The organism is Pantoea stewartii subsp. stewartii (assembly GCF_008801695.1).
In the GTDB taxonomy this organism is placed as follows: domain Bacteria; phylum Pseudomonadota; class Gammaproteobacteria; order Enterobacterales; family Enterobacteriaceae; genus Pantoea; species Pantoea stewartii.
In genome coordinates, this window is the sequence record NZ_VZPF01000005.1 from 1 (window position 1) to 89865 (window position 89865).

Genomic DNA, 89865 nt, shown 5'->3' on the forward strand with positions numbered 1-89865 from the left:
ACCAATCGATGAGCGGGCACAGCAGAGTGTTCTGGCAACATGACTGACGGTGTCACCACGATGCAGCATCAGCATGGCGGTGAGCCGCCGGGCGTGGTTTTTGTCCTTTGTTTTATGGATAGTTTTCTGCATCAGGCGTCGTTCGGTTCTGGGTATTGGTGCTATGATCGACATTGCTCAGTCCGGCTGGTGATTTGGGATATTCAGCGATTGATCAGATCGCATAAACCGGACTGAGTTCCCTCTAAGTGATCTACTATTCCGAGCAGTTATTTAGCGCTGACACGAGAGATTAAGCTAGCTAAAATGGTTTTGGGTGGCGTGGGCTGTGCTCCCGCCTCGGTCATGATTATGGGTAGATCGGACATATTCTCCCCTAAGGATAATTTATGAGAAATATTTTGATAGTTTTTCTACTCGCGCTCTCAGTAGCAGGATGCGCAAAAAAAGAAAATGTTCTATTACCCACTGGGTTTTATAGCGGAGGGCAAAAATTTGCATACTGCAAAAACCCTCAATTGTTTGATGCAACATTCATCAAATTCGTCAATGAAAACTACACCTCATCACTGAATACAACAGTTGAATCCATAGCTGAAATAAATGCAGAAAACAGCAATGGATACTCCGTACAAACACCATTGAAGTGCAATGGCGTTTTCAGCATGAAAGATGGTAGTTATTATAAGTTCAATGTTAAAGTTTCAATCCCAAAGCAAAACTCACCTCGCATTGATAGTTTGACGATGAATGAAGATAAAGAAAGAGAAATTACTGAGCATGAGAGCTTTGCCAATTCTTTTAATTCACCATCAATTCAATACTGCGAAGATTTGATGAGAAAAGTTAGGGAGTCCTACGGAAAAGCCCCACGTTGTATTCCGGTAATACAAAAAGGGATGAATGTAACTGAAAGTTCTGGCGTCGTTGGCCTCAGTGACGAATTAACAGGTAAAAACATATATTACTATATGAACATATTGCCGGGTCAACTCAATGGTGATTATTCATATAGCGAAAGAGAATTAAGCACCCTCATTACCATGATAAAATTCCAAGGGAAAGGGGTTTAAGGATTCAAACCGCTATTTCCTTTTGATAACTAACGCCGTTACGGAAAACCACGTCAATGTTGTACGTCGGGTTTTCCGCTCCATCGACTTTCGTAATCGCCAGCGAGGAAAAATACCCCGCGAATTGCTGTTGCGTCATGTTAACGTAGTAATCAGGGTAAATCTGCTGAACGATGGACTGCTGTGCCGGTATGCCATACTGCGCATAAAAAGGCGACTCACCAAGCCCGAGTTTTAACGTCTGGATTAGCGTCGTCAGCCATACGTACGACGAATCACCATTTTCGTCCGTCTCAACAACAACCCACATTTTGTTGCCGCTTGCATCAGTGACGCGCCCCCAGGTTCTCATGGTTACCCCTCTTTTGGTTTTTCAGACTGAACTGTACTGCCACCGCTCTGAACATTTTTAACATCATGAGGATGGTTCATCAGACTGATACCGCCTGCCACCACATCATTCGTGACGTCCATCGGGCCGATAAATTTGGCGGAAGTATCAGACATTTCGCCAGCATCCTGGACAATAGTGCCATTAAGATGAATGACTCCCCCGCCCAGATAAATATTTTTCGCGTTCAGATAAATGGCATCAGCTTTTTCTGTGATTTTCCCGGGTTCAATTGTGATGCTGCTTGCGCCATCCTCAGTTTTCAATATGGCGCCATCGGGCCCATAGAGTACAATTTTATTCGCATCCTCTTCCGACCATCCGGCGTTCGAGAGTGGAACGAAGAACAGTGGTACCAGCGACATCGAAAACGCCCTGCTCGCAATCCCGGTACCGAGTCCCGACACCCCGCGTAGAGACACATCGGCAGCGACCGTTACGCCCCTGTCACCAACCTGAATGGGATAGCGGATATAAGGAAAAGTAGCGATTGGGATCGTCACCTGCGGGTACTGTGTGCCGTCAGGGAACATATCGAACTGGACCGTGACAATCTGCCCTTTCACACCAACTACATGGCAAGGCAGCGACCGCCCTTTGACCTCTTCTCGGTCTTCGTTTTGTGCCTGAATCGTTGAGGACAATGCTTTTACGAAGGGATATTTTTGTGAGTCACTCATGTTGAATTTTTCGCCAGCGCGACGGCCTCATAGATGGTGTTCCATGCGTTATTGCTGTCAGGGTTTAAAAAATCTCCGACATGTCGCACGGAAGTGATCATGAATTTCCCGGTGAAATTCACCTGATTTCTGAGCATGGAAAAGGAACGTTCGGTGTTCACCGAAAGCAATGCGCTCGGCCCGGAAATAATGTCCTGTGGTAGGTTGACGACATCACCGCAGCGCAGATCGCCCCGAATTGGGCACTTGAAAGATACGCTGACCAGACCAATCCAGGTCGGCTGACCCACCAGTTCCTGCGGCAGTATCGCGATCCCATCTCCCGCCGCCGTCGTATTATCGAAAATGCGGATGACCTTGTTCTGCATCAGCATTTGCACTCCTGTGTAATCGTCGGTGTTGATGATGGAGAAAGACTGGCTACGGATGGCTGTTGCCAGTTGCCCGAGGCGGCTGTATACCCCAACCCCATCCTCTGCCAAGGTCAATTTGTCGCTGATAGCGATCTCGATGGCGAACTCAGGATATGCCGTCGTCAGCGCTCGCTGGAGTACAGCAGAAAGTGTTTCTCCTTTTTTACCATCGAGCGTAATGCTTCTTTCCTGCCCCGCGTCGTTCAGTAAAGGGCTTGGGTTGACGATCATGTTCAACGTCTGGTGTGTACCGACCCAGTTGGCATATTTATTGTAGATCTGCCCACTGATAATCATCCCCTGCTGATCTGGATTTGCCAGTGGCAGACCTTTAGAGAAGCCGGCAAAGACATTAACCTGGCAGCCACTGAGCTGCACGCTCTGACTGAGCATCGTGATTGGCAAACCAGAAATTACAATCAGCGTGCCGCTGTTCACAACGTCATAGCCGGTGATGAGTGCGTCGAATTCGATTTGTAACCCTCGCCCCGGCGTATCGGAGGTATCAAACGGACCAATTGGATTGCCGGCGCTATCCAGCGGTGTATTTCCGTCTTTATCCGTGATTTCTACTCGGTAGTAACGCATCAGGTAGCCTCGAACTGTTGGCTGCTGGCCCGAAAGACCAGCGCACCGGGTGAGCAAGGCAACGCCAGATTGATGTCAAAATCATCGGGCGATGCAACCATTGGCACATAACAGATCCCCCGGCCCTGACCGTCTGTCAGATTTACGTAGTAGCGGTTGGCATAGAGGTTATAAGGCACCTTTCCAAATACCTTTATGCCGCCGACCGTTGCCTGAAAGGTGAACGGTGACTGACCGTTTGGCTTGAAAGGAATTGTCATCATAAGCCGAACTCCTGTACCAACGTTTGTTTGACTCCTGACCATGACAGACCGCCCGGAGAAGGCATACCCGACTCAAATTTATCCATCAGGTTGCCCAGAGCAGCGTCCAACTGTGAGATAGTCAGTAGCGGTTGTTCAAACTCAAACTGCCAAGTGTGCTGAACCTGCTTATTTTGTTCAGAGAATCCCGATGTATCGATCAGTGCACGTAGCAGACAGCCAGTATAAATGAATGCTGGAGTAAGAACGGTATAGCTACCTCCGCTCTGGTTATGCATATCAAGAGCCAGCTTTAGCGCGGTGAAAGTCATGCTTTTCGTTGCATACCCCCCACCAGTAGTGAAAGCTGGGCGAATCATTTGCATAATCACCCGGTTAGGTTTGTTAACTACTGCGTTCGCGGCAGTCACTAGATTATAGAAATTGAGGTTTCCAATATCTTGCTGTACCAGCGTCGTACCGGCCATAGGAGTAAAAGCCCCTGTTTGGGTTTTACCAATATCACCATGCAACAACCCATCAGCTACACTTAATCCCTCAGTCAGTACAGCTATCGGTATAACGCCACCGGGAATATCAGCAGCGATGCCATCCACAAGTAGAATCGGAGAAATTTCAAAGGCCAGTTTGAACGCCTGACCAAAATAGTTCAGAGACATTTAGATCCTCGGAGCCAAAGTTATCCCTTTCACCTGAGCTGAAATATCGGAGCCAGGCTTCTGGTCAACCTGAAGAGTGATGGTGGCACGGTCATTTTTCCCGCCGCTGGATAGAACAGTATTTGCTGCTTCCAGTTGACGCATAATGCCCGGGTGTTGATCCGTAGCACCCTGTACTTGAGGTAGGATTTTTAACAGGTAATCGACGGTTTCTTTTTTTAGGCTAAGGTTACCGTCCTTATCGATACGCCCACCGTTATAGCTGGTGAGCATCTTCGCAACATCACCTTTGTACCGCTTATTCAGATCATTCAGATAACGGCCAGCAGCTACCGTTGACTTGTTCGGGTCATAGACATCATCCCCTTCTAGGCCATAGGCTTTTGCGGTACCAGGCATGAACTGGAATAGACCTGCGGCACCACTGGATTTGTTAAGTGCTAACGGATTCCATGAAGATTCTTTCTGAGCGATGGCAGACATCAAGCCATTTGGAAGATTCGCAGTTTTATTTGCTGCCTCCACGAATGTCTGTACGTTTGCCTTCATCGCATCAGGCATCTGGTATTTCGTATAAACATCGTCCTGCTTGAAATATTCACCGGTATATTGGTTTGTAAGCGGGTTAGCACCCGGAAGATTTCCACCGAGATATTTATTACCAAACGCCACAAAAGCAGGATTAGCTCCGTCAGCCCCAACACCAGCCCCATTAAGATTCACATCAGGAACGTTACCCGCGATCCACTTAATGGCTTGTCCAAGTGCCGAAATTATGGTTTTCACACAATCAGCAAACGTCTCAAGGTCAGTCTGAAAATCATCACTACCGAGCCAATTTCCAAGCTTTTGCAAACCACTAGCCAGTGTATCGAACAGCGCTTTGCCGTTTTTCCCATTAAGAAACTTATCAATGCTGCTGGTAAGGTTGTCGGAAATAAGTCCAATCGGGCCGCTGAGTTTTGCCAGTGCCTTAAGAAATGAATTCCCTATCCGGTCAGCGTTGTAGGCAAATTTTGCTGATAGATCCTGATAACTCTGCTGGGTGCCTCCCCCCATATTCTGATCAAGCTGATTCGCCTGGGCCTGATACTGTTTACTCAGTTCAGGTAGCCGGTCACTGTTCGCCAGTAACTGGTTGGCGGTCGCAACATCAACGATGCCACCAAGGCTGCGGCTATTGAGCACGGTCTGAGATACACCAGTCCCCTTGTACTGCTTAAGTAAACCAGCTACGCGCTCCATCAATACCGGCAAGTTCGCAGCAGCGCCATTCTGAGGATTTATCCCCAGGCTCATCAATCCTGCATATTGCGGGTTGGTCGGATCATTTTGCGCCGCTGCCAATGCCTGCATAATTGTGCTGGTGCCGGAAAATCGCGAACCATAGACGTTTTGCGCGGCCTGCATCTGACCGGTACTGACACCAAGCCCCTGAGACGATTTGTACTGCTCAGTAGCTCTATGAGCCATATAGCCGTATCCAAACGGCCCGGCCACACTGATAGCGGCAAGTTTCGCGCCCCAGGAGATTGTGGTGGTAAAGAGTCCTTTCAGCGTATTGGTGGTAGCACCGAGGGTTTTATTTATGAGGGTGAACGTTTTGAGCGTGCCCTGAGCCTCTTTGTTGAGGTTCTTTAAAAACTTGTCAAAGCTGGTATCACCGGTTGGTTTCTTACCAGCTTCCGGCACGTTATCAGGTGGCCGTTTTGCTGGTGGTGGTGCCGATGGGACTGGCAATCCGCCAGGACCGATACCCAACGCATTCTTAAATTTATCGGCGATCTCGTTTAGCTGCTGGATTTTTTCATCACTGAAATCCAGCGTGAGAACCGGTAGCTGGTTTCCCGCCATCAGAAAAGCCCTCTCGGCTGCTTGAATTTCAGCAGCTCACGCAACTGAGCCGCTGTTTTCAGTTCTATTCCGGTATTTGTCCAGATTTCAGGGAATCCTGTTCCTGCGCAGTGGTCGAGGATGTCGCTGATAACGTGCTCCCCGTCACGCCAGAACTGGCGACAGGCGTCGATGTCTGCAACGAAGCAATCCAGTCCGTAAGACTCAATGACGTAATTGCACTGCCCCACACACCAGCGACCTGCTCCATCACCGCTTTCGCCTGTGGAGGCTTGTTTATCGACGAGACGCATGTAAAAAAAACTAACTCACCGATCGCTTCATCAAGATCGATAACATCCCGCTCGATAGCAACATCAAGAGGCACGGTATCCCATCCTTTCCCCTCTACGGGATAGACCAGATTAGAAAGACGAATAATCTCTGTGACCAGCGTATTTTTAACTCCCTCGGCGTTATCCCATACGCCCAGGTCCTTACAGATTTTCTCCAGCATAAGATACGCAACACGAGGACCAGCCACCACGCCAAGCCCTTCAGAAAAAATAGCTGCGAAGGTTTTGCTAAGAATGTAAAAATGCTGGCGATAGACCTCTTTGGAGATCGGTACAGAATGAACGTAACCCGCCCCCATTTCTGTCTCAACAGGCAATACAAAATTCATATTTCGCGCAATTTTCATCAGATATCCCACATTTCTGAGTTGATGTAATAAGTGCCAGTGATGGTGATGGCCACACCCGGCTCGCCACCGGCGAAAGACATATCCTGGACGTTTGTGATCGCTGTATTCATCACCTCAAAATCACCGAATGTGCTGCTGTCTGAGTAGACTTTCGCATCACCGATCGCTGTATTGGCCTCCCATTGGGTTTTGTACTGCGCCCCCAGTGCCTGGCTACGCAGCAGGTGAACCTTTGCCTGCATAATCATGTAAGGTTGCGGCGACTGTACTGCCCCGGTCATTGCCGGCAGGAAATCAGTCATATTCCCCTGAAATACAAGTTCAACGCCTTCTTTCGCCAGATAAGACGCTGAAACGTTCAGTTCCGAGTGGTCAGTAAATTTAATGCTGGCGCGGACACGGTTAAGTACGCCAACGGGGATCATTGGATTTGGCACGGTTCAACTCCTTTTAAGAAAGCTGCATGGTCACGTTAATGTTGAAAATAATTGCGGTAAAACCACGCATTGGCGTATAGGTTGCAGAAAGTCCTGCATAACGACCGATACCGTAATCGTTCGGGTTATTTTTGACGTAGGTTTTAAATGGAACCGCATTAACCGGTGTTTGCCCGTTCACCAAACCGTATGCGACGCCGGTATTGAAAACACCCTGAGCACGCTGCTGAAGTCGGTCAATGCCGTCCTGGTTGTAATAAAGCGGGTTTATCGGGTTGTTGCTGCCGTTGATCACTTCATTAGCCAGCGCCATATCGACGTTGATCTGCACCCAGTCCACGCTATACCAGTACGTCATATCGTTACCGTCGCTGGTAACCCCTTTAACCAGAATGGTGTTGGAGATCCCTCCTTCCGCGCCGGTATCGACGTAGTTGATATTTTGCTCAACCATCGTAGTGAGAATGCTGTTTTTGGCCTGATTCGCGTTGACCGCCTGCAAATAGCGGAAGGCCATCGGAGGAACTTTATTTATTTCAGAAGGCGAGGCAGAAACAAAATTCCACATTGCGGCCGCTGCTGCGTTCGTAGTTGGATAAGTGTCGTCTGCCATTGCGACAATCGACTTAATGCTGCTGTACGGCGTGACGTAATTTGTATCGTCTGGGGTGTCTTCCAGAACGAAGAAATACTGCTTTGCGTCATTCGCGGTATACAGTTTCGCCAGCGTGATAAAGTCAGCATCACCTTTCCACGTCTCCGGCACCAGATACGCATAGAAACGCTTCAGAGGTTCCTGCATATATGCCTTCAGCGCATCGACCTCATCCCCCGTAACATCGTTTTGATAACCGAGTTCCAGCAAATAAGTACCAACAGAACTACCCTGAGCGAAGAAAGCTTCGACCGCGGTAACCAGCAGCTCACTACTGGCCAACGAAAACTGCCCAACCGTGGTGGGTGAACCATCAAGTGTTGAACCGCTATCTGTCCAGGTCAGCATCCCTGTCAGGGTAAGCGTTGCTGTATAGGTTCCATTCCACACTGATGGAGAGCAGCCAGAAATAGTAATTTCAATTTCGCTGCCCGGCACACGGTCGATAGTTACTCCCTGCGGAAGCGTCAATGTGAAATCAGAGCCATATGAAGAATTTTCTGCCGATAAAGTACCGATTGGGGTTTTAACAAGATCAGTAATATCTGAATCCTGAGTGAGCAGCACCGGTTTTCCTGGCTCCTGCAATGTGGCGCCAAAGGATAAAATGGCCGACATCTGCTGAAGATTTGACGGCGTAGCGCCAATCGTCTGCGAGACGTTAACGGTGACGATGTTGTATCCCATTATTTAACCTCGTAATTAAAAATGACTTCTTTGATAAGTTGCTGCGAAATGTCCCGCGTAGTGCCCTGGTAATAGTTCACTTCGAAGTCGATGGTTTTTTTCTTCGCCAGCGCGTTAATTTCGACCTGATTAGCCTTTGCATCCTGAACAATTGGCATATTCGTGATCCCGAATTGCTCATCCCAGAGCGCCTTTTCCACGACATAATCCAGAAAATTAAGCGCCTGTTCGTTGTTGAATCCGTAGAGCGTTACCCGCACCTGGTCCTGCGAAAACTGATAGCGTTGGCCGTCTAAAGTTTTCTGCGCAACCTGAAGCGCTACGGTTCGCGATACATCGACAGCGATGTATGGAGGTCGTAGATTTGATGGCACGAGAAATGAGGGGTATACCGTTGCAAACTGCTTGAACGACAACCAGACAGGAATGCTGTTAGAAAGCACCAGGTCAGTACTTATATCATCAGGGTCATCTATTATCTGCGACCGCATCGTTGGCAGGATCGCCGTTCCCCGGTAATGAAAAATGCCAGCCTGGGTATAACGACTCTCCATCCGTGAAAATGCGAACTGCGTACCATCGTATTCACCGAGATATACAGAGTTCGGATCCTGGATATTGAAATCGTCTATTTTCTCAATTGGCGTGAAAATAATACTGTTTACGTCGCGGGACGTTGTATCGTTCTGCTCAGTAACAACCTGCCTGTGCAGGCTCCCTTTTATCGTGCAGGTTAATGGGCTATCAGTAAGCCCTAACCGGGCCAATTCATCCGGGTTTACGATTGCAGCGTTGACCCAGTAAACAAAACCATCAAGCGGTAAAACCTGTTTCACATAAAGAGTGAAATTAATTTCCTGACCTGACGATATTGTTTCGACTGCTGACTGCAATACACCTGATAACTGGCTCCCGGTCTGCTCGGCTAATTCGTCAAGACTCGGCATCGTCACCTATCCATGCAACAAAAGATGATTTGAATAGACCGCCATCAATGAAGGACGGGCGACGCGGCCCCTTCTCCTGCTTCAGGCGCGAGTTTTTACCTTCCAGCGCGGCCTGTGTCGGCACACCATCTACAGCTAACCCTGCCATTTCCTCGCGTTCGAGAAAAATGTTGAACTGCTGCATAGTTTCCCCGAGCAATTCTCCCTGAGTTAACGGCGCACCATGCTGGATGTGATTGATAAGCGAATAAGCAACAGCTTCGCCCACCTCGGCGCAAATCTCGTCAGAGTGCGTTTCAAAAAAATGGGTGAAGAGTTGGTACCTGTCCTGAAGTTCTTCAGCGACTTCAAACGTGGTAGCCGACGTGTCGCCGTAGTCATACGGCATATCAATGACACCCAGACAGACTTTCACGGCGTGTACCCCCAAAGCGGACCCATTTCCATCAGTACCGCAATAACCTGACGACCATACGGATCCTGCATCATCATCAGGTCGGCCAGTGTCAGATTATTGAGCGCATCGCTGATAGCCATTGAACCCGATGTTCCCTGATCGGCAGCGGAATTAACCAGCCCGTACACTGGCGTATTCAGACCCAGCTTTTTTCGCTGTTCAATGAAGAAATCACCGGGGCCATAACGCAGCAAAAGCGAGCCACCAGCGTTATAAACGGTGTTCGTGTAGATAATGGGCAGGCACTCCAGCCCCAGATTTTTCGGGATAAGCTCAAGTGCCGAGCAGTAACAGCATTTCAGCGTGGGATCATCATCGGAAATAGCTGTTTCAGGTACGCCCATCACGCCACGAACGAATGCGAGGTATCCCTCAAACGTCGGGCGAATGGTCATTATTTTTGTACCTTTACCGTTTTATTCAGTTTCGGTGGGTTATCCTGTTCAACGTTGACGGCCTCACCGGTTATTTCAACGACAACTTCACCCGGTTTAGGCGTTTCGCCACTCTGCATGACAGCTTTATCAACAGCATTACTCATCGACACGGCGTTAGCCTCAAGAATAGCCTGAGACATATCGTCGAGATTTTCGGTTTTTTGCTCCGCATTCTCTTCGATACGCCCAACGGTCAGCGGCTTATCAATGGAATAGCAGATGCCAGAAAATGTTTTGTCCACTTTGTCGCAGCGCTGGAAACCATACGGCTCATGCTGTTTGATGATGTGGTGAATAACGTCAGACTGGTTATCGATCATGTGCTGGCCGCCAGCGGGGATCGTCACACCAAAGGACTGTGATTTTTCCGGCAGTTTGTAGTTGAACGTATGAGCCTGACGGGAGCAGTTAGCGATAAAAAGTTTCATGAATTTTCCTCAAAAAAATGGGGAGTGTTATCTCCCCAAATCCACCAGTTAAAACAACGAGGGTATTACGCGTATTTCGCAGAAAGCAGCGTCACGCCTTCAGAACGGAAGTTCCAGCCAGGCGTTGAGCGCATGGTGTACAGCGTGGTAATGCCTCCATCCGGCATCGGTGACGGGATTTCAGTCGGCGCAGCAACGTCGCAGAACATCACGTTCACAGCCTTCTGGTTCGGCATCAGAGTCGCGAAAATGTTGGTGTTGAGTTCCTGACGTGCCTCAGGCACAACCAGTTCCGGGTTGGTCACGATAATAAGATCGGTACCTCCGGCACCTTTACCAATCAGCGTGTCGTCCTGACAGAAGATCACATCATCACCGCTGGCACCGTTGGCAATATTTTTAATCATGGTACCGACAGTTTCAGTACCGCCACCCGGGCGTTGATAGCTGGTCAGTTCAACAACACCAGTCCATTCCAGCGCCTTCATGAACCGCTGAGGGCACAGAACAACGGTGGTCAGCGCCTGCCCCAGCAACATCATGCGGGTTTTCTGATCGGCAATCAGACCGAGGACAAACTTCGCCATTTCACCGGAGTCCCAGGTGGTGTACGAATCGTTGCCCTGGCTATCGCTGCCGAGGTTTACCGTGGTCGCATTTGGTGAGTTGGCGATCCCTTCGTTGTTGGATGCCTTCACACCATAAATGAGCATGTTGCGAAGCTGCTGCGCGTGACCCTGACGGTTAGCAAGTTGCAGACCGCTGTTAAGTGAATAACCCCAACGGCTTGCCGCATCAGTATCGAGATAGCTGTACTGAGAACGGGTCGAAATGCGGTAAGTCATCATCTGGTCATAGCTCGGAACGATGCTCGCAGACGGTAACTGGCCCGGCAGTGACTGGCCGACATGAGCCTGAGTCGTTGCACGAAGATATTTCTGGTACACAACCAGATCGCTTGAACCGATACGAGCAGAAGGTGCGCCGCCCGGGAGGATTTCAAATGCGCCGGAAGCCATGCTGTACTGCATGACAATATCCGGCTGCATCATGGAAGGCGATACCGTGGTAATCGCTGGTGCGAATGCGCTCATTAATAACTCCTTAAATCAAGAACAGGCCACAAGGCTTGCCGTTTTCCCAGACCACGTTGCCGCTGGTTTCTTTTTTCACTGTCAGGTTGCTCTGCTGGGAAACCATCAACAGGCTGATGTTCACTTTTGGGTTAGAGGAAGAACCACTGGAATACACATCCACGCAGTTTTCCGTCATATCCCAGACAAAACCATCAGCCCCGACTGGATCATCACCGGTGGCAAGCGCCGCGACTGCTGCGCTGATCGGCAATGGAATACGCGCACCTGAACCGACGCGATAGTAGTGAACCGAACCACCAGCCAGATAAAGCGGTACCGGGTTACTGGCAGTCGTGATGCCGTGGTACGCCTGGTTGAACACGGTAAAAGCATTGCAGACCGAAGCTGTTGCTTTTTTGATGGTTGAGCCGCTTACGTTTTCCGCGACAGTGGAAACGCACTCAACCACACCAATACCGCCCCATACGGGCGCATCGAGGTTTTTATCCAGAGTACCGGAGCAAAGTTGCAGGCGGATCGCAGGGTCGTCCTGCGCGTCACCCTGAGTCAGGCCACGCGATTCGACGTTAAAGCTGCCGGCAAATGAACCCTGTGTTTTGAACGGGTCGAAATTAATATCAGCCATGGTTGTTCATGCTCCCTGGAGTGTTGATTTTGACGAGGCGACGCCCCGGAGTTTTGAATGCTGCTAACCAGACGTTGGGATCGCCCTGGTATTCAGTAATGCGACGACCTGCTTCATCCATGCGAACACGCTGGTGTAACTGGCCCAGAGTGTTGTTCATTTCATTCTCGATGGATTTCCGCGCTTCGCCGTAAATAGCCTCTTCGAGAACAGAAAGGGTCGCAGAATCCGCAATTGCGCGAATGTTCACGTCTTTATGCTTTTCCGAGTGTTTTTGCATTCCCATCAGTACGCGCTTGCGGTAATCCAGCGCTTTTTCCCCGGAAAATGGAGTAGGTGCCTGTTTGCCACACGCAACGTAAGCGGAGTCAGCTTTAACCCTGGCCTCAGTCATGTCAGAGTCAGATTTGGCTTTTTCCTCCTCCTCAGCTTTGGCCTTTTCTTCATCAGCCTTGGCCTGATCAGCTTTTCGCTGCTCTTCTTCGGCTTCATCCGCTTTGGCTTTTTCCTCTGCCTTTTTCTGCTCTTCCTGATCGGCTTTTTCCTTTGCCTCTTTCTTTTCCGCTTCTTCCGCATCAGCGCGGGCTTTAATGCCGGATTCCAGCGAATCCATGCGTGCAGAGATCGTTTCAAATCCCTTATTCACGCCGCCTAATGCATCGCCAACTACTTTCGCGACGATGCTTTCGAGCATTTTCTCGTCCATATCAATGTCACCTTTGTTAGAAACCTCGACCCCTGTGGGGATCTTGTCTTTGTCCCACACTCCCAAAGAGCCGTGGTCCTCTGTTACCAGAGCGATGTGATCGAGCAGGAAAGGCACGCCTTCGATAAGGAAGTTCGTGTCACCATCCATTACTTCCACATTGCCTGATGCGTTGTTAAATACGACTGAAGGACTGGTCGAAACAGTTTCCTTCACGATCTGTTCAACGATGTCCCGTATGTAGATGCGACAAACCGCCCAGACTTCATCCCCTCGGATGTATGGCAACATCACCGAGCCGACGATTCGCTCGGTAAAATCCTGCTCCGTCAGGACAGCTTTATCAGGGTGATTAGTGATAACGGGCAACCCGTTACAGCGTTGAAGAAATGCATCGTTAAGGTAGAGATTCGGGTCGCGCCATACGTGTTCTTTCAGCCCTGTCCGGTACGCCAGCCCGGTTCCAGTAATGCGCAGGTTGACCAGCCACATGTTCGAAAACTTCATCGGAGAAGGCGCTGTGCCGTCCCGTATTCGCTGTGCTAATTCAAGCTCGGTTAAATTCACGTTTTCCTTTCTCCGTTAAAAACTCGACAGGTAATTTCTGCGGGGCATAAATCGGAAACACCTGACAACTGCAAAATGGCTCTTCGCCGGCAGCGGTAATTTCGTCGTAATAACCGTATTCGGGCTTAATCAATCCCTGCTGTACCGCCCAGGAGTCGCGGATCAGGTAAATAAGCGTGTCGCGGTGCTTGTGATCGACGCGATAGTCGTAGCCAGGCCGACGCCAGTTGGAATGCCAGCGAAACGCGATAGCGCCACCCTGAACGGAAAGCAGGTATTTCACGTTGCTCGCGAGTTTATGCCCCTGGTCGATTGCCACCCGGCGACTGATGAAATCCAGATCGGTGACTGATTTCCGAATAGTCGATTTCTGCGCGTTTTTATCAATCTCGCTCACGCCGTCCGGAGGGATAGACGTTACCCACCCCTGAAAACGCTGCACAGTACGTTCAATAGCCTGCTCACGGTTCAGTTTGATAAGGTTGGCGCTGGCAAAGATTCGCCGATCAAGCTCCTTACGGAGTTCTGGCTTAATCTTGTCGAGGGTGATTTGTTTGGGTCCGTCTGGAGGCTGGTCCCGTAAAGCGCCACCGTGAACAACGAGGCGGCTGTAAATAGAGGTGAGGTGCTTACGTGTTACATCATCGCTGGGTGATTCCCGACTGGCTGCCACCCGTAGTTTCTGACACCAGGAAAGCAATGATTTCTGGCTATCCCATCCGTTATCAACGTAATAATTAATCGCATCGGTCAGCACTTCGTAGAGGGTTTTAGGTTTCCTCTTCAGTTTCGTACGGCTGGTTCGTTTGTCCGCCATTATTCGGATCCTGCGGTGGTGGTGGCTGGTATTTCGAAAGGGCTTCTTTGTCGATGATCATTGGCGAATCACCGTAGGTTTCGGTGGCGTTGGTCACGCTGGCCAACCACTCTGCCGCCATCGCCCTGTTTTCGGGATCAAGCTGTTGCGCCATGATTGAGAACAATGCACCGGCTTGCTGTACAACCTTGCTGTCGCTCTCCCTGCGCTTATCCGGCGACTCTTCCACCAGCTCCTGCCAGCCCGCATCAAACTCACGCTCCCACATCCTGAAAGTTGTCTGATAATCCTCGGTGATAATGTCCGGATAATCGTTCTTCAAAGAGGTGTAGAAATCCTCATTCCAGGCGATGTAACGCACCAAGCGTTCGAAGTAGTCCATAACCGGCTCGATAACCTGACGAACACCATCGACATACTGGCTGATGGCTTTGGAATCCTCTTTCCCCTCCCCGAACCCATTGGAAAATGCTTCCTCTTTGATAAGGATTGCGGGAACATCACTACCAGCCGAAATGTCGCTGATAATGTTGTCGCGGGCTGTAGAGAGCGCTTTATCGATGTTCTGAAGGTTCAACGATTCGATATCGTCTTTCGTGCCAATACTGAGCACCCCTTCATTTTCCGAGATTTTGACGTTTTCCCTTTTCTTACCTGTGGCTGCCGCCATGATGCCGCTGGCTACCGAGCCGTTCTGTTCGGTTTTGGCGACAAGCACGCCCGCTTTTTTAGCCACAAGGTTGTTTGCCACCATCGTTCCGATATAAGACTTCATCGGGTACAGAACACGCTGAAACACGCTGCGGCCAGTAAAGCCGAACGTTGAGTTCTGGTATTCGAGGTAAATCGGTGTGCCGTTGAATATTTTCAGCGTGCGCGATGGATGCCAGCTTTTTGACGCTATTTTCAGCGTTGCATTCGCCTGCTGAAAGAATCGACTATTCGGGTTCTGGTCGGTGACCATGCTGCCGGCAGCATTAAGCGGATCCCAGACGTTGATATAAACGTCTTCTTCTCTCAGCCCAAAAGTCGGTAGCGGGTCTTTGCACGTCACGCCATCCGTCCCCACACCGATCGCGGCAGCACCATAACAACGGGACACGTAAAAAAGATTCTTTATCTTCTCATTGAGCCCCATACGCTCCCACACTTCACGAAACTGGCGAACAACACGTTCATCCGGGTCCGTTTCGACGTTATAGGAGCGCGGTTTGCACATCGCCATGTTGATCGGCTTTTCCACCAGCTTCCCGCCGAGGGGATGGAACTGCCAGAGCAGCTTGCAGGTGTTATAGCCAACATCGGTACCTGGCTTGATAGCGTCGCTATCGAGTATCTGCATTAGCTCAGAGCTAAGGTTGGTATTGATCTGAATTTCTGCCATTACAGAAGTCCCTGTTTACAGTGCCTCGTAGTTCCCGAACGCGATGATCAGGCCGTACGTGTAGCAGTCGAAAAGGTCATCAGCGCGTTTATGCGCTTTCGGGTCGGCCAGGTGGAAACCGGCAATCTGGCGCCAGAGGTGGTTAGCGGTCTTTTTCTTAAACTCGACCGTTTTATCGAAAGCAGGTTTGGCGATCTTTGCTTTTTCCTGCCAGTGATGACCGGACGCCAAAACTGCCCTTTCGTCTTTCCCCTTAGAGGTCAATACCGATTTTATGGGCTTCATATCCCATTCTTCGGTTTCGGCTTTCTGGTTGAGGATGGCACCCATTGCAGCGTCTTCCATGAAAACGCCCTGGCTCCCATGACGGGGGCGGCAAATCTTCGCCAGCCGTTCGAGGTTGTTGTAAACACCCGGCATATATTCCGGGAGTAACGACGCTTTAATCTGCGTCACATCCCAGTCAATGATGGTCAGCCGCGGTTCTGAGTAGGTTTCTTCATAAGCGAAGTAAACGAACCCGGTGCCGTCGTTTTCGGTACCGCCTTTCAGTGCGGTATCAGCCACCGCGAAGATCATGTCGCAGGTAGTTGGCATATCGACGGGCAGGCCATCCACCAGCAGTTTATTCACGTCCAGCAACGCTTCTTTCGACCAGTCGATAAACTTGGCCAGAAATTCCTGCTGCCATACACGGGGGTCTGTAGTTCGCTCTATCTCCGCCAGCTCATCTGCCGGAAGGTGAGGGTTTGATGAAGACGGTGCATGATGCTCATGGAAGCCGTGAGCCGGGTCGTTACAGATGGCGTAGAAAAAGTTCTGATCGTTAATACCGTCAGGTGTGGAAAATACCCAGGCGCGGCCACGATAATCCACCAGCGTTGGCTTGATAGCGCGGGGCCAGATTTCTTCCAGCATTTCCGGTGATTTGGTAAACGCAGCTTCATCGATCAGGACGCAATGATATTTACGGCCACGGCCTGCCAGTTTGTTATCGTCAGTAACCCAGAAATCTATCTTGCCGCCATTCTTCAACAGAATTCGCTTCTCACTGCGAGACTGCGTTTTGATCAGCGGCTTAAGGTATTCGACTAACTCGTCAAAGATTTCCTGATATTGACGATATTGCGCGGTAAAAATCCCCACGCGACCGGCTATAGATCTCTTGGTACCAGGTATTACAAATTTATTGGTGACATAGCTTATCGCTATATCAACCAGCATTACTGTTTTGCCCCACCGTCGGCCACAACGAATCGCGTTGTATCTGTGCTCAGATCCTGCCGTCCAGACGCGTAGTTGCTCGGAATGCAATTCCGGTAAGAATATTTCCGCCACGATACACCCTGCTTATTCAGCGCCTGGCGGCTTCAGCGAATTGTGAATAATGATCTGCTCGTTACCGTTCGCTCCATTACGGAGGTTTTCGATTTCGGCTTTGATTTTTTCATTGCTCAGGCGGACACGTTCGATTTCGAGTAACCGAAGTTCTCTATCCTGTTCGCTGGAGGCCAGATTGTGGAAAGCTGCAAGGTTTTTCAGTGCAGCGTCCTGGTCACGCGTCATGACCTCGATGCCGAATTTAGTTTTCTTCACCCCGGCGATAAGACGACGAGCCGGGCCTACTAAATCCCGCGTATCAGCAAGGAAAACATCTTCGATGCCCTCACCTGCGCATTTAGGACAATCAGGGTTGGGGTCGTCGTTAGCCACAAAACCAAATCCACCTGACTGATCCGGCGGCGGCTTGCTGTCATTCGCTGCTTTGGCGGCGGCCTTGTCATACTCGGTTTCATCAATCCACTGATAACGGTTATCGAATCCCCAGCAGTAACGGCAGCACACACGGCGCATCTGAGAAATCTCGCCGGGATCGGCAATCGCTATTTCATGCCAGTGCCTGAGAATATCCTGGGCGTTTAATATGGCCTGCTCGGTTAACTGCTCAATGCCCTGGTTAATGGCTCTCGCCACCGCTGGCTTGCGATACAGCATTCGGGCGTTTCTGTCGCCTCCGGTATAACCTGCCTTCCGGTATGCCTCGTACTTATTGCGGCACTCCAGATAGTAGGAAACGAACAGTTTTTCTTTATCCGATAGATCTGCGCAAAAAGGGGATCTTTCGGGATCAGGTTTTGCGCAGTTTTTTACTGCCCTCCCTTTTCCCATTCCCTGCTCTGGAGCAGCTTTATCAGGATTCTGCGCAACTACCTGTGCAGTTTTTTTTTGCGCATTATTCTGCGCAGACTTTTTTATGTAGCGGCGGGCTGTGTCGTAAACCAATCCCTGCTGTTCACACCAGTCTTTCAGCTTTATACCCGTACTGGCGTGAGCGGCAGCAAACTGAGATTGCAGCGCCTTCCAGTCGGGTTTGCTCATCAATCACTGTCCTTACTGCGCGAAAGTCTCATCAGCTCGTTATAGGCGTATACGTCACCGTTACGGGCGCGTTTGTATAACGCCCCTCGCAATTCGGCCTCGCCTTTAGCCGTCCCGATACGGATGGCCTCGCGAAATAGCGCTAACCTCTCCCTGTCCTGCCTCAGTTCGTCCATATCAATATCGAGCACGTCTGCAATCTGCTGTTCCGTCAGACGACGGGCGGCCAACGCCTCTACTTTTTCACGAACGAACATAAGCACCTCTACGATTTGATATGCAGTACCATTCCGTAGTCATTAGTGCCGGCAGGCAGTTCAATATCCTCTTTCAGGCGAAGGCGCAGTTTTTTGAATCCCCGATAATCAACGTAATGATGGACACGCCCAAAGCGGTACGTCATACGGGAAATATCGGGGTGCATCTCAACCTGCATTTTGCTTTTGTTATACGTACCCTCTTTCGCGTAAAACTCAGCAGTGTTTCCACCCTTTGTTTTTTGCGTCTGGATTTTCTGTTGCAGGAACGCATTGAACTGAATCGTGCACCATCCCGCCTTCAGCATTCTCAGCGATAAATCCGTATCCTCGTTGTAACGCCCTCTCCACCGAAACGGGAGGTCATTACGAATGAGGTTGCAGGAGTAAATGCGGGTATTGGTAACGAATGGCGGTTGCTTATCCCTCTCCGGAGCAAACATGGCATAGTTAGGCCCAGCCATCCCCACGTTTTCGTACCGCTGCACAAAATCCTCCATACAGCGGAAAATGGTTCCGTCACCCACACGGATCCGCTTGTTTTTATGCAGGCGGAAAAAATGCCGGATGTTGTCGTCCATTACCCAGTGCCAGGCGTACCCGTTGGCAATCGAGTGATCCCACGCAAAATTTCGCGCAGCTCCCGGGCCGACACTTTTTGTCAGCCCCAGATCGTCAAAGGTGTCATAGTCACGCTGGTATTGTTTATCGAGCACCAGAATATTTTTCGCATCAATGACCGCGGCGTACTGGTCATATTCTGTTTCCTCGATCACGATGTGATACGGGACACCGATATGTTCCAGCGCTTTCGCCGTCATGCGCGTATCTGCCCGGCCTTTACTGACGATATAAATCGGGTAATTAGGATTCATCGCTGATGTATGCCTTATTCACCGTGGATTCCCGTTTATGCTCCGGGTACCAGATATATTTCGTTTTTGCCGTGATCTGCTGCTGCACAAGCTGAGCGAACAGCGCAACGTCAGCGTCCGTTTCGAAATGCACGATAAGCTGCCGGACTCCGTTGTTGTTCTCCTGGTCAAATGCCGGCATTCCCACCCAATGATCTCTCGGATCGTCTGGCTCAACGCCCAGGATATCCCCCAATTCCAGATCACTGAATCCCAGAAGCCCGACGTCAAACTCAACGTCCTGCAATGCCTCAATTTCCAGTTTAAGTAGCTCACCATTCCAGCCAGCATTCAGCGGAAGCCGGTTATCAGCTATCCGGTATGCCGCCTTTTGTGCGTCAGTGAGCCCTGAAAGTGTAATTGTGGGAACGGCAGCAATTCCCATCTGCTCGGCGGCCAGTACCCGGCCATGCCCGGCAATAATTTCGCCGCATTCATCAATAAGTATCGGGTTCGTCCAGCCAAACTCCTCAATGCTCGCCACAAGCTGCAACACCTGCCGATCGTCATGCGTTCGGGCGTTGTGAGCATATGGGGTTAAATCCTTTAACGGTCGATAGACGATTTTCAGTTTCTCGGTCATATCTCCGCTCTCTGATAAAAAAGCAGTAACGATCAATGCGCTGGGTGCGCGGCGGGTACCATTACGGCTTTAACAATCACTATCGGGCACCATCGTAATGACACCCTGTAGTGGCTGCTGTTTTAAATCCGGCAAAAGGCATAGCTACCAATGCCATCACGACCAAGCTCGCTCTCGCGGTTGTTGTGCTCCACCAGCTTAAATCCGTTGGCCGCAAACCACTTTATGAGTCCATCATGAGTCCAGTACCAGATATGCTCATCACGGCGGAAATGACGGGACCGCAGTACATGCTCTGCGCCCTCAAAGATGGGTACTGAAACAAATACCCATTTTTCCGCCCGAGCGATGGCAACCTCTGGCCGATCGATATGTTCCAGGGAATCCCAGAACGTCAGCGCCGGATATCGGTCATGGTATAAATGCGCCCACTGTCCTCGCGCTTTCAGCCACTCAACGCCCGCAGGATTTACATCAAATCCCTTGGTATCCGGCCGCGCTTCAACAAATTGCCCCGCACCGATGCCAACATCCAGAACAACACCGCTGTAATGTCGCGAAACTAACTGGATCCGCGCCGCAGTCAACTCTCTACCGAGTTCGGTATCGGCCAGTTGCTGGTATCGTGAAAAATAATCTTCATCGTACGGTCGATGGGCTTTCGGTACCGGGTAACGACCAATACCCAATTCAGGCAACCAAGCCAGGCCGTGTTTGATTTGCTCAGAGAAATACTTCATGCGGCCACTCGCTTTCGTGATGCCTGGTAGACGTTTTCGATAAATGACTGCACCCGTGAAAAAAGCCCGCTGATTGTTTTGTCACAAGCGTGTTTCATCTCCTGGCACCGGCAATAGTTATCCGGGTATACAAACAACGCGCGGGATAAATCCATACAACGGGGATCGGTAACTTTAGAGTGGTGATTATTGCCGCCATTGCCGCCCTGCAAGCAGATCATCGGTTTACCGTAAGCAAGCGCAGCGTGCATAACGACACATGCACCCGTAAGCACTATGTCGGCCCTTTCCACCAGCGCCAGCATCTGCGTGATAGAAAGCTGGCCATCATGCAGTTTCCGATGCGCGAAAGGTTCCAGATCAGGTATCCACTCCAGACCAGGCTCGTTATCTGCAATGCTGAGAACATGAAAACCACGTATCGCCAGTAACCGGGAAACTTCATCTACATATTTGTTCAGCGGCCCGCGGCTGGCATTGTGCCACTCAGTACGTTCTGTGGTGGGACGTATAACGGCTATTGGCTTACCGTCCGGTACCGGAATATCCGGCGCATGATAATGCGGTAAATCCATCGCTGCCGGCCGAGTGCCAAACTGCTGTTGCATTGCGTCGAATATGCTCCCGGCCTGAAGATGGCCATTGCCGTAAAAAATGCGCTGACGGGGGATGCCTGGCGGTTCAGGTTCAAATCTCACCGATGTGCTTTGCTCGTTCTTACGCTGCGTGCGCAATGGCGTATTGGCCTTCACGAAATGCAGGTTCGGGATCCCGGCGTAAATTTCCGGAAGTGGCGTTCTCAGCCATACCTCTTTTCCCTGCTTGACCAGCGCCTTAATGAAGCAGCGCTGGTTGATATTGTCACCGATGCCGTGCATCCCGTCGAAGTACAGTTTTCCAGGCATAAAGTGCCGCCTCAAGTGGTAAACGTTTAAAGCAAGTCAGCGCGGTCTCGCGTGACGCGTTGATAATTTCCACGCCCGGCAGAGCACCAGCGAGAGAAGAAAAGTCGGTGTGCCAGCGCCCTACTTCGCGCGGTACCGGATTATGCATCGTTGCCGGGTGGCGCCCATGCCAGTGTGCGCCGTTCACCAAAGTGCAGTCATATCCGAGAAGAATCACCCTCTCTGCGCCGAGGTGTGCGGCGAGTTGAATGGCACGCTGCCCGGAGTTGAACGGCCCATTGTCTGATGGGGTGAAAAGCTTCACGCCGAACCGGGCATGAGCCCGTTTACTCTGGGTCCATAGTTCGGCGCTGGTTTCCAGCGAATCGTGGTAATGGTCCCACCAGGTGAAATCGGCAGCGAAAATGTGCCGACAGTCTGGCACGGCCCTCCAGCTCGAATTAACTGCAATGACCGGGTAACCGGAGCCGGAGGCCTGTGCGCAGTCGTTCGCCGTCAGCGACGGGCCGCTGGCGACGCAGATATAGGTTTGGGTCATAGGGAATGGTTGATCAGGTTGGCATTATCGCAGGCACTCCAGGAAATGCCTGCTGTAATGTCAATCGCGTAGGAATTTTTCAGTGCGATGGACTTTTTCGCCCTGGAGCAACTCTGCGTGGGTCGCCGTAACAATCACCGAGTGATGAGGATGAACGTTTTCCGCCAGCCATTTGATCAGTGGTTCTGAAGCTTCAGCAAACGAGTCCACATCCTGTTCGTAGACAGGGCTGCATTTGATTTCATCAACTCGATAAAGCCGAATGGCTTGAAGTTCCAAGGAATCAGGGGTCGGGGCAAGAGAAATAAATTCGCTACCGTGAAGTTTTTGCGGGTTGACCTGATCCTTTGAATAGCCGGTAAAGAATGGTTGTCTTTTTTCCGCCAACATTTGCGTTATCACAGATTTAGGCTGCTGCTCGAATAGCTCTACTTTCCAGTATTTGACCAACTTAATTTCCATTATTTGTTCCTGTCACTTTGTCGTAGGTTCGTTCGCAGCTTGATCCCGCTGCATAGCGTTCATCAGCCTCTTTTGCATAGATGCCCGCTCTTTTGTCAGATTCGCCAAGCAGCTCGGCAAGCACTCTTGTGGTCTCGGCTTTTGCCGCGCCTGCTGCTGCAATTGCGGAAATGCGGCCGGTTTCACTTCCTGCGAGCTGCCTGCGTAGCGTGGCGAGTTGTTGCTGCAACCCATCACCAGCCCGCTGAGCAGCGTCAGCATCAGCCTGTACTTTTGCCAGTTCCTCATCTGCACGTTTCCGTTCCTCGTCTGCCGCCTGCTGGCGTCGCCGTTCTTCGTTTCGTTCGGCGACTTCAGCATGCAGCGCCGCGGTAGAATCAACCAGGTCACGCTGCGACCATTTCAGGTTCCATTTGCTATTTGTCGAATCGACACCGAAGCTATAGGCACGCCATAACGAAAAAGCCACCAGCAACGTGATCACCAGTGGCTTCCAGTATTTCTCGGCTATGGCAAGCAGCGCACTCATACCAGTACCGATTTCGCTTTTTCGTAGCGAGCTTTACGGTCATCAAGACCATTGGTACCGCCATTGATGATTTTTGTTACTGCCGTAATATCGCCACTGCGTTTCAGGCAACCTTTTGAGGCAAAGAACCACGCTGCCGAACGGGCCGCATATTCGTCCTGCTCCAGCAACTGCGGAACCAGTAGCAAATCGGTACCCAGGCCAGCGCCGCAATCCCGGTAATTGTCGTGTCCGGTAATCTGAATCAGGCCGCGACCGCGATAATTCCAGCCATCGCTTTCTGCTATATTCCCCATGCGGTGGGCGTAAACAATATTTGCAATTGCTTTTTGATCCGCCGGATGATCAGCAGTGCGGCCGTATCGCTGAGCAGTATCGCCGGGGAAATATTTCCCGAAAGTTGCTTTTAAGCCATCAGCAGAATAATTCAGGTTTTCCACAATACGTGTGAAACCTCCAGACTCATGCCCCACCTGAGCGATAAACATCGCCTGATCATCGGAGGAGGCTATGCCAAATTCTGCCATAGCCGCATCAATTGGCTGAAACCAACGCGCAGCTAACTCGGCGCTGATATTAGCCGCCTTCTGAAACTGTGATTTATTCATTGAATTACCTTAGCTATTTATCCGAACTGGCTACATTCCGGTTAAAAACACGCATCACATTCCCTTTTGCAGAAACGATAAATATGGTCAGCATTACGTTGATCACCGTTTCTGATGGATTTGCTACGGTATATTCACCGGTAAGAATTTGGATAGTTACTGAGCCACAGGCGATGATCAGCACTAACGCCAGAAACGCGCCAATACGTTTGTGTTTCGCCCCTTTGCGCTGGAATGTACCGAGGGTTGTTGCGCTGACTGCGCAGGCGAGAGCATTAACGATCAGGAGAAATTCATTTAACGTTACCATCCCCACTCCCCCCGGATATCAGACGGCTCAGGATTGTTTTGGGGTCGATTTTCCGCAACGAAATCAGAATGCAGACACCAACCGCTGCCGCTACAGTAGCGCCAAGCCAGTTACCGATCGTTACTCCATCAGGAAGATGCTTACCAAGCATTCCATTCAGGATCGCTGTCGTAAAATCGGCACCAAGTATGCCTATGAGAAACGACGCCACGAAATAACCGACCTGCGCAAACCTGCTCAATTCCTGCGATGACAGAACATAAACAACCGCACCAGCAAACGCCCCGACATAAACCCCGGCAGGAGTATCAGCGAAGAGGCTAGCAAAAGTAACGCTGGTCAGGGTTAACGTCGTAGCGGTGACGGCAGATACAGGTTCACCCACCATAGCCCCCTAATTTGAATACCCACATCAGCGGGCATGAGTGATAAAAAAGCCCCGAAAATCCAGGAGCGGAAACGGGGCAAGGCGTTGCACAAAATGACCTGTCAGCGGCCTTAATAATGCCTTCGATCGGAAGCATGATAAGAACACTGTGTGGTGCAGATACAAAAAAGCCCCGGCATATACCAGGGCTTGAGATTTTTGATGGTGCTTATCGTTCCAGAACAGTTATCGCAGCTTCCATCGCTTTACGCATGTATTCAGTATGACCGTGATCACCAGATAAAGCCGTCCTGAGTGCATTTGCGATATTGTATTTCTTCGTTTCTACGTCGGTATCACAAAGAATAAACACCGCATCCCCCACAATCCGGCACATCTCGTTATAAAGCGCCTCTGACTCTTCACCGTGCATAATTTCACCTTTTTAGCTATTTTGGCGATAGTACCTTCAGAAAGTAGCGCGAATGTGGATCCAAAGCAAAAAACCCGCAATTAAGCGGGTTTATACAATTTTGGCAAAATATCAGAATTACGCTAAATATGGCTTATTTCGTTGCATTTTGCAATAGCGTCCATTCAACCTCTTCTGGAATGGCTTCGCAATGGTGGTCAAGAGTGTGCTGCAATGCTCCTACATCCAGCTCGTCGAACGCACGTTTGAAGTGTGCCCAATGAGGCGCGTAGACGCGAAGCCATGTTGAAGGGTTTACGCTCATCAACCTGGCTAACGCCGCTCCAGCGTACTCTTTGTATGTGTCATTGTTTCGCGTGGCGGCAACGTCCTGCGCGGCAAGCCAGATAAGCGAAATTAACCGCTTCTTAGTTTTATTCAGCAGGCCAGTCGGTAGATATTTTTGATGTCCGTTCCAGATTACCTCGCATATTAGCGTCTGATAACGGAACGTCAGATCGAAGCCGTAGCAATACTTTAGCCAAGCCTGCTCGTACTCTGGCAGGAAATTAACTGCGCGGCGCCACGGTGCTCCGGCAAACTCATAATCGTTAATCGGTGGTAATGGCCTGCGGCGGCTACGTGTCTCAAGCACGTACAGTGACGTGTTCTCTGCCTTAACCTTTCGACCGTCATCAAACTCAACCATGTGGATCTGTTTGCGCGGGCAGCGGTCTTTCTCCGCTGGTGGATGCTCACAAAATGCCTGCAATTGCCCTTTCGTTTTACCTGAGTTATCCATCAATGCGCGGGTAAGCTCAATCCGGGCGTATTCAATTAATTGCGGATCCATCAGATAAAACCCTCTTTTTTCCAGATTGTGAGTGTGCGAAACACACCCTCAGCGTGCATTAACCGCAGTTCTTCGCGGGAATATTCTGTTTTGATTCGACCATCTACGGCATCATGGCAACAATTGCAGCCAATAGCGGCTACCAAATCATCAGGCTTAATCCCCGTTCCACATAAACCCGGCATACGATAATGAGTCAGGACGCTGGTTTCCGGGTTAAAGTTACAGACACCAGGCACACGAATTGTGCATTCCCGGCCTTTGGCTTGTTTGCGAAGATTCACAGATCGAGACATTGTTGACCGCCTCCCTGCTCCAGCTTCAGGCCGTTCTGATATTCATTACTGAATCCCGCCCAATGGGCGCGGCGTATTGTTATCCCTTGCCCTGGAGAATAAATAATGCGGCGTACCGTCTGGGGATAGGCAGGGAGTTCACGAATGCAGATTGGGCAATGATCAACTGTTTCAATCTGGCAACCCTTCCCGCGGCTGCATATGTGTATCCTGGCCTGCTGCATGGTACAGCTACTGCACATTGGTGCATCGCAGGTATATGGGTGAAGTGGGTCTATGAACTCCTGTCCGTCTACAACTTTCGGTGGGTAGCCGAGACGCCCATCGCACAATAGCGTCGCTGGTGATCCACAAAACATGCAGGGTTCTTTTTTCATGCTGCCACCCCGACCAACTTTATTGCCGCACGCTGTATCTGAGTCAGGATCATGCGGCCTGTGGATTCAAGTTCTTCACGGCTGATGTAGCTCGTCGCTTGGCCCGTCCATGTTTTATCGAATATCGCAATCGCCATACCGAAACCGGCAGAGGATTCAGACGGTTCTCCTTCTGCGGGAATGTACCAGTCAGGAAGGTCAAAGCTGATGCGGCCACGGACGAAGGCTATGTGATCAGCATTCTCCGGCCACCAGCTTTCGCTTGTTGCTGACTTAATGAAAAATACATACCTCCCGCCCAGTTCCCGCATCGCAGCGGCGTGCTGCATGATCGGCACCATCCCCGTGATGTACTCACCTTCAAATTGTTGAGCACGACTGTATGGCGGGTTAGCGTACGCGGCACCACCGAGGAATCCGAGGCGAGCGGACCAGTCCTGCACCAGCGCATTATCTTCGGCGGTGTAGTAGTTATCACATTTGGTGTTGTGGTCGTCGGCAAACAGGTCAAGTGAAAACGGGCCAAATTTGGCGTTTATTCCCCACCAAATCGCATCTGGTGTACGCCACTGATCGCCGACTTCTTTCAATTTGTGAGACTGACGGTTACGCAGCGCTTCGAGTGATTTACAGTATGGATTAAGGTTCACGCGGCATACTCCAGTAACTGAGCAGCAACGTTTTCGACTTCGGCTGGCGATGAGAATTTACGGAACAGGATCCAGTTCCAGAGTACATTCAGCGTTGATTTATAGAATTGCTGGAATTCAATTTCGTCCATTTTGGCAAAGGAAATCGACTTCGCCCGGCGGTTGCGGCTGCCATCAGGATAAATGTGCTCAGTGTAATACCCAGCCTGAATGGTCACCCATTCGCGATAAGCTTCGAAGGATTTGAGCAGGGCAATATCACGCGTACGAATATGGGCTGCATCAGCGAGGTACTGTTCTGCGGCGTCGGAAAGCGCAACACTATGCTGCTGGCCCACCTGCCGGCAGAGAAAATCGACGAAGCCGTTAACCAGCTTTTGCTCTTCAGGAAGAATAGCGCCGCCGGTGGGTGTCCAGTAATCAAAGCCAAGCTGAAGGAGTTTGAAAAAGCGTTTGTGAAACTGGTAGTTGCGGACACGCTTAAAGTCGGCGTGAATCCACTCACCGATTTTGATGCGTTGCAGAAATTCGCTGGCCTCGGGCGTTGCCGGGGTCAGGGTTTCGGGGCTAACTTTTTGTAGTTGAATCTGTGCCATCGGTTTTCTCCGGTGACACAGTGGTTTCTCAGCAGGTTGTTCAGACCTGTGTATAGATTATAGTGGATTATCAGCATCATCAACAGCCGATATTCCGGCAGTTTTCCGCGCTTCAGCCATCTGCTGCACACTGGTTACAAATTCATCAGGGCGCAGCACAAAGCCATAAACAACATCGCCGTATTCGTTCCTGTAAAGCACAACGGGTCTTGTGCTGTTGTTCAGGCCACGAATTAAGTGGTCAGGTATGATCATCACTTTGCTCCAGCATGTTTTTGGGAATCCTTTACTTTCCTTCGCGCGTCCCGATAGTTAAGCCGATGCATACGCTTATCTCAATCAACATGTCAGGGCTGTTTGAGATAAGTGGCATTAATATACTGTATATAAAACCAGTATCATTCTCCAGTGCCTATAGCGTTATTTTTGATCATGTCGATAAAAATCAATTGGTTGTGTATTTTTCGAACAATGTATTAGAGAAACAGAGAGATAACTAATTACGCGGCAGGATCTGGACTGAATGAGAGGGAATGGGTGCCTGGGAACGCCTCAGCTTAACACGGCGGTGGCGGGGATTTCTCCCCGCCGGTTGCCCTTACTGGTTGGACTCACAAGACATGACTGCCGCAACCTCCCTGCTACCGTCCCGTATTCGCAGTTCGTAAAGCGAATGACGGGTCAACAAAGTGAATGCCAGTATCGTCAGGCAGACGATGGCCAGGCACCAGATAACAGGGTTTTGCGGCTTCATGGTTGCATCTCCTTGTCTTCCAACAACATCAGGCTTTTGACATAGCCGGATATTGATTTCGACGTTGTAAGAGGCTAACCTGTACGTGTCTAGCATACGAGGGGCCTCGGGTTGATTTATCAGCTCGGGGCTTTTCTCTTTCTGCTTCGTGTATGCCTGAAACAGAAAGTCTCAAGCACCCGGCGTAATCATACCTTGTCATTCCCTCAACGCAACAGTTGGCGATAATTCTGTTTTTTTTCAAGCCGCAAGCCTGCTTCGGTCGGACGCAATTTTTTTCTGTTCGTCGATTATTTCCAAGACTTCGGCAAGCGCTAACCCATCGAGTTTGATCACACCATCGTCACTGATCAGCGCCAGTGCCAATAACTCAACAGCCCGGCGAGCCTTCTTGACACTGATTTCGGGCGCGATGATGCTGCGGGTAACTTTTTTCTTTCCGGCTGCGGCGGCAATGGCTTTATCCTGTTCCAGTACTTCACCCGCTTTTTCTCCGTGCTCTTTCACCCTGTCAACGGCAACATCCACAGATACTGCTCCGGCTTTCACGCTTTGCTGAACGTCGTGATTAGCCATCGCCAGCGTTAATAGCTTCTCGATGGTTGCCACTGATTTATGCACCTTCTGGGCTATTTCCTGTTTCGTCAGGTTGAACGCAGCCAATTCTTTCACAACAGCGGCCTGTTCAATTGCAGTCAGCGGCAATTGGTTATTCGATGTCATGATCCGCGCTACGCGGTCAACGTCATTCCCCTCGAACGGTACGATGCTGATGAACTCAACCGGTTTACCCGCATCACGGCAACGCTGGTAGCACCTGCTGCGGCGATGGCCCTCAACAATCCATACACCGCCCTCATCACGCGGAATCACCTCCAGCGCAGGTACACGGCCACCAGCGGCGAGAAACTCAAACAGCTCATCATCGGCCTGCTGCGTCCGTTCGTCGTTCTCACGCTTGTTGAAGCCGTCTTTGACGTGAATATCTTCCAGACGAATAAACATGCCGGAATGCAGGCGCTTGATTACACCGGAGGTGGTCATTTTTTTAAAAGAATTAGCCATCTATCTATATTTCCTCAATTTATTTTACTAAGCGCAGGTGAGTTACTTTGTTGCGGTAGCTCTCCCACACGAAATTCACCCACATGCCTTTGTCCATCTTCAGACGGTCTACGACGCGCTCGCCCAGCGTGGCAGCCAGCTCGTCATAATTCAGGTTGGTTAGTACCCCGACAGGCTTCATCGCAGCCAGGCGGCGATCCACAACTTGATTCAGCAAAACTTTCTCGTGCTGCGAACCCTTCTGGATCCCGACTTCATCCAGCACCAGCAGGTCTACACGATCCAATTCGTCGAGTAACGCGGCCTCAGATTGCCCTCCGTCATAACAAGCACGTACGCGCAACATCAGGTCTGCTACAGTGACAATGAGCACAGAGCGGTTTTGTGCCAGCAGGTAATTACCTATCGCCGCTGCAAGATGGTTTTTCCCGGTACCAGGGCTGCCGCTGAACACGAAGCTCGTAAAGCCGTTGCCAAAGTTCATCGCATAGCTCTTCGCCAGACTGAGTGCATGGCGCTGGCCATCGCCTTTCACTTCGTAATTTTTGAAAGTGCAGTTTCGGTGAAGGTTCTGGATCCCTGAGCGCCCGAGTATTTTGTCGGCCCGGACTTTCTGGTTGAGTCGGTCCACTTCCGCAGCCCTTTTTCGCCCCTCCTCATCCTGCCAGCGGCGCCATTCTTCAGCGTTGGAAAACTTCGGCTGAACACCTGCCGGGATAAGTTTTTTCAGGCGCTCCAGTGCGCCACCAGCCGAAACGTTTTTCATGCCTACCCCCTGAAGCCTGGTGGAATGGAATTATCTGGTTGCGATAGCTGGTTAACATCCCGACCATAAGCTCCACCAGATTTCGGGATCTGCCAGTCGTTTTCGTAGTGGCAGGAACGTCCAAAAAATGTCGCTGTTTGCTGAACATATTCGGTGTGTTGCTTCCCCGTCGCCGTAATATACGCGGCGTAACGCTTCACACCGTCGATCATATCCTGCACTGGAACGCCGGATTTAATTCGGGCATTCCAGGCCTTGAATGCCGCCTGTTTGCTGTTGCCCCCTGCTCGCTTGGGATAATTGGCCCAGGCATCCTCAAATTCAGGGGTATATCCAGATTTCGCATCTGGTTTCCCCTTGGGGGGTATGGGGGGATCTTTTAATTCTTTATCTTCCTCTTCCTCTTCCTCTTCCTCTGGTAACGCTTTTTGATTCGAATGTGTAACGTTCACAGCGTTACTTTTATCGTTACCATTGCGTTTCAAATTACGTGATTTATTTACCCTCTCATTTGTAAGCGCCCGATTTTTAGAGCTTTTCCCGTTGTGCTTCTCAAAGTTAACGAAGAAAAGTGAATCACCTTCCTGAATAAGCCAACCCGCGTAGATGAGTGCATCAGCAAACCCAGGCATAAAAGCAATGCGGTCTATTGCGATCTTACTGAGTACAGATGCGTTACTCTTACGCTCCATCTGTTCCGAATCTGTAACGCTATCGGCGTTACTAATTGCGATCTGTTGGTCGGCCCAGACCCATAAACGGATTAATTTTCCGAGCACCATATCAGGATCAATATTCAGTTTTTCAGAGATAAGGAAAATCTCTGGTTTATCAGGTGTAATTACTTCTACCTTGATCCAGTTTGAAGCCATATATGAAACTCACTTGTAACGCTTAATGCGTTACTTCATCGTTACTGAATGCCAAAACTTGGCGATATACCTGCTCTTGCCGCAGTCATAGCTGCTACACGGATTGCTGAAATAGCCTCGTCTGCCTCACGTAATATTTCCGTAGGCGCTGCACCGAGATTTATGGCATTTATTGCATCAACAAATTCTTTGGTTGCCACAGCTACCAGGTAGGCAGGGCTATGTGGTCGTAATAACCTGGCCCTTCGCTCTGTCGGCAATGCAGCTAATGCGGCTCTTTTCAAACTTTCTGCCTGCGGCGCATATCGTGGGCCATCAAATCCCCTGAAAATACGCTTTACCCGCTGAACCGCATTTCGAAGGCCATCACCGGTATCGACTGCTGGGAGGATGTCGCCCCCACCATCGGCGTGATATTGATCTGCTATGGCCATCCCTACCGCTTTCCAGCCATCTTCAAGAGCCCATGCTTCCAGTTCGGATGCAACAACATCAATCGGAGGACTGATTTTCATGATTCACTTTGCCTTTACGCTTTGCCTTATATTGGTCGTATGCAATCGGGTCATATTTCAGAACGCCGCCAGAAGCGATCTGAAGGCGCATAGCTTTACCCTCTGGAACCAAATCCCCCCAAACAGACACGGATGAAGGTTTAACCCCGGCGGCCATAGCTAATTTCGTCTTATTACCAAAAAATTTTACTGCGTCACTTTTGAGCACTTCACTCTCTCCCTTAGGTTTTCTTAAGAAGATTAGATCGTAGAGAAACCTAAGTAAAGAAAATTTAGAATAACCTAATATGCAAAACGAAACTTTTGGCTCCCGTCTGCTACGCAGGCGTAAAGAATTAAAGCTATCTCAAGCTGCCTTAGGGAAATTGGTCCAGGTGGCTCACGTAACTATTTCTCAATGGGAACGAGATGAAACACAGCCTGCGGGCAAGCGGCTTTTCGGACTAAGCAAGGCCCTTCAGTGCAATCCAACATGGCTGATGTTTGGTGACGACGACAAAGCCCCTACAGAACCAGTGCAGCCACAGATCCAAGAGTTATCTCCTCAACACAAAGAGCTGATCGAACTGTTCGATGCACTCCCTGCATCTGAGCAAGAGGCCCAGTTAAGTGAATTACGCGCACGGGTAGAAAACTTCAGTCGTCTTTTTGACGAACTACTTCAGGCTCGTAAACGTTCCCAGAAAAAATAATCTCGACTATCGTCACCAAAGCCCGTTTTCTACGGGTATTTTTACGCACCCATCAGAAATTTAAACACCTTCAAAATCATAAGGTTAACTTTTTACGCCCTTAGATTTAGGTTTTTATACATTTTTTCTATTGATCTAAATCTTAGGTTATTCTAAATTTAGTCCATCGAAACCACACAGTGATTTCTCAGATAACACGTTCCGCCAGCCTGGCGACAAGGGCACAACACAGGAGATAGGCAATGGTTAAGCAATATCAGGATGTGAAAGTTAGCGATCTGCAATGTATCTACGAAATTCAGGGCGATGAAACCGTCTGTGATGCAGACAAACAGCAGGCGACTATTGAGTCATTCACATATGAATGGATTCTTGGAGACAACGTCAAATACGGATTTAACCTATGACAGGAACTCTCTTCGCTCTGGTGCTGACCACTTATCTTACGACCGGGGAAGTTCAGGACAGCGTGGTTGAAGTGTTCCCGACTTACACCGAATGCTTGAAAGCTGCGGATCAGCAAAAAATTGAAGGCAGTTGCTACCCTGTTGAAAAAATAATTCATCAGGGAGAAGAAACACCAGCGGGGTATTAATGATGGAGACCGTTTTAGTAATAACCGGATTCATCTTTATTATTCTGGCATCAGCAGTGATTAGTTTAGTTTCTTTTTTTATGTTTCAGGTTGATGTATGCGGGTCTGATTCCAGCCGCGATTTATAGTTGTTAGTTGCACTTTTTTAATATGCCGTTTATCCGGCAGGTAATTCCACAATCTTTTTTCAGGAGCGAATATGAAAACCATCAGCATTATTAATCTCAGTTTATCCGCCATTAATAACGAACTGGCGTTGTTCAATTGTGAAGATTCTATTACCGGAGTAATTCACACTGCCCCATCAAACACAACCGTTGTTCTCGATGGCGGCTACGTTCTCGGTCAATACGGTTGTGTTCACAAGGCTGTTGATGAACTGACAAGTGTACATATCCAGCTTCACGAAGCTGAAAAAGAAAGCGGTACATATGCTGCTTATAAAAATGCCTTTAGTGCCGGGCTTGCATCTTCACGGACACACTAATTCATACGCCCCGTTAGCGCGGGGCATTTATCAGCATAAGCATTTGTTAAGTGCTTAATCTGATAAATGAGGAGCCATAAATTGGATATTACTCTCGCGTTCAAAAAATTATCACTGACAAACGGTGATGAAATCACATTAAGCATTGCGCCAAGTGCAATGCAAAAAATGATTATCGAGTTAATCGCTCAGGGTTATCTCACCACAGAGGAAATGGCGACTTACGTAATAAGCCAATTAAAGATTTGCGATAAACAAAACCTTCCGTACGTATTACCTGAAAACGTACTGAAAAAATTAAATGAAACTTATCAAACCGTAAATAACGGGGGTGAAAATGTCTAAATATATTGGCTGTTGGTTTGGCCTTGAAGAATCTGCTGAAGAAAATGGCGAAATGCGAATCGCCCATGCTTTTGAGGCCGTAAATGATAAACAGGCAAAAGCGAAAGCAGCGCTGCTGTTCATGGAAGCCTTTCCGGATGGTGACGACTCTCAGTTCGAATTCCGTATGTATGCCGAAGCGGACGGTATTCCCTGCCCTACCGAAGAATGGGATGAAACCTTTTTATTCGAACATGAATGGGACGACGATCTGGGACACCCGGTAGCGAACGTCCAGGCCAGCCCCGTTGATTTTGACAAGCTACAGCCATCAGTGCGTGTCGCAGTACTGGTGAAATACAACACGACTGAAATCACCAGTGATCAGCTTGGTGCCGCGATTGAATTGCAGCAGGGCGACTCATCAACGTTTGACAGCCATATTACCGACGCTATTTCCAAGATGCCGGCAATCGTGTCCATGTACCCGGAACGCATTCTGGAAGCTATCCAGTATATCCGTGATAACTGCGCCCCTAATAAGAAATGGCCGGAAATTAAAGCGGCACTTGCTGGATGGCTGAAGAGTCACGAAGAAGAACGAAAAGAAGGTGCAATCGACGCCATTGATACTGACGCTGTTGAACCATCTGCTGTCGTGGTACCACGCCCCTATAAACACACGCATAGCACTTTGGACGTTGAAATTGCCACAGCATTATGGGCGGGTGATGTAGATCCAAACGCCCCGCAGCCCTCTGTAACACGTTGGGCGAATGGCATCATCAAAGAGGATCGCGAGGATTTTAAACGCTGGTCAATTCAGCTTCGCACCCAGGCCAACATTCTCAAATACGACCGCCCGACCATTTTCGGCGTGGTCCGTAACGTGCCGGCAACCGACGCATATCGCTTCCCGGAATCACATAAACGCTACATCACCGAATACCTCAAAGCCCACGGCAAGATGGAGAACGAAGACGATGAAACCGAACAGAACACGGCGGCATCAACTGGCCCACTGGAATCTGAATCGCCAGAAACTTCTACAGTGGCGACGCAACACTCTGATGATGTGTCAGCAACGGGGACGGTGGAAACTGCGCCACCTGTAGAGCGTACCGGGCCATTCTACTATCGCACCGCTGATGGTCAGCCTGGCCGTGCTAACAAGCTGGCTAAACTCGAAGCCGTTATTGAACAGGGCTGCATCGAGATCACCAAAGAAGAATACCAGGCACTGAAAGAGGCTCCGCCAGTTCAGCAGCAGGCCAGCAGTGATCATCCCGGTATAAATAACCTCGGTAATGGTCGTTTCAGCATTGAAGGGCTGGCGCCAGAGCAGCCGCAAACCGATGAAAACAGCGCCTCAAATGAAGTCGAAAAAACGGAAGTAGCACCACAGGCAGCCCCGGATTCTGATGCTTTCGTGCTTCGGGCAGATGAGCTTGAAAAAGAACTCGGTGACAGCGAGAACCTTTCACTCTGGAAAAGCGTTATGCGCACCAACCCTCGTTACACGAAGGATATGGGCGACCTCGGGTTCGGTGGCACTTCCATTAATGCCGAATACATGTTTATGCGAGCCACCGAATCTTTTGGCCCTGCTGGCACCGGTTGGGGATGGACGATCCTCGAAGACAAAATGGTTGAAGGCGCACCACTCACAGAAAAAATCTTTGAGGGTACCAAGTTTGTTGGGAAACGCATTCTTCGTGATGCCGACGGCTCCCTGCTTTTCGAGCTGAACCACTATGTGCGCATCGCGCTTTGGTACATCAAAGACGGCGAAAAAGGGACGGTCGAAAACTTTGGCTCAACACCATACCGCCAAACCACCAAAAACGGCATTTATTGCGATAGCGAAGTGCATAAGAAGTCGCTCACCGACGCAATAAAAAAATGCCTGTCAATGCTCGGCTTCTCCGCTGATGTCTGGCTCGGTCTTTACGACGACGCCGCATATAAAGCTGAAAGCGTGCTTGAGTTCGGCATTAAGGATGCCGCGGAAAAAGCGGACGACTCCACCCGGATCCGCGAGGAACTGGACGAGCGCTTTAAACAGAACGTCGAAACGATGCGTAAAGCTGTTTCCCAGAATGAAGTTTCGAAAATAGCCAGCAGTCTGACCCGTACAGTTGGTATTCACCTGAAATCAGCCAAAGAAATCAACGATCAGGAATACGCCAAATATCTTGAGGGCCGTCTGCGCCGCCTCGAAGAAGTTAAATCCGAATGCCTCGCCAAATTGCAGGAGAAAGCAGCATGAGCAACCGTACTATCGACCTCGCTTTAGAGATCAGCAAGCTTGAATCCCTCGCCGTGGAAGGCGGGGATCTTACCCCTGAAATGATTGCTGACACGCTGGAAGGCATAGAGGGGATGCTTGAAGACAAATTCGACGCAGTAATGGCTAAAGTTCGTGAATTCGATACCAAAGCGGAAGCCTGCAAAAAAGAAGCAGCACGGGTTAGCGAAAGGAAAAAACACTGGGAACGCCAGGTTTACGCACTCAAAAGCTACTTACTGCAATGTCTGCAAGCCAGCAACCGTACCACCTTTAAAACCACCCTCAACACCTTCACGGCCCGCAAAGGCAGCGTAAGCCTGAAGATCGATAATGTGGATTTACTGCCAGATGAGTTTGTCGAGTCGCATACGGAGGTGGTCACAACCCCGAAGAACGACGAACTGAAAAAAGCATTGCAGGAGCTGGCCACCAAAATCGCAGCGGCCCGCGCTGCCGGCGAAGAACCAGATCCGGAATTGCTCAAATCAATACCCGGCGCTCACCTCGAAACAGGTTCACCAACTTTGCAGGTGCGTTAACCCGGATGCGGCCAGCAATGGCCGCTCACTGAGACAGAGATATGAGCGACGAATTCAGCAGCCTTTTGTTCCCCAAAAGAACAGAACCCGATGACTTCAAAGACCACACCGAAGAAATCATCTGGCATATGCGGAACGGGTACCGGCGGCACCACGGCATTGTTGAGCAACCACCAGAAAGAAAAACTCAAAAATTAAAGGACAGCAGAAAATGAAAATTATCAAACTTGATCAGTTATGCACCGTAGAACGTGAAGGTAAATACGGTCCGGAAACCAGCGTTGTTCATGATCCGATTTATGTCGTGTCTGAACACATTGAATCGTTTTATTACGTGGGTAATACGGCGATAAAAATGGCTTCTGGCGAGGTTATTAAGGTGAAAGAAACTCCGGAAGAAATCGTAATAATGCTGGAGGCTAATTAATGACTAGGGCAAACCGAGACCGCTTATTTGCTTATAAAGGCTGGCTAAATAGGGAAAACGAGAACGGTACACCATTGGTTGCGTATACCTGCCCATCGTGTTTGGAAAAACTGCATACAGTCCAGGCACCAGATAGTGAGGTCTGGGATACGTTTTCAAACTGCCCTTTCTGCCAGTCGCTTCTATTCAAGGTGACAAAGGGTGCCACGGTATCAATCGAGCTAATGACAAAAATAGGGGCAAATAACGTCAAAGGCGGTGCAGCATGAGCAAATATCCAAGAATTGGTGGTGTATTGTCCAAGAAAAATAATACCTCCGCTAAGTGTCGATGTGGTGCGGTAGCGAAATTCAAAACTACGGTACAGGTAGATATTTTTCGTGGTGATGATGAAGTGTTTTGGGCATGCAGCGAACATAAAAATGACAGTGCGTTTCTTCTTGGTCTCGCAGTCGAGAGAAAAGGAGCTGCCCAATGAGCAACACGGCAAAACTTCAACTCGGATTCTCTCCGTTAACAAAGACCATCATGCTGGCAAAAATGCGCGATTTGGAAGGCGGAGGTCGCCTGCGTGTCGGTAGTGACCGTGGACGCGACGTAACGAATGAGGCCGCACAATTGGTCTGGCAACTGGTTATGGCTGAAGGGGGAGAAATCACCTGGGAGTTGGACGATGGCTCTCGCATGGTACTCAAAGCCGAAAAGCAGGAGCGTACAGCATGATTCCAATTACCGCTGTTCCTGTAGAGCGTGACGACGAATACGGATTTTGGACTCACCCGGCTTTCGATGCGCTATGCGGAGACCGTGAGGGTGTTCCTGCTGCTGAATTTAACGAGTGGCTGGCCATTAACGGGCTGGAATACTCAATGGACGAGCTGTGTTTTTGTAGCTATGAGCTGGCTCAGGCTGAATACGAAATTAACGGTTCGTTCACCCAATGGCAACCAGAACCACCTGCCGGCGAAGGCTGGTTTATCGGATCAATTCACGACACTGAAGATGGCCCGGTGTGTATCTGGTTTCGCCACATCGAAGGCGGTGCGGCATGAGCAGATGGGTTCGCGCAGAAATCATGATCATCCGCCAGTGTGCCGGAACTATGACTGTAGGGAGCATCGGTCGGCTGATTGGCAGATCGGGTGCAGCAGTTCGGGCAAAAGCCCGTGAACTGGGTATCAGGCTGTACCTTCGCGGGGATTACCACCAGTCAGCAAAATACCGCCAGGCCGATATCGAGCTGGCGCGGGAGCTGCATTGCGAAGGTGTAAGTCGCCGGGATATTGCCGAAAAACTGGAAATGCCAATCGGCGCTGTTAACCAGTACATCTATTTCGAGCGGAGGATGTAGTCATGTCATCAGCAGCCCCCATTTTATTTAGAGGTATATCAGACGTTAACGATATAGAGCAGTTGACCAACAAACGTCGATATATCGCTATGGCATGTGATTTTTGGTCCGAAAACGGATACTGGAAAAAAGATAATAAATTTAATGAAGAATTTGCATCCATTCAATTTTCCGTATTTTCAGAAGCTCTGAAATTAGCCGATCAGAAATTAATAAAATTGCGTAACGAGGTGTAGCGTGGACAAAATCACCGAAGGGAAAAAATATTGTTATCGCTATTACGAAGGGCATGACAACGAAGGTCGCCCGACTATCACTCTGTGGAAACGCGTAATTATTCGTGAAACAGAAAAGACCTTCTGGCATGTAGAAGATATGCCTTACATGCCTTTTGAACAGCTCGTTAAATATCGTACCGGCGGCCCAAAAGAACGACAAAAACTCTATGTGCAGCGTTGTCAAAAGGGTGCTGATCGATCTAAGTACCACTACACGAAAGAGGAAGCATTACAGGCCTTCGTGTATCGCAAACAGTACCAGCTCGAACGAATCCAGTTAACCAAAGAAACGCTTCAAATGTGCCTAAGTGGGCTACGTGAGGCAGGAATAATTTCAGGTGAAGGAGTCCGTTGCAAAATCGAAAAACTGCCTGATGAGTTTTTCCTTGCTGCCCAGGAACCGGGGCCGATAGCGTCAACTTATAACTGGGGAGAGTACTAATCATGGGCGAAGTGACAGAAATCCTGTACGGAGAACTGTCGGATGGGGCGTTTTTCGCCCCTGCTTCCTCCGACCTGGTTGATTCCCTGATCGGCCAGTACAAGCAACTCCGGGCCGATATAGAAATGATGTTCGGGTTAATTAACACGCACCATGTATCGGTTCACCATTTTCTGGAGGGTAACCAGGACCATGATCGGCGGCATTATTTCGGCGGCGTCAGCAATCTATTTAAGCTCGAAGGCGCTATCGCCAGCCTGAATGCAACATTCTGGCAAAAAGCCCTGAATATGACCGACGTATACGAGTACATGCCGAACAACCGACGCACCGAGTGGAACGAGCAGATCCGGGAAATGAAAACGCCCGACTTCGAAGAAGAGACCGTGCGGCCGACAATCATGGAACTGCTTAACTCACGTCAGAAATTTTTCTCCGAGCGAGTGGATGGCATTTTCCGCGCTCTTTCCGGCGACCACGTTACCAACAGGCCGGAAGGTTTCGGTAAGCGCATGATCCTTGCCCGGGTGTTCAACGACTACGGAACAACCAATCATGATATGAGCGGCTATATCCAGGACTTGCGGCAGGTGATTGCTAAATTTATGGGCCGCGATGAACCCCGCTGGCGTGTAACCGACGATGCACTACAGGAAGCACGCTGCCGCCACGGTGAATGGCTGGTGCTGGACGGTGGAGCATTGCGTGTCCGGGCTTATCTGAAAGGTACAGCACACCTCGAAGTACACCCGGATATGGCCTGGCGGCTCAACTGCATTCTGGCGCACCTGTACCCGCTGGCAATCCCGCCGCAATTCCGCCAGAAACCAAAGAAAAAACTCAAAGATTTTGTGCTGATGAGCAAACCGCTGCCGTTTGCTGTTCTGGAAATACTGGCAGGGCTGAAGGCTGAGCGGCACACCCCGATTCATCGCAACCGCTGGGATGAGCCGACACAGCCCCTGACTACCAATCCGTACAACCGCCGATTTGACTGGCGCGACGAAGACAAAGCGATCCGGGGCCAGGCGGGGAAAATACTGGAAACCATCGGCGGCGTGCTGATCAAAGCGGGCCCAAATAAAAATATCAACATCTGGGAATTCGACTATGACCCCGCCCGGGTGCTAGGCGAGATTATCGCGTCCGGGTGCATTCCGGATCATCAGTCTCACCAGTTCTACCCTACCCCAGAATCACTGGCTGAATGGGCCGTATCCGAAGCTGATATTCAAGCAAGTGATAGATGTTTGGAGCCGAGTGCCGGCACAGGGAATCTTGCCGTACTGATGCCGGCAGACCAGACCCAGTGCGTGGAAATCTCAGCGCTGCACTGTCGGGTACTGGAGGCGAAAGGTTACGCCGTCGAACAGGCTGATTTCATCCAGTGGGCCGAAGCCACCAGCAGCCGCTTTGACAAAGTGGTAATGAACCCACCGTTCAGCGAAGGACGAGCCAAAGCACATGTGGAATCTGCTGCCAGCCTGGTTAAACCCGGCGGCCGTCTTGTGGCCATCCTGCCCGGAAGTATGCGGAAAAAAGATATTTTGCCCGGCTGGTCATGTAGCTGGTCTGGACTAATTGATAACGAGTTTGACGGTACCGGCGTTTCAGTCGTCATGCTGAAAGCCGATCGCAAGTGATTTTTGATAATCAGTTTTAAAGCCCGGTCAGCGCTAAATTACTGACCGGCTGTATGAGGTACGAGTATGGCCAGAATGGTGAGCTTAGAAGAATGGGCGGCGGAAGAATTTGGAAGTTTAGCCCCCAGCCTTCGCACATTAAAAAAATATGCCAAGGGCCACATGATGGCACCACCAGCCAGAAAAGTAGGCAGAGAGTGGATGATTGATCGTGAAGCCCGATTTATCGGCATTTTAGCTGAACCAAAAATCGCACCGACCGCAAACCCCAAGCTGAGAAGGATTATTGAAGATGGCTGCCAGACCACGAACCCATAAAATAACCATCCCTAATCTGTACTCAAAGCTGGATAAGCGTACCGGGCGTGTGTACTGGCAATACAAACACCCTGTAACGGGTAAATTTCACAGCCTCGGTACTGATGCTGAAGAAGCCAGACAGGTCGCCAGTGAGGCCAACGACATTATCGCGGAGCAGCGTACCCGGCAGATCCTCAGCGTTAACGAAAAAATCGCCCGTATGCGTGAGTCCAGAGAATTTATCACCGTAACAACCTGGCTGGATCGCTACCTTGCTATCCAGCAGGAACGACTTGAAACAGGAGATATAAAATTGAACTCAGTAAAACAGAAAAAAAAGCCCGTTGAACTGCTGCGCCAGCACTCCGGGATGATGTATCTGAAAGATATTACCACGCTGGAAATCGCGGAGGTCGTGGATGCGGTAAAAGCCCAGGGCTACAACCGTATGGCGCAGGTTGTCCGGACAACGCTGATCGACGTGTTCAAGGAAGCCCAGCACGCCGGACATGTTCCCCCCGGCTACAACCCGGCACAGGCAACTCGCCAGCCGCGTAACCGGGTAATACGCGAACGCCTTTCCCTTGAGGAATGGAAAGAAATTTACGCCGCGGCTGAACACCACCCGCCCTACCTTCAGTGTGCAATGCTACTGGCCGTTGTCACCGGGCAGCGCATAGGGGATATTTCCCGGATGAAGTTCTCTGACATCTGGGATGATATGCTCCACGTCGAGCATGAAAAGACTGGCGCCAAAGTGGCGTTGCCATTGTCACTGCGTTGTGAAGCACTGAATATTACCCTGCGTGAGGTTGTGGCCAAATGCCGCGATGCCGTAGTCAGTAAATACCTGGTACATTTCCGGCACAGTACATCGCAGGCCACGAGAGGTGATCGGGTTTCGGCTAACTCCATCACCACCACATTTAAAAAAGCCAGAAACCGCACCGGTATTTTATGGCCTGACCGGAAGGCTCCAACATTTCACGAACAGCGTTCACTGTCCGAAAGACTGTATGAGGCTCAGGGGATCGATACGCAAAAATTACTCGGTCACAAGTCACCTCAACAGACGGCAAAATACCATGATGACCGTGGAAAAGACTGGACGGTTGTAGCCGTCTGAACAGCATATTTTATAGCCAGTTTTGGGGAAGAGTTTTGGGGAAGTTTTGGGGAAAGGATGGGAGAAGATAAAAGCCAACATAAAATTAACATCTATGTTGGCTTTTTGTTGCGTTGTATATGTTACATGTTCGCGATAATTGCGTCGCCAAACTCACTACATTTCAGTAGTTTAGCGCCTTCCATCAGACGTTCAAAGTCATAGGTTACGGTTTTGGCGTTAATCGCACCTTCCATACCTTTAACAATCAGGTCTGCGGCTTCGAACCATTCCATGTGACGCAGCATCATTTCAGCGGACAGAATCACGGAACCTGGGTTCACTTTATCCTGACCTGCGTACTTCGGTGCCGTACCGTGGGTGGCTTCGAACAGCGCACATTCGTCACCGATGTTTGCGCCTGGTGCAATACCGATACCGCCAACCTGCGCCGCCAGGGCGTCAGAGATGTAGTCACCGTTCAGGTTCATACAGGCGATAACGTCATATTCTGCCGGACGCAGCAGGATTTGCTGCAGGAAGGCATCGGCGATCACGTCTTTTACGATGATCTCTTTACCAGTGTTTGGATTTTTAAATTTCATCCATGGGCCGCCATCGATCAGCTCGCCGCCGAACTCGTCTTTCACTAACTGGTAACCCCAGTCTTTGAAGGAGCCTTCGGTGAACTTCATGATGTTGCCTTTGTGTACCAGCGTCAGTGAATCACGATTGTTAGTGATGGTATATTCCACTGCTGCACGGACCAGGCGCTTGGTGCCCTCTTCCGAACACGGTTTAACACCGATACCGCAGTTTTCTGGGAAGCGAATTTTCTTCACGCCCATTTCTTCACGCAGGAATTTGATGACTTTATCCGCTTCTGGCGTGCCCGCTTTCCATTCGATACCGGCATAGATATCTTCGGAGTTTTCGCGGAAGATCACCATATCAGTGTCTTCAGGACGTTTTACCGGGCTTGGTGTACCGGTGTAGTAGCGTACCGGACGCAGGCAAACGTACAGATCCAGTTCCTGACGCAGCGCAACGTTCAGAGAACGGATGCCGCCGCCAACTGGCGTGGTCAGTGGGCCTTTGATCGCTACGCGGTATTCTTTGATTAAATCGAGGGTTTCTTGCGGCAGCCAGACATCCTGACCGTAGAGTTCAACCGATTTTTCACCGGTATAAATCTCCATCCAGGAGATTTTACGCTCGCCGTTGTAGGCTTTTTTCACAGCGGCATCAACCACTTTCAGCATCACTGGTGACACATCAACGCCGATACCATCCCCTTCGATGTAAGGGATAACCGGGTTATTTGGGACAACCAGTTTACCTTGATTCAGGGTGATTTTCTGACCTTCCGCCGGAACAACTACTTTGCTTTCCATTAACCTCTCCTTCGAGCGATTTTTTGTTAATGATTTGTAAGATGCGCGTCAATACTACTTGAATATTCACGCCACGCCAATCACCGCAATTTCGCGTTATAATGCGCTGAATGTTCCAGACTGCAAAGCGTATGCGAAAAACTAATCAGACTTCTCATCCAAATAAACGATTCAGCCGACAAACACGTCCCGTGCATCGCAAGGCGTCCTCGCCGCCTGCCGTCCGCAGCGTGCTTCTGTTCAACAAACCCTTCGATGTTCTGCCGCAATTTACCGATGAAGCCGGCCGCCGCACCCTCAAAGATTTTATCGACGTGAGTGACGTTTACGCGGCGGGCCGACTCGATCGCGACAGCGAAGGACTGATGGTCCTGACTAACGATGGTCCGCTACAGGCGGCGCTGACGCAGCCCGGCAAGCGCACCGGCAAGATTTACTATGTGCAGGTGGAAGGCGCGCCTGAGGAAACCGATCTACAACCTTTGCGCGATGGCGTTAATCTGAAAGATGGCCCGACGTTACCGGCTGGCGTCGAAAAAGTGGCTGAGCCCGACTGGTTGTGGCCGCGCCAGCCGCCGATTCGCGAGCGCAAAGCCATTCCAACACAGTGGCTGAAAATAACGCTTTTTGAAGGACGTAACCGTCAGGTCAGACGTATGACGGCCCATATTGGCTTTCCAACCCTGCGTCTGGTGCGCTATGCCATGGGCGAGTTTACGCTGGGCGATTTGGCCCCGGGTGCCTGGCGCGATATCAGCGCACAAGATTGACTGCCATTATCATTTCCATAACTTTAAGTTAACAATTCAGGAGGATCGATGTTTAAACCGCATGTCACCGTCGCGTGCCTGGTGCAGGCTCGGGGTGCATTACTGGTCGTTGAAGAACGCGTCAACGGCATCGCCACCTGGAACCAGCCTGCCGGTCATCTTGAAGCCGATGAAACGCTGCATGAAGCCGCATCACGGGAATTGTTTGAAGAGACCGGCATTCGGGCCGAAATGCAGTATTTTATCGGCATAAACCAGTAGATCGCCCCGGATAATACGCCTTTTGTGCGGTTTCTGTTTGGCGTGGATCTGGACGATATCCAGCCAACGGCTCCGCAGGACAGCGACATTGATTGCTGCTGGTGGGTCGCGCCAGAGCAGATTCTGTCGGCCTCTAACCTGCGTTCGCCCCTAGTTGCCGAAAGCGTACGCCGCTGGCAACAGGGCGTACGCTATCCGCTCGACCTGATCAGCCCGTTCAACTGGCCGTTTCATGAAGGTGCGCACCCGCGTTCAGCGTGATAGAATGCGCCGCCTGTTTTACTGTTTTGCGAGCTTGTGATGTCTGATAACTGCCAGAAAAAAGTGATCGTCGGAATGTCCGGCGGCGTCGATTCTTCCGTTTCCGCCTGGTTACTGCAACAGCAGGGCTATCAGGTTGAAGGCCTGTTCATGAAGAACTGGGAGGAAGACGATGGCGAGGAATACTGTACCGCCGCTGACGATCTGGCGGATGCGCAAGCCGTGTGCGACAAGTTAGGTATTAAACTGCACAAAGTGAACTTTGCGGCAGAGTACTGGGACAATGTCTTTGAACACTTCCTGGAAGAGTACAAAGCGGGCCGCACTCCCAATCCCGATATCCTGTGTAATAAAGAAATCAAATTCAAGGCGTTTCTGGAGTTTGCCGCAGAGGATCTGGGTGCAGACTTCATCGCCACCGGGCACTATGTCCGCCGTCAGGATATCGATGGCCGCAGCCACCTGCTGCGCGGTCTGGATGGTAACAAAGACCAGAGCTATTTCCTTTACACACTCAGCCACCAGCAAATCGCGCAGAGCCTGTTCCCGGTCGGCGAGCTGGAAAAGCCTGAAGTGCGTCGCATCGCTGAACAACTTGAGCTGGTGACGGCGAAGAAAAAAGACTCCACCGGCATTTGCTTCATTGGTGAACGCAAGTTTACCGAATTCCTGGCGCGCTACCTCCCTGCCCAGCCGGGTGAAATTGAAACCGTCGACGGACAGATTGTGGGTGAGCACCAGGGCCTGATGTATCACACGCTCGGCCAGCGTAAAGGGCTGGGCATTGGCGGTCTTAAAGAAAGCAAAGACGATCCCTGGTACGTCGTTGATAAAGATGTGGCGCGCAACCGCCTGATCGTGGCGCAGGGCGGCGACCATCCCCGACTGATGTCAGTGGGTCTGATTGCCCAGCAGTTACACTGGGTTGATCGTCAGCCGCTAACCTCACCGCTGCGTTGTACGGTGAAAACCCGCTACCGTCAGACCGATATCCCCTGCGAAATTATCCCGCACGGCGAGGATAAAATTGAAGTCCGGTTTGATGAGCCCGTTGCTGCGGTCACGCCGGGTCAGTCTGCGGTGTTCTACCTTGATGAAGTCTGCCTGGGTGGCGGTATCATCGAAGAACGTTTGCCTTGGGTTGCCGCATAATACCGGTGGGAATAACGCGTAAACAGGAGTAACCGTGGCAAAAAACTATCAGGACATTACCTTTGCACTGGCGGGAATTTGCCAGGCGGCCCATCTGGTGCAGCAGTTAGCCAATCAGGCACATTGTCAGCCGGAGGCGCTGACGGTGTCACTGCGCAGCGTACTGGACCTGAATCCTCCCTCGACCCTGGCGGTATTTGGTAACAACGAAGCCAACCTGCGCCTGGGGCTGGAAACCCTGATGGCCGTGCTGAACAGCACGCAACGTCAGGGCGCTGGTGCCGAACTGACCCGTTACACGTTGAGCCTGATGGTACTGGAGCGCAAGCTCAATGCGAACAAGCAGGCTATGAACACCCTGGCTCAGCGAATCAGCCAGCTCGATCGTCAGCTGGCGCATTACGCGTTGGAATCCGACACTATTCTGAGCGCCATGGCGGGCATTTATGTCGATGTGATCAGCCCGCTCGGCCCACGTATTCAGGTAACCGGATCGCCGGCAGTGCTACAGAATTCCCTGCTACAGAGTAAAGTTCGCGCCACGCTGCTGGCCGGCATTCGTGCCGCCGTGTTGTGGCAACAGGTTGGCGGAGGCCGACTGCAGCTGATGTTTTCGCGCCAGCGTTTACTGCGCGAAGCCAAATCGATTTTATCCCGCCTGCCACTGACTTACTGAGTCAGTGAGGCAAACACCGTTAAATGAATCAGGAGTTGCACTGATGGAATTATCCTCTCTGACCGCCGTCTCACCTGTCGATGGTCGTTACGGCGATAAAGTCAGCCCGCTGCGCGCAATTTTCAGCGAATTTGGTTTGCTGAAGTTCCGCGTTGAGGTTGAAGTTCGCTGGTTACAAAAACTGGCTGCGACCGCAGAGATCAAGGAAGTTCCTGCATTTGATGCTGACGCAAACGCTTTCCTTGACGAGATCGTCGCCCGTTTCAGCGAAGCAGACGCCGCACGCATCAAAACCATTGAGCGCACCACCAACCATGACGTGAAAGCGGTTGAGTATTTCCTGAAAGAAAAAGTGGCGGATGTGCCCGCCCTGCATGCAGTGTCGGAATTTATTCATTTTGCCTGCACCTCTGAAGACATTAATAACCTGTCCCATGCGTTGATGCTGGAAACAGCACGCCGCGATGTCATTCTGCCTTACTGGCAGCAGCTGATCGCCGCCGTAAAAGGCCTGGCGCAGGAATACCGTGATATTCCCCTGCTGTCTCGCACGCACGGCCAGCCCGCTACGCCATCGACCATGGGTAAAGAGATGGCCAACGTAGCCTACCGCATGGAACGTCAGCTACGTCAGCTGTCGCAGATTGAAGTGCTGGGCAAAATCAACGGCGCCGTGGGCAACTACAACGCGCACATTGCGGCGTACCCGGAAGCCGACTGGCACCAGTTGAGTGAAGAGTTTGTTACCTCGCTGGGCATCACCTGGAATCCCTATACGACGCAAATCGAGCCGCACGACTACATTGCCGAGCTGTTTGACTGTATCGCCCGCTTTAACACCATCCTGATCGACTTTGATCGCGATATCTGGGGCTATGTGGCACTCAACCACTTCAAACAGAAAACCGTTGCGGGCGAAATCGGCTCGTCGACCATGCCGCATAAAGTAAACCCTATCGATTTTGAAAACTCGGAAGGCAATCTGGGCCTGGCCAACACGGTCATGCAGCATCTGGCCAGCAAACTGCCGGTTTCCCGCTGGCAGCGTGATCTGACCGATTCTACCGTGCTGCGTAACCTGGGTGTCGGCGTAGGCTATGCGCTGATCGCCTATCAGGCCACCTTAAAAGGTATTTCAAAACTGGAAGTGAACCGCGAGCGCCTGCTGGATGAACTGGATCACAACTGGGAAGTGCTGGCCGAGCCGATTCAGACCGTGATGCGCCGTTACGGCATCGAAAAACCGTACGAGAAGCTGAAAGAGCTGACCCGCGGTAAACGTGTTGACGCCGCAGGCATGCAGGCCTTTATCGACAGCCTGGCGCTGCCTGAAGAAGAAAAAACCCGTTTAAAACAGATGACCCCGGCAAATTATCTTGGCCGTGCGATTCAAATGGTTGATGATCTGAAATAATATCCCTTCTGCAGACCGGTTCCCGCCGGTCTGCGTTAACCTGCTGTTTAATTCATTTCGCTTATACTTATTTAAATTCGTTTCGATCTGATGCTAAGGAAATCCTATGCGTGTTCTGGTTGTGGAAGATAATGCCCTGCTGCGCCACCATCTTTCAGTACAACTGCGAGAAATGGGTCATCAGGTTGATGCTGCTGAAGATGCCAAAGAAGCCGATTATTTTCTCCAGGAACATTTACCTGATATCGCGTTGGTTGATCTGGGCTTACCCGGTGAAGACGGCATGTCGTTAATTCGTCGCTGGCGCAATGATGCCGTGCGTCAGCCTATTCTGGTGCTGACCGCCCGTGAAGGCTGGCAGGCGAAAGTCGAAGCGCTGGAAGCCGGTGCGGATGATTACGTCACAAAACCGTTTCATATTGAAGAAGTTGCCGCACGCCTGCAGGCATTAATGCGCCGCAACAGTGGTCATGCGTCGCAAATTATTGCCATGCCGCCGTTTCAGGTCGATTTATCGCGTCGCGAACTGACGGTGAATGAAAGCCCGGTTAAGCTGACCGCCTTTGAATATACCATCGTGGAAACCTTAATTCGTAATGCGGGCAAAGTGGTGAGTAAAGATTCATTAATGTTGCAGCTGTATCCCGATGCGGAATTGCGTGAAAGCCACACGATCGATGTATTAATGGGCCGCCTGCGCAAAAAAATCCTCGCGCTGCATTCTGACGAAGTTATCGCTACCGTTCGCGGCCAGGGTTACCGCTTTGATCCCTGATGATGTCCTGGCTTAAACGTTATCGCCCTATTTCGCTGCGGACACGCTTTTTACTGGCCTCCGCAGCCATCGTTCTCATTCTCTCGCTTTCTTATGGCATGGTCGCCGTGATTGGCTATGTGGTGAGTTTTGATAAAAACACCTATCGCGTGATGCGAGGCGAGAGTAATTTATTTTTTACCCTGGCACAGTGGAAAGATAATAAGCTGACAATTGCGCAGCCCGAGCGCACCATGCTTAATTTCCCCACCCTGGTATTTATTTATGATGAACACGGCAAGCTGCTCTGGCAGCAGCGTGATGTGCCGGAAATTCGTGAGAAGATTCAACCCGAATGGCTGTTAAAACCTGATTTCTACGAGATTGATACCAACAACAGCACCAGCCGGGCCGCCATGGGCGACAATCTGACGGCACAGCAGCAGCTTCATGCGTGGGATGATAACGACGATGACGATCAGGATACGTTTACCCATTCGGTTGCCGTCAACCGCTACGATGCCACCACCAACCTGCCCGCCCTGACCATTGTGGTGGTCGATACCATTCCACAAGAGCTACAGCATTCCGATGTGGTCTGGTCATGGTTCAGCTATGTTCTGGCCGCTAACCTGATTTTAATTGTCCCGCTGTTCTGGCTGGCGGCGCACTGGAGTTTACGGCCGATTGGGCATCTGACGCTTCAGGTACGCGAACTGGAAACCGGACAGCGTGAAAATCTGGACGATAAGCCCCCGCAGGAGCTGCGTTCGCTGGTGCGTAACCTCAATCTGTTGCTGACCAACGAGCGTCAACGTTACACGCGTTACCGCACGACGCTGGCCGACCTGACCCACAGCCTGAAAACACCGCTGGCGGTCCTGCAAAGTACCCTGCGTTCGCTGCGCGGCGGAAAAGAGTTAACCATCGAACAGGCCGAGCCGGTGATGCTGGAGCAGATCAGCCGCATCTCTCAGCAGGTCGGTTATTACCTGCACCGAGCCAGCATGCAGGCCGATCATAATCCCCTGCAGCGTGATCTGCATTCGGTATCGGGTTTACTGGACAGCCTGTGCTCGGCACTGAATAAAGTGTATCAGCGTAAAGGGGTGGAAATTACCCTGGATATTTCCCCGGAAATCACCTTCTTTGGCGATCAGAACGACTTTATGGAAGTGATGGGCAATGTGCTGGATAACGCCTGCAAATACTGTCTGGAATTTATTGAGGTCAGTGCTCATCAGACCGAAGATGCGCTGCACATTTATATTGATGATGACGGTCCGGGCATTCCGGAAAGTAAACGCGACCTGATTTTCGTGCGGGGACAGCGCGTCGACACCATGCGACCAGGCCAGGGGCTCGGGCTGGCCGTGGTGCGAGATATCCTTGAGCAGTACGCCGGTAATGTCATCGCCTCCAGCAGCCCGTTAGGCGGTGCGCGCATGGAAGTCGTATTTCAGCGTCAGGAAATGGAACATCGCCGCGAGTAGTTCAGGCTGCGGGCTGTTATACTTGCAGGTATTTTCAGCCCTTAGCGGACTTTCTTATGGATTATCAGCTCGATCTCAACTGGCCCGATTTTATTCAGCGTTACTGGCAAAAGCGCCCGGTAGTGCTGAAGCGTGGCTTTAAAAATTTTATCGATCCCATTTCGCCGGATGAACTGGCGGGCTTAGCCATGGAAAATGAGGTCGACAGTCGGCTGGTCAGCCAGCCAAACGGAAAGTGGCAGGTCAGCCATGGTCCATTTGAAAGCTACGATCACCTGGGCGAAAACAACTGGTCACTGCTGGTTCAGGCGGTCAATCACTGGCATGAGCCCTCTGCCGCGCTGATGCGCCCTTTCCGCTTTCTGCCGGACTGGCGCATTGACGATCTGATGATCTCGTTCTCCGTGCCCGGCGGCGGCGTGGGTCCGCATTTCGATCAGTACGATGTGTTTATTATTCAGGGCACCGGCCGCCGCCGCTGGCGCGTCGGGGAAAAAGTGCCGATGAAACAGCACTGCCCGCATCCTGACCTGCTGCAGGTCGAGCCGTTTGACGCCATTATCGATGAAGAAATGGAACCGGGCGATATTCTCTATATTCCGCCGGGTTTCCCGCATGAAGGCTACTCCCTCGAAAATGCGCTGAACTACTCTGTAGGGTTCCGCGCGCCCAGCGGACGTGAACTCATCAGCGGCTTCGCCGATTATGCGCTGGCCAACGAGCTGGGCAGCCTGCGTTATACCGATCCCGATGTGCCTTCGCGCGACTGCCCGTCGCTGATTTTGCCTGAAGAAGTGGAAGGCTTACGCAAGGTGATGCTGGATGTGGTGAATCAGCCTGCGCATTTTGAGCAGTGGCTGGGCGAATTTATTTCACAATCACGCCACGAACTTGACGTTGCGCCACCGGAACCGCCTTATCAGCCCGATGAAATCTATGATGCGCTGCAACAGGGCGATGTATTGTCCCGTCTGGGTGGATTACGCGTCCTGACGCTGGGCGATGCGATTTATATCAACGGCGAGCGCGTCGAATGCGCCGATCCGCGCGTGATGTCCGTGCTGGCACATCGTGATGAAATCACCCTGGATGATTTGGGAGAGGCTCTTGACGATCCGGCCGTGCTGGCGCAGATTGCCGGGCTGATTAACGCAGGTTACTGGTATTTCGGCGCTGAATAAACCGCTGGAGAAGTGTTGTTCCCATCCGTTTACGCCGTCTCCTCGCCCGGCCCGGACGAGGAGACGTTGTTTTAACCTTTCTTCTGACCGGCCAGTTCTGCCAGGCGAACGATGACGTCGACGGACTGCGCCATGATGTTCAGCGAGGCAAACTCGTGCTTGCCGTGGTAGTTATAGCCCCCGGTAAACAGGTTTGGACAGGGCAATCCTTTCCATGACAGGGACGAACCGTCAGTACCGCCGCGAATCGGTTTCACCACCGGCTCGATGCCGCAGTCACGCATCGCCTGTAAGGCCAGATCGATAATATGCGGGAAAGGTTCGACTTTTTCGCGCATATTGCGATAGCTGTTGCTGATCTCTACCGTAATACCACAGCCGGGATGCAGGTCTTTATTGATCTCATCCGCAATTTACTGCAGTGTGCGTTTGCGTTGTTCAAACGCCTCGGTATCAAAATCACGAATGATGTAGTGCAGCTCAGCGTGCTCAACCGTGCCTTTCATCTGGTGCAGATGAAAGAAGCCCTCATAACCGTCTGTCCATTCCGGCTTCTCTTTCGCAGGCAACGCTGCACTGAAACGCGTCGCCAGCTCCAGCGCATTGACCATGACATTTTTCGCAGACCCGGGATGAACATTGTTGCCCACGACTTTCACCAGCGCCGAGGCCGCATTGAAGTTTTCGTATTCAAATTCGCCCAGATCGCTGCCGTCGACGGTATAGGCCCAGTCAGCCGCAAAGCCTTCAACATCGAAATGCGACGTGCCCCGCCCAATCTCTTCGTCTGGGGTAAAGGCAACGCGAATGGCACCGTGCGGAATATCGCCTTCCGCCAGTCTGGCCATGGCCGTCATGATCTCGGCAATGCCCGCTTTATCATCCGCGCCCAGCAGGGTTTTGCCATCGGTGGTGATCAGGGTGTGACCGATAAGCTTATGCAACACGGGGAACATGACCGGTGACAGCACTTCATCACCATTGCCCAACGCGATATCGCCGCCCCGGTAGTTTTCGATGATTTGCGGATTAACATGTTTCGCGGTGAAATCCGGTGAGGTATCCATGTGCGAAATAAAGCCCACCACCGGCGTTGGCCAGTCCACATTGGCCGGTAGCGTGCCCATCACACAACAGTGATCGCTCAGGCTGACATCCACAAAACCCATGGCCAGCAGTTCTTCCTGCAACTGGCGGGCCAGTACCCACTGACCTTCGCTGCTGGGCACCTGACGTGCCTGCGGTTTTGCCTGCGTCTCTACTGCCACATAACGCAAAAAGCGTTCTAATAGTTGCTTCATATGCCATCCTTAAAATTTACCGCCGGTCATTATTGATAAACCGGCAAGACATTGTGTTGCGTCAAATCATTATCGTTCAGGTTAAGGCTGCCGGGACATATTCCGCACGCCAGACAGCATAAAAAAACGGGTAATCGCTGGTTTTTGCGGCGGTTAACGCAATCCTGCCCTGCATCACCCAGATTCAGAGCCAAAACCGGGGCGCGTTTTTTTCCGCTATCGCGGCCCTTTTCTTTGCTGACAGGCTGCCGGGTCAGCAGACAGAAATATTAATAAGGTAAGCACGCACACAGCCGTTTCGGGCTCCTGTAACCTTTGTGATGCGCCCCGGGAAGCATCCGGCTGCGCTTAATCATACGGCGGCGGAGTTTAACGCGACTGAGGATGAGAGGAGGCAGGCAACAGCCGCGTGCCGTTCGGAAACCACACGCAGGCCGTTAACCTGTGCATCAACAGGCGGCCTGACTCCCTGCCGCAGCAGGGCTGCCGTAAACCCTGAGGCCGGCGTGTGGCACGACCGTCTTATTGATGAAAGTGTTTTCTTTCAGGTGTGCGGTGGCATCACACACAAGATTATTTGTGCAGCCCGTGCAACAGCTTATGTACGAAGGCGGGAACCACTTCACTTGCGAGCCCGTAGTGACTTTCGGCAAACTCATTGCCCACCTGGCTGGGCTCCAGATTCAGTTCCACCGTATGCGCGCCTTGCAGCTTTGCCTCATGAACAAAGCCCGCCGCGGGATACACGTGGCATGAGGTGCCGATGGCGATAAACAGATCGGCCTGTTCCAGCGCCTGGTAGATGTCTTCCATACCCAGCGGCATTTCGCCAAACCAGACGACATGGGGGCGCAGGACAGAGGGAAACTGACAGCAGGTACACCGGTCGTTCTCCGTGACGTCTTCCTGCCAGTCGATCACCTGTCCGCTACTGGCACAGCGCACTTTTAACAATTCGCCGTGCATATGCAGCACACGGCTGTTGCCCGCGCGCTCGTGCAAGTTATCGATATTTTGCGTGACAAGGAAAAAGTTGTCGCCCAGCACCTGTTCCAGTTCTGCCAGCGCCAGATGCGCGGCATTGGGCTGGATCTCGGGCTGCTGAAGCTGCTGACGCCGCGCGTTATAAAAGCGCTGCACCAGCGCCGGATCACGTCGGAAACCTTCTGGCGTGGCGACATCTTCAACCCGATGCTCTTCCCATAATCCGTCTGCGGCACGAAAGGTCCTGATACCAGATTCGGCGGATATCCCTGCCCCCGTTAACACGACGATGCGCGGCAACGGGTGCGCCGCCAGTTCGGCCTGACGATCGCGTTCGAAAATACGCTGGCGAAAGCGCTGATGCACTTTCCTGCGTGTTTTCTTCAGGCGGGCAAGTCGTATACGGCGACGAGGTGTACGCATAAAGTCTCCTGGTGCGGTGAGTAAAACGTCCGCAGGTCAATCAACAAAGTTTGGGCCAGTTGGCCCGACAATCCAAAGAACAGGGCCGACAGCGCAGCATGAACGGCGCTGTCTGGTACGACTACTGTCCACTCAGGACACGCGCCGGATCGATGCGGCTGGCGCGCCGTGCGGGATACCAACTTGCCAGCAGGCTTAGCACAATAGCGGTAATCAGTACTGAAAACACGTCCAGCCAGTGCAATTCAGACGGCAGGAAGTCGATGAAGTAGATATCGCCGGCTAACAAATGGTGACCGGTCAGCGTTTCAAGACCTTTCATCAGCGATGTCAGATTCAGCGCCACCAGTACACCGACCACCACGCCGCTCACGCTGCCCAGCAGGCCTGCCAGCAGGCCGTACCAGATAAAAATTGCCCGAATCAGGCCATCTTTTGCGCCCAGCGTCCGCAGAACGGCGATATCACTGCTCTTGTCTTTAACGGCCATCACCAGTGTCGACACAATGTTGAAACAGGCGACGCCGATCACCAGCACCATGGCCAGGTACATGATGGCGCGAATCATCTGGATATCGCGGTACATATAACCGTAGGTGCCAATCCAGCTTTTGATATACACGTAAGCGTGCGTCACTTCACCCGCCGCGCGCACCAGTTTGGCCGCCTGGAAGGGATCGTTCATCTTCAGCGCGATGCCGGTCACGCTGTCACCCATATCCAGATACTGCTGCGCGTCCGCCAGCGGCACCAGAGCCAGGCTGTGATCCAGCATTCCGCTCAGCTGCAAAATACCGCTCACCTGCAGGCGAATACGTTTGGGTTGCAGGAGCTTATTCTCACCGTCGTTGTTCGGGATCATGATGGTGATCCAGTCGCCCTGCTTCACGTTGAGCGCCTTTGCGATACCACCACCGAGGATGATTTGTTGTTTCCCTGCCGCAAAGGATGACCAGGCATTGTCGGTGACAAAAGAAGGTAAGGCACTCAGCCGTGGCTCCTGTGCCGGATCCACGCCTTTCACCTGCAACGCTTCCATCTTCGCGCCACTTTCAATCAGGCCGGTAAAGTTGACATAGGGCGCGGCAGCCGCGATGCCAGGCACCTGCTCAATCGGCGCGATCAATGACTGCCAGCGCTGAAAAGGCTGATTAACGGCTTCGATTTCACCGTGCGGGACCACGGCAAGAATGCGTTTATTCAGCTCACGCTCGAAGCCGTTCATGGCGCTCAGGCTAATGATCAGCACCGCAACGCCGAGTGCAATGCCCACGGTGGAAATCACCGAGATCAGCGACACCATGCCGCCGCGACGACGGCCACGGCTAAAACGCAGCCCCAATAACAGTGATAGCGACGATCCCATCAGACCGCTCCCGCCAGGATAATCTGATCGCTGAGCTGGCCGTCGCGCATTTCCATCTGACGCGTCATGCGTTTTGCCAGATGCAGATCGTGGGTGACCACCAGAAACGCCGTGCCCTGACGCACATTCAGCTCCCCCAGCAGTTCAAAAATGGTATCCGCATTGCGGGCATCCAGGTTACCGGTGGGCTCATCAGCCATGACCAGGCGGGGACGATTCACCAGCGCACGGGCAATCGCCACGCGCTGACGCTCACCACCAGACAGTTCAGACGGACGATGGGCGGCGCGGTGTTCCAGCCCGACGGCGGCCAGCATTTCCCGCGCGCGTGCCTGGGCTTCGCCTTTAGCGGTTTTGCCAATCAGCAGCGGCATCGCGACGTTTTCCAGCGCGCTAAAGTCGGGCAGCAGGTGGTGAAACTGGTAGATAAAGCCCAGTTCGCGGTTACGCAGTTCGGCCTTATCAGAAGAAGACATGCTGTTCAGCGAACGCCCGTCAAACACCACATCGCCCGCAGTGGGCGTATCCAGCCCGCCCAGCAGGTGCAGCAGGGTACTTTTTCCTGACCCTGAACTGCCGACAATCGCCATCAGTTCACCAGGCTGCACATCAAAATTCACGTTGCGCAGTACGTCGGTCTGTACGCTGCCTTCCTGATAGCGTTTGCACAGGTCGCGGCACTGCAACAAAGGAGAGTTACTCATAGCGTAAAGCCTCAGCGGGTTGTACGGCGGCAGCGCGCCATGAAGGGTAAAGCGTAGAAAGCAGCGCACTCACCATTGCGCTGAAAGCGATAGTCACCACCTGCCACAGATTAATATCCACAGGCAGCGCGGCACCGTCCAAAAACAGGCCAATGACCGGCATCAGGTTATTAAGCTGGCTGGCTAACAGGACGCCAAGCAGCGCCCCGAGCAACGTGCCAATAATCCCGGCACTGGCACCCTGCACCATAAAAACGGCGACAATCTGACGGCGGGTTAATCCCTGGGTTTGCAGAATGGCCACTTCACCTTGCTTCTCCATGATCAGCAGGCCCAGCGAGGTGATGATATTGAAGGCCGCAACGGCAATGATCAGGCTCAGTAGCAGCCCCATCATGTTTTTCTCCATACGCACGGCCTGGAATAAATCCCCTTTGCGTTCGCGCCAGTCTTTCCAGACCATGCCCGCGGGCAGAGCCTGTTGGCTCACGCTGTCAACCTCAAGCGGCTTATCCAGCCACAGACGCCAGCCGGTGATGTTGCCCGCGGGATAGCGCATAATGCGCGACGCATCCTGCTGGTTAACCAAAATCTGATAGCCATCAACTTCGCTGTTAGCCGCATACGTGCCCGCCACGGTAAACAGGCGCTGGCTCGGCACGCGCCCCATGGGCGTGAACTGGCTGACGGACGGCACCATCAGGCGGATCTGATCACCCCGTTTCACGCCCAGCTGCGAGGCCAGTTGTTCGCCCAGGATGACGTTATACTGACCGGGCTGTAACACGCTTTGCGGCGTGTTAACGAGAAAAGGCGTCAGGGGATCCTTTTCGTCCGGCTGGATCCCCAGCATCACCCCGACTGAGACGTTGTGTGCACTTTGCAGCACCACATTACCGGTGGTCAGCGGCGCGATGCGGTCAACGCCGTTGAGCTTGAGCGCAGAGGCAGGGAATTGCTGCGGATTGATGCTGCCAGTGTTGCTGGTGATCAGCGCCTGTGGCATCAGGCCCAGGATGTTGCCCTCAAGCTCGCGCTCGAAACCGTTCATCACAGACAGCACAGTAATCATGGCCAGCACGCCAAGCGTGATACCAATGGTGGAGAGCCAGGAGACAAAGCGACCGAAACGATCCGCTGCTCTTCCGCGCATGTAGCGCAGACCGATAAATAGCGCGACAGGTTGATACATGGTATCCAATGTGCAGTTGCTGGAAAATAAGTAGAGAGGATGATAAAGGAGCTGTGCACTTTATGAAACCTCTAACCCTCTGAGTCTGCTGCAAAGTTGTATCAGAATAGGTTAGCAGACGGTTTGATGCACAGGATTAAGCCACAAAGATGATGTTTATCGTACGATCATTCACGCCCCACATCGGTATACTTATTCGGGTAAAGCGGTGACGGCTATGACCGTGACTCTGATGTACCCGATTCACTTTCCTGCGAGCCCTGTTCGCAAAAAAGATTTACACACAGCAACCCTTCTGCATCGCCTGCTTCAGGCGAAGCGGCAGAAAAAATCTGCCGCAGAGGTGATCCCCATGGCGTATTATGGAATGATGACGCCTTGGTAAAAATGGAGCAACCTCGAGATCACATGTCCGAACCGACTCGCTATACCCTGCCCGTGAAATCAGGCGACCAACGCCTGCTCGGTCAGCTGACTGGCGCTGCGCACGCGGTTGAGTGTGCCAGCATCACTGAGCGCCATGCAGGTCCGGTGTTAATGATTACACCCGATACGCAAACCGCTCTGCGTCTGCTGGACGAGATTCGTCAGTTTACCGATTTACCTGTTACCCACCTTGCGGACTGGGAAACGCTGCCTTATGACAGCTTCTCACCCCACCAGGATATTATCTCGGCACGTCTGTCCACCCTGTATCAGTTGCCCACGCTGCAACGCGGCATGCTGATTATGCCGGTCAACACGCTGATGCAGCGTGTTTGTCCTCACAGCTACCTGCACGGTCATGCGCTGGTGATGCAGCAGGGCCAGAAACTGTCACGCGACCGCCTGCGCGACCAGCTTGACCAGACCGGCTATCGCCATGTCGATCAGGTGATGGAGCACGGCGAGTACGCCACACGCGGCGCCCTGCTCGATCTGTTCCCGATGGGCAGTGATCAGCCCTACCGTATCGATTTTTTTGATGACGAGATCGACAGCCTGCGCCTGTTTGATGTCGACAGCCAGCGAACGCTGGAAGCCGTTCCCGCCATTAATTTGCTGCCGGCCCATGAATTTCCCAGCGATAAAACAGCCATTGAACTGTTCCGTAGCCGCTGGCGTGAAAACTTTGATGTGCGCCGTGAGGCAGAGCATATTTATCAGCAGGTGAGCAAAGGCACCCTGCCGACCGGTATTGAATACTGGCAACCGCTGTTCTTCGACCAGCCGTTACCGTCGCTGTTTAGCTATCTGCCTGACAACACGTTGATCGTGAACTGTGGCGATCTGGAAGGTAGTGCCGAGCGCTTCTGGCAGGATGCGAATGCGCGTTACGAAAACCGCCGTGTCGATCCCATGCGCCCGCTGCTGGAGCCGACCACGCTGTGGCTGCGCCCGGATGCCTTAATGGGGGAACTCAAAGCCTGGCCGCGTATCCGTATGACCCATGAGGTGCTGCCGGCCAGGGCCGCCAATACCAACCTGGGCTATGAATCCCTGCCCGATCTGTCCGTTCAGGCGCAGGCGAAAGCGCCGCTGGATCATTTACGTCAGTTCCTGGAACAGTTTACCGGTGATGTGGTGTTTTCCGTTGAAAGCGAAGGCCGCCGTGAAAGCCTGCAGGAGTTGCTGGCGCGCATTAAAGTACGGCCGAAACCCATTCGTCATCTGCGCGAGGCCCGGGAGGCACAGTATGGTCTGATGATCGGTGCCAGCGAGCGGGGCTTTGTGGATACACAGGGGAAGCTGGCTTTCATCTGTGAAAGCGATTTGCTGGGCGAACGCATCAGCCGCCGCCGCCAGGATACGCGCCGCACCATTAATCCGGACATCCTGATTCGCAACCTGGCGGAACTGCATCCGGGCCAGCCTGTGGTGCACCTTGAACACGGCGTCGGGCGCTACATCGGCCTGACCACGCTGGAAGCCGGCGGCATTCAGGCAGAGTATTTGATGCTCTCCTATGCCAATGACGCCAAGTTGTACGTCCCGGTTTCCTCCCTGCATCTTATCAGTCGTTATGCCGGCGGTGCCGACGAAAATGCACCGCTGCATAAACTGGGCAGCGATGCCTGGTCGCGCGCGCGGCAGAAAGCGGCGGAGAAAGTGCGCGACGTGGCCGCTGAACTGCTGGATATCTATGCTCAGCGTGCCGCTAAGGCCGGGTTTGCCTTCAAACATGACCGTGAGCAGTATCAACTGTTCTGCGAAAGTTTTCCGTTTGAAACCACACCCGATCAAACCCAGGCCATCAATGCCGTGTTAAGTGACATGTGCCAGCCGCTGGCCATGGATCGTCTGGTGTGCGGTGATGTGGGCTTTGGTAAAACCGAAGTCGCCATGCGCGCGGCCTTCCTGGCGGTGGAGAACAACAAGCAGGTGGCGGTGCTGGTTCCCACCACCCTGCTGGCTCAGCAGCATTACGATAATTTCCGTGACCGCTTCGCTAACTGGCCGGTGCGCATCGAAATGCTGTCACGCTTCCGCAGCGCCAAAGAGCAGAATCAGATTTTGCAGGAGGCCAGCGAAGGCAAAATTGATGTGCTGATTGGCACTCACAAGCTGTTGATGAGCGACATTAAGTGGCACGATCTGGGCTTACTGATCGTCGATGAAGAACACCGCTTTGGCGTGCGTCATAAAGAGCGCATCAAGGCGATGCGCGCCGATGTGGATATCCTTACGCTGACCGCCACGCCGATTCCCCGTACGCTGAATATGGCCATGAGCGGGATGCGCGACCTGTCCATCATCGCCACGCCACCCGCGCGTCGTCTGGCGGTAAAAACCTTTGTACGGGAATACGACGACTTAGTGATTCGCGAAGCCATTTTGCGTGAAATTTTGCGCGGTGGTCAGGTCTATTACCTGTATAACGATGTCGAAAATATCGAGAAAGCCTCGCAGCGGCTGGCGGAACTGGTGCCGGAAGCGCGCATTGCCATTGGTCACGGACAGATGCGCGAACGCGATCTGGAACGGGTGATGAATGACTTCCATCATCAGCGTTTCAATGTTCTGGTATGTACCACCATCATCGAAACCGGCATTGATATTCCGACGGCGAATACCATCATTATTGAACGGGCCGATCACTTCGGGCTGGCACAGCTACATCAGTTGCGTGGTCGCGTGGGCCGGTCGCACCATCAGGCTTATGCCTGGCTGCTGACCCCACATCCCAAAGCCATGACGACCGACGCGCAAAAACGTCTGGAAGCCATCGCCTCCCTGGAAGATCTGGGGGCAGGCTTTGCGCTGGCTACGCACGATCTCGAAATTCGGGGTGCCGGTGAACTGCTGGGTGAAGAGCAAAGTGGTCAGATGGAAACCCTGGGCTTCTCGCTGTACATGGAACTGCTGGAAAATGCGGTCGATGCATTGAAAGCCGGTCGCGAGCCTTCGCTGGAAGATCTCACCAGTAACCAGACCGAAGTGGAACTGCGCATGCCTGCCCTGCTGCCAGAAGACTTTATTCCGGACGTGAATACCCGTTTATCGCTGTATAAACGCGTAGCCAGTGCCGAAACGGAAGAGGAGTTGCAGGAGCTGAAGGTGGAAATGATCGATCGCTTCGGTCTGTTACCCGATCCGGCGCGTAATCTGCTGGACATCGCCGTGCTGCGCATGAAAGCGCGAGTGGTGGGCGTGCGCAAAATTGAAGCCAGCGACAAAGGCGGTTATTTTGATTTTGCTCCGCATAACAGTGTCGATCCGGCCTGGCTGATTGGTCTGCTGCAGAAAGATGCAAAGCAGTGGAAACTGGAAGGTCCGACACGGTTACGCTTTACCCGTGAGCTGACGGAACGAAAGGTGCGCATGGACTGGGTGCAGTCATTTATGAACCAGTTACTGGAAAATCAGGTCGCGTCTTAACCTCGCTCATCGTTTTGCTTCATTGTGCTGACAAGCCGCCTTACGGCGGCTTTTTTTATGGTTGGCTGAGAAGTGCGTTTCATGCGCCTGTTTCCGCCGCCACGCTTTTCATCAGGAGCGTGCATTCATGCCGTGGTGTCAGACAGGCTTTTTATGCGGATCACGCGGTGACTGACGTCGGCCAATCAACAGCGCGCCAAGGCAGGCACAGGACGTGACCAGCATCAGGGGCGTCAGCGCATAGGTAAAACTCCCCGTACTGGTGCGAATTAAGCCAATTAGCCAGGTGCCCACAAACACACCCAGATTATTAAGGGCATTGATTTGCCCGATGACCACAGCCGCCGCGCTGGCGGGGATCATCTCGGTTGCCATCGCCCAGAACGGGCCCTTAATCATCGACGCTGCGGTAATGGTCAGGCAAAGCACCATCAGCATCGGCCAGAGATGGGTAACATACATGCTGGCCGCAAGACCGGTCGCTCCCAGCAATAACGGAAAAGCGGTGTGCAGACGACGCTCGCCTGTCTGGTCAGAGTGACGTCCCCACAGATACATGGCCAGGCTCGCCACCGCGAACGGAATGGCATTGACTAAGCCAATCTGAATAACGCTCAGGTTAAAGGTTTTAATGATTTGAGGTTGCCATAATGCCAGACCATTGGTAACGGCGGTTCCGCCCAGATAAATAAGCGTCAGCAGCAGCACGTGCGGACTGAACAACGTGGCGAACAGGCTGACGCGCGGGGTTGTCGGGGCGGCACTTTTCTGCTCTTCCGCCATCGTATGACGTAACCAGCTGCTTTCCTGCGGGCTCAGCCATTTAGCCTCCAGAGGCTGCCTCGGCAACATCAGAAAGGTCAGGAAGCCCAGCGCGACAGCCGGCGCACCTTCAAGGATAAATAACCAATGCCAGCCACGCAGGTTCATCAGGCCATCGAAATTAAGCAGTGCGGCGGACAGTGGTGAACCCAGCACGCTGGACACCGGCAGTGCCATCATCAGGATGGCCACCATTTGTCCGCGATAACGTTTGGGAAAACAAAGCGTAAAGTAATAAATGACGCCCGGGAAAAAGCCGGCTTCCGCGATCCCCAGTAAAAACCGGAGAAGATAAAAAGATACCGGGCCCTGCGCCATTGACATGCCCGCCGCCAGCAATCCCCATGCAATCATGACGGCAGACAGCCAGCGGGTTGCGCCCACTTTTGTCATCACCATATTGCAGGGCACGGCGAAAAGGCAGTAGGCAAAGAAAAACAGCCCTGCACCCAGGCCGTATGCGGCAGCGGATAAGCCGATGTCGCCATTCATTTGTAATGCCGCAAAGCCGACGTTGACGCGGTCCAGGGACGCCAGAAAATAGCCTACCGTAAACAGCGGCATCAGCCGCCATGCCATCTTGCGCACCGTGCTGTGCTCGACTGAGGTGTTATCACGCATTGAACTGCTCCCTTTTACTTTTGCACCGAAGCAAACCGGTTTTGTTATCAACGGTTAGCCTGCTTTCTCAATGCATTTGATAAGAAAGAGTAATTAAGCGTAATGCTCTTTCCCTGACTGTGCACTTTGTTCTAAATATGTAAAAATCCAGCAAGTAATGTGTTACAAAAACTGTCCTGACGTGACTGTCTGTGAATCGCGTGAATGAAAATGTCAGCCTGACGCCGCCGCTTTAACGCAGTCGTATTTACCGGGCAGCCGGGATCTGATGCATAAGGTCAGCCATGCACGGCGAGCAGCCTGGAAGAGGCTATCGTTCGGTTGCGCGCTTTAGCGTTCGGATAAGCAAAAAAAAGCGCATCCGGAGATGCGCTTATCATTTTTGTTATGTGTACTGTGTGACCGCAGTGCGGCAAGCTTTGCCCTTAAGCCTTGTCGCCGTTCAGGATCAATTGTCCGTTACGGTCAACCGGAATACGCGTACCCGGATCGTTTTCCATACGGATTTTACCCTGCTGGTCGCCGACCTTGTAGGTTACGTCATAACCCAGCATCTTTTCTTGTTTGTCGTATACGGTTCTGCAACGCTGTTCAGACGTCGTGTAGGTATCACGATCCTGCAGGCCGCCCTGAACTTGGTTACCGGCATAACCGCCTGCCAGCGCACCGGCTACCGTTGCGACATCGCGTCCGCGACCACCGCCAAACTGATGACCCAGCACACCGCCCGCTACCGCACCCAGTACTGAACCGGCGATACGGTTTTCATCCTGAACCGGACGACGATGCGTCAGCGTCACGTTACGACATTCCTGACGCGGTTGTTTGATAGATTCTTTTATTGGTGTTGCTGACAGCACCTGTGCGTATTGAGGACCGCGGTCAAACACGTTAATGCTTGCTACGGCGGCAACACCCAGTGCCGCTGCCACGCCAATACCGATACCCGCTAACATTGATTTATTCACAGGAAGTTCCTCCTGAAAGTGTTACCGCGCATTCCTGCCGCTGGATATCCCTCACAGCACTGGCAGAACCGGCGTGCGCGACTCGCCGTTTGGTTGAGATAAGTTTTACAGATGTAAAGCTTTTGCAATATCGGAATTTGGGAAGAAAATCGCGCCAACAGTGGTACTACCACGTTTTCGGAGAGTTCTGAACAGGAATGACAGCGTAAAATCGTGCGCGGGTTTCGCCACCGGAACAGCACCGGTGGCGAAGTCAGGCGAATCCGCCCCGTACTCTTAGTGCAGTTTCAGCCGGGGGCGAATCACCCGGTTCAGGCTCCCCACCACCATCATCAGGCCAGTTTTGATATAGCCATGCAGGGCGACCTGATGCATGCGGTACAGGGAGATATAGACAACACGGGCGATGCGCCCTTCAATCATCATAGAGCCACGCATCAGGTTGCCCATCAGGCTTCCTACCGTACTAAAGCGCGACAGCGACACCAGCGAGCCGTGGTCTTTATAGACGTAGGCTTTCAACGGCTTGCCCCGGTACTGCAGCAGGATGTTATCCAGCGCACAGGACGCCATCTGGTGAGCTGACTGCGCACGCGGTGGTACGAATCCGCCACCCGGCAAGGCACAGGAGGCGCAGTCGCCGATAGCGTAGATATCCTCATCCAGCGTGGTTTGCAGCGTGTCTTTGACCACCAGTTGATTAATGCGATTCGTTTCCAGTCCACCGATGCCTTTCATAAAATCAGGCGCTTTGATGCCCGCTGCCCAGACCATTAAATCGGCTTCGATAAATTCGCCGCTCTTCGTGTGCAGGCCCTGCTTATCTGCGCTGGTGACCATCGTTTGTGTCAGCACGCGAACACCCAGCTTTGACAGTTCCTGATGGGCCGCCGCCGAAATACGCGGTGGTAAGGCTGGCAGGATACGTTCGCCCGCTTCCACCAGCGTTACGTTCAGCGCTTCGCTGTCGAGCGCCTTATAGCCATAGCTGTGCAGTTGCTTCACGGCATTATGCAGCTCCGCCGACAGCTCAACGCCTGTTGCTCCGCCCCCGACGATGGCGATATTGACCTTCTCCAGCGCCCCTTCACTGGCCGAGAATTTCAGGAACAGGTTGAGCATTTCGTTATGGAAACGGCGAGCCTGGTGCGGGTTATCGAGAAAAATGCAGTGATCTTTGACGCCCGGCGTCCCAAAGTCGTTTGAGGTACTGCCCAGCGCCATCACCAGCGTGTCGTAGGCCAGTTCGCGCAGGGGCACTAATACGTCCCCCTGCGCATTGACCACTTCGGCCAGCTGAATCACTTTCTTTTCGCGGTTGATGTTAGTGAGCGAACCCAGCTGGAACTGGAAACCGTGATTACGGGCATGCGCCAGATAACTCAGCGCATCAATCCCCTCATCCATCGATCCGGTAGCGACTTCATGCAGCAGCGGCTTCCACAAGTGACTGTGGTTGCGATCGACCAGAATAATCTCGGCTTTCTTTTTACGCCCCAGCTTGTGGCCCAGTTGCGTGGCCATTTCCAGCCCGCCGGCACCGCCGCCAACAATAACAATTTTCTTAACAGATGCAGTCAACAAGGACCCCCTCAAATTGTGAACCAAAAGTTAATCAATGGTTAAATTAAACCTTAATAAACATAGGGTTGGCGACATAACATCGCTATCTGAAGGCAGAATACCATGACGCCCCCGGATGGGCCTCAGAAAATTGATGTACATCAAATTTAGCAGACTGTTCCTGGCATAGAGCCCGGCATCGTGCGGTTGCCGCGTTGTGTTAAACGGTGGTTTTGAAGGCGTTGATTCGCTGGAGATGGGGCGAGAGATTCCTGAACTTATGGCTTTCGCTTTCGTCCCAGATAAGGGGGTAATAAGGCTGGAGCAGCGTCGCGGTGCGCTGGCTGTCAAGCGCCTCATCATGACGCGCTAAAATGGTCAGGCAGCGGTCACGATTACGCTCGCGAAAATCGCTGACGCACTTGGTGGCTATATCCAGGTACTCTTCAGGACGATCAATCCTGCCTTCCATGGTCTCGAAGGGAAAGAGGTTGGGATTAAACAGGACCTGACGGATACCGCATAAAAAACCAATACGCTCGGACCAGTAGCCTCCTAAGCCGACCCCGCAGATCAGCGGACGGGGATCATCACTGAGGCCCAGCATTTTATCCGTTTCTTTCAGCAGAAATTGCATGTCATGTTTAGGATGACGGGTGCTGTAACTGATGAGTCTGACATCAGGATCGATAAACTGCAGTTGCAACACCTTTTCGTGGTTGCCCGGGCTCGTCGCGTCAAAACCGTGCAGATAAATAATCATGTTTATCCTCTATGGCTGTCGCGCCGGGCAACCTGATGGCTATAACGCGGCTTTATGTGCCAGCCAGCGCGCCTGTAGCGCACTGAGCTGCTGCGCATTGTCTTTCCAGCGGCGACTCGCTTTCAGGCTCTCCCGGCTCAGGGTTCCACGATGATACAACTGCATGACAGGCTCCGCTTCGATCAGGGTCAAATTATCTATTAAACTGACGGCGCCCTTGCGATCGTTACAAACCAGAACCATGTCACAACCGGCAGACAGTGACTGCTGCGCACGCTCCGCATAGCTGCCCATCACGGCGGCACCTTCCATGGAGAGATCGTCAGAGAAAATAACGCCCTTAAAGCCCAGTTCCTGGCGTAACACCGTTTTCAGCCAGTAGGGTGATCCGCTGGCAGGAAGCGGGTCCGCTTCGCTGTAGATCACATGGGCAGGCATAATGGCATCCAGCGCCTGTTCATGAATCAGCGTACGAAAAATGGCCATATCGTGCTCGCGCACCTCGGCTTCACGGCGATTGTCACGCGGGGTTTCTTTATGGGAATCTGCGCTGACCGCACCATGACCGGGGAAATGCTTACCGGTCGTCTTCATTCCCGCCTCATGCATACCGGCAATAAAGCGGCGCGCTATCGCGAGGGCGCTCTGCGGATCCGCGTGAAATGACCGGTCGCCAATGGCCGCACTGATGTGGCCGATATCCAGCACCGGCGCAAAGCTGATGTCGATATCCATCGCTATCATTTCGGCGGCCATCTGCCAGCCTGCCTGCTGGGCCAACTCCCCTGCCGTGCTCATATCGTGGAGCGCAGCAAAAGACTGCATCGCCGGTAGTGTGGTGAAGCCGTCACGAAAACGCTGTACCCGACCACCTTCCTGATCGACGGCCACAACCAGACGAGTGTGCGACGCGGCGCGGATCTGACGGACCAGCTCGGCCAGTTGCGCCGGATCGTGGTAATTGCGGGCAAAAAGAATCACGCCACCCACCAGCGGATGGCGCAGTATGTCGCGCTCTTCGGCATCCAGCTCGAAACGCTCAACGTCCAGCATGAGTGGGCCGGGAAAACGTATTGTCATAACCTGTATCCTGTCTCTCTGCGCCTCTGCGCAAAGCCGTTAAATCTGTGACCAGCTCTGTTGAGCCAGCTGTTGTAATTGGGCATCGCCACTCTGTTCTGCGCGCAGTTGATACCAGCTGGCCACTAGCAGGTGCAGCCATGGTTGCCAGCGACGAACCTGACGCTGAAGTGAAGCCAGCGGTAACTGCATCCGCTCAGCATAGTCGGTTAGCCAACCCGTTTGCTGATCCGGCACGGCAAAACAGACGGCGGCCAGCTCCAGCGCCACATCCCCGTCCGCGGCATATTCCCAGTCGATAAGATGCAGCCCCTGCGATGACTGGATCAGGTTGGCAGGATGAACATCCATATGCAGCGGGGCAAGGCGCAACGGACGCGGCTCCCCCTGCTCTGTCAGCCGTTTTAGCTGGCGCAGCCAGCAATATTGACGCTGCTGGCACTGCTGCCAGTATTGCCACAGCAGGGGTAACAGCACGACACGATAACCGGTCAGCGGCTGGTGATGAAGCCGCTGGAGGAGCGTAATCACCTCGTACCGCTGTGCACGAAAACCCGCCTCATCCAGCACCTCACCTTCCTGCCAGGGCATAACAAGGCCATGGCGGTTACCCGCCAGCGGCGCATTAACCAGCCCGCTGGACTGCAACTTGCGCAACACACGGTGCTCGCGCTGGCGATTAACGAACGGTATCGCGGGATGCGGTGCCGGGCGGAGAAGATAGCGTCCCTGTGCGGTCAGGATGCGACAACTCTGCCCGGTTAAGCCCGCGAGTGAGGTCAGGTTGCCCGGCTGCTCACCCGTTGTAGCCTGAATCAGCTGTAAAAAAGCGGCATTAATTCTGGGCGACACCGTTGCCCGACCAGATAATTTCGCCCGTCTGCACCAGCATGAGCTGCATCTGGATGGTCGGCGTTTTGACGTCACCCTTCGCCGTGCTGTAAAGCACATACTGGGCGTTAACGTTACGCGCCAGGCCAATCGCTTTACTGCGTGAGTTAAGACTGTCGTCCGGCGAAAGCCCCAGCGCCTGTTTGGCCTGCGCCAGCTGCTCCGGCGACACCAGGCTGAACTTACCATTGTTGTTCAGCGCCGTCTGAATGGCACTGGTTGCCTTCTCCGACTGGAGTGAACCGTTAGTGTTGTTTTTGATACGATCCACCAACAGCACGCTGCCCGGCTGCACAGTTGCGGCACGCACCATTTGGGCGACCAGCGGCTGTACGGTGGCATCCCAGTTAATTGTCACCAGCTTTGGCGGCTGCGGAACGGGTTGAGGCTGAGGAACGGGCTGAGTCTGTTCCTCGGGCTGAGTTTGCTGTTCCACGGGGGCAGGCTGCTGCTGTTTCAACACACAGCCCGAAAGAATAAGCGCCATCATCATTGCGCCAGTACGATTAACACTGCGAATCACGTAACAGTCCTCAGAGATAGATATAGAGACGAACCTTGCTGGCCGTCAGGTTACCCAGTTGCGACACCGCAGCGAAGCTGCCGTCAGGCGGCACCGTGACAATCTGCGCGGGTTCACGCGGCGTTATTTCCAGCCCTTTATCGTCGTACCAGTAATAACGATAGTGCACCACAACCGGCGTTTCACGCTGATTGTAGAGTATGCTGCTGGCACGTTTCTGACCGTCGTGGTCATCCAGCGTGGGCTCATCGGTAATAATGCCCGCTGAAAGCACGGATGATTCCATCACCAGCGACTGAGACGTATTGATCATCGGTTTATCACTACTGCAACCGGTCAGACTCAGCAAAACGGCCAGTCCTGTCAGCCATGAACGCATAGCAAGGTCCCATTCAGGGATCAATGTGACAGCATCGGACCAAGCGGTTTACCGCCCACCAGATGCATATGAATATGGTAAACTTCCTGACCACCGTGCTGATTGCAGTTGACGATCAGGCGATAACCCTCTTTATCAATCCCTTCTTCACGCGCAATCTTCGCCGCCGCCGTGAACATTCGGCCAAGCGCCTGCTCATGTGCCGCCTCAACATCGTTGGCGGTCGGGATAAGAATGTTAGGGACAATCAGGATGTGCGTGGGGGCTTTAGGCGAGATATCGCGAAACGCCGTGACGAGTTCATCCTGATAAACCACGTCGGCGGGAATTTCGCGACGGATGATTTTACTGAAAATCGTTTCTTCAGCCATAGAGAGCAGTTCCTTTAGCCTGGGTAGATAATCTCTCAGTATGCGGGAGAAATTCGTTTTCTTTCAACCTCGCGCCGGCTTTGTTGAATAATAGGTAATCATTCTGTTTTGTCTGCACTGTTTTGGTAGAAAACGCTGATGCCAGACAGAACACCGTCATACGCAAGCATGTAACGCATTGATTTTATGTTATCTGAAACAACCGTTTTCATAGTACCACAGCATAAAATCCATTTATTCAACAAAGCCCCTCGCGCCGCTCTTTCTTACATTAAGTGGCGGTGTTTAACGCATTTCCGCCCTTGTAAGGACACGAAACGGGCCTTTCCATTTTTATCACCCCACAGTCAGTGTCGTCTCCTTTCCTGCGACCTGCCGGGTAATGAAACGATCACGTATCTCTGGTTTTCACGCGCAGCAGCCCTGCAAACGTTGGGTCGTTGCCACAGTCTCCGCTCCCCTGCTGTCCTGGACGGGTTGACGGATATCACCCGCTGTCTTTCCGTGCAACAACAGCCCTTTCTGCTCTACGCACTATTGGCCCCAACAGTCGGCTCATCCACAGCGTGACGGGCGTTGCTTAAGTCCCTGCATTACTGAGCGGGGGTGACAGCAAAAGGTTGCAACATTTGATCATTAAAGCCCTATCATTTCTTGCCGAAACTATAAATAACGTGTCGGATTAGTTTGATCCCGAGCCCGTCGCGTTTTACACCGCTTCAGGCCGTTAAATCTTGATGCGCAATAACGTGCCTGAATGAAAACGATTACAATTAACCGTTAAACAGGATGTTAATTATGCGATTCTTACAACGCGTTAAACTGTCACACCGACTGATTTTTCTCACCGCTTTTTTCCTCATCGCCATGGTCATTATTGCCGTTATCTGTCTTCATTCTCTCAGAACACTGGCGACGTCAGAACAGCAGTTATACACATCGCGGCTTGAGCCGGTTCAGATGATGAACGTGGCGGCCCGCGAAATGGCGACCCACTTTCGTCGGGGCTATGCGTATGTTTTTCCGGGTGGCAACGTCACCGCGGACGAATCCCGTCAAAATACGATAAAATTTAACCAAAAATCACAGCAGTCGGTCCAGACCGCAGTGGATTTTCTGAAACAGTCCCAGGATCCCGCATTGGTCGCGATTACGCAAAAAGTGTTGCAGGCCTGGCCGGACTATCTGGCCTCTATGCAGCGGGTTTATGCGCTGGCGAACAATAACGACATTCCGGGCGCCCTGAAGGAAATTGCCACGCACACCGACCGCCTGCACGTCGCTGTCAGAGATCCGCTGCTGGAGGCCGTGAAGATTTACAACGCCTCTGTGCATCAGGTCATTGATGACAATGTTTCCCACATAGACAGTACCTCGTTCACGCTAATTCTGTTAATCGGTCTGACCTTCCTCGCCGGCGGCGTACTCGGTACGCTGATTTTTATCTCTGTCATGAAGCAACTGGGGGCGGAACCGGAAGTGGCGGTCCACATGGCGGGACTGATTGCGCGCGGTGACCTTCACGGGCACAACGAAACAAAACCCGGTGATACCTCCAGCCTGATTTTTCAGTTGTCTGTGATGCGTCAGCACATCCGCGATCTGATCAGTGAAGTTCAGGACGCCGCTGAGCAGGTGGCAAAATCCTCCGCAGAAATCGCCAACGGCACGCAGGATTTGTCACGCCGTACCGAGTCTCAGGCATCTGCACTGGAAGAAACCAGCGCCTCAATGGAACAGCTCTCTTCGGCAGTACAGAGTAATGCAGATAATGCGCGGGTGGCCAATGATGTCGTCAAACACGCGTTTCAGATTGTGGCCAGCGGCGGCCAGTCCGTCTCGGATGTAGAAGAGACCATGCACGCTATCCAGGACAGCAGCAGCCGGATAGGGGAAATCATTAGCGTGATTGACGGCATTGCTTTTCAGACCAATATCCTGGCGCTTAACGCGGCGGTCGAAGCGGCCCGGGCGGGCGATCAGGGACGGGGTTTTGCTGTGGTAGCCGGTGAGGTTCGCAGTCTGGCACAACGCAGTGCCGTGGCGGCTCAGGAAATCAAAGCGTTGATTACGGAGAGCCACTCGCGGGTAGCAACCGGGGTGAATAATGTCAGCGTGGCGGGCGAGACCATGAAGGCGGTGGTGAAAGAGATTCATCGCGTTAACGATCTGGTTGCCGAAATCAGCACCGGAAGCCATGAGCAGAGCACCGGCGTGAAACAGGTCGGCATTGCCGTGGCGCAGATGGACAGCGATACGCAGCAGAATGCGGCACTGGTTGAAGAAACGGCGGCGGCCACAGCTCAGCTGCAACGGTTGTCCGATCTGCTGTTGCAGACGACCTCTAAATTTGTGACGCGTCAGGCCAGCTAAAGCCAGCCCAAAACAGGTTATCGCCGTCATGCCGTTATGTCATGCCATAAAAAAACAGCGTTGAGTCGGAACTCAACGCTGTTTATGAAAGGCAAAAACGTACGCTACGGCCTGTTACATTTTACGGATATAGTCATCCATATCGGTTTTCAGGTTATCAGATTTGGTGCCGAAAATGGCCTGAACCCCTGAACCTGCCACGACCACACCGCGTGCACCCAGGTTTTTCAGTTCTGTTTGATCGACCTTGCTGACATCCGCCACGCTGACGCGCAGACGGGTAATACAGGCATCCAGGTTGGTAATGTTATCTTTACCGCCAAACGCCGTAACCAGTTTGCCCGCCATTTCGGTGCCGGTTGCTGATGACGACTGCTCGCTGGCGCTGTCTTCACGGCCTGGCGTTTTCAGATCCAGCTTAACGATCAGCACACGGAACACGGTGTAGTAAACCGCCGCATAAATCATCCCGATGATCGGGAACAGCCAGATTTTGCTGCTGTTACCACTCAGAACGATAAAGTCGATCAGTCCGTGAGAGAAGCTGGTGCCATCACGCATGCCGAGCAGAATACAAATCGGGAACGCCAGACCGGCCAGGATCGCATGGATGACATACAGGACAGGCGCAACGAACATGAACGAGAATTCGATCGGCTCGGTAATCCCGGTCAGGAACGAGGTCAGTGCAGCCGAAATCATGATGCCGCCCACTTTCGCCCGGTTTTCTGGTTTTGCCGAATGCCAAATCGCAATGGCGGCCGCAGGTAAGCCATACATCTTAAACAGGAAGCCACCCGACAGTTTACCTGCGGTTGGGTCACCCGCCATATAGCGCGGAATATCGCCGTGGAAAACCTGACCTGCCGCATTGGTATATTCACCAATCTGCATCTGGAAAGGGACGTTCCAGATGTGGTGCAGACCAAATGGCACCAGCGCACGTTCAACCACGCCGTAAATACCAAAAGCGACCACAGGGTTCTGATAGGCTGCCCACTGTGAGAAATCCTGAATCGCTGAACCGACCGGCGGCCAGATAAATGACAGTACCAGGCCCATCGCGATAGCCGCCAGACCGGAAATAATCGGCACAAAGCGCTTGCCCGCAAAAAAGCCCAGATACTCAGGCAGCTTGATGCGATAGAAGCGGTTGAACATGTAAGCCGCGATGGAGCCGGCAATGATACCGCCCAGCACACCGGTGTCCGCCAGGTGTTTGGCCTCAATTTCTGCCGCAGGCAGATGCAGCACTAACGGTGCCACCACGGCCATGGTTTTCACCATGATGCCATAAGCCACTACCGCCGCCAGGGCCGAAACGCCATCGTTATTGGTAAAGCCCAGCGCAACACCGATGGCAAAAATCAACGGCATATTCGCAAAGACCGAGCCGCCCGCTTCCGCCATAACATGTGAGACGACCACAGGTAACCAGCTAAAATTGGCGGAACCTACTCCTAATAAAATACCGGCGATAGGCAGAACCGACACCGGCAGCATGAGCGATTTACCAACCTTTTGTAAGTTGGCAAAAGCGTTTTTGAACATAACGTGAAACTCCTGAGTATGAGTGCGTTTTTCGCGCAGTGCGCGTGGTAAAGAGGGAGGTTCTTTACCGGTTGGCGTTATCCGCCATTTTGATTTATTACGAAGGGTAAAATAAATTACGCCTCGTTACTTTGACGGCTATCACGTTTCGCAAACCAGAGCGCTCAGACAGGTAAACATACGTGCATAACCGCCTATTTTTTCAGCGAAATCCTCTGACTCTGTTGGACAAAAACAGAGTCAGCAGCGGATATGTCGTATTTATTACAAAGCCTGAAATAAACTAACTGTCAGGCGCCGAGGCGGCTCATGGGGATATGGAAAAGCGTGGAGAAATTCTGCGTGGTGGTTGCCGCCAGCGTCTCGATATCCACGCCTTTCAGTACCGCCAGATAGTCCGCTACATCGCGTGTATAGGCCGGTTGATTCTCCTTGCCGCGATAAGGTACAGGTGCCAGATAGGGCGAATCGGTTTCAACCAAAATACGATCAAGGGGAACATAGCGTGCCGCCTCGCGTATCTGCTCAGCATTGCGGAATGTCACGATCCCTGAGAAAGAAATGTAGAACCCCATATCCAGCAGCTTCGCCGCTGTCGCCTGATCTTCCGTAAAACAGTGCAGTACACCGCCGCAGCGTTCAACCTGTTCTTCACGCAGAATCGCCAGAGTATCTTCACGCGCATCACGCGTGTGCACGATGATCGGCTTGTTCAGCGCGATCCCGGTACGGATATGCTCGCGAAACGAGTGCTGCTGCTGCGCTTTGGTTTCCTGCTGGTAATAATAATCCAGTCCGGTTTCACCCAAGGCCACCACCTGTGGATCGGCGGCCAGCCGACGGAATTCGTCGACATCGTAAGGTTCCTCCTGGTTCAGCGGATGTACACCGCAGGAGAGTGCGATATTTTCGCGACCGCCTACCAGCGCCTTTAACGTGCTAAAGCCAGGTAACGTTGTGGCAATCGCCAGCATAAACCTGACGTCGCGCGCTGCCGCTTTGGCGATCACGTCATCAAGATCCTGATGGGTTTTTTCATAGTCAAGGCCATCAAGATGGCAGTGGGAATCAACAATAAACATAGTTTTCTCAGTCAGCCGGGTACTGCGGGCTTCAGGTTGTCCGCCCAGCTCAGTAGCCTGTCAGTTAACAAAAGTTCACGATTCACTGCCGCAACCTCTGACAGCGTTTCGCGGCAGCGCATCCAGTCCTGAGCGCTGTTGTTCAGCGCCGTTTGCGAGAAATGCTGCGCCAGCATCGCCACCACATCCTGACGATCCACATTGGTCAGCCACTGTGTCGCACCCTGCTGCCACTTGATGGCATCCAGTATCAACGCTAGCAGCCAGCCTATGCGCGTGCCTGGGTTATCAGTATTCAGTACTGGAAGCAGTTGCAGGATGTCCTGTTTCAGGGCGCTGGCAAGGGCATCACAGAGTGCCTGCCTTGCCTGCCATGCTCGCTCATCCAGCAGCGCCAGGGCGGCACCGGGCGCGCCCGCACTCAGGCGCAGCGCAGCCAGTAAGTGTGACTCGTCATACGCTCCCTGCTTTCTGAGCCATGCCAGACTGTGGGTTTCGTCTGGCGGTGCCAGCGTTAACACCATACAGCGGCTGCGCAGCGTCGCCAGCAAACGCGAAGGTTCACGACTGCTCAGAAAGAACCAGCTGTTTGCCGGCGGTTCTTCAAGGGTTTTCAGCAAGGCGTTCGCTGCCGCATCACTGAGCTGCGACGCATCGGGCAGCCAGACGACTTTAGCCCCGCCCTGCTGTGCATGGTGGTACATTTTTTCCGTCACCTGGCGCACGGCATCAATGCCGAGCGTGGCTTTGCCTTTTTCGGCTTCCAGCCGGTACCAGTCAGGATGCGTGTTTGCCTGCATCAGTTGACAGCCATGACAGTGACCGCAGCTTTTCAGTCCGTCGCGGCGCTGACACATCAGCCAGCGGCTCATTCCCCACACCAGGGCATCATCGCCCATGCCTTCCATGGCATTCACCAGCAGCGCGTGATGCGCGCGATCCGCCTGGTGCTGTGCAATCACCTGCCGGTAAGGCTGGTTTAGCCAGGGATACCAGTTCATGCCCGCTGTTCCGCCAGCCAGGCAGACAATGTGGATTGCAGCGCGGTGGTCACCTGTTCCAGAGGCTGCGTCGCATCGATTGTCCGAATCGTCGCATCTTCCGCCGCCAGGGCCAGGTAGCGGTCACGCGTGCGTTCGAAAAAGCGCAGTGACTCCTGCTCGATGCGATCCAGCACACCACGAGCGCGGGCACGTTGTAATCCTGTTTCCGGTGTGACATCCAGATACAACGTCAGGTCAGGACGAAAATCCCCCAGCACCGTATCACGCAATGTACGCATCAATTCGGCATCAACCCCACGGCCGCCGCCCTGGTAAGCCTGAGAGGAGAGATCATGCCGATCGCCCACCACCCAGGCGCCGCGCGCAAGGGCCGGTTTAATCACGGTTTCGACCAGCTGGACACGGGCGGCGTACAGCATTAACAGTTCCGCTTTATCGGTCACCTGCTCGCCCTCAATGCCCTGCTTCACCAGAATACGGAGCTGTTCAGCCAGCGGCGTACCACCGGGTTCACGGGTAAAGACGATGTCTTCAATCCCGTGTGCCTGTAACGTTGCCACAATGGCCTCACGGGCCGTGGTTTTTCCCGCGCCTTCCAGGCCTTCAATCACAATAAACTTACTGTCCATTTTTTTCCTTTAACGCAAGCCGGTAAGCTTGGACGGCCTTGTTATGGCTGGCAAGATTGGTCGTGAACGTATGTCCACCTTTGCCATCCGCCACAAAATAGAGGTAATTGGTCTTTTCCGGATGGGCGGCGGCAATCAATGAGGCCTTACTCGGCATCGCAATCGGGCCTGGCGGCAAACCACTGATGATATAGGTATTGTACGGCGTCGCTGTTTCCAGATCTTTGCGCGTCAGCGTGCCATTGTAGGCTGCGCCCATACCGTAAATCACGGTCGGATCGGTCTGCAGGCGCATGCCCGTCCGCAGTCGGTTAATAAACACAGAGGCCACTTTCGCCCGCTCTTCGCTGACGCCCGTCTCTTTTTCAATGATCGACGCCATCGTCACCATCTCCTGCTCATTCTTGTAGGGCAGGTTGTCCATGCGGCCTTGCCAGACTTCATCAACCATCTTTTGCATTCGTTGATGCGCACGCGTCAGCAACGCAATATCCGTTGTATTGGCGGTATACAGATAGGTATCCGGACAGAAGCTCCCTTCCAGCTGATTTTCATCCAGCCTGAGCGCCTTTGCCACGGTGGCATACTTATCATCAGGCAACGTATGTTTTACATAGGGTGCCTGGCGTAATTCACTCAGCCACTCCTGCAGGCGTTGTCCTTCTACAAAGCGCAGCGGGAACTGGGCCTCTTTGCCGCTGGCCAGCAACGCCAGTAGCTCGCGCACCGTCATTGACGGTTCCAGACGATAGGTCCCGGCTTTGAATTTTGCCAGTTCAGGCTCAAACTTAAGCAACGCGCCAAACCAGATGCTGTGGGGAATAATATGCTGACTTTCCAGCTGGGCTTCTAACGCCACACGGCCCGTCCCGGCGGGCAGCGTGTAAATCGTTTCCTGGGAAAGGGTCAGACGGCTGGCAGCAAGTTGCTTCACCTGCCAGTAGCTGACGCCTGCGGCCGCCAGCAGCACTGCCAGCACACCCGCAATAATTTTTTTGCTTCGACTCATTCTGCTTCCATTATCGTTTTACAGCTTGCCTGTAGCTGGTTAAACAATGTGCGTTGATGAAAGGTCACCGCATCAAGTTGTCGAACGGGCAAGACAGGCATGAGCGTATTACAGATGACAATTTCGTCTGCGGCTAACAGCGACGCCAGCGTCGCCTGCACCACCTGACAACTCTGTCCTGCTGCACGTATTTGCGCTATCAGATTCTGCCGCATAATGCCGTCAACGCCAGCCTGATCCAGCCGGGGCGTAAAGATCGTGTTGCCGCTCCGCCAGAATAAATTGGCCGCACAGCATTCCACCACCCAACCTTCGGTGTCAAGCACCAGGGCTTCATCCGCGTCTGTCTGCTCAAGATGGGCACGAATCATCACCTGTTCAAGCCGGTTGAGATGTTTTAGCCCGGCAAACTGGGGGTTGCGTGCCAGCCGGACCGGACTGACCACCAGCCTGACACCGGTATTTTCTAACGCAGCATAGTGTCCGGGCCAGTCAGAGACCGAGACAATGCGCGTCGGCCCGCTACAGCCCGCACGACTGTAACCGCGTCCCCCACTGCCTGCGCTGATAATTACTTTAAGCACCGCGCTGTCATGGCCCGAGGCCGCCTGCAGCATTTCCCCCGCCAGAGCCTGCCAGTCAACATTCTGTAACCACAGGCGTTCGCAGCTTTGCTGTAGACGCTGAATATGCCAGTCAAACAGCGCGATATTGCCCTTGATGATAGCGGCCGTGGTAAAGCAGCCATCGCCAAATTGTACGGCGCGATCGCGGGCCGTGAGATGAGATTGTTCGATGCCGTTAATCCACATTACCGCGTCTCCCGTATCGATATCGTGGTTGTCATGACGGTGATTTTATCGGTTTCTCTTCGTCGCTGGACAGAAAAAAGGCCCGCATAGCGGGCCTTTTAAGCAATCATAAACGCCAGGTTTAGATTTTACGGAAAATCAGTGAACCGTTAGTGCCACCGAAACCGAAAGAGTTACACAGCGTATATTCCAGTCCAGACACCTGACGTGCAGTGTGAGGAACGAAATCAAGATCGCAACCTTCGTCCGGGTTATCCAGGTTCAGGGTCGGTGGAACCGCCTGATCGCGCAGCGCCAGAATCGAATAGATCGATTCAACCGCGCCTGCCGCACCCAGTAAATGGCCGGTCATTGACTTAGTTGAGCTGACCATAACCTTGCTGGCAGCCTCACCAAACACTGATTTCACCGCCTGCGCTTCGGCTTTATCACCTGCTGGCGTTGACGTGCCATGCGCGTTGACGTAACCGATCCTGTCAGGCGTCATCTGTGCATCACGCAGCGCATTGATCATCGCTGCGGCTGCGCCAGAGCCGTCTTCCGGTGGCGAGGTCATGTGATAGGCATCGCTGCTCATCCCAAAGCCCACGATTTCCGCGTAGATTTTAGAGCCACGCTTCTTAGCATGCTCGTACTCTTCCAGTACGATAATGCCCGCGCCGTCGCCCAGTACAAAACCATCACGGTCTTTATCCCATGGACGGCTTGCCGCCTGTGGGTTGTCGTTACGTGTAGACAGTGCACGCGCCGCGCCAAACCCACCTACACCCAATGGTGTACTGGCTTTTTCCGCGCCACCTGCCAGCATCACGTCAGCATCGTTATAGGCGATGATACGTGCCGCATGACCAATGTTGTGAACGCCAGAAGTACAGGCGGTCGCAATGGAAATGCTGGGGCCTTTCAGGCCATACATGATGGTGAGATGTCCCGCCACCATATTGACGATTGTGGAAGGCACGAAGAAAGGGCTGATTTTACGCGGACCACCGTTCACCAGCGAGGTATGGTTTTCTTCAATCAGACCCAAACCACCAATGCCTGAACCAATTGCCGCGCCAATCCGGCCTGCATTTTCCTCGGTCACTTCAAGACCGCTGTCCTGCATGGCCTGAATGCCTGCCACGATGCCGTACTGAATGAAGTCATCCATCTTGCGTTGATCTTTACGGGAAATAAAGTCATCGCAATTGAAATCTCTTACCAGACCTGCAAAGCGTGTTGCATAGGCGCTGGTATCAAAATGGTCGATCAGGTTAATGCCGCTCTGACCGGCAAGGAGAGCACTCCAGGTAGACTCTACGGTATTGCCGACAGGAGACAACATGCCAAGACCAGTCACAACTACACGACGCTTAGACACGTTCGTCCTCCAGGGAGGGAAAAAAATGACTATTGTGGGGCAAACATAAAACTCAGGCGGTCAATTGACCGCCTGAAGATATTCATTAGCCTTTGTGGCTATTGATATAGTCGATCGCTGCCTGAACGGTAGTGATTTTCTCAGCTTCTTCGTCTGGAATTTCAGTATCAAACTCTTCTTCCAGAGCCATTACCAGCTCAACGGTATCAAGAGAATCGGCACCCAGGTCTTCTACGAAAGATGCAGAGTTGGTCACTTCTTCCTCTTTCACACCCAGCTGCTCACTGATGATTTTCTTAACGCGTTGTTCGATATCGCTCATACTATTTAATTTCCTATCAAAACTCGCTTTCGCGATGGTTTTCGTAGTGTATAAAATGTTGAAAAAGATGCAACAAAATCCCGGCTGGTCTAACCACGATTTACGCTATTGTGCGGTTTTATACGCAAATAATGCAAATGATTTCGTGATTATCAGACCATATACATGCCGCCATTGACGTGCAGCGTCTCACCCGTGATGTAGGCTGCTTCGTCAGAGGCTAAGAATGCAACAGCATTAGCAATTTCCTGCGCTTCGCCTAAGCGACCCGCAGGCACTTCTGCCAGAATACCGGAACGTTGATCTTCGTTCAGTGCCCGCGTCATGTCGGTCTCTATGAAGCCCGGAGCCACGACGTTGACGGTAATGCCACGTGACGCGATTTCCCGCGCCAGTGATTTGCTAAAGCCAATCAAACCCGCTTTTGCTGCAGCATAGTTTGCCTGACCCGCATTACCCATGGTTCCGACAACGGAACCAATGGTGATGATACGTCCCATGCGCTTTTTCATCATGGCACGCATCACCGCCTTAGAAAGACGGAAAACTGATGTGAGGTTGGTATCAAGGATATCCTGCCACTCATCGTCTTTCATACGCATCAGTAAATTATCACGCGTAATGCCTGCATTATTGACCAAAATGTCCACTTCGCCAAATTCAGCGCGAATTTTCTCTAAAACGCTGTCGATGGAAGCGGCATCTGTCACATTTAACAGCAGGCCCAGTCCCTTATCGCCAAGGTAAGCACTGATCGCATCGGCACCACTTTGGCTGGTTGCAGTTCCCACCACTTTTGCACCACGTGCAGCCAGGGTTTCTGCAATCGCACGGCCAATGCCGCGGCTCGCGCCCGTTACCAGCGCTACTTTACCTTCAAAGCTCATGATTTTCCTCTTATTCCTGTGCAAGTGCCGCAGTCAATGACGCAGTATCGTTCACCGCTGCCGCAGACAGGCCATCTACGATACGTTTGGTCAGGCCAGTGAGCACTTTACCCGGACCCATTTCAATCAGTTGCGTCACGCCCTGCGCAGCCATCGCCTCTACGCTTTCTGTCCAGCGTACCGGGCTGTAAAGCTGGCGAATCAGCGCCTGACGAATCGCGTCGGCATCCGTTTCGGCTTTCACGTCGACGTTGTTAATCACCGGCACCTGGGGTGCCTTAAAGGTGAGCGTTTCCAGCGTCAGTGCCAGTTTTTCCGCCGCAGGCTTCATCAGTGCACAATGCGAAGGTACGCTGACCGGCAACGGCAACGCGCGCTTGGCGCCCGCCGCTTTACAGGCCGCGCCTGCACGTTCTACCGCATCTTTGTTACCCGCGATAACGACCTGGCCTGGCGAATTGAAGTTCACCGGCGAAACGACTTCACCCTGCGCACTTTCTTCACAGGCTTTCGCAATGGCCGCATCATCAAGCCCGATGATCGCCTGCATGGCACCGGTGCCTTCTGGCACGGCTTCCTGCATCAGTTTACCGCGCAGTTCAACCAGTTTTATTGCGTCCGCGAAATCCAGTACGCCCGCACAGACCAGCGCAGAATATTCGCCCAGGCTGTGGCCCGCCATCAGCACAGGCTGTTTGCCCCCCTGCTGCTGCCAGACACGGTAAATCGCCACGGAAGCGGCCAGCAGCGCAGGCTGCGTCTGCCAGGTTTTGTTCAACTCTTCCGCGGGGCCCTGGCTCACTAACTGCCACAGATCATAACCGAGGGCCTCAGAGGCTTCACGGAACGTCTCTTCAACCACCGGATAAGCGGCAGCGAGTTCTGTCAACATGCCCACAGACTGTGAGCCCTGACCTGGGAAAACAAAAGCAAGTTGCGTCATTTTCAGTTCCTGTCAATCAAAAGCGAACCAGCGCAGAACCCCAGGTGAATCCACCACCAAAGGCTTCCAGCAAAATAAGTTGTCCGGGTTTGATGCGGCCATCGCGCACGGCTTCATCCAGTGCGCTGGGCACGGATGCGGCTGAGGTATTTCCATGACGATCCAGCGTGACTACCACTTTTTCCATGGTCATGCCCAGTTTTTTCGCCGTGGCGCTGATAATGCGAAGGTTTGCCTGATGCGGCACCAGCCAGTCCAGCTCTTCACGCGCAATGTTGTTCGCCTGCAAGGTCTCATCAACGATGTGCGCCAGTTCTGTCACGGCCACTTTGAAGACTTCATTACCTGCCATTGTCAGGTAAGCGGGTTGATCCTGATGCGCGCGATCCTGATAAGGCAGCGTCAGCAATTTGGCGTAACGGCCATCAGCATGCAGATGGGTAGAAATGATGCCCTGCTCTTCACTTTGACCCAGTACCACTGCGCCCGCACCGTCACCGAACAGAATGATCGTGCCACGATCTTCAGGATCGAGCGTACGCGCCAGGACATCAGAACCGATGACCAGCGCATGTTTCACTGCACCATTTTTGATGTATTGATCGGCAACGCTTAACGCATAAGTAAAGCCTGCACAGGCCGCAGCCAGGTCAAACGCGGCACAATCTTTGATTTCAAGCATCTGCTGAATCAGGCAGGCAGAGCTGGGGAAGGCATGACTGGAAGACGTGGTCGCCACAATGATCAGGCCCACGTCATTGGCATCGACGCCCGCCATCTCCAGGGCACGTTGTGCTGCCTGGTGGCCCATACTTGCAACAGTCTCATCCGGCGCAGCAATACGGCGCTCACGGATGCCGGTACGGGTAACAATCCACTCGTCCGAGGTCTCCACCATTTTTTCCAGGTCGGCATTGGTGCGGACCTGGCTGGGCAAATAACTGCCCGTACCGATAATTTTGGTAAACATCTAGGCTTTGTCACTCCTGGCTAATACAGCGTCCAGACGGGCGACAATGTGTTCAGGAACCTGCCGCCTCACCGCTTGCTCGGCCTGATTGATCGCCATGGCAAAGGCATGTTGATTTGCTGCGCCATGACTCTTGATCACTGTCCCGCGCAATCCTAACAGACAAGCGCCATTATACTGGTCGGGGTTGAGATGGCCGAAACGCCTGACCAAACGCTTTTTAACCCAGCGCCCCAGCAACGTCAGCCACCACGACCGCTTTTCACCTTCTCCCGATGATTTCAGCAGAGAAAGGAACATTCTTACCACGCCTTCCATTGTCTTCAGTGTGATGTTTCCAGCGAAACCATCACAAACCAGCACGTCCGTTTTGCCGGTCAGCAAATCATTACCTTCAAGGTAACCAATGTAATTAATTTGCGGTAATGCCTTCAGACTTAACGCCGCATCGCGAATGCTTTCAAGCCCTTTATGCTCTTCATGGCCAATATTGAGAAGTGCCACGCGGGGATGCGCTATGCCCAACACTTCTTCGGCCATGACCGCGCCCATTACCGCAAACTGCACCAGCATCGCACTGTCAGAATCGACGTTGGCACCTAAATCCAGAATGACCGTCTTTCCCTGATGTTGGTGGGGTAAAACGGTCATCAACGCCGGACGCTTAATGCCGTCCAGCGGCTTCAGTAATAATGTCGCCAGCCCCATCAGCGCGCCGGTATTGCCGCTGCTGACGCAGGCCTCTGCCCGCCCTTCTTTCACCAACTCTAACGCCACTCGCATTGAACTGCCGCGGCTGTTACGTATGGCTTGTGCGGGTCGCGCATCACTTGCAATAACGGATTCGGCAGGGACAACCTGCAAACGCGCCAGCAGGGCGGAATCGGCTTTGGCAAGCAATGGCGTGAGAATGTCGGGGTCTCCGACCAGAAGAAGGATGAGTTCCGAATGAGAGGCCAGTGCCTGCAATGCTGCAGGCACCGTCACGCAGGGACCGAAATCCCCGCCCATGGCATCGATAGCCAGGGTCAAACGTGTCAAGGTATCGCCTTGCTAAGCAAAGATCTTACTTAACGATAACCTTGCGACCGCGGTAGTAACCATCCGCAGTGATGTGGTGACGCAGATGAGTTTCACCAGAAACTTTATCTACTGACAGAGCAGCAGTGGTCAGCGCATCGTGCGAACGACGCATACCACGCTTAGAACGGGTGGGTTTATTCTGTTGTACGGCCATGGACCTTACTCCTATTACTTACGCTTTAAACTGGCTAATACGGCAAATGGGTTTGGTTTTTCTGCCTCTGCAGGCAATTGGCCAAAGACCATGTCCGCCTCGGACACTTCACAGTGTTCAGAATCGTGCACCGGAACCACAGGCAGCGCGAGAATAACTTCATCCTCAATAACCGCCAGCAAGTCGATCTCACCGAATTCGTTGACATCAACCGGCTCGTACGCTTCCGGCAACGCCTCGGCCTGCTCATCAGATGAAACAGGACTGAAGCAATAGCTTACGTGAACATGATGTGGAAAAACCTGGTTGCAGCGCTGACAACGAAGCGTAACCTCAACATCAGCAGTACCCGTCAGTACTGCCAGACGCTGGTTATCAACCGCGAACGACATGGCACATTCAACATCACTGTCCACACTGACGACCGACTCAGCCACACGCTCTACCTGTTGCGAGGTATAAACACCCTGGTAATCAAGGCGTTTTTGAGCAGTGCGGACGGGGTCCAGCGTCAGGGGTAATTTTACCTTTTGCATAGGGCGCGCATATTAACTTTGTAATCACATAGAGTCAAAGAAAAAGGCCGTTGGACAGCATCTTTCAACCACTATTCGCATCCAGTGCGGCGCACAGTTTAAAATGACTGCCACCAATTCGCTATCAATATTGAAAAAAAATGACAGCATCGATTCTTTTAGCATCAACCTCACCGTTTCGTCAGGCGCTGCTGAGCAAGCTTGGCCTGCCTTTTACAGTAGATTCACCCCAGACAGATGAAACGCCGTTAGAAAATGAACGCGCAGAGGATCTGGTTACGCGCCTGGCCATAGCCAAAGCTCAGGCGCTGGCTGAGCGTTATCCACATCACTGGATCATTGGTTCCGATCAGGTTTGCGTCCTTAACGGCAGGATTACCGGAAAACCCCATACGGCGCAGAACGCAGAAGCACAGCTACGCGCTGCCAGTGGCAACCGCGTAACCTTTTATACCGGCCTCGCCCTCTACCACCCTGCCAGCCAGCGACTGATGCAGTGCTGTGAACCTTTTACCGTGCATTTCCGCACGCTGAGTCAGGCCGACATCACCAACTATATAAAGAAAGAGCAACCGCTACAGTGCGCCGGCAGTTTCAAAAGTGAAGGACTGGGCATCTGCTTATTTGACCGGCTTGAAGGGCGTGATCCGAATGCGTTGGTGGGACTGCCGCTTATCGCGCTCAGCGCGATGCTGCGTGAAGCGGGCATCAATCCCCTGGGAGCGTGATGCCGCCCTGCGTCAGTTTTTTTGCTGGCGCAGCTTCGTCAGGCACTGCTGTAACGTGTCATCCAGCGGCGCTTCCATACGCAGGGTTTCCCCTGTATTCGGGTGCGTAAATGTCAACGCAGCCGCGTGCAGGAAGAGCCGATCCAGCCCCGTAGAGGCCAGTTTGCTGTCAAAGTCGCGCTCGCCGTAACGATCGTCAAAGGCGATAGGATGACCGGCGTGCAAGGTGTGTACACGAATCTGATGCGTACGCCCGGTTACCGGACTGGCTTTGACCAGCGTGGCAAACGCAAAACGTTCTTCCACTTTAAAGCGAGTTTCCGACGGTTTGCCTTCACTGCTGACACGCACCATACGTTCACCGCTTTGCGGGATATTTTTCAGCAGCGGCGCCTGAACCACTTTGATATGCGAGGGCCAGTTGCCCTGCACCAGCGCAAGATAATCTTTCTGCATGCCCTTCTCACGCAGCTGTTCATGCAGCGAACGCAATGCTGAGCGCTTTTTGGCCACCAGTAAAATGCCGGACGTATCGCGGTCAAGGCGATGTACCAGCTCCAGAAAGCGCGCTTCCGGACGCAGGGCGCGCAGTCCTTCAATCACACCAAAGCTTAAGCCGCTGCCGCCGTGTACGGCTGTACCGGACGGTTTGTTCATGACCAGCAAATGATCGTCTTCAAAGAGGATGGCGTTAGCCAGTGAGGCAACTTTGGCCAGTTTGGGCGAGACAGCGTCCTCATCACGCTCCGCCACACGTACTGGCGGAATGCGAACCTCATCGCCCTCTTCGAGTTTATATTCAGGCTTGATGCGTTTTTTATTCACGCGCACTTCACCTTTCCGCACGATGCGATAAATCATGCTCTTCGGCACGCCCTTTAACTGGGTGCGCAAAAAGTTATCAATACGTTGTCCGGCGTTTTCAGCCGTGATGGCGACAAACTGTACGCCGGGATTCTCTGTTTTCATGGCGGCGATTCTAAATAGTGTCCCCTCATAGCGCCACCCCTTTTTATGTGCTTAACTCTCTGCGTAGCGTCGGGATGAGCAATCAGATTGCTGGCATTTTCAACAGCCTGAATGCGCTTTCTGTCGCAGGGTTCTTAAAATGTAAAGAAAATTGATCAGTCAGTTAAAGTCACCTTGCTATATGAAGGTTAGCAGTGGAATAATGCTTAGGTTTCTTAGCTGAGGATTCAGATAAGAAAAAAAGCGAAATTAGTTATTTTGTCGGATTGAGCAGACACGCAGCAATGGCGTAAGACGTAATGCGAAATCAGGCACTTAGCGGGCTGCGGGTTGCGGCCTGGACATGAGATGGAGTGCACGGGTTTACAGAATTATCTCTCGCATTTCCACTATCTGGTGCTGTTGTTCCTTATGAAAAACAGGCCACCGACGTTATTTGCGCCCCTCGCGCGGTCGATAACCGTGAGGTTGACGACATTGCACTAAGTCACGGGGCCATCGGTTGATACTCGTCCAGGGTAACTATGCCCGCAGCTTTAATCACTCATGAAAGAATAACGAGTACGTTACGATGAAAAGAATGTTAATTAACGCAACTCAGCAGGAGGAGTTGCGCGTTGCCCTGGTTGATGGTCAACGTCTGTACGATCTGGATATCGAAAGTCCCGGACACGAACAGAAAAAAGCCAATATCTACAAAGGTAAAATCACCCGTATCGAACCCAGCCTTGAAGCGGCTTTCGTCGACTACGGTGCAGAACGTCACGGTTTCCTCCCTCTCAAAGAAATTTCTCGCGAATACTTCCCTGCTTCCTACAACGCTCACGGTCGTCCAAACATTAAGGATGTGCTGCGTGAAGGCCAGGAAGTTATTGTTCAGATCGATAAAGAAGAACGGGGTAATAAAGGCGCCGCGCTGACCACCTTTATCTCGCTGGCAGGAAGTTATCTGGTATTGATGCCGAACAACCCGCGCGCGGGCGGCATTTCTCGTCGGATTGAAGGTGACGACCGTACCGAACTGAAAGAAGCGCTTTCGGCACTGGAACTGCCTGATGGTATGGGGCTGATTGTCCGTACCGCAGGTGTAGGCAAATCAGCTGAATCGCTGCAGTGGGATCTCAGCTTCCGTCTGAAACATTGGGAAGCGATTAAGAAAGCCGCTGACAGCCGTCCTGCGCCCTTCCTGATTCATCAGGAAAGTAACGTAATCGTGCGCGCATTCCGCGATTACCTGCGCCAGGACATCGGCGAAATTCTTATCGATAACCCGAAGGTCCTGGAACTGGCGCGTCAGCATATTGCGGCTCTGGGCCGTCCGGACTTTACCAGCAAGATCAAGCTCTACACCGGCGAAATCCCGTTGTTCAGCCACTATCAAATCGAGTCGCAAATCGAGTCCGCTTTCCAGCGTGAAGTGCGCCTGCCTTCCGGTGGCTCGATTGTTATCGACAGCACCGAAGCACTGACCGCCATCGATATCAACTCGGCACGCGCTACGCGTGGTGGCGATATCGAAGAAACCGCGTTTAACACGAACCTTGAAGCAGCAGATGAAATCGCCCGCCAGTTACGCCTGCGCGACCTCGGCGGTTTGATCGTTATCGACTTTATCGATATGACGCCGGTTCGCCATCAGCGCGCGGTAGAAAACCGTCTGCGTGAGGCGGTCCGTCAGGATCGTGCCCGTATTCAGATCAGCCATATTTCACGTTTTGGCCTGCTGGAAATGTCCCGCCAGCGTCTCAGCCCGTCACTGGGTGAGTCGAGCCATCATGTCTGCCCGCGCTGTAGCGGTACCGGCACCATTCGTGATAACGAGTCGCTGTCACTGTCTATTCTGCGCCTGATCGAAGAAGAAGCCCTGAAGGACAACACCAAAGAAGTGCATGCTATTGTCCCGGTGCCTGTGGCCTCTTACCTGCTGAATGAAAAACGTGAAGCGGTCAATGCTATCGAAAAACGCCAGGGCGGCGTGCGTGCGGTTATCGTACCGGACGACCGGATGGAAACGCCGCACTACTCCGTGTTGCGCGTGCGGAAAGGTGAAGAAACGCAGACGCTGAGCTATCACCTGCCTAAGCTGCACGAAGCCGAAATGGCGATGCCTTCGGAAGAAGAACATGCCGAACGTCGTCGTCCAGAACAACCGGCCCTGGCGGCATTTGTGATGCCTGATGCGCCACCGGCACCGACGGAAGCAGCGCCGGAAGCGACCAAAGCGCGAACTGCGCCGGTTGCTGAAACCGCCCCTGCAACGCCATCCAACGGAACAGGCTTTGTTGGTCGCCTGCTGGCGGGCCTGAAAAAAATGTTCGCCGGTGAGCCTGCGCCTGCCACGGCAGAGCCCGTTGCTGAAGTGACCGAACCGCAGAAAACCAGCGGTGAGGAGAACGGCAATCAGCGTGGCGATCGTCGTAACAACCGCCGTAACAATAACCGCCGTGAGCGCACGCCACGTAATGGTGACACCACTCAGCAGCGTGAATCTCGGGACAACCGCGAAACCCGTGACAATCGTGAACCGTGTGAAGACAACCGTCGTAATAAGCGTCAGGGGCAGTCTAATGAGGCGCGTGATGAACGTCCGGCGCTGAGCGATGAAGCTCGCCAGCAACGCGATGAGCAACAGCAGCAGCGTCGTGAACAGCGTGCTGAACGTCAGCGTCGTCGTCAGGAAGAGAAACGTGCCCAGCAGGAAGCGAACAGCGCGGTTGAACAGGCCGTTGAAACCGCTGAGCCCGTTGCGGCTGAAGCACAGGACGATGAGCGCGTTCAGGCTATGCCACGCCGCAAACCGCGTCAGCTGACGCAAAAAGTGCGTGTTGGCGACAACAATGATCAGCCTCAGCATGCTGCCGTCGAGTCAGCAGAATCTGTTGAAGCCCGCAAGATTCAGCCGGTTGCAGAAGCCTCACAGGTCGACGACGCGGACGAAACCGAAGCGCGTGATAACGCCAACATGCCGCGTCGCTCTCGTCGTTCACCGCGCCATCTGCGCGTCAGTGGTCAGCGTCGCCGTCGTTACCGCGATGAGCGCTACCCAACACAGTCTGCTATGCCATTAGAAGCCGCTTCGGCCTCACCTGAGATGGCGTCAGGCAAAGTCTGGGTGCGCTATCCGGTCGCACAGACGAACGAAGAGCAGACCACACAGGATGCCGTGAAAACCGCACAGGACGACAGCCATGCAGACACAGCACCTGCTATCGCCCTGCCTGTGGCAGCGGCCGTAGACGAGGCGCCGGTTTCACAGCCCGATCCAGTACAGGTTGCTGAACCCCAGACAGACACGCCGGTTACTGTGGTGAATACGGATGACACGCAGGCGATTGATGCTCCTGTGCATCAGGAACCCTCTGTGATTCCTGCGGCTGCAGAAGCCCGCGCCGACGCCGTTGCGCAGCAGGCACAACCTGCCGATGTCACGGCTGAAGACGCGCATAAGTCCGACGTGACCGCCGCGCCCGAGGTCGCCCAACACGAGCACGTTGAGCCCGCAGAGCAGGCCGGTACGGCGGTGAGCCCGACAACCGAAGCTCAGGTTGACGCGGTGTTAAATGCACCGGTTGCTGCAGAGGAAACCGTTGCACCCATCACCGAACCGCATGCGCCTGTGGCTGCGCGCGACGTTGCTGTAGAAGCCCTCCAGGACAATGCGGAAACGCGCTGGAAGCACTTTGCGTCAGCCCCAATGACCAAAGCGCCTGCGCCAGCATGGCAACCAGAGCCTGCGCGTCACAGCGACTGGCAGCGTCCTTCCTTCAATTTTGAAGGCAAAGGTTCTGCGGGCGGCCATAGTGCTACCCACCAGGCAACGGCCCCTGCGACCAAGCCATAAGCACGGTTCGCAGACGTGATAAACCCGGCTCCGGCCGGGTTTTTTATTGTCTGTTACGGACATTTCGGGTGAGGTATGCGGGCAGAAACACCACGGAGGGATCATCCTGAGGTATGTAATCAGGGCTACATTAGCCTGATCCGTGCAGCGCGGCGTCAATCATGCAGCAAAGGTTCTCCGCACAGGTCGCCATGTTAATTGAGCAGCGAAAGAGGCATTACGCAGACAAAAAAAATCCCACCGTCCGTAAGCGTCACATTTAAACCGTCTGTGCAGCGGGCTCCGGTTCCGGGAAAATAGTGTCCATCATTTTTTAATGGACACTATCGCGTGAAACACCGGACATGGCTCCTTGAGGCGCTTCGCCTCCATT

General features: G+C 52.6%; 103 protein-coding genes and 3 pseudogenes. 32 read left to right on the forward strand and 74 right to left on the reverse strand.

The genetic code is table 11. From position 1 onward, the window contains the following. Window positions 1–174: pseudogene (locus F7Q90_RS02080) on the reverse strand (IS630 family transposase); the annotation flags it as partial. 215 nt (window positions 175–389) lie between these two features. On the opposite strand from F7Q90_RS02080, the gene F7Q90_RS02085 reads away from it, so the two are divergent. Then, window positions 390–1073, forward strand: a complete 684-nt coding sequence (locus tag F7Q90_RS02085) for a hypothetical protein (protein WP_044242142.1) — start codon at window positions 390–392, stop codon at window positions 1071–1073. A 4-nt stretch (window positions 1074–1077) separates the two neighbouring features. Here F7Q90_RS02085 and F7Q90_RS02090 read toward each other — a convergent pair whose 3' ends face one another. The 43 genes from F7Q90_RS02090 to F7Q90_RS02300 form a co-directional block, all read right to left on the reverse strand. Then, the gene (locus F7Q90_RS02090) at window positions 1078–1425 is read right to left on the reverse strand and encodes a hypothetical protein (RefSeq protein ID WP_006119732.1); all 348 of its coding nucleotides are present in this window, start codon (window positions 1423–1425) and stop codon (window positions 1078–1080) included. A 2-nt stretch (window positions 1426–1427) separates the two neighbouring features. Continuing rightward, window positions 1428–2144 (reverse strand): phage baseplate protein, encoded by a 717-nt coding sequence (locus F7Q90_RS02095; protein ID WP_044242143.1) that lies wholly within the window; start codon window positions 2142–2144, stop codon window positions 1428–1430. Further along, complete coding sequence (locus tag F7Q90_RS02100; protein WP_006119734.1) at window positions 2141–3145, reverse strand: hypothetical protein; 1005 nt, start codon at window positions 3143–3145, stop codon at window positions 2141–2143. The genes F7Q90_RS02095 and F7Q90_RS02100 overlap by 4 nt, the downstream gene beginning before the upstream one ends. Then, complete coding sequence (locus F7Q90_RS02105) at window positions 3145–3408, reverse strand: hypothetical protein (RefSeq protein WP_006119735.1); 264 nt, start codon at window positions 3406–3408, stop codon at window positions 3145–3147. Before F7Q90_RS02105 ends, F7Q90_RS02100 begins: the two co-directional genes overlap by 1 nt. Next, window positions 3405–4067 carry a hypothetical protein gene (locus tag F7Q90_RS02110; RefSeq protein WP_044242144.1) on the reverse strand — a complete coding sequence of 221 codons (663 nt, stop codon included), beginning with the start codon at window positions 4065–4067 and terminating at the stop codon, window positions 3405–3407. Before F7Q90_RS02110 ends, F7Q90_RS02105 begins: the two co-directional genes overlap by 4 nt. Beyond that, entirely contained in the window at window positions 4068–5921 is a 1854-nt protein-coding gene (locus F7Q90_RS02115; protein ID WP_006119737.1) for a lytic transglycosylase domain-containing protein, read from the reverse strand. A gap of 64 nt (window positions 5922–5985) precedes the next feature. Beyond that, window positions 5986–6603 (reverse strand): hypothetical protein, encoded by a 618-nt coding sequence (locus F7Q90_RS02120; protein ID WP_006119739.1) that lies wholly within the window; start codon window positions 6601–6603, stop codon window positions 5986–5988. Next, a complete protein-coding gene (locus F7Q90_RS02125) occupies window positions 6603–7031 on the reverse strand; it encodes a hypothetical protein (protein WP_044242145.1) in 429 nt (142 codons plus the stop codon). Before F7Q90_RS02125 ends, F7Q90_RS02120 begins: the two co-directional genes overlap by 1 nt. Window positions 7032–7056: 25 nt before the next feature. Then, window positions 7057–8385 (reverse strand): hypothetical protein, encoded by a 1329-nt coding sequence (locus F7Q90_RS02130; RefSeq protein WP_006119743.1) that lies wholly within the window; start codon window positions 8383–8385, stop codon window positions 7057–7059. Next, window positions 8385–9332: a hypothetical protein gene (locus F7Q90_RS02135; protein ID WP_006119747.1), complete on the reverse strand. Its 948-nt coding sequence runs from the start codon at window positions 9330–9332 to the stop codon at window positions 8385–8387. Before F7Q90_RS02135 ends, F7Q90_RS02130 begins: the two co-directional genes overlap by 1 nt. Further along, the gene (locus tag F7Q90_RS02140; protein ID WP_006119748.1) at window positions 9319–9747 is read right to left on the reverse strand and encodes a hypothetical protein; all 429 of its coding nucleotides are present in this window, start codon (window positions 9745–9747) and stop codon (window positions 9319–9321) included. Before F7Q90_RS02140 ends, F7Q90_RS02135 begins: the two co-directional genes overlap by 14 nt. Next, window positions 9744–10184 (reverse strand): hypothetical protein, encoded by a 441-nt coding sequence (locus F7Q90_RS02145; RefSeq protein ID WP_006119750.1) that lies wholly within the window; start codon window positions 10182–10184, stop codon window positions 9744–9746. Before F7Q90_RS02145 ends, F7Q90_RS02140 begins: the two co-directional genes overlap by 4 nt. After that, window positions 10184–10654, reverse strand: a complete 471-nt coding sequence (locus F7Q90_RS02150; protein ID WP_006119752.1) for a hypothetical protein — start codon at window positions 10652–10654, stop codon at window positions 10184–10186. The genes F7Q90_RS02145 and F7Q90_RS02150 overlap by 1 nt, the downstream gene beginning before the upstream one ends. Window positions 10655–10719: 65 nt before the next feature. Further along, entirely contained in the window at window positions 10720–11748 is a 1029-nt protein-coding gene (locus F7Q90_RS02155) for a major capsid family protein (RefSeq protein ID WP_006119754.1), read from the reverse strand. 10 nt (window positions 11749–11758) lie between these two features. Further along, window positions 11759–12376, reverse strand: a complete 618-nt coding sequence (locus tag F7Q90_RS02160; RefSeq protein ID WP_006119756.1) for a hypothetical protein — start codon at window positions 12374–12376, stop codon at window positions 11759–11761. Beyond that, on the reverse strand, window positions 12369–13649 hold the full coding sequence (locus F7Q90_RS02165) for an NUDIX hydrolase (RefSeq protein ID WP_044242147.1): 1281 nt from the start codon (window positions 13647–13649) through the stop codon (window positions 12369–12371). Before F7Q90_RS02165 ends, F7Q90_RS02160 begins: the two co-directional genes overlap by 8 nt. Then, the gene (locus tag F7Q90_RS02170; protein WP_006119758.1) at window positions 13630–14466 is read right to left on the reverse strand and encodes a hypothetical protein; all 837 of its coding nucleotides are present in this window, start codon (window positions 14464–14466) and stop codon (window positions 13630–13632) included. The genes F7Q90_RS02165 and F7Q90_RS02170 overlap by 20 nt, the downstream gene beginning before the upstream one ends. Beyond that, entirely contained in the window at window positions 14420–15850 is a 1431-nt protein-coding gene (locus tag F7Q90_RS02175; protein WP_006119759.1) for an anti-CBASS protein Acb1 family protein, read from the reverse strand. The genes F7Q90_RS02170 and F7Q90_RS02175 overlap by 47 nt, the downstream gene beginning before the upstream one ends. Before the next feature lie 15 nt (window positions 15851–15865). After that, window positions 15866–17191, reverse strand: coding sequence for a terminase large subunit domain-containing protein (locus F7Q90_RS02180; RefSeq protein ID WP_085980092.1), 1326 nt, complete (start codon window positions 17189–17191; stop codon window positions 15866–15868). A 9-nt stretch (window positions 17192–17200) separates the two neighbouring features. After that, the gene (locus tag F7Q90_RS02185; RefSeq protein ID WP_044242150.1) at window positions 17201–18229 is read right to left on the reverse strand and encodes a terminase small subunit; all 1029 of its coding nucleotides are present in this window, start codon (window positions 18227–18229) and stop codon (window positions 17201–17203) included. Beyond that, window positions 18229–18486 (reverse strand): hypothetical protein, encoded by a 258-nt coding sequence (locus F7Q90_RS02190; protein WP_006119763.1) that lies wholly within the window; start codon window positions 18484–18486, stop codon window positions 18229–18231. The genes F7Q90_RS02185 and F7Q90_RS02190 overlap by 1 nt, the downstream gene beginning before the upstream one ends. 8 nt (window positions 18487–18494) lie before the next feature. Then, window positions 18495–19361 carry a GREB1-related protein gene (locus F7Q90_RS02195; RefSeq protein ID WP_006119764.1) on the reverse strand — a complete coding sequence of 289 codons (867 nt, stop codon included), beginning with the start codon at window positions 19359–19361 and terminating at the stop codon, window positions 18495–18497. Then, entirely contained in the window at window positions 19351–19983 is a 633-nt protein-coding gene (locus tag F7Q90_RS02200; protein WP_052310128.1) for a ParB/Srx family N-terminal domain-containing protein, read from the reverse strand. The genes F7Q90_RS02195 and F7Q90_RS02200 overlap by 11 nt, the downstream gene beginning before the upstream one ends. Before the next feature lie 122 nt (window positions 19984–20105). Continuing rightward, on the reverse strand, window positions 20106–20723 hold the full coding sequence (locus tag F7Q90_RS02205) for a methyltransferase domain-containing protein (protein WP_006119767.1): 618 nt from the start codon (window positions 20721–20723) through the stop codon (window positions 20106–20108). After that, window positions 20720–21628, reverse strand: coding sequence for a glycosyltransferase family 9 protein (locus tag F7Q90_RS02210; RefSeq protein ID WP_006119768.1), 909 nt, complete (start codon window positions 21626–21628; stop codon window positions 20720–20722). Before F7Q90_RS02210 ends, F7Q90_RS02205 begins: the two co-directional genes overlap by 4 nt. Next, window positions 21585–22166, reverse strand: coding sequence for a pmgO (locus tag F7Q90_RS02215; RefSeq protein ID WP_044242152.1), 582 nt, complete (start codon window positions 22164–22166; stop codon window positions 21585–21587). Before F7Q90_RS02215 ends, F7Q90_RS02210 begins: the two co-directional genes overlap by 44 nt. A gap of 60 nt (window positions 22167–22226) precedes the next feature. Beyond that, on the reverse strand, window positions 22227–22628 hold the full coding sequence (locus F7Q90_RS02220; RefSeq protein WP_044242154.1) for a hypothetical protein: 402 nt from the start codon (window positions 22626–22628) through the stop codon (window positions 22227–22229). After that, window positions 22618–23157: a DUF2514 domain-containing protein gene (locus F7Q90_RS02225; protein WP_006119771.1), complete on the reverse strand. Its 540-nt coding sequence runs from the start codon at window positions 23155–23157 to the stop codon at window positions 22618–22620. Before F7Q90_RS02225 ends, F7Q90_RS02220 begins: the two co-directional genes overlap by 11 nt. After that, a complete protein-coding gene (locus tag F7Q90_RS02230) occupies window positions 23154–23765 on the reverse strand; it encodes a glycoside hydrolase family 19 protein (RefSeq protein ID WP_006119772.1) in 612 nt (203 codons plus the stop codon). The genes F7Q90_RS02225 and F7Q90_RS02230 overlap by 4 nt, the downstream gene beginning before the upstream one ends. 13 nt (window positions 23766–23778) lie before the next feature. Beyond that, window positions 23779–24075: a phage holin family protein gene (locus F7Q90_RS02235; RefSeq protein ID WP_044242155.1), complete on the reverse strand. Its 297-nt coding sequence runs from the start codon at window positions 24073–24075 to the stop codon at window positions 23779–23781. After that, window positions 24059–24463, reverse strand: coding sequence for a putative holin (locus F7Q90_RS02240; RefSeq protein ID WP_044242156.1), 405 nt, complete (start codon window positions 24461–24463; stop codon window positions 24059–24061). The genes F7Q90_RS02235 and F7Q90_RS02240 overlap by 17 nt, the downstream gene beginning before the upstream one ends. A gap of 208 nt (window positions 24464–24671) precedes the next feature. Continuing rightward, window positions 24672–24875, reverse strand: coding sequence for a DUF2767 family protein (locus F7Q90_RS02245; RefSeq protein ID WP_006119774.1), 204 nt, complete (start codon window positions 24873–24875; stop codon window positions 24672–24674). Between the two features lie 133 nt (window positions 24876–25008). Next, window positions 25009–25707 carry a bacteriophage antitermination protein Q gene (locus F7Q90_RS02250; RefSeq protein WP_006119775.1) on the reverse strand — a complete coding sequence of 233 codons (699 nt, stop codon included), beginning with the start codon at window positions 25705–25707 and terminating at the stop codon, window positions 25009–25011. Next, the gene (locus F7Q90_RS02255; protein WP_044242157.1) at window positions 25707–26003 is read right to left on the reverse strand and encodes a DUF1364 domain-containing protein; all 297 of its coding nucleotides are present in this window, start codon (window positions 26001–26003) and stop codon (window positions 25707–25709) included. The genes F7Q90_RS02250 and F7Q90_RS02255 overlap by 1 nt, the downstream gene beginning before the upstream one ends. Window positions 26004–26376: 373 nt before the next feature. Further along, entirely contained in the window at window positions 26377–27030 is a 654-nt protein-coding gene (locus F7Q90_RS02260; protein WP_006119777.1) for a phage N-6-adenine-methyltransferase, read from the reverse strand. Then, window positions 27027–27626: a DUF1367 family protein gene (locus F7Q90_RS02265; protein ID WP_006119778.1), complete on the reverse strand. Its 600-nt coding sequence runs from the start codon at window positions 27624–27626 to the stop codon at window positions 27027–27029. The genes F7Q90_RS02260 and F7Q90_RS02265 overlap by 4 nt, the downstream gene beginning before the upstream one ends. Before the next feature lie 57 nt (window positions 27627–27683). Then, window positions 27684–27881, reverse strand: a complete 198-nt coding sequence (locus tag F7Q90_RS02270) for a hypothetical protein (RefSeq protein WP_016192912.1) — start codon at window positions 27879–27881, stop codon at window positions 27684–27686. A 343-nt stretch (window positions 27882–28224) separates the two neighbouring features. Continuing rightward, window positions 28225–28476, reverse strand: coding sequence for a type I toxin-antitoxin system Hok family toxin (locus tag F7Q90_RS27795; protein WP_394350269.1), 252 nt, complete (start codon window positions 28474–28476; stop codon window positions 28225–28227). 144 nt (window positions 28477–28620) lie between these two features. Continuing rightward, window positions 28621–29445, reverse strand: coding sequence for a ParB/RepB/Spo0J family partition protein (locus F7Q90_RS02280; protein WP_082999211.1), 825 nt, complete (start codon window positions 29443–29445; stop codon window positions 28621–28623). Window positions 29446–29464: 19 nt separating this feature from the next. Further along, a complete protein-coding gene (locus tag F7Q90_RS02285) occupies window positions 29465–30211 on the reverse strand; it encodes an ATP-binding protein (protein WP_006122504.1) in 747 nt (248 codons plus the stop codon). Window positions 30212–30213: 2 nt separating this feature from the next. Next, window positions 30214–31083: a hypothetical protein gene (locus F7Q90_RS02290; RefSeq protein WP_006122503.1), complete on the reverse strand. Its 870-nt coding sequence runs from the start codon at window positions 31081–31083 to the stop codon at window positions 30214–30216. Between the two features lie 41 nt (window positions 31084–31124). Beyond that, on the reverse strand, window positions 31125–31598 hold the full coding sequence (locus tag F7Q90_RS02295; protein WP_044243763.1) for a toxin YdaT family protein: 474 nt from the start codon (window positions 31596–31598) through the stop codon (window positions 31125–31127). After that, window positions 31576–31806 carry a Cro/CI family transcriptional regulator gene (locus F7Q90_RS02300; protein WP_044243761.1) on the reverse strand — a complete coding sequence of 77 codons (231 nt, stop codon included), beginning with the start codon at window positions 31804–31806 and terminating at the stop codon, window positions 31576–31578. Before F7Q90_RS02300 ends, F7Q90_RS02295 begins: the two co-directional genes overlap by 23 nt. 79 nt (window positions 31807–31885) lie before the next feature. Between F7Q90_RS02300 and F7Q90_RS02305 the strand changes: the two genes are divergently transcribed. From F7Q90_RS02305 to F7Q90_RS02385, 18 genes are all read left to right on the forward strand, one after another. Continuing rightward, window positions 31886–32290, forward strand: coding sequence for a helix-turn-helix domain-containing protein (locus F7Q90_RS02305; RefSeq protein ID WP_044243758.1), 405 nt, complete (start codon window positions 31886–31888; stop codon window positions 32288–32290). Between the two features lie 242 nt (window positions 32291–32532). Further along, window positions 32533–32697 (forward strand): hypothetical protein, encoded by a 165-nt coding sequence (locus F7Q90_RS26565; protein WP_006118880.1) that lies wholly within the window; start codon window positions 32533–32535, stop codon window positions 32695–32697. Further along, the gene (locus F7Q90_RS02310; protein WP_044241885.1) at window positions 32694–32885 is read left to right on the forward strand and encodes a DUF1482 family protein; all 192 of its coding nucleotides are present in this window, start codon (window positions 32694–32696) and stop codon (window positions 32883–32885) included. Before F7Q90_RS26565 ends, F7Q90_RS02310 begins: the two co-directional genes overlap by 4 nt. A gap of 199 nt (window positions 32886–33084) precedes the next feature. Further along, on the forward strand, window positions 33085–33372 hold the full coding sequence (locus F7Q90_RS02315) for a hypothetical protein (protein WP_044241882.1): 288 nt from the start codon (window positions 33085–33087) through the stop codon (window positions 33370–33372). Window positions 33373–33453: 81 nt separating this feature from the next. Next, the gene (locus F7Q90_RS02320) at window positions 33454–33717 is read left to right on the forward strand and encodes a hypothetical protein (RefSeq protein ID WP_006118878.1); all 264 of its coding nucleotides are present in this window, start codon (window positions 33454–33456) and stop codon (window positions 33715–33717) included. Next, window positions 33710–35965 (forward strand): exonuclease family protein, encoded by a 2256-nt coding sequence (locus F7Q90_RS02325; RefSeq protein WP_006118877.1) that lies wholly within the window; start codon window positions 33710–33712, stop codon window positions 35963–35965. Before F7Q90_RS02320 ends, F7Q90_RS02325 begins: the two co-directional genes overlap by 8 nt. Beyond that, complete coding sequence (locus tag F7Q90_RS02330) at window positions 35962–36525, forward strand: siphovirus Gp157 family protein (RefSeq protein ID WP_006118876.1); 564 nt, start codon at window positions 35962–35964, stop codon at window positions 36523–36525. The genes F7Q90_RS02325 and F7Q90_RS02330 overlap by 4 nt, the downstream gene beginning before the upstream one ends. A gap of 41 nt (window positions 36526–36566) precedes the next feature. After that, on the forward strand, window positions 36567–36740 hold the full coding sequence (locus F7Q90_RS26570) for a hypothetical protein (protein ID WP_156879133.1): 174 nt from the start codon (window positions 36567–36569) through the stop codon (window positions 36738–36740). Beyond that, window positions 36737–36952: a hypothetical protein gene (locus F7Q90_RS02335; protein ID WP_006118874.1), complete on the forward strand. Its 216-nt coding sequence runs from the start codon at window positions 36737–36739 to the stop codon at window positions 36950–36952. The genes F7Q90_RS26570 and F7Q90_RS02335 overlap by 4 nt, the downstream gene beginning before the upstream one ends. A 265-nt stretch (window positions 36953–37217) precedes the next feature. Then, window positions 37218–37430, forward strand: coding sequence for a hypothetical protein (locus tag F7Q90_RS02345; RefSeq protein ID WP_044241877.1), 213 nt, complete (start codon window positions 37218–37220; stop codon window positions 37428–37430). Next, on the forward strand, window positions 37427–37675 hold the full coding sequence (locus tag F7Q90_RS02350; protein ID WP_006118873.1) for a DUF7446 family protein: 249 nt from the start codon (window positions 37427–37429) through the stop codon (window positions 37673–37675). Before F7Q90_RS02345 ends, F7Q90_RS02350 begins: the two co-directional genes overlap by 4 nt. Beyond that, window positions 37672–38004 carry a hypothetical protein gene (locus F7Q90_RS02355; RefSeq protein WP_006118872.1) on the forward strand — a complete coding sequence of 111 codons (333 nt, stop codon included), beginning with the start codon at window positions 37672–37674 and terminating at the stop codon, window positions 38002–38004. Before F7Q90_RS02350 ends, F7Q90_RS02355 begins: the two co-directional genes overlap by 4 nt. Next, window positions 38001–38303 carry a DNA-binding protein gene (locus F7Q90_RS02360; protein WP_044241876.1) on the forward strand — a complete coding sequence of 101 codons (303 nt, stop codon included), beginning with the start codon at window positions 38001–38003 and terminating at the stop codon, window positions 38301–38303. Before F7Q90_RS02355 ends, F7Q90_RS02360 begins: the two co-directional genes overlap by 4 nt. A 2-nt stretch (window positions 38304–38305) precedes the next feature. Continuing rightward, window positions 38306–38539: a hypothetical protein gene (locus tag F7Q90_RS02365; RefSeq protein ID WP_044241872.1), complete on the forward strand. Its 234-nt coding sequence runs from the start codon at window positions 38306–38308 to the stop codon at window positions 38537–38539. Between the two features lies 1 nt (window position 38540). Continuing rightward, a complete protein-coding gene (locus F7Q90_RS02370; RefSeq protein WP_006118870.1) occupies window positions 38541–39023 on the forward strand; it encodes a hypothetical protein in 483 nt (160 codons plus the stop codon). A 2-nt stretch (window positions 39024–39025) separates the two neighbouring features. Then, entirely contained in the window at window positions 39026–40666 is a 1641-nt protein-coding gene (locus tag F7Q90_RS02375; protein ID WP_006118869.1) for a DUF4942 domain-containing protein, read from the forward strand. A gap of 66 nt (window positions 40667–40732) precedes the next feature. Continuing rightward, the gene (locus F7Q90_RS02380; RefSeq protein ID WP_044241870.1) at window positions 40733–40984 is read left to right on the forward strand and encodes an excisionase; all 252 of its coding nucleotides are present in this window, start codon (window positions 40733–40735) and stop codon (window positions 40982–40984) included. Beyond that, the gene (locus tag F7Q90_RS02385; protein WP_006118867.1) at window positions 40959–42092 is read left to right on the forward strand and encodes a site-specific integrase; all 1134 of its coding nucleotides are present in this window, start codon (window positions 40959–40961) and stop codon (window positions 42090–42092) included. Before F7Q90_RS02380 ends, F7Q90_RS02385 begins: the two co-directional genes overlap by 26 nt. Before the next feature lie 122 nt (window positions 42093–42214). Here F7Q90_RS02385 and icd read toward each other — a convergent pair whose 3' ends face one another. Further along, complete coding sequence (icd, locus tag F7Q90_RS02390) at window positions 42215–43465, reverse strand: NADP-dependent isocitrate dehydrogenase (protein ID WP_006118866.1); 1251 nt, start codon at window positions 43463–43465, stop codon at window positions 42215–42217. Between the two features lie 110 nt (window positions 43466–43575). On the opposite strand from icd, the gene rluE reads away from it, so the two are divergent. The 8 genes and pseudogenes from rluE to F7Q90_RS02430 all read left to right on the forward strand — a co-directional run bounded on the left by rluE (window position 43576) and on the right by F7Q90_RS02430 (window position 51427). Next, on the forward strand, window positions 43576–44235 hold the full coding sequence (rluE, locus tag F7Q90_RS02395) for a 23S rRNA pseudouridine(2457) synthase RluE (RefSeq protein WP_006118865.1): 660 nt from the start codon (window positions 43576–43578) through the stop codon (window positions 44233–44235). A 48-nt stretch (window positions 44236–44283) separates the two neighbouring features. Beyond that, window positions 44284–44757 (forward strand): annotated as a pseudogene (locus tag F7Q90_RS02400) (NUDIX domain-containing protein). A gap of 39 nt (window positions 44758–44796) precedes the next feature. Then, entirely contained in the window at window positions 44797–45909 is a 1113-nt protein-coding gene (gene mnmA, locus F7Q90_RS02405; RefSeq protein WP_006118864.1) for a tRNA 2-thiouridine(34) synthase MnmA, read from the forward strand. Window positions 45910–45943: 34 nt separating this feature from the next. Then, window positions 45944–46585 (forward strand): high frequency lysogenization protein HflD, encoded by a 642-nt coding sequence (gene hflD, locus F7Q90_RS02410; RefSeq protein WP_006118863.1) that lies wholly within the window; start codon window positions 45944–45946, stop codon window positions 46583–46585. Between the two features lie 43 nt (window positions 46586–46628). Beyond that, window positions 46629–47999, forward strand: a complete 1371-nt coding sequence (gene purB / locus F7Q90_RS02415) for an adenylosuccinate lyase (protein ID WP_006118862.1) — start codon at window positions 46629–46631, stop codon at window positions 47997–47999. 106 nt (window positions 48000–48105) lie between these two features. Beyond that, window positions 48106–48774 carry a two-component system response regulator PhoP gene (gene phoP / locus F7Q90_RS02420; RefSeq protein WP_006118861.1) on the forward strand — a complete coding sequence of 223 codons (669 nt, stop codon included), beginning with the start codon at window positions 48106–48108 and terminating at the stop codon, window positions 48772–48774. Between the two features lie 2 nt (window positions 48775–48776). Continuing rightward, window positions 48777–50246: a two-component system sensor histidine kinase PhoQ gene (gene phoQ / locus F7Q90_RS02425; RefSeq protein WP_044241892.1), complete on the forward strand. Its 1470-nt coding sequence runs from the start codon at window positions 48777–48779 to the stop codon at window positions 50244–50246. A 56-nt stretch (window positions 50247–50302) separates the two neighbouring features. Further along, window positions 50303–51427 (forward strand): ribosomal protein uL16 3-hydroxylase, encoded by a 1125-nt coding sequence (locus F7Q90_RS02430; RefSeq protein WP_006118859.1) that lies wholly within the window; start codon window positions 50303–50305, stop codon window positions 51425–51427. A gap of 71 nt (window positions 51428–51498) precedes the next feature. Here the strand turns inward: F7Q90_RS02430 and pepT are convergent. The 5 genes and pseudogenes from pepT to lolC all read right to left on the reverse strand — a co-directional run bounded on the left by pepT (window position 51499) and on the right by lolC (window position 57397). Then, a pseudogene (gene pepT / locus F7Q90_RS02435) lies at window positions 51499–52728 on the reverse strand (peptidase T). Between the two features lie 573 nt (window positions 52729–53301). Beyond that, entirely contained in the window at window positions 53302–54135 is an 834-nt protein-coding gene (gene cobB, locus F7Q90_RS02440; RefSeq protein WP_006118856.1) for a Sir2 family NAD+-dependent deacetylase, read from the reverse strand. A gap of 121 nt (window positions 54136–54256) precedes the next feature. Continuing rightward, the gene (lolE, locus tag F7Q90_RS02445; protein ID WP_006118855.1) at window positions 54257–55501 is read right to left on the reverse strand and encodes a lipoprotein-releasing ABC transporter permease subunit LolE; all 1245 of its coding nucleotides are present in this window, start codon (window positions 55499–55501) and stop codon (window positions 54257–54259) included. Further along, window positions 55501–56205, reverse strand: a complete 705-nt coding sequence (gene lolD, locus F7Q90_RS02450; protein WP_006118854.1) for a lipoprotein-releasing ABC transporter ATP-binding protein LolD — start codon at window positions 56203–56205, stop codon at window positions 55501–55503. Before lolD ends, lolE begins: the two co-directional genes overlap by 1 nt. Beyond that, entirely contained in the window at window positions 56198–57397 is a 1200-nt protein-coding gene (gene lolC, locus F7Q90_RS02455) for a lipoprotein-releasing ABC transporter permease subunit LolC (RefSeq protein WP_006118853.1), read from the reverse strand. Before lolC ends, lolD begins: the two co-directional genes overlap by 8 nt. Window positions 57398–57614: 217 nt before the next feature. Between lolC and F7Q90_RS26575 the strand changes: the two genes are divergently transcribed. After that, on the forward strand, window positions 57615–57782 hold the full coding sequence (locus F7Q90_RS26575; RefSeq protein WP_167387051.1) for a hypothetical protein: 168 nt from the start codon (window positions 57615–57617) through the stop codon (window positions 57780–57782). A gap of 23 nt (window positions 57783–57805) precedes the next feature. Further along, window positions 57806–61255 carry a transcription-repair coupling factor gene (gene mfd, locus F7Q90_RS02460; RefSeq protein WP_006118851.1) on the forward strand — a complete coding sequence of 1150 codons (3450 nt, stop codon included), beginning with the start codon at window positions 57806–57808 and terminating at the stop codon, window positions 61253–61255. Window positions 61256–61393: 138 nt separating this feature from the next. Here the strand turns inward: mfd and F7Q90_RS02465 are convergent, their stop codons facing one another. From F7Q90_RS02465 to hinT, 9 genes are all read right to left on the reverse strand, one after another. Then, the gene (locus tag F7Q90_RS02465) at window positions 61394–62698 is read right to left on the reverse strand and encodes an MFS transporter (RefSeq protein WP_006118850.1); all 1305 of its coding nucleotides are present in this window, start codon (window positions 62696–62698) and stop codon (window positions 61394–61396) included. Window positions 62699–63123: 425 nt separating this feature from the next. Further along, on the reverse strand, window positions 63124–63666 hold the full coding sequence (locus tag F7Q90_RS02470; protein WP_006118849.1) for a glycine zipper 2TM domain-containing protein: 543 nt from the start codon (window positions 63664–63666) through the stop codon (window positions 63124–63126). Between the two features lie 276 nt (window positions 63667–63942). Next, window positions 63943–65247, reverse strand: coding sequence for an NAD(P)/FAD-dependent oxidoreductase (locus tag F7Q90_RS02475; RefSeq protein WP_006118848.1), 1305 nt, complete (start codon window positions 65245–65247; stop codon window positions 63943–63945). Window positions 65248–65449: 202 nt separating this feature from the next. Then, window positions 65450–65992, reverse strand: a complete 543-nt coding sequence (gene ycfP, locus F7Q90_RS02480; RefSeq protein WP_006118847.1) for an alpha/beta hydrolase YcfP — start codon at window positions 65990–65992, stop codon at window positions 65450–65452. A gap of 39 nt (window positions 65993–66031) precedes the next feature. Next, window positions 66032–67072 carry a beta-N-acetylhexosaminidase gene (gene nagZ / locus F7Q90_RS02485; RefSeq protein ID WP_006118846.1) on the reverse strand — a complete coding sequence of 347 codons (1041 nt, stop codon included), beginning with the start codon at window positions 67070–67072 and terminating at the stop codon, window positions 66032–66034. Between the two features lie 39 nt (window positions 67073–67111). After that, window positions 67112–67924, reverse strand: a complete 813-nt coding sequence (thiK, locus tag F7Q90_RS02490; protein WP_006118845.1) for a thiamine kinase — start codon at window positions 67922–67924, stop codon at window positions 67112–67114. After that, a complete protein-coding gene (lpoB, locus tag F7Q90_RS02495; protein WP_006118844.1) occupies window positions 67908–68486 on the reverse strand; it encodes a penicillin-binding protein activator LpoB in 579 nt (192 codons plus the stop codon). Before lpoB ends, thiK begins: the two co-directional genes overlap by 17 nt. Window positions 68487–68496: 10 nt before the next feature. After that, window positions 68497–68865 carry a YcfL family protein gene (locus tag F7Q90_RS02500; protein ID WP_006118843.1) on the reverse strand — a complete coding sequence of 123 codons (369 nt, stop codon included), beginning with the start codon at window positions 68863–68865 and terminating at the stop codon, window positions 68497–68499. Between the two features lie 20 nt (window positions 68866–68885). Continuing rightward, on the reverse strand, window positions 68886–69236 hold the full coding sequence (gene hinT, locus F7Q90_RS02505) for a purine nucleoside phosphoramidase (RefSeq protein ID WP_006118842.1): 351 nt from the start codon (window positions 69234–69236) through the stop codon (window positions 68886–68888). Window positions 69237–70034: 798 nt separating this feature from the next. Between hinT and F7Q90_RS02510 the strand changes: the two genes are divergently transcribed. Next, complete coding sequence (locus tag F7Q90_RS02510; protein WP_006118841.1) at window positions 70035–71609, forward strand: methyl-accepting chemotaxis protein; 1575 nt, start codon at window positions 70035–70037, stop codon at window positions 71607–71609. 114 nt (window positions 71610–71723) lie between these two features. Here the strand turns inward: F7Q90_RS02510 and ptsG are convergent, their stop codons facing one another. The 14 genes from ptsG to yceD all read right to left on the reverse strand — a co-directional run bounded on the left by ptsG (window position 71724) and on the right by yceD (window position 83954). Further along, complete coding sequence (gene ptsG, locus F7Q90_RS02515) at window positions 71724–73160, reverse strand: PTS glucose transporter subunit IIBC (protein WP_006118840.1); 1437 nt, start codon at window positions 73158–73160, stop codon at window positions 71724–71726. 290 nt (window positions 73161–73450) lie between these two features. After that, window positions 73451–74242, reverse strand: a complete 792-nt coding sequence (locus F7Q90_RS02520) for a metal-dependent hydrolase (protein ID WP_006118839.1) — start codon at window positions 74240–74242, stop codon at window positions 73451–73453. Window positions 74243–74253: 11 nt separating this feature from the next. Then, window positions 74254–75243: a DNA polymerase III subunit delta' gene (holB, locus tag F7Q90_RS02525; RefSeq protein WP_006118838.1), complete on the reverse strand. Its 990-nt coding sequence runs from the start codon at window positions 75241–75243 to the stop codon at window positions 74254–74256. Then, on the reverse strand, window positions 75240–75875 hold the full coding sequence (gene tmk / locus F7Q90_RS02530; RefSeq protein WP_006118837.1) for a dTMP kinase: 636 nt from the start codon (window positions 75873–75875) through the stop codon (window positions 75240–75242). Before tmk ends, holB begins: the two co-directional genes overlap by 4 nt. Continuing rightward, window positions 75865–76884, reverse strand: a complete 1020-nt coding sequence (gene yceG, locus F7Q90_RS02535) for a cell division protein YceG (RefSeq protein WP_006118836.1) — start codon at window positions 76882–76884, stop codon at window positions 75865–75867. Before yceG ends, tmk begins: the two co-directional genes overlap by 11 nt. Beyond that, window positions 76881–77696 (reverse strand): aminodeoxychorismate lyase, encoded by an 816-nt coding sequence (pabC, locus tag F7Q90_RS02540; RefSeq protein WP_006118835.1) that lies wholly within the window; start codon window positions 77694–77696, stop codon window positions 76881–76883. The genes yceG and pabC overlap by 4 nt, the downstream gene beginning before the upstream one ends. A 121-nt stretch (window positions 77697–77817) precedes the next feature. Further along, entirely contained in the window at window positions 77818–79059 is a 1242-nt protein-coding gene (gene fabF, locus F7Q90_RS02545) for a beta-ketoacyl-ACP synthase II (protein ID WP_006118834.1), read from the reverse strand. A gap of 85 nt (window positions 79060–79144) precedes the next feature. After that, window positions 79145–79381, reverse strand: coding sequence for an acyl carrier protein (acpP, locus tag F7Q90_RS02550; protein WP_003849865.1), 237 nt, complete (start codon window positions 79379–79381; stop codon window positions 79145–79147). Window positions 79382–79533: 152 nt separating this feature from the next. Continuing rightward, the gene (fabG, locus tag F7Q90_RS02555; protein ID WP_006118833.1) at window positions 79534–80268 is read right to left on the reverse strand and encodes a 3-oxoacyl-ACP reductase FabG; all 735 of its coding nucleotides are present in this window, start codon (window positions 80266–80268) and stop codon (window positions 79534–79536) included. Between the two features lie 10 nt (window positions 80269–80278). After that, window positions 80279–81211: an ACP S-malonyltransferase gene (fabD, locus tag F7Q90_RS02560; RefSeq protein ID WP_006118832.1), complete on the reverse strand. Its 933-nt coding sequence runs from the start codon at window positions 81209–81211 to the stop codon at window positions 80279–80281. 16 nt (window positions 81212–81227) lie between these two features. Further along, a complete protein-coding gene (locus F7Q90_RS02565) occupies window positions 81228–82181 on the reverse strand; it encodes a beta-ketoacyl-ACP synthase III (RefSeq protein WP_006118831.1) in 954 nt (317 codons plus the stop codon). Then, window positions 82182–83222, reverse strand: coding sequence for a phosphate acyltransferase PlsX (plsX, locus tag F7Q90_RS02570; RefSeq protein ID WP_006118830.1), 1041 nt, complete (start codon window positions 83220–83222; stop codon window positions 82182–82184). It abuts the gene before it with no gap. 25 nt (window positions 83223–83247) lie between these two features. Then, window positions 83248–83418: a 50S ribosomal protein L32 gene (rpmF, locus tag F7Q90_RS02575; protein ID WP_003849870.1), complete on the reverse strand. Its 171-nt coding sequence runs from the start codon at window positions 83416–83418 to the stop codon at window positions 83248–83250. Window positions 83419–83432: 14 nt separating this feature from the next. Further along, the gene (gene yceD / locus F7Q90_RS02580) at window positions 83433–83954 is read right to left on the reverse strand and encodes a 23S rRNA accumulation protein YceD (RefSeq protein WP_006118829.1); all 522 of its coding nucleotides are present in this window, start codon (window positions 83952–83954) and stop codon (window positions 83433–83435) included. Between the two features lie 140 nt (window positions 83955–84094). On the opposite strand from yceD, the gene F7Q90_RS02585 reads away from it, so the two are divergent. Then, on the forward strand, window positions 84095–84682 hold the full coding sequence (locus F7Q90_RS02585) for a Maf family protein (RefSeq protein WP_006118828.1): 588 nt from the start codon (window positions 84095–84097) through the stop codon (window positions 84680–84682). A gap of 12 nt (window positions 84683–84694) precedes the next feature. Here the strand turns inward: F7Q90_RS02585 and rluC are convergent, their stop codons facing one another. Beyond that, the gene (gene rluC, locus F7Q90_RS02590) at window positions 84695–85651 is read right to left on the reverse strand and encodes a 23S rRNA pseudouridine(955/2504/2580) synthase RluC (protein WP_006118827.1); all 957 of its coding nucleotides are present in this window, start codon (window positions 85649–85651) and stop codon (window positions 84695–84697) included. Between the two features lie 571 nt (window positions 85652–86222). Between rluC and rne the strand changes: the two genes are divergently transcribed. Further along, entirely contained in the window at window positions 86223–89492 is a 3270-nt protein-coding gene (rne, locus tag F7Q90_RS02595; protein ID WP_006118826.1) for a ribonuclease E, read from the forward strand. Window positions 89493–89865: the final 373 nt, after the last annotated feature.

Coding starts and splice junctions, on each gene's coding strand:
- nagZ (WP_006118846.1), bottom strand. CDS start 67,072: ATGACAATACGTTTTCCCGGCCCACTCATGCTGGACGTTGAGCGTTTC.
- F7Q90_RS02085 (WP_044242142.1), top strand. CDS start 390: ATGAGAAATATTTTGATAGTTTTTCTACTCGCGCTCTCAGTAGCAGGA.
- F7Q90_RS02335 (WP_006118874.1), top strand. CDS start 36,737: ATGAAAATTATCAAACTTGATCAGTTATGCACCGTAGAACGTGAAGGT.
- F7Q90_RS02105 (WP_006119735.1), bottom strand. CDS start 3,408: ATGATGACAATTCCTTTCAAGCCAAACGGTCAGTCACCGTTCACCTTT.
- F7Q90_RS02230 (WP_006119772.1), bottom strand. CDS start 23,765: ATGAATAAATCACAGTTTCAGAAGGCGGCTAATATCAGCGCCGAGTTA.
- yceG (WP_006118836.1), bottom strand. CDS start 76,884: ATGAGTCGAAGCAAAAAAATTATTGCGGGTGTGCTGGCAGTGCTGCTG.
- icd (WP_006118866.1), bottom strand. CDS start 43,465: ATGGAAAGCAAAGTAGTTGTTCCGGCGGAAGGTCAGAAAATCACCCTG.
- pabC (WP_006118835.1), bottom strand. CDS start 77,696: ATGTGGATTAACGGCATCGAACAATCTCATCTCACGGCCCGCGATCGC.
- fabG (WP_006118833.1), bottom strand. CDS start 80,268: ATGAGCTTTGAAGGTAAAGTAGCGCTGGTAACGGGCGCGAGCCGCGGC.
- F7Q90_RS02130 (WP_006119743.1), bottom strand. CDS start 8,385: ATGGGATACAACATCGTCACCGTTAACGTCTCGCAGACGATTGGCGCT.
- F7Q90_RS02225 (WP_006119771.1), bottom strand. CDS start 23,157: ATGAGTGCGCTGCTTGCCATAGCCGAGAAATACTGGAAGCCACTGGTG.
- F7Q90_RS02510 (WP_006118841.1), top strand. CDS start 70,035: ATGCGATTCTTACAACGCGTTAAACTGTCACACCGACTGATTTTTCTC.
- F7Q90_RS02315 (WP_044241882.1), top strand. CDS start 33,085: ATGAAAACCATCAGCATTATTAATCTCAGTTTATCCGCCATTAATAAC.
- F7Q90_RS02175 (WP_006119759.1), bottom strand. CDS start 15,850: ATGGCAGAAATTCAGATCAATACCAACCTTAGCTCTGAGCTAATGCAG.
- rne (WP_006118826.1), top strand. CDS start 86,223: ATGAAAAGAATGTTAATTAACGCAACTCAGCAGGAGGAGTTGCGCGTT.
- lolC (WP_006118853.1), bottom strand. CDS start 57,397: ATGTATCAACCTGTCGCGCTATTTATCGGTCTGCGCTACATGCGCGGA.
- F7Q90_RS02255 (WP_044242157.1), bottom strand. CDS start 26,003: ATGTCTCGATCTGTGAATCTTCGCAAACAAGCCAAAGGCCGGGAATGC.
- F7Q90_RS02245 (WP_006119774.1), bottom strand. CDS start 24,875: ATGCACGGTGAAGAGTCAGAGGCGCTTTATAACGAGATGTGCCGGATT.
- F7Q90_RS02520 (WP_006118839.1), bottom strand. CDS start 74,242: ATGTTTATTGTTGATTCCCACTGCCATCTTGATGGCCTTGACTATGAA.
- F7Q90_RS02355 (WP_006118872.1), top strand. CDS start 37,672: ATGATTCCAATTACCGCTGTTCCTGTAGAGCGTGACGACGAATACGGA.
- F7Q90_RS02565 (WP_006118831.1), bottom strand. CDS start 82,181: ATGTTTACCAAAATTATCGGTACGGGCAGTTATTTGCCCAGCCAGGTC.
- F7Q90_RS02215 (WP_044242152.1), bottom strand. CDS start 22,166: ATGACCCAAACCTATATCTGCGTCGCCAGCGGCCCGTCGCTGACGGCG.
- F7Q90_RS02125 (WP_044242145.1), bottom strand. CDS start 7,031: ATGATCCCCGTTGGCGTACTTAACCGTGTCCGCGCCAGCATTAAATTT.
- F7Q90_RS27795 (WP_394350269.1), bottom strand. CDS start 28,476: ATGCTAGACACGTACAGGTTAGCCTCTTACAACGTCGAAATCAATATC.
- F7Q90_RS02170 (WP_006119758.1), bottom strand. CDS start 14,466: ATGGCGGACAAACGAACCAGCCGTACGAAACTGAAGAGGAAACCTAAA.
- F7Q90_RS02365 (WP_044241872.1), top strand. CDS start 38,306: ATGTCATCAGCAGCCCCCATTTTATTTAGAGGTATATCAGACGTTAAC.
- phoQ (WP_044241892.1), top strand. CDS start 48,777: ATGTCCTGGCTTAAACGTTATCGCCCTATTTCGCTGCGGACACGCTTT.
- F7Q90_RS26575 (WP_167387051.1), top strand. CDS start 57,615: ATGACCGTGACTCTGATGTACCCGATTCACTTTCCTGCGAGCCCTGTT.
- F7Q90_RS02465 (WP_006118850.1), bottom strand. CDS start 62,698: ATGCGTGATAACACCTCAGTCGAGCACAGCACGGTGCGCAAGATGGCA.
- F7Q90_RS02150 (WP_006119752.1), bottom strand. CDS start 10,654: ATGAAACTTTTTATCGCTAACTGCTCCCGTCAGGCTCATACGTTCAAC.
- F7Q90_RS02110 (WP_044242144.1), bottom strand. CDS start 4,067: ATGTCTCTGAACTATTTTGGTCAGGCGTTCAAACTGGCCTTTGAAATT.
- F7Q90_RS02330 (WP_006118876.1), top strand. CDS start 35,962: ATGAGCAACCGTACTATCGACCTCGCTTTAGAGATCAGCAAGCTTGAA.
- F7Q90_RS02375 (WP_006118869.1), top strand. CDS start 39,026: ATGGGCGAAGTGACAGAAATCCTGTACGGAGAACTGTCGGATGGGGCG.
- F7Q90_RS02095 (WP_044242143.1), bottom strand. CDS start 2,144: ATGAGTGACTCACAAAAATATCCCTTCGTAAAAGCATTGTCCTCAACG.
- F7Q90_RS02585 (WP_006118828.1), top strand. CDS start 84,095: ATGACAGCATCGATTCTTTTAGCATCAACCTCACCGTTTCGTCAGGCG.
- F7Q90_RS02385 (WP_006118867.1), top strand. CDS start 40,959: ATGGCTGCCAGACCACGAACCCATAAAATAACCATCCCTAATCTGTAC.
- fabD (WP_006118832.1), bottom strand. CDS start 81,211: ATGACGCAACTTGCTTTTGTTTTCCCAGGTCAGGGCTCACAGTCTGTG.
- F7Q90_RS02295 (WP_044243763.1), bottom strand. CDS start 31,598: ATGAAAATCAGTCCTCCGATTGATGTTGTTGCATCCGAACTGGAAGCA.
- F7Q90_RS26565 (WP_006118880.1), top strand. CDS start 32,533: ATGGTTAAGCAATATCAGGATGTGAAAGTTAGCGATCTGCAATGTATC.
- F7Q90_RS02265 (WP_006119778.1), bottom strand. CDS start 27,626: ATGGCACAGATTCAACTACAAAAAGTTAGCCCCGAAACCCTGACCCCG.
- F7Q90_RS02280 (WP_082999211.1), bottom strand. CDS start 29,445: ATGGCTAATTCTTTTAAAAAAATGACCACCTCCGGTGTAATCAAGCGC.
- F7Q90_RS02090 (WP_006119732.1), bottom strand. CDS start 1,425: ATGAGAACCTGGGGGCGCGTCACTGATGCAAGCGGCAACAAAATGTGG.
- tmk (WP_006118837.1), bottom strand. CDS start 75,875: ATGGACAGTAAGTTTATTGTGATTGAAGGCCTGGAAGGCGCGGGAAAA.
- F7Q90_RS02250 (WP_006119775.1), bottom strand. CDS start 25,707: ATGGATCCGCAATTAATTGAATACGCCCGGATTGAGCTTACCCGCGCA.
- F7Q90_RS02310 (WP_044241885.1), top strand. CDS start 32,694: ATGACAGGAACTCTCTTCGCTCTGGTGCTGACCACTTATCTTACGACC.
- rluC (WP_006118827.1), bottom strand. CDS start 85,651: ATGAAAACAGAGAATCCCGGCGTACAGTTTGTCGCCATCACGGCTGAA.
- F7Q90_RS02185 (WP_044242150.1), bottom strand. CDS start 18,229: ATGAGCAAACCCGACTGGAAGGCGCTGCAATCTCAGTTTGCTGCCGCT.
- F7Q90_RS02190 (WP_006119763.1), bottom strand. CDS start 18,486: ATGTTCGTTCGTGAAAAAGTAGAGGCGTTGGCCGCCCGTCGTCTGACG.
- F7Q90_RS02350 (WP_006118873.1), top strand. CDS start 37,427: ATGAGCAACACGGCAAAACTTCAACTCGGATTCTCTCCGTTAACAAAG.
- F7Q90_RS02210 (WP_006119768.1), bottom strand. CDS start 21,628: ATGCCTGGAAAACTGTACTTCGACGGGATGCACGGCATCGGTGACAAT.
- purB (WP_006118862.1), top strand. CDS start 46,629: ATGGAATTATCCTCTCTGACCGCCGTCTCACCTGTCGATGGTCGTTAC.
- F7Q90_RS02430 (WP_006118859.1), top strand. CDS start 50,303: ATGGATTATCAGCTCGATCTCAACTGGCCCGATTTTATTCAGCGTTAC.
- F7Q90_RS02305 (WP_044243758.1), top strand. CDS start 31,886: ATGCAAAACGAAACTTTTGGCTCCCGTCTGCTACGCAGGCGTAAAGAA.
- F7Q90_RS02285 (WP_006122504.1), bottom strand. CDS start 30,211: ATGAAAAACGTTTCGGCTGGTGGCGCACTGGAGCGCCTGAAAAAACTT.
- F7Q90_RS02290 (WP_006122503.1), bottom strand. CDS start 31,083: ATGGCTTCAAACTGGATCAAGGTAGAAGTAATTACACCTGATAAACCA.
- phoP (WP_006118861.1), top strand. CDS start 48,106: ATGCGTGTTCTGGTTGTGGAAGATAATGCCCTGCTGCGCCACCATCTT.
- F7Q90_RS02115 (WP_006119737.1), bottom strand. CDS start 5,921: ATGGCGGGAAACCAGCTACCGGTTCTCACGCTGGATTTCAGTGATGAA.
- F7Q90_RS26570 (WP_156879133.1), top strand. CDS start 36,567: ATGAGCGACGAATTCAGCAGCCTTTTGTTCCCCAAAAGAACAGAACCC.
- F7Q90_RS02205 (WP_006119767.1), bottom strand. CDS start 20,723: ATGAAGTATTTCTCTGAGCAAATCAAACACGGCCTGGCTTGGTTGCCT.
- F7Q90_RS02220 (WP_044242154.1), bottom strand. CDS start 22,628: ATGGAAATTAAGTTGGTCAAATACTGGAAAGTAGAGCTATTCGAGCAG.
- mfd (WP_006118851.1), top strand. CDS start 57,806: ATGTCCGAACCGACTCGCTATACCCTGCCCGTGAAATCAGGCGACCAA.
- rpmF (WP_003849870.1), bottom strand. CDS start 83,418: ATGGCCGTACAACAGAATAAACCCACCCGTTCTAAGCGTGGTATGCGT.
- F7Q90_RS02135 (WP_006119747.1), bottom strand. CDS start 9,332: ATGCCGAGTCTTGACGAATTAGCCGAGCAGACCGGGAGCCAGTTATCA.
- acpP (WP_003849865.1), bottom strand. CDS start 79,381: ATGAGCGATATCGAACAACGCGTTAAGAAAATCATCAGTGAGCAGCTG.
- F7Q90_RS02240 (WP_044242156.1), bottom strand. CDS start 24,463: ATGGTGGGTGAACCTGTATCTGCCGTCACCGCTACGACGTTAACCCTG.
- F7Q90_RS02360 (WP_044241876.1), top strand. CDS start 38,001: ATGAGCAGATGGGTTCGCGCAGAAATCATGATCATCCGCCAGTGTGCC.
- holB (WP_006118838.1), bottom strand. CDS start 75,243: ATGAACTGGTATCCCTGGCTAAACCAGCCTTACCGGCAGGTGATTGCA.
- F7Q90_RS02270 (WP_016192912.1), bottom strand. CDS start 27,881: ATGATCATACCTGACCACTTAATTCGTGGCCTGAACAACAGCACAAGA.
- F7Q90_RS02120 (WP_006119739.1), bottom strand. CDS start 6,603: ATGAAAATTGCGCGAAATATGAATTTTGTATTGCCTGTTGAGACAGAA.
- ptsG (WP_006118840.1), bottom strand. CDS start 73,160: ATGTTCAAAAACGCTTTTGCCAACTTACAAAAGGTTGGTAAATCGCTC.
- F7Q90_RS02155 (WP_006119754.1), bottom strand. CDS start 11,748: ATGAGCGCATTCGCACCAGCGATTACCACGGTATCGCCTTCCATGATG.
- F7Q90_RS02500 (WP_006118843.1), bottom strand. CDS start 68,865: ATGCGTTCATGGCTGACAGGACTGGCCGTTTTGCTGAGTCTGACCGGT.
- rluE (WP_006118865.1), top strand. CDS start 43,576: ATGTTCCAGACTGCAAAGCGTATGCGAAAAACTAATCAGACTTCTCAT.
- F7Q90_RS02160 (WP_006119756.1), bottom strand. CDS start 12,376: ATGGCTGATATTAATTTCGACCCGTTCAAAACACAGGGTTCATTTGCC.
- cobB (WP_006118856.1), bottom strand. CDS start 54,135: ATGCGTACACCTCGTCGCCGTATACGACTTGCCCGCCTGAAGAAAACA.
- F7Q90_RS02100 (WP_006119734.1), bottom strand. CDS start 3,145: ATGCGTTACTACCGAGTAGAAATCACGGATAAAGACGGAAATACACCG.
- F7Q90_RS02200 (WP_052310128.1), bottom strand. CDS start 19,983: ATGACCGAGAAACTGAAAATCGTCTATCGACCGTTAAAGGATTTAACC.
- F7Q90_RS02380 (WP_044241870.1), top strand. CDS start 40,733: ATGGCCAGAATGGTGAGCTTAGAAGAATGGGCGGCGGAAGAATTTGGA.
- hinT (WP_006118842.1), bottom strand. CDS start 69,236: ATGGCTGAAGAAACGATTTTCAGTAAAATCATCCGTCGCGAAATTCCC.
- lolE (WP_006118855.1), bottom strand. CDS start 55,501: ATGGGATCGTCGCTATCACTGTTATTGGGGCTGCGTTTTAGCCGTGGC.
- lolD (WP_006118854.1), bottom strand. CDS start 56,205: ATGAGTAACTCTCCTTTGTTGCAGTGCCGCGACCTGTGCAAACGCTAT.
- F7Q90_RS02325 (WP_006118877.1), top strand. CDS start 33,710: ATGTCTAAATATATTGGCTGTTGGTTTGGCCTTGAAGAATCTGCTGAA.
- mnmA (WP_006118864.1), top strand. CDS start 44,797: ATGTCTGATAACTGCCAGAAAAAAGTGATCGTCGGAATGTCCGGCGGC.
- ycfP (WP_006118847.1), bottom strand. CDS start 65,992: ATGATTATTTATCTGCACGGTTTTGACGCGACGAGCCCGGGCAACCAC.
- F7Q90_RS02195 (WP_006119764.1), bottom strand. CDS start 19,361: ATGAATCCTAATTACCCGATTTATATCGTCAGTAAAGGCCGGGCAGAT.
- yceD (WP_006118829.1), bottom strand. CDS start 83,954: ATGCAAAAGGTAAAATTACCCCTGACGCTGGACCCCGTCCGCACTGCT.
- F7Q90_RS02345 (WP_044241877.1), top strand. CDS start 37,218: ATGAGCAAATATCCAAGAATTGGTGGTGTATTGTCCAAGAAAAATAAT.
- F7Q90_RS02145 (WP_006119750.1), bottom strand. CDS start 10,184: ATGACCATTCGCCCGACGTTTGAGGGATACCTCGCATTCGTTCGTGGC.
- F7Q90_RS02235 (WP_044242155.1), bottom strand. CDS start 24,075: ATGGTAACGTTAAATGAATTTCTCCTGATCGTTAATGCTCTCGCCTGC.